Annotated in this window: 111 protein-coding genes, 1 tRNA gene and 1 pseudogene (2 of these 113 running past the window's edge); 85 read left to right on the forward strand and 28 right to left on the reverse strand. The window is 66.2% G+C overall.

The genetic code is table 11. The features are described from left to right. The 3 genes from ACSQ1X_RS06990 to ACSQ1X_RS07000 form a co-directional block, all read left to right on the forward strand. On the forward strand, window positions 1-63 hold the 3' portion of the coding sequence (locus tag ACSQ1X_RS06990) for a glycosyltransferase (protein WP_055798587.1). It extends 1,134 nt beyond the left edge of the window; the window shows 63 of its 1,197 coding nt (coding positions 1,135-1,197); its start codon lies off the left edge, out of view; its stop codon occupies window positions 61-63. Window positions 64-199: 136 nt separating this feature from the next. Then, window positions 200-273 (forward strand) — tRNA-Ile (locus tag ACSQ1X_RS06995). Between the two features lie 232 nt (window positions 274-505). Beyond that, entirely contained in the window at window positions 506-1,696 is a 1,191-nt protein-coding gene (locus ACSQ1X_RS07000; protein ID WP_436057164.1) for an acyl-CoA dehydrogenase family protein, read from the forward strand. A 53-nt stretch (window positions 1,697-1,749) separates the two neighbouring features. Here the strand turns inward: ACSQ1X_RS07000 and ACSQ1X_RS07005 are convergent, their stop codons facing one another. Then, a complete protein-coding gene (locus ACSQ1X_RS07005) occupies window positions 1,750-2,292 on the reverse strand; it encodes a M23 family metallopeptidase (protein WP_436057165.1) in 543 nt (180 codons plus the stop codon). Between the two features lie 449 nt (window positions 2,293-2,741). On the opposite strand from ACSQ1X_RS07005, the gene rpsB reads away from it, so the two are divergent. From rpsB to ACSQ1X_RS07035, 6 genes are all read left to right on the forward strand, one after another. Beyond that, window positions 2,742-3,635 carry a 30S ribosomal protein S2 gene (gene rpsB, locus ACSQ1X_RS07010; protein WP_436057166.1) on the forward strand — a complete coding sequence of 298 codons (894 nt, stop codon included), beginning with the start codon at window positions 2,742-2,744 and terminating at the stop codon, window positions 3,633-3,635. Between the two features lie 128 nt (window positions 3,636-3,763). Then, a complete protein-coding gene (tsf, locus tag ACSQ1X_RS07015; protein WP_055798576.1) occupies window positions 3,764-4,600 on the forward strand; it encodes a translation elongation factor Ts in 837 nt (278 codons plus the stop codon). 148 nt (window positions 4,601-4,748) lie between these two features. After that, window positions 4,749-5,486, forward strand: a complete 738-nt coding sequence (pyrH, locus tag ACSQ1X_RS07020; RefSeq protein WP_028272131.1) for a UMP kinase — start codon at window positions 4,749-4,751, stop codon at window positions 5,484-5,486. Window positions 5,487-5,594: 108 nt separating this feature from the next. Next, complete coding sequence (gene frr, locus ACSQ1X_RS07025; RefSeq protein WP_028272132.1) at window positions 5,595-6,152, forward strand: ribosome recycling factor; 558 nt, start codon at window positions 5,595-5,597, stop codon at window positions 6,150-6,152. After that, complete coding sequence (locus tag ACSQ1X_RS07030) at window positions 6,152-7,072, forward strand: phosphatidate cytidylyltransferase (RefSeq protein ID WP_028272133.1); 921 nt, start codon at window positions 6,152-6,154, stop codon at window positions 7,070-7,072. The genes frr and ACSQ1X_RS07030 overlap by 1 nt, the downstream gene beginning before the upstream one ends. Window positions 7,073-7,149: 77 nt before the next feature. Beyond that, window positions 7,150-7,734, forward strand: a complete 585-nt coding sequence (locus tag ACSQ1X_RS07035; protein ID WP_436057167.1) for a DivIVA domain-containing protein — start codon at window positions 7,150-7,152, stop codon at window positions 7,732-7,734. A 76-nt stretch (window positions 7,735-7,810) separates the two neighbouring features. On the opposite strand, the gene ACSQ1X_RS07040 is transcribed toward ACSQ1X_RS07035, so the two are convergent. From ACSQ1X_RS07040 to ACSQ1X_RS07055, 4 genes are all read right to left on the reverse strand, one after another. Then, on the reverse strand, window positions 7,811-9,307 hold the full coding sequence (locus ACSQ1X_RS07040; RefSeq protein ID WP_055798570.1) for a sodium/solute symporter: 1,497 nt from the start codon (window positions 9,305-9,307) through the stop codon (window positions 7,811-7,813). A 7-nt stretch (window positions 9,308-9,314) separates the two neighbouring features. Then, a complete protein-coding gene (locus tag ACSQ1X_RS07045) occupies window positions 9,315-9,665 on the reverse strand; it encodes a hypothetical protein (protein ID WP_055798567.1) in 351 nt (116 codons plus the stop codon). After that, window positions 9,662-10,381 carry a LytR/AlgR family response regulator transcription factor gene (locus ACSQ1X_RS07050; protein ID WP_055798566.1) on the reverse strand — a complete coding sequence of 240 codons (720 nt, stop codon included), beginning with the start codon at window positions 10,379-10,381 and terminating at the stop codon, window positions 9,662-9,664. Before ACSQ1X_RS07050 ends, ACSQ1X_RS07045 begins: the two co-directional genes overlap by 4 nt. A gap of 66 nt (window positions 10,382-10,447) precedes the next feature. Continuing rightward, entirely contained in the window at window positions 10,448-11,665 is a 1,218-nt protein-coding gene (locus ACSQ1X_RS07055) for a sensor histidine kinase (RefSeq protein WP_436057168.1), read from the reverse strand. A 226-nt stretch (window positions 11,666-11,891) separates the two neighbouring features. Here ACSQ1X_RS07055 and ACSQ1X_RS07060 point away from each other — a divergent pair, with 226 nt between their 5' ends. Together ACSQ1X_RS07060 and ACSQ1X_RS07065 are read left to right on the forward strand one after the other, a co-directional pair. Beyond that, window positions 11,892-12,272 (forward strand): DUF485 domain-containing protein, encoded by a 381-nt coding sequence (locus ACSQ1X_RS07060; RefSeq protein WP_028272139.1) that lies wholly within the window; start codon window positions 11,892-11,894, stop codon window positions 12,270-12,272. After that, window positions 12,269-13,885: a solute symporter family protein gene (locus tag ACSQ1X_RS07065; protein ID WP_055798558.1), complete on the forward strand. Its 1,617-nt coding sequence runs from the start codon at window positions 12,269-12,271 to the stop codon at window positions 13,883-13,885. The genes ACSQ1X_RS07060 and ACSQ1X_RS07065 overlap by 4 nt, the downstream gene beginning before the upstream one ends. Before the next feature lie 77 nt (window positions 13,886-13,962). Here the strand turns inward: ACSQ1X_RS07065 and ACSQ1X_RS07070 are convergent, their stop codons facing one another. Then, on the reverse strand, window positions 13,963-14,790 hold the full coding sequence (locus ACSQ1X_RS07070) for a hypothetical protein (RefSeq protein WP_436057169.1): 828 nt from the start codon (window positions 14,788-14,790) through the stop codon (window positions 13,963-13,965). A 138-nt stretch (window positions 14,791-14,928) separates the two neighbouring features. Continuing rightward, window positions 14,929-15,402 carry an Lrp/AsnC family transcriptional regulator gene (locus ACSQ1X_RS07075; RefSeq protein WP_055798555.1) on the reverse strand — a complete coding sequence of 158 codons (474 nt, stop codon included), beginning with the start codon at window positions 15,400-15,402 and terminating at the stop codon, window positions 14,929-14,931. Window positions 15,403-15,598: 196 nt separating this feature from the next. On the opposite strand from ACSQ1X_RS07075, the gene pdhA reads away from it, so the two are divergent. Genes pdhA through ACSQ1X_RS07090 form a run of 3 tightly spaced genes read left to right on the forward strand, consistent with a single transcriptional unit; the run spans window position 15,599 to window position 19,136 of the window. Then, complete coding sequence (gene pdhA / locus ACSQ1X_RS07080; protein ID WP_055798552.1) at window positions 15,599-16,777, forward strand: pyruvate dehydrogenase (acetyl-transferring) E1 component subunit alpha; 1,179 nt, start codon at window positions 15,599-15,601, stop codon at window positions 16,775-16,777. Continuing rightward, window positions 16,777-17,787 (forward strand): alpha-ketoacid dehydrogenase subunit beta, encoded by a 1,011-nt coding sequence (locus ACSQ1X_RS07085; protein ID WP_055798549.1) that lies wholly within the window; start codon window positions 16,777-16,779, stop codon window positions 17,785-17,787. Before pdhA ends, ACSQ1X_RS07085 begins: the two co-directional genes overlap by 1 nt. Further along, window positions 17,784-19,136 (forward strand): dihydrolipoamide acetyltransferase family protein, encoded by a 1,353-nt coding sequence (locus tag ACSQ1X_RS07090; protein ID WP_436057170.1) that lies wholly within the window; start codon window positions 17,784-17,786, stop codon window positions 19,134-19,136. Before ACSQ1X_RS07085 ends, ACSQ1X_RS07090 begins: the two co-directional genes overlap by 4 nt. Window positions 19,137-19,209: 73 nt before the next feature. On the opposite strand, the gene ACSQ1X_RS07095 is transcribed toward ACSQ1X_RS07090, so the two are convergent. Continuing rightward, complete coding sequence (locus tag ACSQ1X_RS07095) at window positions 19,210-19,878, reverse strand: SACE_7040 family transcriptional regulator (RefSeq protein ID WP_436059283.1); 669 nt, start codon at window positions 19,876-19,878, stop codon at window positions 19,210-19,212. Between the two features lie 155 nt (window positions 19,879-20,033). Here ACSQ1X_RS07095 and ACSQ1X_RS07100 point away from each other — a divergent pair, with 155 nt between their 5' ends. From ACSQ1X_RS07100 to ACSQ1X_RS07130, 7 genes are all read left to right on the forward strand, one after another. Then, window positions 20,034-21,641: a carboxyl transferase domain-containing protein gene (locus ACSQ1X_RS07100; protein ID WP_436057171.1), complete on the forward strand. Its 1,608-nt coding sequence runs from the start codon at window positions 20,034-20,036 to the stop codon at window positions 21,639-21,641. 5 nt (window positions 21,642-21,646) lie between these two features. Continuing rightward, window positions 21,647-23,878 (forward strand): biotin carboxylase N-terminal domain-containing protein, encoded by a 2,232-nt coding sequence (locus ACSQ1X_RS07105; protein ID WP_436057172.1) that lies wholly within the window; start codon window positions 21,647-21,649, stop codon window positions 23,876-23,878. 67 nt (window positions 23,879-23,945) lie between these two features. Beyond that, the gene (locus ACSQ1X_RS07110) at window positions 23,946-25,109 is read left to right on the forward strand and encodes an acyl-CoA dehydrogenase family protein (RefSeq protein ID WP_436057173.1); all 1,164 of its coding nucleotides are present in this window, start codon (window positions 23,946-23,948) and stop codon (window positions 25,107-25,109) included. Between the two features lie 59 nt (window positions 25,110-25,168). After that, on the forward strand, window positions 25,169-25,969 hold the full coding sequence (locus ACSQ1X_RS07115) for a CoA transferase subunit A (RefSeq protein ID WP_436057174.1): 801 nt from the start codon (window positions 25,169-25,171) through the stop codon (window positions 25,967-25,969). A 2-nt stretch (window positions 25,970-25,971) separates the two neighbouring features. Further along, window positions 25,972-26,739 carry a CoA transferase subunit B gene (locus ACSQ1X_RS07120; protein WP_436057175.1) on the forward strand — a complete coding sequence of 256 codons (768 nt, stop codon included), beginning with the start codon at window positions 25,972-25,974 and terminating at the stop codon, window positions 26,737-26,739. Beyond that, window positions 26,736-27,275, forward strand: a complete 540-nt coding sequence (locus ACSQ1X_RS07125; RefSeq protein WP_436057176.1) for a MaoC family dehydratase — start codon at window positions 26,736-26,738, stop codon at window positions 27,273-27,275. Before ACSQ1X_RS07120 ends, ACSQ1X_RS07125 begins: the two co-directional genes overlap by 4 nt. A 2-nt stretch (window positions 27,276-27,277) precedes the next feature. Beyond that, window positions 27,278-28,111 (forward strand): HpcH/HpaI aldolase/citrate lyase family protein, encoded by an 834-nt coding sequence (locus tag ACSQ1X_RS07130; protein ID WP_436057177.1) that lies wholly within the window; start codon window positions 27,278-27,280, stop codon window positions 28,109-28,111. A gap of 94 nt (window positions 28,112-28,205) precedes the next feature. Here the strand turns inward: ACSQ1X_RS07130 and ACSQ1X_RS07135 are convergent, their stop codons facing one another. The 4 genes from ACSQ1X_RS07135 to ACSQ1X_RS07150 all read right to left on the reverse strand — a co-directional run bounded on the left by ACSQ1X_RS07135 (window position 28,206) and on the right by ACSQ1X_RS07150 (window position 31,727). Beyond that, entirely contained in the window at window positions 28,206-28,598 is a 393-nt protein-coding gene (locus ACSQ1X_RS07135; RefSeq protein WP_055798520.1) for a universal stress protein, read from the reverse strand. Window positions 28,599-28,672: 74 nt separating this feature from the next. Beyond that, on the reverse strand, window positions 28,673-30,211 hold the full coding sequence (locus tag ACSQ1X_RS07140) for a tripartite tricarboxylate transporter permease (RefSeq protein ID WP_055798517.1): 1,539 nt from the start codon (window positions 30,209-30,211) through the stop codon (window positions 28,673-28,675). Beyond that, window positions 30,211-30,723, reverse strand: coding sequence for a tripartite tricarboxylate transporter TctB family protein (locus tag ACSQ1X_RS07145; protein WP_436057178.1), 513 nt, complete (start codon window positions 30,721-30,723; stop codon window positions 30,211-30,213). Before ACSQ1X_RS07145 ends, ACSQ1X_RS07140 begins: the two co-directional genes overlap by 1 nt. Then, a complete protein-coding gene (locus ACSQ1X_RS07150; protein ID WP_028272156.1) occupies window positions 30,720-31,727 on the reverse strand; it encodes a Bug family tripartite tricarboxylate transporter substrate binding protein in 1,008 nt (335 codons plus the stop codon). The genes ACSQ1X_RS07145 and ACSQ1X_RS07150 overlap by 4 nt, the downstream gene beginning before the upstream one ends. Before the next feature lie 268 nt (window positions 31,728-31,995). Here ACSQ1X_RS07150 and ACSQ1X_RS07155 point away from each other — a divergent pair, with 268 nt between their 5' ends. Then, window positions 31,996-33,618 (forward strand): sensor histidine kinase, encoded by a 1,623-nt coding sequence (locus ACSQ1X_RS07155; protein ID WP_436059284.1) that lies wholly within the window; start codon window positions 31,996-31,998, stop codon window positions 33,616-33,618. Beyond that, window positions 33,615-34,301, forward strand: coding sequence for a response regulator (locus tag ACSQ1X_RS07160; RefSeq protein WP_436057179.1), 687 nt, complete (start codon window positions 33,615-33,617; stop codon window positions 34,299-34,301). The genes ACSQ1X_RS07155 and ACSQ1X_RS07160 overlap by 4 nt, the downstream gene beginning before the upstream one ends. On the opposite strand, the gene ACSQ1X_RS07165 is transcribed toward ACSQ1X_RS07160, so the two are convergent. Further along, window positions 34,293-35,759 (reverse strand): lipase maturation factor family protein, encoded by a 1,467-nt coding sequence (locus tag ACSQ1X_RS07165; RefSeq protein ID WP_436059285.1) that lies wholly within the window; start codon window positions 35,757-35,759, stop codon window positions 34,293-34,295. The two genes, ACSQ1X_RS07160 and ACSQ1X_RS07165, sit on opposite strands and share 9 nt — an antisense overlap. A gap of 121 nt (window positions 35,760-35,880) precedes the next feature. On the opposite strand from ACSQ1X_RS07165, the gene dxr reads away from it, so the two are divergent. The 11 genes and pseudogenes from dxr to ACSQ1X_RS07220 all read left to right on the forward strand — a co-directional run bounded on the left by dxr (window position 35,881) and on the right by ACSQ1X_RS07220 (window position 47,387). Continuing rightward, window positions 35,881-37,065, forward strand: coding sequence for a 1-deoxy-D-xylulose-5-phosphate reductoisomerase (gene dxr, locus ACSQ1X_RS07170; protein WP_436057180.1), 1,185 nt, complete (start codon window positions 35,881-35,883; stop codon window positions 37,063-37,065). Between the two features lie 18 nt (window positions 37,066-37,083). Then, a complete protein-coding gene (locus ACSQ1X_RS07175) occupies window positions 37,084-38,415 on the forward strand; it encodes a M50 family metallopeptidase (RefSeq protein ID WP_436057181.1) in 1,332 nt (443 codons plus the stop codon). Window positions 38,416-38,520: 105 nt separating this feature from the next. Continuing rightward, window positions 38,521-39,195, forward strand: a complete 675-nt coding sequence (locus tag ACSQ1X_RS07180; protein WP_436057182.1) for a MarR family transcriptional regulator — start codon at window positions 38,521-38,523, stop codon at window positions 39,193-39,195. Then, the gene (locus ACSQ1X_RS07185) at window positions 39,192-39,677 is read left to right on the forward strand and encodes a hypothetical protein (RefSeq protein ID WP_436057183.1); all 486 of its coding nucleotides are present in this window, start codon (window positions 39,192-39,194) and stop codon (window positions 39,675-39,677) included. The genes ACSQ1X_RS07180 and ACSQ1X_RS07185 overlap by 4 nt, the downstream gene beginning before the upstream one ends. Window positions 39,678-39,719: 42 nt before the next feature. After that, a complete protein-coding gene (locus tag ACSQ1X_RS07190) occupies window positions 39,720-40,013 on the forward strand; it encodes a YciI family protein (RefSeq protein WP_028272163.1) in 294 nt (97 codons plus the stop codon). Window positions 40,014-40,062: 49 nt separating this feature from the next. After that, window positions 40,063-41,229: a flavodoxin-dependent (E)-4-hydroxy-3-methylbut-2-enyl-diphosphate synthase gene (ispG, locus tag ACSQ1X_RS07195; protein ID WP_028272164.1), complete on the forward strand. Its 1,167-nt coding sequence runs from the start codon at window positions 40,063-40,065 to the stop codon at window positions 41,227-41,229. After that, window positions 41,192-42,079, forward strand: coding sequence for a GNAT family N-acetyltransferase (locus tag ACSQ1X_RS07200; RefSeq protein WP_436059286.1), 888 nt, complete (start codon window positions 41,192-41,194; stop codon window positions 42,077-42,079). Before ispG ends, ACSQ1X_RS07200 begins: the two co-directional genes overlap by 38 nt. 41 nt (window positions 42,080-42,120) lie before the next feature. Beyond that, window positions 42,121-42,870 carry a hypothetical protein gene (locus tag ACSQ1X_RS07205; protein WP_436057184.1) on the forward strand — a complete coding sequence of 250 codons (750 nt, stop codon included), beginning with the start codon at window positions 42,121-42,123 and terminating at the stop codon, window positions 42,868-42,870. Between the two features lie 406 nt (window positions 42,871-43,276). Then, window positions 43,277-45,088: a proline--tRNA ligase gene (locus tag ACSQ1X_RS07210; RefSeq protein ID WP_055798476.1), complete on the forward strand. Its 1,812-nt coding sequence runs from the start codon at window positions 43,277-43,279 to the stop codon at window positions 45,086-45,088. Window positions 45,089-45,105: 17 nt separating this feature from the next. Continuing rightward, complete coding sequence (locus tag ACSQ1X_RS07215; RefSeq protein WP_055798474.1) at window positions 45,106-45,900, forward strand: sulfite exporter TauE/SafE family protein; 795 nt, start codon at window positions 45,106-45,108, stop codon at window positions 45,898-45,900. 57 nt (window positions 45,901-45,957) lie between these two features. Continuing rightward, window positions 45,958-47,387 (forward strand): annotated as a pseudogene (locus ACSQ1X_RS07220) (pyridoxal phosphate-dependent decarboxylase family protein). 27 nt (window positions 47,388-47,414) lie between these two features. Here ACSQ1X_RS07220 and ACSQ1X_RS07225 read toward each other — a convergent pair. The 3 genes from ACSQ1X_RS07225 to ACSQ1X_RS07235 all read right to left on the reverse strand — a co-directional run bounded on the left by ACSQ1X_RS07225 (window position 47,415) and on the right by ACSQ1X_RS07235 (window position 50,497). Beyond that, window positions 47,415-48,422, reverse strand: coding sequence for an aminoglycoside phosphotransferase family protein (locus ACSQ1X_RS07225; protein ID WP_436057185.1), 1,008 nt, complete (start codon window positions 48,420-48,422; stop codon window positions 47,415-47,417). A gap of 42 nt (window positions 48,423-48,464) precedes the next feature. Then, complete coding sequence (locus ACSQ1X_RS07230; protein WP_055798464.1) at window positions 48,465-49,196, reverse strand: VIT1/CCC1 transporter family protein; 732 nt, start codon at window positions 49,194-49,196, stop codon at window positions 48,465-48,467. Window positions 49,197-49,279: 83 nt separating this feature from the next. Beyond that, window positions 49,280-50,497 (reverse strand): ferritin-like domain-containing protein, encoded by a 1,218-nt coding sequence (locus tag ACSQ1X_RS07235; RefSeq protein WP_436057186.1) that lies wholly within the window; start codon window positions 50,495-50,497, stop codon window positions 49,280-49,282. 105 nt (window positions 50,498-50,602) lie between these two features. On the opposite strand from ACSQ1X_RS07235, the gene rimP reads away from it, so the two are divergent. The 5 genes from rimP (at window position 50,603) to rbfA (ending at window position 56,575) form a co-directional block, all read left to right on the forward strand. After that, window positions 50,603-51,220, forward strand: coding sequence for a ribosome maturation factor RimP (gene rimP, locus ACSQ1X_RS07240; RefSeq protein WP_436057187.1), 618 nt, complete (start codon window positions 50,603-50,605; stop codon window positions 51,218-51,220). Then, window positions 51,220-52,200, forward strand: a complete 981-nt coding sequence (gene nusA, locus ACSQ1X_RS07245) for a transcription termination factor NusA (protein ID WP_436057188.1) — start codon at window positions 51,220-51,222, stop codon at window positions 52,198-52,200. The genes rimP and nusA overlap by 1 nt, the downstream gene beginning before the upstream one ends. 226 nt (window positions 52,201-52,426) lie before the next feature. Continuing rightward, the gene (locus tag ACSQ1X_RS07250; RefSeq protein ID WP_436059287.1) at window positions 52,427-52,759 is read left to right on the forward strand and encodes a YlxR family protein; all 333 of its coding nucleotides are present in this window, start codon (window positions 52,427-52,429) and stop codon (window positions 52,757-52,759) included. 152 nt (window positions 52,760-52,911) lie between these two features. Next, a complete protein-coding gene (gene infB / locus ACSQ1X_RS07255) occupies window positions 52,912-55,818 on the forward strand; it encodes a translation initiation factor IF-2 (protein ID WP_436057189.1) in 2,907 nt (968 codons plus the stop codon). 247 nt (window positions 55,819-56,065) lie between these two features. Next, window positions 56,066-56,575: a 30S ribosome-binding factor RbfA gene (gene rbfA, locus ACSQ1X_RS07260; protein ID WP_055798448.1), complete on the forward strand. Its 510-nt coding sequence runs from the start codon at window positions 56,066-56,068 to the stop codon at window positions 56,573-56,575. 67 nt (window positions 56,576-56,642) lie between these two features. Here the strand turns inward: rbfA and ACSQ1X_RS07265 are convergent, their stop codons facing one another. Continuing rightward, window positions 56,643-57,758 (reverse strand): ScyD/ScyE family protein, encoded by a 1,116-nt coding sequence (locus tag ACSQ1X_RS07265; RefSeq protein ID WP_436057190.1) that lies wholly within the window; start codon window positions 57,756-57,758, stop codon window positions 56,643-56,645. A 180-nt stretch (window positions 57,759-57,938) separates the two neighbouring features. Between ACSQ1X_RS07265 and ACSQ1X_RS07270 the strand changes: the two genes are divergently transcribed. The 3 genes from ACSQ1X_RS07270 to ACSQ1X_RS07280 all read left to right on the forward strand — a co-directional run bounded on the left by ACSQ1X_RS07270 (window position 57,939) and on the right by ACSQ1X_RS07280 (window position 59,414). Next, window positions 57,939-58,424 carry a nucleoside deaminase gene (locus ACSQ1X_RS07270; protein ID WP_436057191.1) on the forward strand — a complete coding sequence of 162 codons (486 nt, stop codon included), beginning with the start codon at window positions 57,939-57,941 and terminating at the stop codon, window positions 58,422-58,424. An 83-nt stretch (window positions 58,425-58,507) separates the two neighbouring features. Continuing rightward, on the forward strand, window positions 58,508-58,981 hold the full coding sequence (trxA, locus tag ACSQ1X_RS07275; protein ID WP_055798439.1) for a thioredoxin: 474 nt from the start codon (window positions 58,508-58,510) through the stop codon (window positions 58,979-58,981). Between the two features lie 94 nt (window positions 58,982-59,075). After that, on the forward strand, window positions 59,076-59,414 hold the full coding sequence (locus tag ACSQ1X_RS07280) for a CU044_2847 family protein (protein ID WP_055798436.1): 339 nt from the start codon (window positions 59,076-59,078) through the stop codon (window positions 59,412-59,414). A gap of 91 nt (window positions 59,415-59,505) precedes the next feature. On the opposite strand, the gene ACSQ1X_RS07285 is transcribed toward ACSQ1X_RS07280, so the two are convergent. Next, entirely contained in the window at window positions 59,506-59,715 is a 210-nt protein-coding gene (locus tag ACSQ1X_RS07285; RefSeq protein WP_436057192.1) for a hypothetical protein, read from the reverse strand. Window positions 59,716-59,881: 166 nt separating this feature from the next. Further along, entirely contained in the window at window positions 59,882-61,036 is a 1,155-nt protein-coding gene (locus ACSQ1X_RS07290) for a pyridoxal phosphate-dependent aminotransferase (protein WP_436057193.1), read from the reverse strand. A gap of 131 nt (window positions 61,037-61,167) precedes the next feature. Between ACSQ1X_RS07290 and truB the strand changes: the two genes are divergently transcribed. The 5 genes from truB (at window position 61,168) to ACSQ1X_RS07315 (ending at window position 65,480) form a co-directional block, all read left to right on the forward strand. Further along, a complete protein-coding gene (truB, locus tag ACSQ1X_RS07295; protein ID WP_082506723.1) occupies window positions 61,168-62,088 on the forward strand; it encodes a tRNA pseudouridine(55) synthase TruB in 921 nt (306 codons plus the stop codon). Window position 62,089: 1 nt separating this feature from the next. Continuing rightward, window positions 62,090-62,443, forward strand: a complete 354-nt coding sequence (locus ACSQ1X_RS07300; protein ID WP_055798430.1) for a hypothetical protein — start codon at window positions 62,090-62,092, stop codon at window positions 62,441-62,443. 18 nt (window positions 62,444-62,461) lie between these two features. Beyond that, entirely contained in the window at window positions 62,462-62,926 is a 465-nt protein-coding gene (locus tag ACSQ1X_RS07305; RefSeq protein WP_436057194.1) for a hypothetical protein, read from the forward strand. A 50-nt stretch (window positions 62,927-62,976) separates the two neighbouring features. Continuing rightward, window positions 62,977-64,704: a DUF222 domain-containing protein gene (locus ACSQ1X_RS07310; RefSeq protein WP_436057195.1), complete on the forward strand. Its 1,728-nt coding sequence runs from the start codon at window positions 62,977-62,979 to the stop codon at window positions 64,702-64,704. A 185-nt stretch (window positions 64,705-64,889) separates the two neighbouring features. Continuing rightward, entirely contained in the window at window positions 64,890-65,480 is a 591-nt protein-coding gene (locus ACSQ1X_RS07315) for an adenylate kinase (RefSeq protein ID WP_436057196.1), read from the forward strand. Window positions 65,481-65,536: 56 nt separating this feature from the next. Here the strand turns inward: ACSQ1X_RS07315 and ACSQ1X_RS07320 are convergent, their stop codons facing one another. After that, window positions 65,537-66,370: a DUF937 domain-containing protein gene (locus ACSQ1X_RS07320; protein WP_436057197.1), complete on the reverse strand. Its 834-nt coding sequence runs from the start codon at window positions 66,368-66,370 to the stop codon at window positions 65,537-65,539. A 244-nt stretch (window positions 66,371-66,614) separates the two neighbouring features. Between ACSQ1X_RS07320 and ACSQ1X_RS07325 the strand changes: the two genes are divergently transcribed. The 7 genes from ACSQ1X_RS07325 to ACSQ1X_RS07355 all read left to right on the forward strand — a co-directional run bounded on the left by ACSQ1X_RS07325 (window position 66,615) and on the right by ACSQ1X_RS07355 (window position 74,742). Then, a complete protein-coding gene (locus ACSQ1X_RS07325; protein WP_436057198.1) occupies window positions 66,615-67,598 on the forward strand; it encodes a bifunctional riboflavin kinase/FAD synthetase in 984 nt (327 codons plus the stop codon). A 30-nt stretch (window positions 67,599-67,628) separates the two neighbouring features. Continuing rightward, the gene (gene kynA, locus ACSQ1X_RS07330) at window positions 67,629-68,483 is read left to right on the forward strand and encodes a tryptophan 2,3-dioxygenase (protein WP_055798418.1); all 855 of its coding nucleotides are present in this window, start codon (window positions 67,629-67,631) and stop codon (window positions 68,481-68,483) included. Next, a complete protein-coding gene (kynU, locus tag ACSQ1X_RS07335) occupies window positions 68,480-69,724 on the forward strand; it encodes a kynureninase (RefSeq protein ID WP_436057199.1) in 1,245 nt (414 codons plus the stop codon). The genes kynA and kynU overlap by 4 nt, the downstream gene beginning before the upstream one ends. A 189-nt stretch (window positions 69,725-69,913) precedes the next feature. Continuing rightward, complete coding sequence (gene rpsO, locus ACSQ1X_RS07340; RefSeq protein ID WP_028271969.1) at window positions 69,914-70,183, forward strand: 30S ribosomal protein S15; 270 nt, start codon at window positions 69,914-69,916, stop codon at window positions 70,181-70,183. Between the two features lie 246 nt (window positions 70,184-70,429). Then, the gene (locus ACSQ1X_RS07345; RefSeq protein WP_055798739.1) at window positions 70,430-72,670 is read left to right on the forward strand and encodes a polyribonucleotide nucleotidyltransferase; all 2,241 of its coding nucleotides are present in this window, start codon (window positions 70,430-70,432) and stop codon (window positions 72,668-72,670) included. Between the two features lie 172 nt (window positions 72,671-72,842). Beyond that, complete coding sequence (locus ACSQ1X_RS07350) at window positions 72,843-74,186, forward strand: M16 family metallopeptidase (protein WP_436057200.1); 1,344 nt, start codon at window positions 72,843-72,845, stop codon at window positions 74,184-74,186. 70 nt (window positions 74,187-74,256) lie between these two features. Continuing rightward, window positions 74,257-74,742, forward strand: coding sequence for a DUF1579 family protein (locus tag ACSQ1X_RS07355; protein WP_055798406.1), 486 nt, complete (start codon window positions 74,257-74,259; stop codon window positions 74,740-74,742). 73 nt (window positions 74,743-74,815) lie between these two features. Here ACSQ1X_RS07355 and ACSQ1X_RS07360 read toward each other — a convergent pair whose 3' ends face one another. Beyond that, window positions 74,816-75,097, reverse strand: a complete 282-nt coding sequence (locus ACSQ1X_RS07360; RefSeq protein WP_436059288.1) for a hypothetical protein — start codon at window positions 75,095-75,097, stop codon at window positions 74,816-74,818. A gap of 116 nt (window positions 75,098-75,213) precedes the next feature. Here ACSQ1X_RS07360 and ACSQ1X_RS07365 point away from each other — a divergent pair, with 116 nt between their 5' ends. Further along, complete coding sequence (locus ACSQ1X_RS07365) at window positions 75,214-76,332, forward strand: helix-turn-helix transcriptional regulator (protein ID WP_436057201.1); 1,119 nt, start codon at window positions 75,214-75,216, stop codon at window positions 76,330-76,332. Here the strand turns inward: ACSQ1X_RS07365 and ACSQ1X_RS07370 are convergent. Beyond that, on the reverse strand, window positions 76,329-76,595 hold the full coding sequence (locus ACSQ1X_RS07370) for a MoaD/ThiS family protein (RefSeq protein ID WP_055798396.1): 267 nt from the start codon (window positions 76,593-76,595) through the stop codon (window positions 76,329-76,331). The two genes, ACSQ1X_RS07365 and ACSQ1X_RS07370, sit on opposite strands and share 4 nt — an antisense overlap. A 4-nt stretch (window positions 76,596-76,599) precedes the next feature. Further along, window positions 76,600-77,721: a GTP 3',8-cyclase MoaA gene (gene moaA / locus ACSQ1X_RS07375; RefSeq protein ID WP_436057202.1), complete on the reverse strand. Its 1,122-nt coding sequence runs from the start codon at window positions 77,719-77,721 to the stop codon at window positions 76,600-76,602. A 288-nt stretch (window positions 77,722-78,009) separates the two neighbouring features. Between moaA and ACSQ1X_RS07380 the strand changes: the two genes are divergently transcribed. From ACSQ1X_RS07380 to ACSQ1X_RS07410, 7 genes are read left to right on the forward strand one after another with little or no spacing between them, the layout of a single operon-like run. Next, complete coding sequence (locus tag ACSQ1X_RS07380; protein ID WP_436059289.1) at window positions 78,010-79,461, forward strand: molybdopterin-dependent oxidoreductase; 1,452 nt, start codon at window positions 78,010-78,012, stop codon at window positions 79,459-79,461. A 37-nt stretch (window positions 79,462-79,498) separates the two neighbouring features. Beyond that, entirely contained in the window at window positions 79,499-80,728 is a 1,230-nt protein-coding gene (locus tag ACSQ1X_RS07385; protein WP_436057203.1) for a molybdopterin molybdotransferase MoeA, read from the forward strand. After that, a complete protein-coding gene (gene moaC / locus ACSQ1X_RS07390; RefSeq protein WP_055798386.1) occupies window positions 80,716-81,210 on the forward strand; it encodes a cyclic pyranopterin monophosphate synthase MoaC in 495 nt (164 codons plus the stop codon). Before ACSQ1X_RS07385 ends, moaC begins: the two co-directional genes overlap by 13 nt. Next, entirely contained in the window at window positions 81,207-81,731 is a 525-nt protein-coding gene (locus tag ACSQ1X_RS07395; protein WP_055798383.1) for a MogA/MoaB family molybdenum cofactor biosynthesis protein, read from the forward strand. The genes moaC and ACSQ1X_RS07395 overlap by 4 nt, the downstream gene beginning before the upstream one ends. Further along, window positions 81,721-82,176, forward strand: a complete 456-nt coding sequence (locus ACSQ1X_RS07400) for a molybdenum cofactor biosynthesis protein MoaE (RefSeq protein WP_436057204.1) — start codon at window positions 81,721-81,723, stop codon at window positions 82,174-82,176. The genes ACSQ1X_RS07395 and ACSQ1X_RS07400 overlap by 11 nt, the downstream gene beginning before the upstream one ends. 54 nt (window positions 82,177-82,230) lie before the next feature. Next, a complete protein-coding gene (dapB, locus tag ACSQ1X_RS07405) occupies window positions 82,231-82,989 on the forward strand; it encodes a 4-hydroxy-tetrahydrodipicolinate reductase (protein WP_436057205.1) in 759 nt (252 codons plus the stop codon). Between the two features lie 5 nt (window positions 82,990-82,994). Next, window positions 82,995-83,477: a hypothetical protein gene (locus ACSQ1X_RS07410; protein WP_055798375.1), complete on the forward strand. Its 483-nt coding sequence runs from the start codon at window positions 82,995-82,997 to the stop codon at window positions 83,475-83,477. Here the strand turns inward: ACSQ1X_RS07410 and ACSQ1X_RS07415 are convergent. Continuing rightward, entirely contained in the window at window positions 83,474-84,709 is a 1,236-nt protein-coding gene (locus ACSQ1X_RS07415; protein ID WP_436057206.1) for a heparan-alpha-glucosaminide N-acetyltransferase domain-containing protein, read from the reverse strand. The genes ACSQ1X_RS07410 and ACSQ1X_RS07415 overlap by 4 nt on opposite strands. A 67-nt stretch (window positions 84,710-84,776) precedes the next feature. On the opposite strand from ACSQ1X_RS07415, the gene ACSQ1X_RS07420 reads away from it, so the two are divergent. The 7 genes from ACSQ1X_RS07420 (at window position 84,777) to ACSQ1X_RS07450 (ending at window position 92,806) form a co-directional block, all read left to right on the forward strand. After that, window positions 84,777-85,217, forward strand: a complete 441-nt coding sequence (locus ACSQ1X_RS07420; RefSeq protein ID WP_436057207.1) for a hypothetical protein — start codon at window positions 84,777-84,779, stop codon at window positions 85,215-85,217. A 79-nt stretch (window positions 85,218-85,296) separates the two neighbouring features. Beyond that, complete coding sequence (gene dapA, locus ACSQ1X_RS07425) at window positions 85,297-86,205, forward strand: 4-hydroxy-tetrahydrodipicolinate synthase (RefSeq protein ID WP_055798365.1); 909 nt, start codon at window positions 85,297-85,299, stop codon at window positions 86,203-86,205. A gap of 43 nt (window positions 86,206-86,248) precedes the next feature. Further along, complete coding sequence (locus ACSQ1X_RS07430) at window positions 86,249-87,940, forward strand: ribonuclease J (protein ID WP_055798363.1); 1,692 nt, start codon at window positions 86,249-86,251, stop codon at window positions 87,938-87,940. Window positions 87,941-88,140: 200 nt separating this feature from the next. Next, window positions 88,141-91,071: a DNA translocase FtsK gene (locus tag ACSQ1X_RS07435; protein WP_436057208.1), complete on the forward strand. Its 2,931-nt coding sequence runs from the start codon at window positions 88,141-88,143 to the stop codon at window positions 91,069-91,071. Between the two features lie 9 nt (window positions 91,072-91,080). Next, entirely contained in the window at window positions 91,081-91,722 is a 642-nt protein-coding gene (gene pgsA, locus ACSQ1X_RS07440; protein WP_436057209.1) for a CDP-diacylglycerol--glycerol-3-phosphate 3-phosphatidyltransferase, read from the forward strand. After that, the gene (locus ACSQ1X_RS07445) at window positions 91,719-92,213 is read left to right on the forward strand and encodes a CinA family protein (RefSeq protein WP_055798352.1); all 495 of its coding nucleotides are present in this window, start codon (window positions 91,719-91,721) and stop codon (window positions 92,211-92,213) included. The genes pgsA and ACSQ1X_RS07445 overlap by 4 nt, the downstream gene beginning before the upstream one ends. A gap of 140 nt (window positions 92,214-92,353) precedes the next feature. Then, complete coding sequence (locus ACSQ1X_RS07450; protein ID WP_055798349.1) at window positions 92,354-92,806, forward strand: helix-turn-helix domain-containing protein; 453 nt, start codon at window positions 92,354-92,356, stop codon at window positions 92,804-92,806. 73 nt (window positions 92,807-92,879) lie between these two features. Here the strand turns inward: ACSQ1X_RS07450 and ACSQ1X_RS07455 are convergent, their stop codons facing one another. Continuing rightward, the gene (locus ACSQ1X_RS07455) at window positions 92,880-93,389 is read right to left on the reverse strand and encodes a MarR family winged helix-turn-helix transcriptional regulator (protein WP_055798346.1); all 510 of its coding nucleotides are present in this window, start codon (window positions 93,387-93,389) and stop codon (window positions 92,880-92,882) included. 41 nt (window positions 93,390-93,430) lie between these two features. Here ACSQ1X_RS07455 and ACSQ1X_RS07460 point away from each other — a divergent pair, with 41 nt between their 5' ends. The 6 genes from ACSQ1X_RS07460 to dapF all read left to right on the forward strand — a co-directional run bounded on the left by ACSQ1X_RS07460 (window position 93,431) and on the right by dapF (window position 99,126). Then, window positions 93,431-93,655 (forward strand): DUF3046 domain-containing protein, encoded by a 225-nt coding sequence (locus tag ACSQ1X_RS07460; protein WP_055798343.1) that lies wholly within the window; start codon window positions 93,431-93,433, stop codon window positions 93,653-93,655. 212 nt (window positions 93,656-93,867) lie between these two features. Then, entirely contained in the window at window positions 93,868-94,923 is a 1,056-nt protein-coding gene (gene recA / locus ACSQ1X_RS07465) for a recombinase RecA (protein ID WP_055798340.1), read from the forward strand. A gap of 151 nt (window positions 94,924-95,074) precedes the next feature. Next, window positions 95,075-95,566, forward strand: coding sequence for a regulatory protein RecX (locus ACSQ1X_RS07470; protein WP_082506722.1), 492 nt, complete (start codon window positions 95,075-95,077; stop codon window positions 95,564-95,566). 17 nt (window positions 95,567-95,583) lie between these two features. Continuing rightward, window positions 95,584-97,152 carry a tRNA (N6-isopentenyl adenosine(37)-C2)-methylthiotransferase MiaB gene (miaB, locus tag ACSQ1X_RS07475; protein WP_200939307.1) on the forward strand — a complete coding sequence of 523 codons (1,569 nt, stop codon included), beginning with the start codon at window positions 95,584-95,586 and terminating at the stop codon, window positions 97,150-97,152. Window positions 97,153-97,155: 3 nt separating this feature from the next. Further along, window positions 97,156-98,172 carry a tRNA (adenosine(37)-N6)-dimethylallyltransferase MiaA gene (miaA, locus tag ACSQ1X_RS07480; RefSeq protein ID WP_436057210.1) on the forward strand — a complete coding sequence of 339 codons (1,017 nt, stop codon included), beginning with the start codon at window positions 97,156-97,158 and terminating at the stop codon, window positions 98,170-98,172. Window positions 98,173-98,181: 9 nt separating this feature from the next. After that, a complete protein-coding gene (gene dapF, locus ACSQ1X_RS07485) occupies window positions 98,182-99,126 on the forward strand; it encodes a diaminopimelate epimerase (RefSeq protein WP_055798337.1) in 945 nt (314 codons plus the stop codon). Here dapF and ACSQ1X_RS07490 read toward each other — a convergent pair. Next, the gene (locus tag ACSQ1X_RS07490; protein WP_436057211.1) at window positions 99,107-99,721 is read right to left on the reverse strand and encodes a class I SAM-dependent methyltransferase; all 615 of its coding nucleotides are present in this window, start codon (window positions 99,719-99,721) and stop codon (window positions 99,107-99,109) included. The genes dapF and ACSQ1X_RS07490 overlap by 20 nt on opposite strands. A gap of 447 nt (window positions 99,722-100,168) precedes the next feature. On the opposite strand from ACSQ1X_RS07490, the gene hflX reads away from it, so the two are divergent. Beyond that, on the forward strand, window positions 100,169-101,737 hold the full coding sequence (gene hflX / locus ACSQ1X_RS07495) for a GTPase HflX (protein ID WP_055798333.1): 1,569 nt from the start codon (window positions 100,169-100,171) through the stop codon (window positions 101,735-101,737). After that, the gene (locus ACSQ1X_RS07500) at window positions 101,730-103,802 is read left to right on the forward strand and encodes an ATP-dependent DNA helicase (protein WP_436057212.1); all 2,073 of its coding nucleotides are present in this window, start codon (window positions 101,730-101,732) and stop codon (window positions 103,800-103,802) included. The genes hflX and ACSQ1X_RS07500 overlap by 8 nt, the downstream gene beginning before the upstream one ends. Window positions 103,803-103,868: 66 nt before the next feature. Here the strand turns inward: ACSQ1X_RS07500 and lexA are convergent, their stop codons facing one another. Beyond that, entirely contained in the window at window positions 103,869-104,618 is a 750-nt protein-coding gene (lexA, locus tag ACSQ1X_RS07505) for a transcriptional repressor LexA (protein ID WP_436057213.1), read from the reverse strand. A 410-nt stretch (window positions 104,619-105,028) separates the two neighbouring features. On the opposite strand from lexA, the gene ACSQ1X_RS07510 reads away from it, so the two are divergent. From ACSQ1X_RS07510 to ACSQ1X_RS07545, 8 genes are all read left to right on the forward strand, one after another. Then, window positions 105,029-105,403: a LysM peptidoglycan-binding domain-containing protein gene (locus tag ACSQ1X_RS07510; protein WP_436057214.1), complete on the forward strand. Its 375-nt coding sequence runs from the start codon at window positions 105,029-105,031 to the stop codon at window positions 105,401-105,403. A 77-nt stretch (window positions 105,404-105,480) separates the two neighbouring features. Beyond that, window positions 105,481-106,599 (forward strand): histidinol-phosphate transaminase, encoded by a 1,119-nt coding sequence (locus ACSQ1X_RS07515; protein ID WP_436057215.1) that lies wholly within the window; start codon window positions 105,481-105,483, stop codon window positions 106,597-106,599. A gap of 88 nt (window positions 106,600-106,687) precedes the next feature. After that, window positions 106,688-107,314 (forward strand): imidazoleglycerol-phosphate dehydratase HisB, encoded by a 627-nt coding sequence (gene hisB, locus ACSQ1X_RS07520; RefSeq protein ID WP_028271935.1) that lies wholly within the window; start codon window positions 106,688-106,690, stop codon window positions 107,312-107,314. After that, the gene (gene hisH, locus ACSQ1X_RS07525) at window positions 107,311-108,072 is read left to right on the forward strand and encodes an imidazole glycerol phosphate synthase subunit HisH (RefSeq protein WP_436057216.1); all 762 of its coding nucleotides are present in this window, start codon (window positions 107,311-107,313) and stop codon (window positions 108,070-108,072) included. Before hisB ends, hisH begins: the two co-directional genes overlap by 4 nt. Continuing rightward, entirely contained in the window at window positions 108,073-108,231 is a 159-nt protein-coding gene (locus ACSQ1X_RS07530; RefSeq protein WP_200939306.1) for a hypothetical protein, read from the forward strand. Window positions 108,232-108,287: 56 nt separating this feature from the next. Beyond that, entirely contained in the window at window positions 108,288-109,034 is a 747-nt protein-coding gene (gene priA, locus ACSQ1X_RS07535; RefSeq protein WP_028271933.1) for a bifunctional 1-(5-phosphoribosyl)-5-((5-phosphoribosylamino)methylideneamino)imidazole-4-carboxamide isomerase/phosphoribosylanthranilate isomerase PriA, read from the forward strand. Window positions 109,035-109,047: 13 nt separating this feature from the next. Next, a complete protein-coding gene (locus ACSQ1X_RS07540) occupies window positions 109,048-109,947 on the forward strand; it encodes an SseB family protein (protein ID WP_436057217.1) in 900 nt (299 codons plus the stop codon). A gap of 57 nt (window positions 109,948-110,004) precedes the next feature. Further along, window positions 110,005-111,306 (forward strand): MFS transporter, encoded by a 1,302-nt coding sequence (locus ACSQ1X_RS07545; protein WP_436057218.1) that lies wholly within the window; start codon window positions 110,005-110,007, stop codon window positions 111,304-111,306. A 177-nt stretch (window positions 111,307-111,483) separates the two neighbouring features. On the opposite strand, the gene ACSQ1X_RS07550 is transcribed toward ACSQ1X_RS07545, so the two are convergent. Further along, window positions 111,484-111,546, reverse strand: partial view of a DUF1844 domain-containing protein gene (locus tag ACSQ1X_RS07550; protein ID WP_055798310.1) — the end only. The gene runs 336 nt beyond the window's last position; 63 of the gene's 399 nt are visible here — the last part of the coding sequence; the start codon falls outside the window, past its right edge — the gene reads right to left on this strand; the stop codon is at window positions 111,484-111,486.

Genomic DNA, 111,546 nt, shown 5'->3' on the forward strand with positions numbered 1-111,546 from the left:
GGAACCCTTCAGACGTTTGAGGACCTCTACCGCGGCGCCACCTACGACGACAAAGTGGTGTAGTCCCCGGATGCGTCATCCCGGTGCGCCGCCGGTCGCCGGAGTGCAGGTGCGCAAATCAGGCCGCTACTATTGCTAGAGTGTTTTTGCCCCGGAACTGCGGAGGCTCCCCGCGGAGCCGCCAGTCCGCGGGGCGCACGGGGCTATAGCTCAGCTGGTTAGAGCGCGGGACTCATAATCCTAAGGTCCTCGGTTCAAGTCCGAGTAGCCCTACGAAAAGGTCCAGCCGCCGGCACTGCCGGAGCAGGGACTCTGTGCCGACAGCACCAGTACCGCGGAGCCGTGGACGATGTTCAGACATCGTCCACGGCTCTTTTTGTTTGGCGTCCTGACCCGGCAGCGCTTGCCCGGCACCTCGGCCTGCGGTATGTTACTCGTGAGTAACTTAATCGCCGGCGCGACGTCCGCGCCTGTGGTCGCTGCTGATCACCCGTGAAGGAACAACATGTCCAAAGCTGCAATCGACATCAACAACCTGCCGTACGCCGACGGCGACTTCTTCGCGTTCGAGCAGTTGCTCAGCGGCAAGGAGCAGGACCGGCTGGCCGAAGTCCGGGAGTTCCTGGCCCGCGAGGTCAAGCCGATCGCCGTCGACTGCTGGAACCGGGCCGAGTTCCCGATGGACCTGATCCCCAAGCTGGCCGAGATCGACCTCGTCAGCCCCGTCCGGCGCCAGGGCTACTCCAACCTCTTCGCGGGTATCCTTCACGCAGAGGCCACGCGCGCGGACACCTCCATCGCCACCTTCCTGGGTGTGCACGACGGTCTCTTCACCGGCTCCATCGAGACCCTCGCTTCGCAGGAACAGCAGGAAGCCTGGCTGCCGGACATCTACTCGCTGAAGAAGATCGGAGCCTTCGGCCTGACCGAACCGCTGGGCGGTTCCGATGTTGCCGGCGGCACGCGCACCACCGCGCGCCGCGAGGGCGACAGCTGGATCCTCAACGGCGCCAAGCGCTGGATCGGCAATGCCACGTTCTCTGACTGGGTGGTCATCTACGCCCGCGACCTCGCGGACAACCAGGTCAAGGGCTTCCTCGTCGACACCAAGACCGAGGGCTACAGCGCCACCAAGATTGAAAACAAGATCTCGCTGCGCACCGTCCAGAACGCCGACATCACGCTCGAAAACGTCGTCGTGCCGGACTTCTTCAAGCTTGCCAACGCCAACAGCTTCCGCGACACCAACAAGGTCCTGAAGGTGACCCGCCTCGCCGTAGCCTGGCAGGCGGTCGGCCAGCAGCTCGCGGCCTTCGACGTCGCCCGGCGATACGCCGTTGAGCGCAGCCAGTTCGGCCGCCCGATCGCATCGTTCCAGCTGGTCCAGAACCAGCTCGTGCAGATCCTTGGCAACGCCGTCAGTTCCATGGGCATGATGGTCCGCCTCTCCCAGCTTGAAGACGCCGGCGAGGCGAGGGATGAGCAGTCGGCCTTGGCCAAGGCCTTCACTACGGCGCGAATGCGCGAAAGCGTGGCCATCGGCCGCAGCCTCCTCGGCGGCAACGGCATTGTCACGGACTTCGAGATGGCCAAGATCTTCTCCGACGCCGAAGCGATCTACTCCTACGAGGGCACGCATGAGATCAACACGCTGGTGACGGGGCGCGCGATCACGGGGATTTCGGCAATCGTGTAGCCGGCGCTGGTGGCCGATCGCGCGGCCGCCCGCCGCTGGTCCGTCGCGGCCCTTCATCCTGAGCCCCGTCCACCAACGGGAAGCAGGATGGAGGGCCGCAGGTCTGTCACCAGGGAGAGTGGATTGATGTACTCCTCGCCCCGCCGCACGCCCCAGTGAAGGCACGGCAGCGACGCACAGTGTCCCTGCACCACCCTCCCGACGACGTCCCCTTTCGACACGGCGGCGCCGGTCGCCAGGCTGCTTTCGACGGGCTCGAAACTGCTGCGCAGGCCGTTGCCGTGATCGATGGTGATCACGGGCCTGTCCACTACGATGCCCGCGAAGCTGACGGTTCCGGACTCCGGAGCGGTGACCGGGCCGCCGTCGGCCGCTGCCTGCAGGTCCACCCCGCGGTGCCCGCTCATCCACGGCTTGTCCGGGGGGTCGAACGCGCGGAGTACCGCCGGCCTGGGCGCCAGGGGCCAGTCCCAGCTGCCGGGGGCGGCGGCTGCGGCAGATGAGGCGGCTGCGCCGGGTGTGCCCGCCGCGCCGGCGGAGGGCGCGATGGCGGAAACGGCGAGCAGGACGGCGGCCGGGATGGCTCGGAATTTCATGACTCCAGCCTGTTATCCCGACACTGCGGCAGGAAGGGGTTTCCGTCGCTATGTGGACAACGCGGCGCCCCCGGAAATGGTCTGATTCAGTGGGGCCGCTGTAGTACACTTGACGGAGCAGTTTGCTGTGCCCTCAACGATGCCCGGCCGGCGGTTCATGCCACCTATTGGTCGCTTGGTCCTTCCGGCAGTTCTAGTCAGCACGTCTCATTCAGAGGTGTGGGGGAGCAGTGGCTGACTACGCGTATCCAGCCCTCCTCACAAGAAGCCGAAAACTTCCCGTGCGAAGGACTGTGCCTCCTGCGGTCCGTGCCATATGGAACGGATGGGAAGCGCAGTGGATGCCAGGAGCAGCGCCCGCCTGGGCGAAGCTATTCAACCGTCAACTATTGGCAGGGTAAGAGAGCCATGGGCTCTCTCATGAATGACCTGCCGGAAGGAGCGTCGGCATGCCCGTCGTAACTATGCGCCAGCTGCTTGACAGCGGCGTCCACTTTGGACACCAGACCCGTCGTTGGAACCCGAAGATGAAGCGATTCATCTTCACGGAGCGCAACGGCATCTACATCATTGACCTGCAGCAGTCACTGTCCTACATCGACCGTGCCTACGAGTTCGTGAAGGCCACCGTTGCACACGGCGGCACCGTTCTCTTCGTCGGCACCAAGAAGCAGGCTCAGGAATCCATCGCCGAGCAGGCTACCCGCGTTGGCCAGCCGTACGTCAACCAGCGTTGGCTTGGCGGTATGCTGACCAACTTCCAGACGGTCTCCAAGCGTATCCAGCGCATGAAGGAACTCGAAGAGATCGACTTCGACGACGTCGCCGGTTCCGCTTACACCAAGAAGGAACTGCTGCTCCTTCGCCGTGAACTCACCAAGCTGGAAACCAACCTTGGCGGTATCCGCAACCTGACCAAGGCACCGTCCGTGCTCTGGATCGTGGACACCAAGAAGGAACACCTCGCCGTTGACGAGGCCAAGAAGCTGAACATCCCGGTTGTTGCCATCCTGGACACCAACTGCGATCCGGACGAAGTCGACTTCCCGATCCCGGGCAACGATGACGCCATCCGCTCCGTCAACCTGCTGACCCGCGTTGTTGCCGACGCCGTTGCTGAGGGCCTGATCGCCCGCAACCAGCGTGCAACCGGCACCACGGAAGCACCGGAAGAGCCGCTGGCCGAGTGGGAGCGCGAGCTCCTCGAAGGCAGCAAGGCTGAAGAGGCTGCCGCTCCGGCCGCCGCAGAAGCTGCTGCTCCGGCAGCTGAAGAAGCTGCCGCTCCGGCTGCCGAGGAAGCCCCGGCCGCTGCCGAGGCTCCCGCCGCCGACGCGGACAAGTAAGACAAATAAATCCGGATTCCCGGTGCTGCCAGCAGCGCCGGAACTGCTGACAGGATGGCCGCTCACTCGGTGAGCTGCCGTCCTGTCAGTCCGTACACCACACAAAATTTCTAGACAGAGGGGTTCACATGGCGAACTACACTGCCGCTGATATCAAGGCTCTGCGTGAGCGCACTGGCGCCGGCATGATGGATGTCAAGAAGGCTCTTGACGAAGCCAACGGTGACGCCGAAAAGGCCATCGAGATCATCCGCATCAAGGGCCTGAAGGGCGCTACCAAGCGTGAAGGCCGCTCCACCGCAGAAGGCCTGGTTGCTGCCAAGGTCGACGGCGGCGTCGGCGTGATGATCGAAGTCAACTGCGAGACCGACTTCGTTGCGAAGGCTGACAAGTTCATCCAGCTCGCCGACAAGGTCCTGGCCGTTGCAGTCGAGTCCGGCGCTGCCGACCTCGAGACCCTGCTGGCCACCGAGGTTGACGGCAAGCCGCTGTCCGAGGTCGTCGTTGAAGAAGGCGCCGTTCTGGGCGAAAAGGTTGTTGTCCGTCGCATCTCCCGTATCGAGGGCGCAACGGTCGACGCTTACCTGCACAAGACCTCCAAGGACCTCCCGGCCCAGGTCGGCGTCCTGTTCGCTGTCGACGGTGAAGGCGAAGCCGCTGCCACCGCAGCCCACGACGTCGCCGTGCACGTCGCCGCGATGTCCCCGAACTACCTCTCCCGCGAGGATGTTCCGGCCGAGCTCGTCGAGTCCGAGCGTCGCATCGCCGAGGAGACGGCCAAGGCTGAAGGCAAGCCCGAGGCTGCAATGACCAAGATTGTGGAAGGCCGTGTCACGGGCTTCTACAAGGGCGAGGTCCTCCTCGACCAGGCATTCGCCAAGGATGCCAAGAAGTCTGTCGCGCAGGTCCTCGAAGAGGCCGGCGTCAAGGGCACCGCTTTCACGCGTTTCCGCGTCGGTTCCTAGTTAGACACGCAAAGGGGTGGTCACTTCGGTGGCCGCCCCTTTTGCATGCAACCGCTGCCTTAAGGGCTGCACCTATGGCCGGGGGGAATGACACCTTTGGCCATCCGGCACGATAACCTAGCTCAGAGCTCATTTACGGGAAGGCACCATGGAAACCGTCAACAATTCTGTCCAGTCAGAGAAGAGCCGGCGTCGCGTCCTCCTGAAACTCTCCGGCGAGGTCTTCGGCGGCGGAAAGCTGGGCGTGGACCCGGACACCGTCCGCGGAGTCGCCAAGCAGATCGCCGCAGCAGTACCCGACGTCGAGGTGGCCATCGTTGTGGGCGGCGGTAACTTCTTCCGCGGCGCCGAACTGTCCCAGAGCGGCATGGACCGGTCGCGCGCCGACTATATGGGCATGCTGGGTACCGTGATGAACTGCCTGGCCCTCCAGGACTTCCTGGAACAGGCCGGCGTCGAGACCCGCGTGCAGAGCGCCATCACCATGGGCCAGGTGGCTGAGGCATATATCCCGCGCCGCGCCATCCGCCACATGGAAAAGGGCCGCGTCGTGATTTTCGGCGCAGGTGCCGGACTGCCCTACTTTTCCACCGACACCGTGGCTGCCCAGCGTGCGCTGGAAGTGCATGCCGACGTCGTCCTGATGGCAAAAAGCGGAGTGGACGGCGTCTACACCGCCGACCCCAAGAAGGATCCGGGCGCCGAGAAACTGGACCGCCTTAGCTACGATGACGCACTGCGCCGTGACATCCGCGTGATGGATCAGACCGCCATGACCATGTGCAAGGACAACAACCTCACCATGGTGGTGTTCGGCATGGAAGGCGAAGGCAACGTGACCCGGGCGATCCGCGGAGAGCAGCTGGGCACCGTAGTCACCCCCTAGTAACAGCTAGGATGATTTGAGGAAGGCCGGCCCGCAGGGCGGGCCGCAAAGACGGAACGAACCGTGCATTCCGGCCAGCCGGAATGGACCAATTTCTGAGGAGAGACCGTGATCGAAGAGACCTTGCTCGAAGCCGGGGACAAGATGGACAAGGCAGTCGAGGTAGCCAAGGAAGACTTCGCCTCGATCCGGACCGGCCGCGCTACGCCAGGACTCTACAACCGGGTGCTGGTGGACTACTACGGTTCACCCACCCCGCTGCAGCAGCTGGCATCGTTCGCCGTTCCCGACGCGCGGACCATCCTGATCACCCCCTTCGACAAGACGGCCCTGCGCGACATCGAGCGGGCCCTCAGCGACTCCGAGGTGGGCGCAAACCCGTCCAACGACGGCAACGTCATCCGGATCACCATTCCTGAGCTGACCAAGGAACGCCGCAAGGAATACGTCAAGATAGTCAAGGCAAAGGGCGAGGACGCCAAGGTGTCCATCCGGAACATCCGCCGCAAGGCGAAGGAAACCCTGGACAAGCTGGTCAAGGACGGCGAAGCGGGCGAGGACGAGGGCGCGCGCGGCGAGAAGGAACTCGACGCCATGACCAAATCGCACGTTGACGGCATCGACGACCTGCTCAAGCGCAAGGAAGCCGAGCTGCTCGAGGTCTGATGGATCAGGCACAGCAGGCGCCCGGACCCAGGGTCCGGGCCCGGGGGAAGCAGCGCTCCAACCCAACGCCCAAGGCCGGCAGGAATCTTCCGGCCGCCACCGTGGTGGGTCTTGCAATGCTTTTCGCCGTATTGGGGGGTCTCCTGTTCCTGCCGCTCGGATTTGTGCTGGTCACCACCACCTTCGCGGTGTTCGGCGTCTGGGAGATCTTCCGTGCCCTTGAAGTAAGCGGAACCCGCCTGCCCATCGTTCCGGTGATGGTGGGCACGGTGGGTATGCCGCTGGCTGCCTACTTCGGCGGACTGGAGAGCCTGCTGTTTGCGCTGCTGGCCAGCAGTGTGGCGGTGCTGTTGTGGCGGACCATTGAGAGTGCCGCCGGATCAGCCCGCAGCATCTTTGCCGGCGTCTTTACGCTGGCCTGGGTGCCGTTCTTCATCAGCTTCGCGATCCTGCCGCTGCACGGGGTGGGAAGCGTGACGCCGGTGGGCCTGTGGCCGGGCGGCGTGATTCCGGCCGGCGCGTGGCAGATCGCCACCATGCTCCTGCTGGTCGTTTCCAACGACACCTTCGGCTATCTTGTCGGGGCGTCCTTCGGGAAGCACCCCATGGCGCCCAAGATCAGCCCCAAGAAGTCGTGGGAAGGGTTCGCCGGATCCATCGCCGGCGCCATTGCCGTGGGTGTCCTGGCCTGCATTTTCCTGCTGGACAAGCCCTGGTGGGTCGGTGTGGTGCTGGCCGTGGGCATGGTGGCCGCGGCCACCATCGGCGACCTCTCCGAATCCATGGTCAAACGGGAACTCGGTATCAAGGACATGAGCAGCATCCTGCCCGGCCACGGCGGTGTGATGGACCGCCTGGACTCAATCGTCTTCGCCTCGCCGGCAGCGTTTATCCTGTTCACAGCTGTTTCGGGAGCCTGAGGCCTCCTGCCCGGCAACAGATCCGCACCTTAGACTGGTGCGGAGCAAAACAGCTGAACAGCACTGAAGGAAGCAAAGTGACAGTGGACATTCAACGGCAGATACCTGCGTCATTTGACCGCGTGCAGCGGAATGAATACGGCTACAACGCCAAGCAAGTGGACGAGTTCCTCCAGCGGGCGCGGGTTTCGTTCGAGAATGCGGGAGCAGCAGGACGGGATGTCAAGAGCGCCGACGTCCGCGCCGTCTGCTTCGATCCTGTCAAGGGCGGCTACGCCGCGGCCGGCGTCGACGCGGCCCTGGACCGCCTGGAGGACGCATTCGCACGGCGGGAGCGGGATGAGCTCATCGCGGCCCGCGGCGAGGAAGCCTGGCTCCGTGAAATCGGCAAGCTGTCCGGTCTGCTGCGGGGAAGGCTGCACCGTCGCGACGGTGAGCGGTTCCGCCGGCCCGCAGGCAGCCGGGGCCGGAGTTACAACACCGTGGACGTGGACAACCTGTGCCACGACCTCATCGGCTACCTCGAGGCGGACCAGCCGCTCAGCGTCGATAATGTCCGCCGCGCGGTCTTCCGGCAGGCCAAGGGCAAGGACGGTTACGAAGAAACCCAGGTGGACGCCTTCCTGGACCGCGTGGTCGAGCTTATGGCAGCCATCGACTGACCGTTTTGCGGCCGGTTTGTGACCGGCGGTCCGTGGCGGCCGTAGCGCTGCTGGCGGTCCTGTAGTCCTTTCGGTTCTAGCGGTCGGAGGCTCCCTGCCGTTCAGTGGCCAGCGGGCGTTCCGGCGTGTGCAGCCTGGTCATCACTTTCGTGAGCGTCCTCGGCACGCGCCCCTTGGTGGCACGGGAGACCAGGACCATCACGGCGAACGCCGCCGGGACCGTCCAGGCTGCCGGTTGTGCCAGCCACTGCGGCATCGCGGCGCCGGAGGCGGCCGGACCGGACAGGGCGCCTGCAACCAGGGCGCCGCCGCACAGGACGCCGCCAGTCACCATCCCGGCGATGGCTCCGGCGTCCGTGAGGCCGCGCCACCAGATCCCCAGCAGCAGGGCGGGGCAGATGGTTGAGGCCGTGAACGCGAACACGAGGCCCACGCTGCCCGCCAGGGCCAGTGAATCGGTCATAAACGCGAAGCCCAGCGGAACAGTCGCCGAAATCAGCGCGGCCAGGCGGAAGCCGCGGACGCTCCCGCCCAGGACGTCCTGGCTGATGACGCCTGCGAGCGAGACCACCAGCCCTGAGGTGGTGGACAGGAAGGCCGCGAACGCTCCCGCCACCACGAGTGCTGAGAGCATGTCCCCGGCCGGGCCGCCGATCAGCCGCCCGGGCAGGAGCAGGACCAGCGCATCGGACCGGCCGCCCTGGGCCAGGCCCGGGGCGAACATTCGCCCGAGCAGTCCGTAGGCGGTGGGAAAGAGATAGAACACGGAGAGCAGCCCCAGCACGATCAGGGTGGTGCGGCGGGCCGACTGTCCGTCAGGGTTGGTGTAGAACCGCACCAGGACGTGCGGCAGCCCCAGCGTGCCAAAGAGCAGCGCCACCAGCAGCGAGATGTTCTGGTAGGGCCCGGTGGGAGCCAGCCCGGTGGGGTTCGTGTTGGCTTCGGCCAGGGCCGGTGTCCCGTTGCCCGCCAGCACGAGGGCGATGAACACAATGGGCACCGCCAGGGCCGTGAGCTTCAGCCAGTACTGGAACGCCTGCACAAAAGTGATGGAGCGCATCCCGCCGGCCACCACCGTCAGGCACACCACTATGACTACCGCTACGGATCCCACCCAGGACGGAAGCCCGGTGGTGATGCGGATTGTCAGGGCTGCGCCGTGTAGTTGCGGCACGATGTACAGCCAGCCCACCACCACGACCACCAAGCTGGTGACCCGGCGGACTGCCCGTGAATCCAGCCGCACTTCGGTGAAATCCGGAATCGTGTAGGCCCCGGAGCGGCGGAGGGGAGCGGCAACAAAGAGCAGCAGCATCAGGTAACCCGCGGTGTAGCCGATGGGAAACCAGAGTGCGTCCGTGCCGGAGAGGAGGACCAGGCCGGCCACGCCCAGGAAACTCGCGGCAGAGAGGTATTCGCCGCCGATCGCCGAAGCATTCCACCATGGCCGGACCGTCCGCGATGCCACGTAGAAGTCGCCGGTGGTGCGTGAAATCCGCAATCCATAGAACCCGACGACGGCGGTGGCCACGGAAACGGCAACAAACGCCGCGATGCCGACCACCGGGTTCACTGCCGCGTCACCTGTCCTCCGCCAGGTCCCGGTATCGGGCCTCGTTGCGGGTTGCCGTCCGGATGAAAAGCCACGCGCTCAGCCCGATCACCGGATATATCCCGGCTCCGAGAAGGAGCCAGCCGAAGGGCAGGCCCGCGATCTTCGCTTCGGCAAGCCCGGGAACTAGTCCCAGCATGAGGGGAAACGCCAGCAGGATCAGTAGGAAGCCGGCGGCCACCACGAGGGACAGGCGCAGCTGGGAGCGGATCAGGGACCGGACGAACACCTGGCCCACATCGGATTCCTCGGCGGCCACACGCGAATCCATCACCGGCTTGGCCTCGGACCTGGGCGCCGTTACCTTGACGCGGGTCATGCCTGCGGCCGGATCCGGGTGGTTTCCAGTTTCTCCCGGACCGACGGCAGGTGGCGGCGGCTGATCGGCAGTTCGGCTCCTGCCACCGTGACTGTAGGCCGCGCTGCGGCAAGCTTCATGTGGCTTACGTGATTGAGCGCAATGAGGTAGGACCGGTGCGTGCGGAGGAAGCCGGCCTCTGCCCACTGCTGCTCCAGATCGGCCAGCGGGACGCGGATGAGATAGCTGGCTTCCGCCGTGTGCAGCCGGGCGTAGTCGCCCTGGGCCTGGACGTACGTGACGTCGTCGCGCCGGATCATCCGCGTGGTGCCGCCGAGGTCCACCGTGATCATCTCCGGCGGTGCTCCGCCGTCTTTCATGAGTTCGCTGATGCGGCCCACGGACCTTGCCAGGCGCTCGGCCCGTACGGGTTTCAGCAAGTAGTCGACGGCGGCGAGTTCGAAGGCTTCAAGCGCGCACTCCTCATCCGCCGTCACGAAGACGACGGCCGGGGGATTGCTGCTCCGGGAAATAGCGCGGGCAATGTCCAAGCCGGACAAGGCGGGCATGTGGATGTCCAAAAACACCGCGTCCACCGTCTCGGCGTCCAGGACCCGGAGTGCCTCGGCCCCGGACGATGCCCGGTGGATGGCTCCGATCCGGTCGTCCCGGCCCAGCAGGAATGCCAGTTCCTCGACGGCAGGCAGCTCGTCGTCGGCGACGAGGACGTTAATCATGGTTCTAGGTTAGCCCCGAGACGCCCATGCCCGCGTCAGGACCATGTTCGAAGGACACCAGCCCGCTCACGCGTCGTGGCTTGGCTGTGACTTGGGAACGCGCATGGTGATCAGTGTTCCCTCGCCGGGTGCCGTCTCGATGACCAGGCCGTTGTCCTCGCCGTAGACCTGCCGGAGCCGGGCGTCCACGTTCCGCAGCCCCACATGGTCCCCGTCGCTGTGCCCGGCCAGCATGGACCGCAGCTGTTCGGGATCCATCCCCACGCCGTCGTCCTCGATGGTTACCTCCGCGAAGGCACCGGAATCGTTCGCAGCAATGGTGATGTGGCCCGGACCTTCCTTGGCCTCCAGGCCGTGCCGGACAGCGTTTTCGACCAGGGGCTGCAGGCTCAGGAACGGGATCACCGTGCTCAGCACCTCGGGTGCGATCCGCAGGCTCACCTGGACGCGGTCGCCGAACCGCGCGCGTTCCAGGAGCAGGTAGCGGTCGATGCAGCGGAGCTCTTCGGCAAGGGTGGTGAAGTCCCCGTGGCGGCGAAAGGAGTAGCGGGTGAAGTCGGCAAATTCCACCACCAGTTCCCTGGCCCGGACGGGGTCGGTGTTGATGAACGACGCGATGGCGTTGAGGGAGTTGTAGATAAAGTGCGGGCTGATCTGGGCGCGGAGGGCGCGGACCTCGGCCTCCATCAGGAGGGTGCGTGAGGCGTCGAGCTCGGCGAGTTCGACCTGGGCCGCCACCCAGTCGGCCACTTCGCCCGTGGCCCTGACCAGGCCGGCCCCCGCGGACGGCGCAAAGGCCGCCACAACGCCCACCACGCGCGCGCCGGCCTTGATCGGGGCAATGACCACTGCACGTTCGACGTCGGGCGTGATCGGGCCGGAGGCGGTGTCGCCGGCGAGCATCTGCAGCTCGCCTGCCGGGATCACGGCCGTGTGGCCGCCGTCGAGCACCTTGGCGGCGAGTCCCATCAGGGATGGTTTCAGCTCTTCGGCGGCGCCGTCCCAGGCGAGCACCCCCGAGGTGTCGGTGATGGCCAGGGCATCGCAGCCCAGGATGGTGCGAAGCTGCCGGCTCGCTTTCGCCGCGCCTGCAGGGTTCAGCCCGGTACGCAGGTGCTGGCCGGCCCGGGAAGCCGCGTGCAGGGTCTTGTAGGTGGCCCGTTCCGCGTCCGTGCCGAGCTCACGGAAGGACCGCAGGACTTTGAGGCCCACGCCGACGACGACGGCGATCGCCATGGCGATCACGGCGATCGCGGCGGCGGTGAACAACGGGGAGTCCGGCATGGGCCCAGCGTATCGCGGCACTCGCCGGGCCGCTGCCCGGAGCCCTTCGGACCTTGCTTGAGGGACCGTTGAGCGCAGCATCAGGACCGCTGAGCGACGGCCCTGCGGGCTTCTCTGGAATGTAAGCACCATCACGGGGCACAGTGATTGCAGTCACATTGGCTGGGACTGTCTTTGGGAGGCAGGGGCAGCAGGTGTGGACGGCAAGTCTCAATGAGGAGGAATGATGGGTAACGATGCCCCAACTCCGGACGCAGCGGCGTCCGTGGACTTCAAGCAAGTCCAGTCGACCAAGCAGTTCCAGGAACTGCGCAAGCGTCACCGCAGCTTTGTCTTTCCGATGGCCGTTGCGTTCCTGCTCTGGTATTTCGCATACGTCCTCCTGGCCGACTACGCGGTCGGCTTCATGTCCACGAAAGTCTGGGGCAACATCAACATCGGGCTGATCCTGGGCCTGCTGCAGTTCGTTTCCACGTTCGCCATCACCGGCTGGTACGTGAGCTACTCCAACCGGCGGCTCGATCCCATTGCGGCCGAAATCCGCCACGAAATCGAAGGCCACGAGTTCGACAAGGAAGGCAACAAAATCAGCGGGGTAACGAAATGACGCTTATGGTTCCCGCAGTAAACGTTGCGGATCTCAAGGACACCACCCTGCTGAACATGGGCATCTTCGGCCTGTTCGTGGCCATAACCATGGTCATCGTGATCAAGGCCAGCCGCAACAACAAGACGGCGGCAGACTACTACGCCGCCGGACGCTCCTTCACTGGTCCGCAGAACGGCACCGCCATCGCCGGCGACTACCTCTCGGCGGCCTCGTTTCTGGGGATCACCGGCGCCATCGCCATCAACGGCTACGACGGCTTCATGTACTCCATCGGCTTCCTGGTCGCCTGGCTGGTCGCCCTGCTCCTCGTCGCCGAACTGCTCCGCAACACCGGCAAGTTCACCATGGCCGATGTGCTCTCCTTCCGACTCAAGCAGCGCCCGGTGCGCATCGCGGCAGCCATCTCCACCCTTGCGGTCTGCTTCTTCTACCTGCTGGCGCAGATGGCCGGAGCCGGCAGCCTGATCTCCTTGCTCCTCGGCATCAGCGACTGGGGCGGACAGGCCCTGGTGATCATCGTCGTCGGCGCCCTGATGATCATGTACGTACTGATCGGCGGCATGAAGGGCACCACCTGGGTGCAGATCATCAAGGCCATGCTGCTGATTGCCGGCGCCGCCGTGATGACCTTCTGGGTCCTCGCCATCTACGGCTTCAACCTCTCCGACCTTCTGGGCGGGGCGGTGGAAACCTCAGGCAACCCGAACATGCTCAACCCGGGCCTGCAGTATGGCAAGACCGAGACCTCCAAGCTTGACTTCATGTCCCTGGGCCTGGCGCTCGTGCTCGGCACCGCGGCCCTGCCCCACGTGCTGATGCGCTTCTACACGGTTCCCACCGCCAAGGAAGCCCGCAAGTCCGTGGTCTGGTCCATCTGGCTGATCGGCCTGTTCTACCTGTTCACCCTGGTCCTGGGGTACGGCGCCGCGGCACTGGTCGGCGCGGACACCATCAAGAGTGCCCCGGGCGGCGTAAACTCGGCCGCACCGCTGCTGGCGTTCCACCTCGGCGGGCCGCTGCTGCTCGGCTTCATCTCCGCGGTGGCCTTCGCCACCATCCTGGCCGTCGTCGCCGGACTTACCATCACCGCGGCGGCATCGTTCGCCCACGACATCTACGCCAGCGTTATCGCCAAGGGGAAGGCCGACGCCGACACCGAGGTCAAGGTGGCGCGGCGCACCGTGGTGGTCATCGGGCTTCTGGCTATTGCGGGCGGCATCTTCGCCAACGGCCAGAACGTGGCGTTCCTTGTCGCGCTCGCCTTCGCGGTAGCCGCATCGGCCAACCTGCCTACCATCGTGTACTCGCTGTTCTGGCGTAAGTTCACCACCCAGGGCGCAATCTGGAGCATGTACGGCGGGCTGGGCTCGGCGATCATCCTGATTGCCCTGTCGCCGGTGGTCTCGGGTGCCAAGACGTCCATGATCCCGGGTGCCAACTTCGCGATCTTCCCGCTGAGCAACCCCGGCATCGTCTCCATCCCGCTCGCGTTCTTCCTGGGCTGGCTCGGTTCGGTGCTGGACAAGAAGCTGGAAGACACCACCAAGCAGGCCGAAATGGAAGTACGTTCCCTGACCGGCGTAGGCGCCGAGAAGGCCGTGGACCACTAGTCCCTGCCGGTTGACACGAAAAACAGGAGCTCCCGCGAAAACTGCGGGAGCTCCTGTTTTGTGTTTGAACCTTGGGATCAGGCCTTGGGCCGGAGCTTGATGTTGATCATCTTCATGTCCTTGTTGCCGTCGAAGCGGTAGGCCAGGTCCACTTCCTTGCCGTCGCAGCTGATGACCCCTGCGACGTCGGCAGCGTTATTGCCGTTTTCCGTGCTGACCTTGAGGTCGTTGTAGCTCGGTTTGCAGGTACCGTCCAGCTTGAGGCTTTGGACGCCGGCGGCGAATTCTTCCTTCGAGAGCTTGTCCTGAAGGGCGGGGTCGAGGAAGTCGTCGTAGGCGGCGTCGGTGTCCCCGGCGATGACGAGCTTTGTAAAATCGTCCGCCAGCCCTTTGGCTTTCGCGGTGGCGCCACCCACGAGGTTAAGCAGCAGCGCCACACCCACGACGGCGAGGAGCACGACTCCGCCCAGGATGATCCACAGTTTCCTGCGGTTCCTGGCCGGCGGCTGCTGGCCGGGAGCGCCGTAAGGCCCGGGGACGGCAGGAGCGCCGTACGGGGAGCCTTCGTACTGCGGATGGCCGCCCTGCGGGGTTCCGTATTGCGGCTGCCCGGCAAGGGGATCCGTGGGCGGCGGCGGTCCGTACTGCGGCTGCCCGTGCTGCGGCTGCCCGTAGTCGGGGGTTCCGTAGCGCGGAGTCCCGTAACGAGGAGCGGGCGGCTGCTGGCCGGAGGGTTCATACGGCGGAAGGGGCGGCTGCCCGGGGACTTCCGGTTGAGGGCCGCCTGGCTGAGGGGTGCCTTGTTGGGGTTCGGCGCGCGGCGGGACGGGAGGTGGCTGCTGCCGCCGACGGCCCACGCCGGGGCCCGGTTCGGCAGGCTGGTACGGTTCCTGAGGATTGCTCAAGATCAAGCCTTTCCGGCAGCCGGCCTGGCCACTGCCTGGTTGCACGGACCGTTCACGGCCGCGATTCATTCAACTGCACCCAGCCTATAACCCCGCGCCCTTAGCCCGGGCGCGTCACCGGCCCCGGGGCGCCTCACCTCACCCTTCGGCGTGGCCCCGCTCGAGCAGCGGCTGGACCCGGAAGGGGATCAGCTCTCCCATGGCGAGGGCGGTGTCCGTCCGGTCCACTCCTTCACAGGCCAGGATCTTGCCGTTGATCCGGAAGAGGTCCTCGGCGTCCAGTGCCACCACCCGCAGCAGGAGGTCGGCGGAACCTGTCAGCCCGTAGCCTTCCAGGATTTCCGGGATGCCGGCGAGGTCCACCGCCAACTGGCCCAGCTTCTGCTGCTGTACATGGACGGAGATGAACGCCATCAGCGGGTATCCCAGCGCCGCAGGATTGATGCGCCGTTCGAAGGACAGGAAGACGTGCTTCTTCTCCAGCTGGGCCAGCCGGGCCTGCACGGTGTTGCGCGAGAGCCCAAGCTTCTGCGCCAGGGCCACCACCGTCCGCTTCGGGTCCTTGGCGAGGGCGGAAAGGAGCCGGGTGTCGGTGCCATCCAAAGCTTGCATAATGCGCAAGATTAGCACGACAGATGCCACCGGGGCAGTGCATTCTGCTCAGTTTTATCCATGGTGGTTGTACCCAATGAGCATTGTGAGTATCGTCACAATTATCCGGGGCAACGGCGCCCGGGCGGCTGGCGTGCACGGGGATCACGAGTTCCCTGAGCGCCGGTGACACGACGTATGAAGGTTGCGTGCAACTGTGTTTACAGACGAGTTGGGTCAGGGCGGCAACGCCGCCGGTGGCCCGGACAACAGTGCAGGACATCACAGCGGGACGGGCGAGAGCCTGGTCCAACTCATCACTCCGGGGGGTGAACGCGTCAGTCATCCGCAGTACGACGCCTGGGTCCGGGAGGTCACTGATGAGCAGCTAGGTTCCCTTTATGAGGACATGGTGGTCATCCGGCGGATCGATACCGAAGCCACCGCCCTCCAGCGCCAGGGGGAGCTCGGCCTGTGGCCGCCGCTCCTGGGGCAGGAGGCCTCCCAGGTTGGCTCCGCGAGGGCGCTCCGCGACGATGACTTCGTGTTTTCCAGTTACCGCGAGAACGGTGTTGCTTACTGCCGCGGCGTGGACCTGGCCGACATCCTCAAGGTGTGGCGGGGCAATGCGTCGTCGGGCTGGGATCCGTACACCGTCAACATGGCCACTCCGCAGATCATCATCGGAGCCCAGACCCTTCATGCCACCGGCTACGCCATGGGCATCCAAAATGATGGCGCAGACTCCGTGGCCGTCACGTACTTCGGCGACGGCGCCACCAGCGAGGGGGACGTCAACGAGGCCATGGTCTTCGCCGCCAGCTTCCAGTCCCCGGTGATCTTCTTTTGCCAGAACAACCACTGGGCCATCTCCGAGCCGGTCCGCCTGCAGTCCCACATCAGGATCGCCGACCGTGCGGCAGGGTTCGGGATTCCGAGCGTCCAGGTTGATGGCAACGACGTGCTTGCGGTGATGGCGGCCACCCGCGAGGCAATCGAACGGGCCCGCCACGGCGGCGGCCCGACGTTCATCGAAGCGGTCACATACCGGATGGGTCCGCACACGACTGCCGACGATCCCACGCGGTACCGGGATGCCAACGAACTGGAAGACTGGGCGGCCAAGGACCCGATTGCCCGGGTCAAGGGCCTGCTGGAACGCAAGGGACTCCTCACGGAGCAGCTCGAGGCCCAGGTGGCTGCCAAGGCCGACGCCGTTGCCCGGGAGCTGCGGGCCGGTTGCATCAACATGCCGGATCCGCAGCCGCTGGACATCTTCAAGCACGTCTACAGCACCCCCAACTCCTGGCTGGACCGCCAGGAGGACCACTACTCCCGTTACCTGGCTTCCTTCGGCGATCCCGCGGGTGCCAACTCTGAAGAAGGTGCTCGCTGATGACCCAGATGACCTTTGCCCGGGCAATTAACTCCGGCCTCCGAAAGTCCCTCGAAAACGACCCCAAGGTCATCCTGATGGGCGAGGACATCGGCACCCTCGGCGGCGTCTTCCGCGTGACCGACGGTTTGCAGAAGGACTTCGGCAAGCACCGCGTGGTGGACACCCCGCTCGCCGAATCTGCCATCATGGGCACCGCCGTCGGCCTCGCCTACCGCGGCTACCGGCCAGTGGTGGAGATCCAGTTCGACGGGTTCATCTATCCGGCGTTCGACCAGATCGTGTCCCAAGTGGCCAAGATCCACTACCGCACGCAGGGCGACGTCAAGATGCCCATCACCGTGCGCGTTCCCTTTGGCGGCGGCATCGGATCCCCGGAACACCACTCCGAGTCGCCCGAGGCGTACTTCACCCACACGTCCGGCCTCCGCGTGGTCAGCGTTTCCAACCCGCAGGACGCACACACCATGATCCAGCAGGCCATTGCCTGCGACGATCCCGTGCTGTTCTTCGAGCCGAAGCGCCGCTATCACGACAAGGGCGAAGTCGATGAGTCGATCGATCCCGCCACTGCGCTGTCCATGGAGAAGGCCCGGGTGGTCGCCGAAGGCAAGGACGTCACGCTCGTCGCCTACGGTCCGCTGGTCAAGACTGCGAAGGACGCCGCCCTGGCCGCAGCGGACGAAGGCGTTTCGATTGAGGTCATCGACCTGCGCTCGCTGGCGCCGGTGGACTTCGCCACGCTGGAGGCCTCGGTGCGCAAGACGGGACGGCTCGTGATTACGCACGAGGCCGGGCAGTCCGGCGGGCTCGGTGCCGAAGTGGCCGCGAGCATCACCGAACGCTGCTTCTACCACCTCGAAGCCGCCCCGGTCCGGGTCACCGGCTTCGACGTCCCGTACCCGTATTCGAAACTTGAAATGCATCATCTTCCGGGTCTGGACAGAATCCTTGACGGTGTGGACCGTGCCCTGGGCCGTCCCAACTCCCTCAGCGGGCTGGAAGGATGAGCGCCGCCATGATCAAGGAATTCAGGCTCCCGGACCTCGGCGAGGGGCTGACGGAATCGGAAATCCTCAGCTGGAAAGTGGCTGTGGGCGATACCGTGGCGTTGAACCAGGTCATTGCTGAAGTGGAAACGGCCAAGGCCGTCGTCGAACTGCCGTCGCCGTTCGCCGGTGTGATCACCGCCCTCCACGAGCAGCCGGGAACCGTGGTGGAAGTAGGTAAGCCGATCGTTTCCTTCGAGGTTGAAGGTGACGACGGCGGGCCGTCCACCGGCGGCCCGGCTCCGGCCGGTCCCGGCAAGCGGGAACCCAACCTCGTTGGGTACGGCGCCGTCGTCGAAAGTTCCGGCCGTCCGGCACGGCGCGCACGTGCGTTCGCTGCGCCGGTGGCTGAACCGGTCGAAACCCGGGCTACGGCTGCGCCGGTGGTTGAGCCGGTAGAAACCCGGGCCACGGCCGAACGTCCGCGGTCCACGCCGCCGGTTCGGAAGCTGGCGAAGGATCTTGGCGTTGAGCTCACGGCAGTGAGCGGCACCGGCGCGGGCGGGCTGATCACACGCGACGACGTGCGGAACTTCGTTGGCGGGGGAGACCTCCCCGCGGCTGCGCGGGCTCTGGCCGGAGCGGGTGAGGAAACCCGGACCGCGGGGGAGCGCGAAACGCGGACCCCGATCAAGGGGGTCCGCAAGCTGACGGCCGCGGCGATGGTGTCGAGTGCGTTCACGGCACCGCACGCCACGGAATTCCTGACTGTTGACGTCACACCCACCATGGAATTGCTGGCGCGGCTCAAGGCAAGCCGGGCTTTTGAGGGCTTCAAGCTGACACCGCTGACGCTCGTGGCCAAGGCATTGCTGATTGCCCTTCGCCGCCAGCCGTCGCTGAATTCGCGGTGGGACGAAGCGAACCAGGAGATCGTGCAGTTCAACTACGTGAACCTTGGCATCGCCGCGGCCACTCCCAGGGGACTGACCGTGCCGAACATCAAGGACGCCGACCGGCTGTCCCTGACTGAGCTGTCCACGGCGCTCACGGCGCTGACCGAGACCGCCCGCGCGGGCAAGACCAGCCCGGCCGAGCTCTCCGGCGGCACCATCTCCATCACGAACATCGGAGTTTTCGGCATCGATGCCGGCACGCCGATCCTCAACCCGGGCGAAGCGGCCATCCTCGCCATGGGCGCCGTGCGGAAGATGCCCTGGGAGTACCAGGATGAAGTGGCCCTCCGCCAGGTCATGACCCTGAGCCTGTCCTTCGACCACAGGCTGGTCGACGGCGAACAGGGGTCACGCTTCCTGGCGGACATCGGGGCGATCCTCGCGGACCCGGGCATGGTCCTGGCAATGGTTTAGCCAATCCACAAAAACTGCCGGCCGCCCCTTCCGAAAGGAAGTGGCGGCCGGCAGCTTTGATTTTCCGGCAGACTCAGCTGAGCGGCTGAGGCGTCGCCGCCACCAGGAGGGCGGCGAGGGCCATGCTCTCCAGCAGGGGGCGGGCCGACTTGACCGCGACCCGCCGGCCGTGGCTGCGGACCGAATGCGGCGTCGAGTTGATGAGGCCGAAAGCCGCGTGCGCGCGCATCCGGAGCTCGGCGGTATCTGTGCCCGTGTGCAGGGTCTGCAGCACCTCAACCCACAGCTCCACGTAGTTGCGCTGCAGGGTGCGGACCTCGGCCTGGTCGTCGTCGGAGAGGTTGCTGAAGTCGCGGTCCTGGACCCGGATGACGTCGGGATTGCTCAGGGCGAAGTCCACGTGGAACTGCACCAGGCGGGCCAGCGCGGCGGCGGGATCACCGGCGTCTGCAACCACCCGGCGGCCGCCGTCCAGCAGTTCCTGGCTCACGCTGAGCAACAGCGCCCCCAGGACCGCCTGTTTGCCGGCGAAGTGGCGGTAGACGGCGGGACCGCTGACGCCTGCCGCGGCACCCAGGTCCTCCAGCGACACCCGGTTGAAGCCATTGACGGCAAAAAGGGTGGCGGCTGAGGACAGCAGCGCCTGCCGCCGGCTTTCCTTCGCCTGGCTGCGCTGGGTTGTCTGGCCTCGCTGGGTTGTCTGGACCCGCTCGCCCGCCGGGCTGCCGGGACCGCGCTCGATGATCGGCACATTTCCTCCTTGGAACTGCAAATCCTAGCAATGCGGGCGCGTGTTGGACATCACAGTTAATAGAGACTAACCTAAATCTCAGTTATGCGGTACTAACCGAATCGCTCAGGACGGCCTCCCCGGACGTCCGGGAACGGAAGCAGTCAATGGAGACAATCGCCAGCCAGGTGGACACCGGCAGCGCCGCCTACGCCGCGAACCGCGAGGCCCAGCTGGGGCTGGCCCGCGAGCTGAAGGAGCGCCTCGCCACAGCGGCCCTCGGCGGTCCGGAGAAGTCCCGGGAACGCCATGTGGCCCGCGGCAAGCTGCTTCCCCGCGAACGCATCGACCGGCTGCTCGACGACGGCAGCCCCTTCCTCGAGATCGCGCCGCTCGCGGCGAACGGCATGTACAACGACGACTCGCCGGGGGCCGGCGTCATTGCCGGGATCGGCCTCGTGCACGGCCGCCAGGTGCTGGTCATCTCCAACGACGCCACCGTCAAAGGCGGCACCTACTATCCGATGACCGTGAAGAAGCACCTCCGGGCGCAGGAAATCGCCCTGGAGAACAGGCTGCCCTGCATCTACCTTGTGGACTCCGGCGGGGCGTTCCTCCCGAAGCAGGACGAGGTCTTCCCGGACAAGGAGCACTTCGGCCGGATCTTCTTCAACCAGGCGAAGATGTCCGCAGCAGGGATCCCGCAGATCGCCTCCGTGATGGGCTCCTGCACCGCCGGCGGCGCCTACGTCCCCGCGATGAGCGACGAGACCGTGATCGTCCGCAACCAGGGCACCATCTTCCTGGGCGGACCGCCGCTGGTGAAGGCCGCCATCGGCGAGATCGTCACGGCCGAGGAACTCGGCGGCGGCGACGTGCACTCGAAGATCTCCGGCGTCACCGACCACCTGGCCGAGAACGACGAGCACGCCCTCCAGATCGTCCGCGACATCGTCTCCACCCTGCCCCGGCCGGCCGCCCCCGCCTGGGGCGTGGACACCGCCGTCGAACCCGTTGCCGATCCGGACGAGCTCTACGGCGCCGTCCCCACGGACGTGAACGCCCAGTACGACGTCCGCGAGGTCATCGCCCGGCTGGTGGACGGCAGCCGTTTCCACGAATTCAAGAAGAACTACGGCACCACCCTGGTCACCGGGTTCGCCAAGCTGCACGGACACCCGGTGGGGATCGTGGCCAACAACGGCGTGCTGTTCAGCGAGTCCTCGCTCAAGGGCGCCCACTTCATCGAGCTCTGCGACCAGCGAGGCATCCCGCTGATCTTCCTGCAGAACCTCTCCGGCTTCATGGTAGGCAAGGACTACGAGCAGGGCGGCATTGCCAAGAACGGCGCCAAGATGGTCACCGCCGTCGCCACTGCACGGGTGCCCAAGCTGACAGTGGTGATCGGCGGCTCCTTCGGCGCCGGCAACTACTCGATGTGCGGTCGCGCCTACTCGCCGCGGTTCCTTTGGATGTGGCCGGCGTCGCGGATCTCCGTGATGGGCGGCAACCAGGCGTCCAGCGTGCTCGCGACAGTCAAGCGGGACCAGTATGAGGCCCGCGGCGAGGAATGGTCAGCCGAGGACGAGGAAGCCTTTAAGGCCCCGATCAAGCAACAGTATGAGGACCAGGGCAGCCCCTACTACTCCACCGCGCGCCTCTGGGACGACGGCGTGATCGACCCCGCGGATACCCGCACCGTCCTGGGACTGGCGCTCGACGTCGTCTCCCGCACCCCTCTGCCGGAGACCTCCTTCGGCCTTTTCCGGATGTGACAGCCATGACTACTTCGTCAACTCCCCAGCAACCGGCCGCGGCCCCGAAGCCGCTCTTCGGCACCGTGCTCGTCGCCAACCGCGGCGAGATCGCCTGCCGCGTGCTCCGCACACTCCGTGCCCTCGGCATCCGGTCGGTGGCCGTCTACAGCGACGCCGACGCCGGTGCCCGCCACGTGCGCGACGCCGACGTCGCCGTGCGTATCGGTCCTGCCGCGGCAGCCGAGAGCTACCTGAAAATTGACGCGATCATCCAGGCGTGCCGCGAGACCGGCGCCGAGGCCGTGCACCCAGGCTACGGCTTCCTCAGCGAAAACGTCGACTTCGCCCGTGCCCTGGAAAAAGCGGGCATCACCTTCATCGGCCCCGGCGTCGAATCCCTCAACGTCATGGGGGACAAGATCCGGTCCAAGAACCACGTCACCGGCTACGGCGTCCCCGTGGTTCCGGGCATCGCCGAGCCCGGCATGACGGACGCGCAGCTGATCGAGGCTGCGGCCGGCGTCGGCTTCCCGCTGCTGATCAAGCCCTCCGCCGGGGGCGGCGGCAAAGGCATGCACATCGTGGAATGCCCCGAGGACCTCGAGGCCACCCTGGCCACCGCCCGGCGGGTCGCAGCCAGCGCTTTCGGCGATGACACCTTGTTCCTGGAACGGCTTGTCACCACCCCGCGCCACATCGAGGTGCAGGTGCTCGCGGACAACCATGGCAACGTCATCCACCTGGGGGAGCGCGAGTGCTCCCTGCAGCGCCGCCACCAGAAGGTCATCGAGGAAGCCCCCTCGCCGCTGCTGGAATCCCTCCCCGACGGTGCCGCCGTCCGCGCCCGGATCGGCGAGGCCGCCTGCAACGCGGCCCGCAGCGTCCATTACAGCGGTGCCGGGACCGTCGAGTTCCTGGTCTCGGACAACGCCCCGGACGACTTCTTCTTCATGGAGATGAACACGCGCCTGCAGGTGGAACACCCCGTCACCGAAATGGTCACCGGAATCGACCTGGTCGAATGGCAGGTGCGGATCGCCGCCGGCGAGGAACTCACCATCCGCCAGTCCGACGTCGTGCTTAACGGGCACTCCGTGGAAGCGCGCGTGTACGCCGAAATCCCCGAACGGAACTTCCTGCCGTCCACCGGCGAAGTAGTCCTGCTGGACGAACGGGGGGAAATCTTCACCGCCATGGACGATCTGGACTCCTTGACTCCGGCCGCCGCCGATCCGGACATCCGCATCGACTCCGCGCTGCTCAGGGGACTCGAAATTTCCAGCGACTACGATCCCATGGTGTCCAAAGTCATCGTCTGGGGCCGCGACCGCACAGCTGCGCTGGACAAACTCGACACAGCACTTTCGCGCTATACAGCGCTCGGCATCGACACCAACGTGGAGTACCTGCGCCTGCTCATCGACGATCCCGACGTCCGCGCCGGCCGGCTGGATACCGGCCTCATCGAGCGCAAAATGCCGGACTTCGTATTTCGGAGCATCGGGGACGCCGAGCTCATCGCCGCCGCCATGCAGTTCTGGGTTCTCGCGGAGGCCCCCGCCACGGTGCGGTCCCCCTGGGACACCACGCGGGGATGGCGCCTCGGCACGCCCGCGTCCTGGCGTATGAGCTTCGGCGTTCCCGGCGGCGGAATTGCCACCGTGGCCGTCACCTGGCTCAGCAACCGCGATCTGGGCCACGCCCTGGTCCGCGTCAACGACGGTCCCGCGCGCAAGGTCGTTGTGATCGGCCTGTCCAGTGACAACGTCTACCTGGAGATCGACGGCGGCGAAGTCCGGTACGCGCTGGGCAGTTTCTGGGACGACTACCCGCCGCAGGGCAATCCGCAGACCATCTTCCTCGGCAACGACGGCTGGTCCTGCCGTCTGGAAGTCCTCACCCGCGAAACCCGGCTGGCCCGGGTGCTGGCGGCGATCGAACGTGAGGATGGCGCTGCTGATCCGGCCGTCCGCTCACCGATGCCGGGCACCGTGGTGTCCGTCTCCGTCAGGAACGGCGACACCGTGCAGGCCGGCCAGGTGCTTGTCTCGGTGGAGGCGATGAAGATGGAGCACCAGCTCGTGGCGCCGCTCGACGGCACAGTCCACATCAGCGTCAGGTCCGGAGACCTGGTCAAGGCAGACCAGGTGCTTGCCACCGTCCACCCCGCCACCGCGGCCGACGTGCCTCCGGCGGAGAACACAGCAGAGGACGCGGTCGAGGAATCCGTCATCGCCATGGGCGCGGCGGAATAGCACCCTCGCTTCAACACCAAATACATCAAACAGACCCGACATACAGTGCAGACAAGGAAGTCCCAACATGGCTGATTTTGAGCTCAGCGAGGAATACCAGGACCTCAGCGACACCGTCCGCGAATTCGCCGATGAAGTGGTGGCACCGGTTTCCGCCAAACACGACGAGGAACACAGCTTCCCCTACGAAGTCGTGAAGCAGATGGCGGACATGGGGCTCTTCGGCCTCCCCTTCCCGGAAGAGTTCGGCGGTATGGGCGGTGACTACTTTGCCCTCGCACTGGCCCTGGAGCAGCTGGGGCGGGTGGACCAGTCCGTGGCCATCACGCTGGAAGCGGGAGTTTCACTGGGCGCCATGCCCGTGTACCGCTTCGGCACTGATGCCCAGAAGGAGGAATGGCTGCCGTCGCTGGCGTCAGGCCAGGCGCTCGCCGGCTTCGGCCTGACGGAACCCGAAGCCGGCTCCGACGCGGGCGGAACCAAGACCACGGCCCGGCTCGAAGGCGGTGAGTGGATCATCAACGGCAACAAGGAGTTCATCACCAACTCCGGCACGGACATCACCACGCTGGTCACCGTCACGGCAGTCACCGCAAAGCAGGAGCGCGGGGACGGCAGCATCAAGAAGGAAATTTCCACCATCCTGGTGCCCACCGGCACACCAGGATTCAAAGCGGAAAAGGCGTACAACAAGGTGGGCTGGAATGCCTCCGACACCCACCCGCTCACGCTCAAGGACGTCCATGTCCCCGAGGCGAACCTCCTCGGCGAGCAGGGCCGCGGCTACGCGAACTTCCTGTCCATCCTGGATGAGGGCCGCATCGCCATCGCCGCCCTGGCCACGGGAGCGGCCCAGGGCTGCGTGGACCTGTCGGTGAAATACGCGAAGGAACGCAGCGCGTTCGGGCAGAACATCGGCAAGTACCAGGCCATCGCCTTCAAGATCGCCCGCATGGAAGCACGGGCCCACACGGCACGCCTGGCCTACTACGACGCCGCGGCCAGGATGCTTGCCGGGAAGCCGTTCAAGACGCAGGCGGCCATCGCTAAGATGGTCGCAGGCGAGGCAGCCATGGACAACGCGCGGGACGCCACCCAGGTGTTCGGCGGCTATGGCTTCATCAACGAATTCACCGTGGCGCGCCACTACCGCGACTCCAAGATCCTTGAGGTCGGCGAGGGCACCACGGAGGTCCAGCTGATGCTGATCGCCCGCGAACTCGGCCTTTAGCTTCCCGCCAGGGAGCAGCGCAGGGAGCAAGACTCGGAGCGAAACCAGGAGGATCGACGATGATTGACAAGGTTGTTGCCAGTGCCGAGGCCGCGGTTGCCGATATCCCCGACGGCGCCTCGCTCGCCGTCGGCGGTTTTGGGCTGTGCGGCATCCCGGTTGCACTGATCGATGCCCTCCACCGGCACGGGACCACGGACCTGGAAACCGTCAGTAACAACTGCGGCGTCGACGACTGGGGACTGGGAATCCTGCTGAAGGACGGCAGGATCCGCCGCACCGTCAGCTCCTATGTCGGGGAAAACAAGGAGTTCGCCCGCCAGTACCTCTCCGGCGAACTCGAGGTGGTGCTGACCCCGCAGGGAACGCTCGCGGAGAAACTCCGTGCCGGCGGCGCCGGGATCCCGGCGTTCTACACACCGGCCGGCGTCGGAACCCAGGTGTCCGACGGCGGCCTGCCGCAGAAGTACGACGCCGACGGAAGCATCGCGATCGCCTCCGCGCCCAAGGAGGTCCGCACTTTCAACGGCGCCGACTATGTGCTGGAGGAGTCGCTCACCCCGGATTTCGGACTCGTCCACGCCTGGAAGGGCGACCGTCACGGAAACCTCGTATTCCACGCCACGGCCATGAACTTCAACCCGCTGTGCGCCATGGCCGGGCGGATCACCATCGCCGAAGTTGAGGAACTGGTGGAGCCGGGCGAACTGGATCCGGAGCACGTCCACGTTCCCGGCATCTTCGTCCAGCGGGTTGTCCTTGCACCGCAGGGTGAGAAGCGCATCGAAAAGCGGACCGTCGCAGTGTCCGCCGGCGCCGCCGGCGCACCAAAACAGGCCGCAGAGCAGGCAGGAGCATAGCCGTGGAATCGATCAACACGCCGGGCGCCCCGCCCCGCCCCGAAGCCGTCCGCCACGAATACCGGCCGCCCGCCGTCGGCCATCCCGAGGGTACAAGCTCCGAAACGAAAGGCTGGACCCGCAACGAACTCGCCGCCCGGGTGGCCCGCGAACTCCACAACGGGCAGTACGTCAACCTTGGCATCGGGATGCCCACGCTGATCCCCAACTACATTCCGGCCGGCATCGAAGTGGTCCTGCACTCTGAAAACGGCATCCTGGGCGTGGGGCCGTACCCTGCGGAGGACCAGGTGGACCCGGACCTGATCAACGCCGGCAAGGAAACCGTCACCGTGAACAAGGGGGCCGCGTTCTTCGACTCTGCAACCTCCTTCGGCATGATCCGCGGCGGCCATGTGGATGTGGCCGTGCTCGGCGCCATGGAAGTGGCGCAGAACGGCGACCTCGCCAACTGGATGATCCCGGGCAAGATGGTCAAGGGCATGGGCGGCGCCATGGACCTGGTGTTCGGGGCCAAGCGTGTGGTCGTGATGATGGAGCACGTGGACCGCAGCGGCAAGCCGAAAATCGTCCAGCAATGCACGCTGCCGCTGACCGGCAAGGGGTGCGTGGACCGGATCATCACCGACCTCGCCGTGATCGACGTCGTCACCGAAGGCGGGTCCTCCCGCCTTGTGCTGCGCGAACTGGCCCCCAACGTGACAGCTGAGGAAGTCGCCGCGGCCACGGGGGCGGAACTCTTCGAAGAAGACCAGGAACTGACCGTATGACCAGTGCTGACAAGGTTTCGACGGGATCAACCGCCGCCAGCCCACGCGTCGTCGAACAGCGGGGCCTCTACTTCGAGGAGCTGGAGGAAGGAGTGGTCTACGCCCACCGCCCGGGCCGGACGGTGACCGAGACGGACAACGTCATCTTCACCACCATGACCATGAACACCCAGGCCCTGCACCTTGACGCCGCCTGGAGCGCCGGGCAGCCGTTCGGGCAGCGGCTGATGAACTCGATGTTTACCCTGGCCACCGTGGTGGGGCAGTCCGTCCCGCAGCTGACCCAGGGAACCATCATTGCGCAGCTGGGACTGACCGACGTGTCGTTCCCGCATCCGCTCTACCACGGCGACACCCTGTACACGGAGACGGTCATCACCGGTAAGCGCCTGTCCTCGTCGCGTCCGGGGCAGGGAATCGTGACCATGCAGCACACCGGCCGGAACCAGGACGGCGTGGTGGTGGCACTTGCCTCGCGCAGCTGCCTGATGTGGACGCGTGAGGCGCACGAAGCCGCCGAAAAGAGGACAATCTAAGCATGACTTTCCTGATGGGTCCCGCCCTGCTCTTCTGCCCTGCCGACCGTCCCGAGCGCTACCAAAAGGCCTCAGAGCGGTCCGACGCCGTGATCGTGGACCTGGAAGACGCCGTCGCTCCTGCTGACAAGCAGCGCGCCCGCGGAGCCATTCTCGCCCAGCTCGGCGCCACCGGCGACGTTCCGGAGCTTGATCCCAGCCGGACGATCATCCGGATCAACCCGGCCGGGACGGAGGAGTTCGAGAAGGATCTGCACTGCCTCAAGCACACCCCCTACCGGCACGTGATGCTCGCCAAGGCCGAAAACGCCGGCCAGCTCAAAGCGCTGGAAGGCTACAGCGTGATTGCGCTCTGCGAGACGGCCGCCGGAATCATCAACGCCGCCGCCATCGCCGCCGAACCCAACGTGGTGGGCCTGATGTGGGGTGCCGAGGACCTGCTCGCATCGCTGGGAGGGACCTCCAGCAGGAACGACGACGGCGGGTACCGGGCAGTGGCGCTGCACGCCAGGTCCGCCGTGCTGCTCGCGGCGGGGGCCTTCGGCAAGGACGCCATCGATGCGGTGTACGTCAACATTCCGGACCTGGACGGGCTGGCAGCCGAGTCCCGCGACGCCGTCGCCTCCGGATTCGGTTCCAAGGCCTGCATCCACCCCAGCCAGGTGGCCGTTGTCCGGGGAGCGTACGCACCCGCGGACTCGGACGTCGCTGCGGCCAAGGAGCTCCTGAACGCTGCCGCTGCGGCCGGAACCGGCGTATTCCAGTTCAACGGAAAGATGATCGACGGCCCCATCCTGAAACATGCGGAATCAACCCTGCGGCGGGCCGGCCGCTAGGAACGCACTGTAAAGCGAAAAGCCACAGGCCGGGAGTCGTTGGACTCCCGGCCTGTGGCTTTTCCCGGTGTGGCTTCCTGATCAGGCTGACATGTTAACCGGCCTTCACCGCCAGCACCGGGCAGTCCGCCTCGAGCAGTATCCGCTGGGACGTGCTGCCCAGGATGAGCTTGCCTACCGGGGTGCGGCGGCGCAGGCCGATCACAATCAGCTCGGCATTGTGCTCCTCCGCGGCGTCCAGTACCTCCGCGGCGGCATCATGGCCACGGACCGGCTGCTTGATCACGTGGTCAATGCCCTGCGTCGCGAGCCGGTCCTCGATGCTCTGGATCTCAGGTTCCTGTGCGTACCGGTTATCCACCAGCGCATCACCCTTGGAGGAGTTGATGACCAGCAGCCTGCTGTTGCTCTTCCGCGCCTCGGCGATGGCCTGGGCCAGCGCCGCTTCGCCCTCGGGTGTCGGGACGTATCCCACCACGATCGTCATGGTTGCTCCTTGTTTCTGCTGAATGTTTTCTGCTGAATGCGGGTAGGGGGGCCGGCAAAATGCCCGGCGGCTGTTCAGTCGCTGTAGTCGGCTGCGCCGGAATTGGCGGGAAGCAGCGAGCTGCGCCCCGGGCGTGCCTTGCGCCAGAGCCGCATCAGCAGCGGCCAGAGGAGGATGACCGCCACGATGACGTAGATCCCGACGGCGATCGGCTCGCTCCACAGCCCGGCCGGATTGCCGGCGCTGAGCTGGAGGGTCTTGCGGAGCTGCCCTTCGAGGCGCGGTCCCAGGATCACGCCCAGGATCAGCGGCAGTACGGGGAGCCCGAAGCGCCTCATCATGAAGCCCAGCGCACCGAGCACCAGCAGGATGACCAGGTCGAACGCCTGCAGGTTCACCGAGTAGGCGCCCAGCGTGGCGAAGAACAGGATCCCGGCGTAGAGGTACGGCCGCGGGAGCTGCAGGAGCTTCGCCCACAGCGGCGCCAGCGGAAGGTTGATGATCAGAAGCAGCAGGTTGCCGATGAAGAGGCTGGCAATCAGTGCCCAGACCAGCGGTCCCTGGCTCGCGAACAGCTGCGGACCGGGCTGGATGCCGTAGGACGTGAACGCTGCCAGCATGACGGCGGCCGTCGCGTTGGTGGGCAGGCCCAGCGCCAGCATGGGGGTCAGCGTGCCCGCAGCCGCGGCGTTGTTGGCTGCTTCCGGCCCGGCAACACCTTCGATGGCGCCGTGGCCGAATTCCTCGGGGTGCTTGGAGAGCCTCTTCTCCGTGACGTAGGAGAGGAACGTGGGGATCTCGGCGCCACCCGCGGGGAGTGCCCCGAACGGGAAGCCGAATGCTGTACCGCGGAGCCAGGGCTTCCAGGACCGCTTCCAGTCCTGCTTGCCCATCCACGGGCGTCCCACCGGAATGACGTGCAGGGGAGTGCGGCGCAGGTGCGCGGCCACCCACAGGGCTTCACCGACGGCGAAGATGGCCACGGCCACTACCACGATGTCCAGGCCGTCTGCCAGGAGCGGCATCCCGAAGGTGAGGCGTTGCTGGCCGGTGACCGAATCCATGCCCACCAGGCCGATCGCCAGGCCCAGGCCCAGGGCGGCGAAACCGCGCAACCGGGAAGAACCCAGCACGGCAGTGACGGCCAGCAGGGCGAGAACCATGATCGCGAAGTAGCTGGGTGAGCCCAGGCTGACGGCGAACTGGACAACGATGGGCGCGCAGACGGCGAGCAGCGTTGTACCGATGGTGCCGGCAACAAACGAACCGATGGCGGCGGTGGCCAAAGCCTGGGCTGCCCTGCCGGCCTTTGCCATTTTGTTGCCTTCGATGGCGGTGACCACCGAAGAAGACTCACCGGGAGTGTTGAGCAGGATGGACGTGGTGGAGCCGCCGTACATGCCGCCGTAGTAGATGCCGGCGAACATGATGAAGGCGCTGGTGGGCTCCAGAGCGTACGTGACCGGGAGCAGCAGGGCCACGGTCATCGCCGGGCCAAGGCCCGGGAGAACGCCGACGGCAGTGCCGAGGACCACGCCGATAACGGCGTAGAGGAAATTCATGGGGGTCAGCGCGGTGGCGAAACCATCCATGAGGGAGGAGAAGACGTCCATTAGAGAATCCCTTCCAGCAGGCCGGCGGGCAGTGCGATGCCGAGGCCCAGGAAAAAGCCGTAAAAGGTCAGGATGGACATGGCCAGGGAGATGAGGCCGTCACGGACGTAGTGCCGTCCGCCGAGGGCCCACACGCTGCCCCAGAACAGCACGGTTCCGGAGATAACCCAGCCGGCCCAGTCGATGAGCAGGATGTTCGCGACGAAGGCGCCCACCAGGGGGAGTATCGTCTTCCAGTCCGCGGGGTGCGCCAGGTCAACGTCCTCGCCGGCTTCCGCCTCGCCCTTGCCGCCGCGCAGCACGTTCACTGCCAGGAGCACGGCGCAGACGATGAGCAGGCCGGCCACGATGAAGGGGACCGTCTTGGGACCCACAGGGTCCGACTTGGAATAGGGTGTCGCCAGGCCGTTGGCGTCAAGGAAGACCATGACCCCGGCCGCTCCGAGCAGGAGGGCAACCCCCAGCTCGGAGCGGCCTTTGAGCCGTGAGGCCACCGTTGGTGAAGAGCTCACGCCAGGCCAAGCTTCGTGAGGACGTCCGCCACCCGCTTGTCCTGCTCCGTCAGGAAGGTCTTGAATTCGTCACCGGTGACAAAAGCGTCGGTCCAGCTGTGCGTCTTCAGCGTCTCCTTCCAGGCCTCGGTGCCGTGCATCTTTTCGAGGGCTGCGATGAGGGTTGCCTTGTCGGCGTCGCTGATTCCGGGAGGGGCAACGATGCCGCGCCAGTTGGTGAACACCAGGTCGATGTTGGATTCCTTCAGGGTGGGGGCGTCAACGCCGTCCAGCCGCTCCGCGCCGCTGGTGGCCAGCACGCGGACTTCGCCCGATTCAATCTGCTTGAGGTACTCACCGGCGCCGGAAGCCGCAAAGCCAAGCTTGTTGCCGAGGATGGCCGGGAGAAGGTCTCCGCCGCCGTCGTAGGAAACAAAGTTGACCTTGGTGGCGTCGATTCCCACTGCTCCCGCGAGCTGCATCGGCAGCAGGTGGTCGGGGCCGCCCGGGGAAGAGCCGCCGCCGACGGCGATGGAGCCGGGATCGGCCTTCCAGGCCTTCACGAGGTCATCGATGGTCTTGTACGGCGAGTCCTTGCTGACCATGATGGCGCCGGGCTCTTCAATGAGCTTGGCCAGCGGAGTGGTGTCCGTCAGCTTGGATGCAGACTTGTTGGTGTAGCTCGCACCCACCACACCCAGGCCCATCAGCATGGTGAGGTCGCCGTTGCCCTTCTCGTTGACCACGCGGGCCAGGCCCACGGTTCCGCCGGCGCCGGCGAGGTTGAAGACTTCGGTGTTGGTGGCGATCTTCTCGTCGTCGAGAACCTTCGCGGCGGCACGGGCGGTGGTGTCGTAGCCGCCGCCGGGCGTGTTGGGGACGAGGATCTGCAGCCCCGTGACGGGGCCGGCGGCAGCGCTGGAGCTACCGCTCGTCGAGCTCTTGCCGGTGGCACCGCAACCGGTGGCCATCAGGGCGATGCCGGCGGCGACGGCGGCAATGCGCAATGCGCGGATCTGGCGCATGGTGTTCCTCTTCTCAGTAAAGTTCTTGGTCAAGCTGGTCAGCAAAACTGACTGGTGCATTTGATGCTAGGTGCGAAAGTGAGCAGCATCACTCTTGTGTACGCAGAGAAAGTTAAGTTCATTTCGTTCACGTTTCCGGCACTCAACCGGAGCTCCGGCCAGTCTCTCGGAGGCGGGGGCTCCGCGTCCGCCCGGCAGGGTGCGTTGGGGTATAGTTCCGGTACCCCACCCACCAGAGGAAAGAACCACAGTGACTCGACGAAGAGGAATGTCCCTCGCCGGGCAATATCTGGTCCTCCAGCTGCTGATTGTCCTGGCCGTCCTCGTCGCCGTCGTCGCCATCTCCCTCGCCCAGTCCGCCGCCGCGTTTGAGCGGATCGAGGGGCGCCGTGCACTGTCCGCCGCTGAAGCGCTGGGCAGCAATCCCGCCGTCAGGGCGTTGCTTCCCTCGGCCGAACCGCGCGGCAGTGCAGCACTGTCCGCCGTCGCGGAGTCCGTCCGCACAGTCTCCGGGTCCGCGCAGGTGGCGCTCGCCCGGACTGACCGCACCGTCGTGGCGTCGTCGGATCCCGGACTTCTCGGCCGTCCACTGGAACTTGGCCCGAGCCGGGTGATGGAAGGCCGTGCCTGGACGGGCGTGGTGGGCGGAACAGCCACCCCGGTCCTCTCGGCCCACGTACCGGTCCTTGACGATTCCGGGAAAATGATCGGCATTGCGTCCATCAGCCGGAACTACCCGTCCACGTGGGAGCGGCTGGGGGATGCGGTGCCGAACCTGCTCACCTACCTGGGAGTGGCCAGCGTCCTGGGGGTTGCCGGCTCCCTGTTGCTGGCCCGCCGGGTCAAGCGGCAGACCCTTGGCATGGAACCCAGCGAAATCTCCGGCCTGGTGGAGAACCGCGAGGCGATGCTGCACGGACTGAAAGAGGGAGTGGTGGCGCTGGACCTCCACGGACGGATCACCGTGGCCAACGACAGCGCCCGGGCGCTGCTGGGCCTGCCGGCGGACTGCGTGGGCAAGGACGTTGCCGGCCTGCCCGTTGAACCTGCGCTCAAGGAAGTGCTGACAGGTGAACAGCCCGGGCAGGACCAGATGGTGCTGGTGGGGGAGCGCCTGGTGGTGCTCAACCGGGTGCCCATCCGGTCCAAGGGCCGCGTGATGGGTTCGGTCGCCACCCTGCGCGACCGGACGGAGCTGTCATCCCTGGAACGCGAACTCGGGGCAACGCGTACTGCGACGGACACGCTCCGGGCGCAGGCCCATGAATTCGCCAACCAGCTGCACGTTATCTCGGGCCTGATCCAGATCGGCGAGTATGATTCCGTGGTGCAGTTCGTCAATGGCGTCACCGTGGACCGGACACGCCTCAACGACGACGTGACCAGCCGCATCCAGGACCCGGCGCTCGCAGCCCTCCTGATCGCCAAATCCAGCCTCGCAGCTGAGCGTGGTGTGCCGTTGCAGCTGGATCCCGGTTCGGTGTTGGCACCGGTGGGCGATGAGCTCTCCCGGGACCTGACCACCGTGGTGGGGAACCTCGTGGACAACGCGCTCGACGCCGTCACAGGAGTCACCGAGGGGTCCGTCCGGGTCCGTGTTGAGGACACTCCCGAGGAAGTGGTGGTGACGGTCCGGGACACCGGCCCCGGCATTGACGGGGCAGCGGCCGATGAGATCTTCCGGCAGGGGTTCAGCACCAAGAAGCCCGGCCCGGCCGGCGGCCGGGGCTTTGGCCTGGCGCTCTCGCGTGTTGTCTGCCGGCGGAGCGGCGGCGAACTTACGGTGGCCAACGACGGCGGGGCCGTCTTCACAGCGCGGCTAAAGCGGGCGCCGCTGAAACGGACGCCCGCAAAAGGGATGCCGGCAAAGGGAAAGGTGAGCCGGCCATGATCAGCGTCCTGATCGTCGACGACGACTTCATGGTGGCCAAAGTCCATGCCGGCTTCATCCAGCGCACGCCGGGATTCGCCGTCGTCGGAGTTGCGCACACCGGAGCCCAGGCCATGGCGGAGACCGCCCGGCTGCAGCCCGACCTTGTCCTCCTGGACATCCACCTGCCCGACATCAACGGACTGGACCTCATGGTCAGGCTGCGGGAAGCGGCGCCTGAACTGGACGTGCTGGTGATCAGTGCAGCCCGCGAGGTGGAGACCGTCCGCCGCGCCCTGCGTGGCGGCATTGTCCACTACCTGATCAAACCGTTTTCGCAGGCGGACCTGCAGGAACGACTGGAGCACTACCGCAGCGCCTACCAGGGGCTGGACCTGTCCAAGGACGTGGCCGAGCAATCGGACGTCAACCGGGTCTTCGGGCTGGAAAGCACGGAACGCGCCGAACGGACGGAACCGCGCCTCCCCAAGGGGTGCAGCCCGGAAACCCTCAGCCGTGTGGTCGCGGTGCTGGAGTCCGCCGGAGCGGACTTTTCGGCCGCTGAAGTCGCGGACCTGCTGGGCACATCAAGGGTCAGCGCCCGCCGGTATCTCGAATACCTCCACGATGAGGCGAGGGTCGAGGTCCGTCTCAAGTACGGTGCCGGCCGTCCCGAGCGCCGTTACGCACTCAAGTCACCGTGACCCCGGCGGGAGGGACAGCGGCGGAATGGCCTCGTAGAGCAGGGTCCTGATCCATCGCTGGCCCGTCTCCCGGTATTCCGCCCGGCTCGCGAAGCGATACAGGTAGCTGTGGATGCGCACCCAACGGGGGCGGGCGCCGTCGAACGGGTCCTTGCGCAGAAGCCGCAGCACAGCACCGTCCGCTTCCAGCAGCTTGGCCAGGAAGGCGTAAAACCACTCCTCGTGGACGGTGCGCAGGGGCAGGAACCACATGAGCCAGTCCAGCCGGAGGTGGTACGGGGCCCACTGGCGCGGCAGGCGGCGGACGTCGCCGGGCTTTCCACGGAAACCGTACTCGCGCCAGTCTGAGCCGTCGTCGGGCTCGTCGTCGAGCGTGCCTTCCACCACAATCTCGATCCGCAGTTTGGTCACCGTGCCGAATGCCCCGTAGGTGTTGACCAGTTGCCAGCGGTTGAAGCTGGCGTTCATCAGTTGCCGGTGCTGGAGGAGGTTCCGGACCGGCCAGTAGCTGAGCACCAGCAGGAGCACCGTCACGGCAAGCACGACGGCGAGCCACCACACCGGGGTCCGCGCACCGTCGTCGCCGGCACCGTACGTGTGCCAGTCCAGCGGGATGGCGGGGAGCACGGCGTGGGCCACCGGATCGCCCACTGCGGCGAAGGCGAGCAGGATAGCCATCCAGTTCAGCCAGGCAAAGTTTCCGCTCGCCACCAGCCACAGCTGGGTGAAGATGATGATGCCCGCCGCGATGGACGCCAGCGGTTGCGGGGCGAACAGGAAGAACGGAACCACCAGCTGCGCGAAGTGGTTGCCCAGGACCTCCATCCGGTGCAGGGGCTTGGGGAGGAGGTGCGCCTGACGGCTCAGCGGACCCGGCATCGGCTGGGTCTCGTGGTGGTAATACAGGGCGGTCAGGTCGCGCCATTCGCTGCCTCCGCGGATCTTGATCATACCGGCGCCGAACTCAAGCCGGAACAGCAGCCACACCAGCAGGATCAGGATGGTCCGGGGCGGCGGGGTCTGGTCCGAGCCAAGGAAGGCCACCGTGAAGCCGGCCTCCAGGAGCAGCATCTCCCAGCCGAAACCGTAGAAGGTCTGGCCCACGTTGACGATCGACATGTACAGCAGCCACAGTGCCAGGAAGGCGATCATCGGCAGCCAGGGCGGTCCCAGCTGCGGAAGCCCCAGGATGAGCGTGGCCGCAACGGCCATGCCGCACCAGCAGACGAACCGCAGCAGGCGGTCCGAGTAGCGCCACAGGAACAGGCTGGGCCTTCGGCGGCGCCGGAAGCTGTCCAGGTAGTCGGGGACCGGGAGCAGGCCGCGCTCGCCGAGCAGCGCCGGGAACTGGTTGCGGCAGGAGAGGAACGCCACGAAGAAGATCGTCGCGACGCCGCGCTGCAGCACCTGCCGGGCAAACTCATACTCCGGCGCGTCGAACCATGCGGCCCACTCCACGTTGTTCACGTTACGCCTGCGGCGCACGGCGTCAATGTCCCCGGGTACGTGCCCGCCGCGGCCGCCTGCCGCCGGTACGGCCGCCGCCGGCGGGACGGCATACGTGCGGGATACTTAACGGATGCAGCCACGCAGAATCGTTCTCCTCGGATCCACCGGTTCCATCGGCACCCAGGCGATTGACGTCGTCGACGGCGCCCCGCACCTTTTCGAGGTTGTGGCACTAAGCGCAGGCGGCGGAAACCTGGACCTCCTTGCCCGCCAGGCCGTCCACACAAAGGCCAGGGCCGTGGGCACGGCCAGCGGCGATGCGGCCGCCTTGCAGGAACTGATCGACGACGCCGCCCGCGCAGCCGGCGTTACCGGCTACCGGCCGGAGATCATCACCGGCCCGGACGCCTCCACCAGGATTGCGGAGATCGAGGCGGACGTGGTGCTCAACGGCATCACCGGCTCGATCGGCCTGGCGCCAACACTGGCGGCCCTGAAGTCCGGTGCCACGCTGGCGCTCGCCAACAAGGAGTCGCTGATCGTCGGCGGCGCCCTCGTGAAGGCTGCCGCCCGGGAAGGCCAGATCGTCCCGGTCGATTCCGAGCATTCGGCCATTGCACAGTGCCTGCGGTCCGGGACCGCCGCCGAGGTGGACCGGCTCATCCTGACGGCCTCCGGCGGACCCTTCCGCGGCAGGACCCGCGAGGAGCTCCACAGTGTCTCGCCGCAGGACGCCCTCGCGCACCCCACCTGGGACATGGGCCTGATGGTCACCACCAACTCCGCCAGCCTGGTGAACAAGGGCCTTGAGGTGATCGAGGCGCACCTGCTGTTCGACATCCCGCTGGACCGCATCGACGTGGTGGTGCACCCGCAGTCCGTGGTCCATTCCATGGTGCAGTTCGTGGACGGCTCCATCATCGCCCAGGCCTCGCCGCCGGACATGCGCCTGCCCATCGCCCTGGGGCTGGGCTGGCCGGACAGGGTTCCGAAGGCGGCCGCGCCGTGCGACTGGACCCAGGCAACCAGCTGGACGTTTGAACCGCTGGACACCGAGGCGTTCCCCGCCGTTGGCCTGGCCAAGGACGCCGCCAAGCAGGGGAGCACCTACCCTGCCGTGTTCAACGCCGCCAATGAAGAGGCCGTGATGGCCTTCCACTCCGGCAGGATCCGGTTTACCGACATTGTGGATACCATCGAAGCAGTGCTCAGCGAACACCCAGGATCTTCCGGGCTGACAGTTGAGTCCGTACTGGATGCTGAAACGTGGGCACGAGCGCGAACCCACGAACGTTTAGCAGTGAGCAGTCTCTAGGAAGCAGCAGATCTCAGCATGAGTCCCGTCATTCTCTTTATCCTCGGTGTCGTCTTTGTGGCGATCGGCATCGCAGTCTCCATCGCGCTGCACGAGGTGGGCCACCTCGTTCCGGCCAAGCTCTTCAAGGTGCGGGTCACCAAGTACATGATCGGCTTCGGCCCCACCCTGTGGTCCAAGCGCAAGGGGGAGACCGAGTACGGCATCAAGGCGATCCCTCTTGGCGGCTACGTGTCCATGATCGGCATGTACCCGCCGAACAAGGACGACGGCACGGTGCGTCCCTCCAGCACCGGGATGTTCCAGACCCTCGCCACCGAAGCGCGTTCCATGGCCCACGAGGAAGTGGGGCCCGGCGATGAGAAGCGGGTCTTCTACCGGCTGCCGGTGTGGAAAAAGGTCATCGTGATGCTCGGCGGCCCTGCCATGAACCTGCTGATCGGCGTGGCGCTGACGGCCGTGCTGCTGATGGGCTTCGGGATCAGCACCCCCACCACCACCATCGCGGACGTCTCCAAATGCCAGGTCAAGGCCGGGGAAACCGTGGATCCGGATTCCGCCGACTGCAAGCTCACTCCCGCAGCTGCAGCGCAGCTCAAGCCCAACGACACCATTACCTCGTTCGACGGCAAGGCGGTGACCAGCTGGGAGGAAGTCACCGGGTGGATCCGCGCCTCCGCGGGACGGGAAGTCAGCATCACGGTGGTACGCGACGGTTCGCCCGTCACCACTACCGTGACCCCGGTGCTCTCGGCGCGGCCGGTCATCGGCGCCGACGGGCGGCAGGCCACTGATTCGAACGGGACCCTGCAGTACCAGGAAGTCGGTTTCCTGGGGATCGGCGCCCAGACGGCCCTGGTGGCCCAGCCGGCGTCGTCCGTGCTGCCCATGGCGGGGGAAAACATCCAGCAGGTGGCCGGCGTCGTCCTGAATCTCCCCGCACGGGTGGTGGGCGTTGCCAAGGCGGCCTTCAGCGAAGAGCCCCGCGATCCCAACGGGCCCATCAGCGTTGTTGGCGTGGGGCGCGTGGCGGGTGAAGTAGCCGCCATGGAGCAGGTTCCGCTGCAGTCCAGGCTGGCCGCACTGGTGGGATTGCTTGCCGGACTGAACTTCGCGCTCGCGGTGTTCAACCTGGTCCCGCTGCTGCCGCTGGACGGCGGCCATGTTGCCGGCGCCCTGTATGAGGGAGCCCGACGGCGGCTGGCCAAGCTGTTCGGCCGGCCGGACCCCGGAGCGTTCGATATCGCCAAGCTCCTGCCCGTGACCTACGTGGTGGCTGCGCTGCTGATGGGCATGAGTGCCCTGCTGATCTACGCGGACATCGTCAAGCCCGTCAACCTGTTCGGCTAATCAGCTCCTTCCGGCTTGGATTTCATAATCACCTCTTTTTGACTGATATTTATAAATCAGCCGAAAACGATTGATGTTGTGAAGTCAGTCGATTATGTTTGCGGTATGTACGTACTCACCATCGACCAGCGCGGGAGCACCGGGGACCAGGACCGGGTGCCCGGCCTGCTGGCCGAGCTCGACCGGAAATCCACCGCCGGCCGGTTCGAACGCTCCGTCGGCGACGAAGTCCAGGGTGTGGTGGAAAAGCCTGCTGAAGTGGTGGACATCGCCCTTCACTGCCTGCGCAGCGGCCAGTGGTACGTGGGAATCGGAGTGGGTGCCGTGGACCTCCCGTTGCCGGCCAGTCCGCGGGAAGGATCCGGTGCGGCGTTCGTCGCTGCCCGGCTGGCAGTGGAAAAAGCCAAGTCTGCCGCCGCCCACGTGCCGTTGTCCGTGGTCCCCGGAGGACTGCGCCGCGGCGGTGCGGCGCCCCCGGAGACCGGACCCGGCATCAGGGCGTGCGCGAACGCCGAGGCAGTCCTCCGCCTGATTGGCCGGCTGGTGCAGGACCGCACGGAGGCCCAATGGAGAGTGGTGGACGCCCTCCGCGGACTGCAGCAGGACGCGTCAGCCCGGCACGGCAGCCAGAAGCTCGCGGCAGCGAAACTCGGAATCACGGAGCAGTCGGTGAGCCGCGCCGTCCTGAGGTCCGGCTGGCAGGAAGAATGGGCGGCGAGGCCCGCCGCAGAGATGCTCCTGGCCGTGGCCCATGACGCAGTGCTGGAAGGAAACAGGTGAACGCTCTCTGGATTACGCTCGCACTGCTGACGGCTGGTTTTGCCGGCTGGCCTGTCACAGCGCTGGTGTTCCGGCTGGCCCGGACCATCGACGACAAAGCGGACGCGGCCAAGGCGGCCGAAGACCGCGCTGCGGAAGAACGCACCCACGACCCCGCCGCGGATGTCACCGTGGACGCGGATGGACCCCGTGTCCCGGCCCAAAATCCGGCAACATCGGCATCCGCTCCGCCGGCACCAACCACGCGGATCCTGCGCGGCGGAGCCATCATCGGCGTCCTGGAACGGCTGGCGGTGTGCCTGGCCATCCTGACGGGGCAGCCCGTGGCGATCGCCTACGTGGTGGCCATCAAGGGGCTGGGGCGCTTCGCGGAACTGAAGGAGACCCCTGTTGCTGCAGAGAGGTTCATCATCGGAACACTGTCATCCATGCTGTGGGCCGCCGGAGTCGCCGCGCTCGCCAAGATCCTCTTGCTCAGCTAGACCGGATACGTACTCCGGCGGGCAGGGCGATAGGGTATCCGTATGACTGTTTTTGCTGTTGAGTACGTATATGCCGCCGAGTCCACCGAAGCACGGAACGCCGCCCGTCCGGCACACCGGGAATGGACCGCCGCCCTGGCCGGTGAAGGCGCACTCCTGGCCAGCGGGCCTTACGGCGATGGAGCCGGTGCCCTCCTGATCTTCAAGGCCGCCGACGAAAACGCGCTGAACGGGATCCTCAAGCAGGATCCTTTTGCTGCGGCCCAGGTCATCGCGGGCACGCGCACCACCGAATGGAACCCGGTGACCGGCCTCCTGGCCGAGCACGCCGCCTAGCCCGCCGGAACCACCCACCATCGATACCTCGACCTAAATAGGAGTCCACGTGACCTCGGTCAGCCTGGGAATGCCGTCAGCACCGCCCCCCGTCCTCGCACCGCGCAGGAAAACCCGCCAGATCAAGGTGGGCTCGGTGGGCGTCGGCTCGGATTCGCCCATCAGCGTGCAGTCGATGACCACCACGCCCACCACGGACATCAACGCCACGCTGCAGCAGATTGCTGAGCTGACGGCCTCGGGCTGCGACATCGTGCGCGTCGCCTGCCCGTCCGCGGACGACGCCGAGGCGCTTCCGATCATCGCGCGGAAGTCCCAGATCCCCGTCATCGCGGACATCCACTTCCAGCCCAAGTACGTCTTCGCTGCCATTGAAGCGGGCTGTGCCGCGGTGCGCGTCAACCCAGGGAACATCCGCAAGTTCGATGACCAGGTCAAGGAAATCGCCAGGGCCGCCAAGGACCACGGCACGTCCATCCGGATCGGCGTCAACGCCGGATCGCTGGAGCCCGGAATCCTCAAGAAGTACGGCAAGGCAACCCCCGAGGCTTTGGTGGAGTCAGCTGTCTGGGAAGCCTCGCTGTTTGAGGAGCACGGCTTCCACGACTTCAAGATCTCCGTCAAACACAACGACCCCGTGATCATGGTTGCCGCGTACGAGATGCTGGCCGAGCAGGGCGACTGGCCCCTGCACCTGGGCGTCACCGAGGCCGGCCCGGCCTTCCAGGGCACCATCAAGTCCGCCACGGCCTTCGGTGCCCTCCTGTCCCGGGGAATCGGCGACACCATCCGCGTTTCCCTTTCGGCTCCTCCGGTCGAGGAAATCAAGGTGGGCAACCAGATCCTGCAGTCGCTGAACCTGCGTCCCCGCAAGCTCGAAATTGTCTCGTGCCCGTCCTGCGGCCGGGCCCAGGTGGATGTGTACACGCTGGCCGAGCAGGTCACGGCCGGCCTGGAAGGGATGGAGATCCCGCTGCGTGTTGCCGTGATGGGCTGCGTCGTCAACGGACCGGGCGAGGCACGCGAAGCTGACCTGGGCGTGGCCTCGGGCAACGGCAAGGGACAGATTTTTGTGAAGGGCGAGGTCATCAAGACTGTCCCCGAGAGTGAAATTGTTGAGACACTGATCGAAGAGGCCATGCGAATCGCTGAAGAGATGGGGGAGGCCGATGGCGAAGATGCTGTCAAGGGTAGCCCCGTGGTTAGCGTCTCGTAGGGAGACCGCAGGATCCGGCATCTCAATCCGGGTCCTGTCCGGTCCGGACACTGCCATGCTGCGGGAGCTGGCCAGGACGGACGTTGTAGCCAACGTCTTCATCCTGTCCCACCTGGCGGCAACGGGAACGGCCGCGCCCACCACGGGCGGGGCCAGCATCTTTGGAGTGTTCGACGGCGACACCCTGGTGGGCGCGTGCTGGGCCGGGGCAAACCTCGTTCCCGTACAGCTGGACCCGGAACTTGCCGGGCTGGTGGCCGAGCATGCGCAACGCTCCGGCCGCCGGTTCGCCTCCATCTTCGGCCCCGCCGATACGGTCCTGGCCATGCACGAACAACTGGAGCAGCTGGGGCAGCCGGCCCACGAGGTCCGTGCGGACCAGCCGCTGATGACCATCGCCGGGCCGCCCGCCGTGCCCGCGAACACGGAGCTGGGTGTCGGCCAGCTTGCCGACTTCGACAGGATCCTGCCCGCCTGCGCCGCCATGTTCGAAGAAGAAGTGGGATATTCTCCGTTCCTGGGCGGCCGCGAGTTCTACAGCAGGCGCGTGGAAGGCCTCATCAGGCAGGGCCATTCCCTTGTTCACCTCGATGAGGACGGCCAGGTCATGTTCAAGGCCGAACTCGGCGCTGTCACCCCCGAGGTGACCCAGGTCCAGGGCGTCTGGATGAACCCCTCCTTCCGCGGCCTCGGACTCAGCGCCGGCTACATGGCCGCCGTTGTCATGCTGGCGCAGAAGCTCGCGCCCGTCACCAGCCTGTATGTCAACGACTACAACGCCCGGGCGAGGGCCACCTACGAGCGGGTGGGCTTCCACCAGGTGGGCACGTTCGCTACAGTTCTGTTCTAGCTGGCCGCAACCGGCCGGCGTTCGAACTTATTGGGGGATAAATGAATACGTCCGTTGTGCGCTTTTTCGGGGCCTCTGCCCTCCTGGTGCTTGGCCTGTCCGCCTGCGGCGGTCCAGCCGCCCCTGCCGACGCAGGGGCTTCCCCGGCAACGTCCGCCGCATCTGACACCCCCAGCCCCACGCCGACGGAAGCTGCCTTCACCATGCTGACGTCCGACGAACTCGCGGAGATCGCCGGAGCCGTGAAGGACTCAGACAGTGTGGCACTCTCCGTGCTGCCTGCGGAGAAGGTCTCGCAGGCGCTGGAACAGATGATGTCCCTCATGACCGAGGTGCAGGTGGAGCCGGCCGAGTGCAATTCCATCGCCACCGGAACTGCAATCAAGCCGGACAGCAACACCACCATGGCGGTGGGTGCCTCCACCTCTTCAACGGCAGAACTCACCCAGACGCTCTCGCTGGTGTCAGGCGTGGAGAAGGAACAACTGGACCAGACGCTTGCCCGGCGCAGCAGCGAGATCGCAGATTGCAGCAGCATCAGCATGAACATCAAGGGAATGTCCATGACAGCCGAGACCATCCGGCTTGACAGCGGCGCCGCCACCGACGGTGCGATTGCCATGCAAACGGACGTCACCCTGCCTACAGGTGGCATCCAGAGCACCGTGATGGCCTTCGCGGTCAAAGGCGGAGTCCTGATTTCGGCGCAGGCGACAGGCTCCGGCGTGACGTCGTCCGACCTTGCCGCTGCGGAAGCCATGCTGGACCAGGCTGCCGCGCTTATCGACTAGCCGGGCGGCCTCCAGGGAGCATGCGGTAACACAGAGTCAACTGCCGAAAACTGCGTGACGACTCTTGTAATGGTGCCGTGAATCACATAGGTTCTTCCTAGCCGCGCCGATGGGGTGCGTGCGGTCTCAGGGGGAAATCAGCAGATGGCACTGGACGTTGACCTTCCCAGCAGGCACGCCTAGCGCTTCCTCCGGACTTCTGGGTCCGACGGGCCGTAAGAGCCACGCCAAAACAGGATGACCAGCCGGCAACGGCCAGGGGCTTCCTTTCAGTTCTGGCGTGGCTCTTCTCCGTCCCGAGCGGCCGGGAACCCGGCACCCGCCGCGCCACGGTAGATTAGTACCCAGACGAATTTGCCCAGCCCGTCATCTGAACAGGCACCTCCCAAGAAACGGATTCCTACCCGTGGTCCTTCGACTATCCAAGCTTTTCCTGCGCACCCTGCGCGAAGATCCCGCCGATGCCGAGGTGGCGAGCCACCGGCTCCTGGTCCGAGCCGGGTACATCCGCAGGGCAGCGCCGGGCATCTACACCTGGCTGCCGCTTGGCCTGAGCGTGCTGCGGAAAGTGGAGAAGATCATCCGCGAGGAAATGACCGCGATCGGCGCCCAGGAAGTCCATTTCCCGGCTCTCCTGCCCAAGGAGCCCTACGAGGCCACCAACCGGTGGACCGAGTATGGCGAGGGCATCTTCCGGCTCAAGGACCGCAAGGGCGGCGACTACCTCCTGGCACCCACGCACGAGGAAATGTTCACCCTGCTGGTCAAGGACCTGTACTCCTCGTACAAGGATCTTCCGCTGAGCATCTACCAGATCCAGAACAAGTACCGCGATGAGGCCCGGCCGCGTGCGGGCCTGCTGCGCGGCCGCGAGTTCATCATGAAGGACTCCTACTCGTTCGACGTCGACGACGCCGGCCTGGACGCGAGCTACAACGCGCACCGCGCCGCCTACCTGAAGATCTTCGAGCGCCTCGGCCTCGAGGTGGTTCCGGTGGCTGCTACTGCAGGTGCCATGGGCGGCTCCCGGAGCGAGGAGTTCCTGCACCCGACCGAGATCGGCGAAGACACGTTCGTGCGGTCCGCCGGCGGCTATGCGGCCAACGTGGAGGCAGTGACCACCGTGGTGCCCGCGGACATCGACTTCACCAACGCGCCTGCCGCCGAGATCCGGGACACCCCGAACACTCCCACCATCGACACGCTCGTGGACGCAGCCAACGAGCTGGTTCCCCGCGGGGAGAACGACGGCGGCGCCTGGACGGCCGCTGACACGCTGAAGAACGTCGTCCTCGCCATCACCCTGCCCACCGGTGAGCGGCAGATCGTCGTCATCGGCGTGCCCGGTGACCGCGGCGTGGACCTGAAGCGGGTTGAGGCCAACATCGGCGCCTACCTGCCGGTCGCCGGCGAGATCACCGTGGAGGCTGCCGGCGAGGAAGACCTTGCCCGCAACCCCCTGATCGTCCGCGGCTACCTGGGCCCCGGCATGTCACTGAGCGCACCGCTCCTCGGCCTCGAAGGTGCCGCCAAGCTCCTGTACTTGGTAGATCCCCGCGTTGTCAGCGGCACCGCCTGGGTCACCGGAGCCAACATGGCCGGAAAGCATGTCTTCGGCCTCGTGGCCGGCCGGGACTTCGGCTGGGACGGCGTGATCGAGTGCACCGAAGTGCGCGCCGGTGACGAGGCCCCGGACGGATCCGGTCCGCTGGAGACCGCCCGCGGCATTGAGATGGGCCACATCTTCCAGCTCGGCCGCAAGTACGCCGAGGCCCTTGAACTGAAGGTCCTGGACCAGAACGGCAAGCAGGTAGTGGTCACAATGGGGTCCTACGGCGTCGGCGTTACCCGTGCTGTCGCGGCCCTGGCCGAGTCCAACCACGATGCCAAGGGCCTGGTCTGGCCCCGCGCAGTGGCTCCCGCCGATGTCCACGTCGTGGCTGTGGGCCGGGGCGAGGAAATCTTCGCGGCGGCCGAGAAGCTCTCACTCGAGCTCGAAGCCGCAGGCCTCGAGGTCATCTACGACGACCGCCCCAAGGTGTCCCCGGGCGTCAAGTTCGGCGATGCGGAGCTCGTTGGCGTGCCCACGATCCTGGCCGTTGGCCGCGGACTGGCGGACGGCGTCGTGGAGATCAAGGACCGCCGCAGCGGCGAGGCGGAGAACGTGGCCGTGGAGAAGGCTGTTGACTATGTGGTCAACGCCGTCCGCAGCAAGTAACCCGCTCGGCTGAAGGAGTGATCTCGGGATTCGAGTCGCTGGAGCCCGCCACGCTGATCCTCATCATCGTGGCGGGCTTCGCCGCAGGGTGGATTGACGCAGTGGTGGGCGGCGGGGGACTGATCCAGCTCCCGGCGCTGCTGCTGGTGCCGGGCATCAGCCCGGTCCAGGCTCTTGCCACCAACAAGATGGGTTCCATTTTCGGGACCACCACCAGTGCCGTGACGTACTACCGGCGGGTCAGGCCGGACCTGCGGACCGCCATACCCATGGCCGTCATTGCGCTGGCCGGGAGCTTCGGCGGCGCGGTGCTGGCCGCCACCCTGCCTGCGAGCGTCTTCAAACCCATAATCGTGGCGGCGCTGGTCGCCGTCGCTCTGTTTACGGCGTTCAAGCCCAACATCGGCGACCTGACTTCGCTCCGCCACGACGGCCGGACCCACTATGTGGTGGCCTGCCTCATCGGAGCGGCCATCGGGTTCTACGACGGGCTGATCGGACCAGGGACGGGTTCGTTCCTGATCATCGCCCTGGTATCCGCGATGGGTTATGCGTTCCTCGAAGCCAGTGCCAAGGCAAAGATCGTGAACATGGCCACCAATGCCGGCGCCCTGATCTTCTTCCTGCCGCACGGCTCGCTGCTCTGGGGCGTGGGGCTGGTGCTGGGGCTCGCCAACATGGCCGGCGGCTACCTCGGGGCGCGGACCGCGGTGAAGCAGGGCAGCACCTTCATCCGTAACGTTTTCCTCGCCGTCGTCGGCGCCCTCATCCTCAAACTCGGCTACGACATCTGGCAGGACACCTTCGCCTAGCAGGCGGGCCGAAGGGAATGCGAAAGACCCTCCCGGCCGGGAGGGCGCGGGCGTAGCATGCTCCTATGTCAACAGGGGACGCCCTTCCGGGACGCCTTGGACGCAGCAGCCGGGCACGCCCGTGAATGGCTGGCAAGCCAGCAGACCCGCCGTGCAGGGCCCCGGCCACGGCAGGGGAGCTGGAGGCCGTCTTCGGCGGTCCGATGCCCCAGGCCGGCATGCCGGCGGGCGAAGTGATCGACTATCTCGCGGCCGAGGCGGAACCGGGCCTGATGGCCATGCCGTCGGGCCGTTTTTTCGGCTGGGTTATCGGCGGCACCCTGCCCGCCGCCCTGGCGGCGGACTGGCTGGTCAGCGCCTGGGACCAGAACTCCTTCCTACGCGCTGCCACGCCCGCCACGGCGGCCCTCGAAGCAGCAGCCGGGCGGTGGTTCCTGGAGCTGCTGGGCTTGCCGGAAACGGCCGACGTCGGTTTCGTCACCGGCGCGACCATGGCCAACTTCGCCGGCCTGTCCGCCGCCCGCTGGCGCGTCCTGGAGAGGACCGGCTGGGACGGGAACACCGGTGGCCTTGCCGGCGCACCGGCACTCCGTTGCATAGTCGGCCAGGAACGCCACGACTCGATCGATCTCGCCTTGCGGTACCTCGGCCTGGGCCGCCCGATCGTGGTGCCATCGGACCCGCAGGGCCGCATGGATCCGGCAGAGCTGGACTGCGCCCTGGACCGTGCCCTGGCCAAGGCATCGGACGAAACCGGGGGATCAGCCGCTGCGCCGCCGGTTGTGTGCCTGCAGGCCGGGAACGTGCATTCCGGCGCGTTCGATCCGTTCCTCCAAGCGATCACCGTCGCGAAAGCACATGGCGCCTGGGTGCACGTTGACGGGGCTTTCGGACTCTGGGCGGCTGCGGTGCCGGAACTTGCCGCCCTGACCGCCGGACTCCACCTTGCTGACTCGTGGGCAACCGATGCGCACAAGACACTCAACGTGCCCTACGACTGCGGCATCGTGGCTGTGCGGGACACGGAGGCGCTCGAGGCCGCCATGAGCGTCAGCGCCAGTTACATCATCCGGGATGCCGGCGCGGCAGCAGACCCCTTCCAGACCGTCCCGGAACTCTCCCGCCGTGCCCGCGGCGTTCCCGTGTGGGCAGCGCTGAAGTCCCTCGGCCGGGACGGCGTTGCGGCGCAGGTACGCAATCTGGCGAGCCGCGCTGCGCAGTTGGCGGAGCAACTGTCGGTGCTGGACGGCGTGGAAGTACTCAACGACGTCGTCTACACCCAGGTCTCGCTGGCCTTCGGCGATGACGCGACCACGCGGGCCGTGACGGCCCGGATCATCGGTGACGGGCTGGTGTGGATGTCCGGTTCTCACTGGCGGGGGCGGGATGTCCTGCGTCTTTCGGTGAGCAACTGGACAACGGACGACGCCGACGTCGAGGCGGCCGTCGAAGCGGTGCGGAAAGCCCTGGCAGCAGTTCGCGGCTAGGCCCGGCCGCTTGTTTTCCAGCCAGCTTCACTCAGGCCCTGCTTCACCCGGTGCCGGGAGGTCATGCGCAGCGGGCAATCCGTCGAGGGTGCGTCCGGCCAGCGTGCTGGCCACCCAGAGGGAACGGGCCAGGTCGCCGCCATGGTGGGGGCGCGAGGCATAGGATAGGGCGTTTTCAACTTCGCGGGCGAGGCTCCACTGCCGGGCCGCCTCGGCATCCAGCCCCGCCGCGTTGCTGAAGTCCCTGCATCTCTCCAGCAGTCCCCGCCGGGGATCAGACCGGGAGAGGTCCCGGATGCGGTTCCACAGGAGCGGGGCCACCGAGAACTCGGCTTCGCCGATCATTGGCTGCGGGTCGATTGCCGCAAAACCGCCCTGCGGCCGGGCCAGGATGTTCAGGTAATGGAAGTCCGTGTTGACCAGGACGTCGGTCCCGGCACGGCGGCCCACCGCTCCGCGCGTCTGGCAAACTTCCAGGGCAGCCTCCAGCAGCCAGCGCGGAAATGGCCTGCCGAGCTGCTCCCAGTCCGCCGGAAGATCATCACTCCACTGCTCGGCGCGGGCTGCCACGTGGTCGAATTCGTGCCACTCCGGGCGATGGTCCGGCCTCAGGCTCAACTGCCGTGTCAGCCCGCCCCAGACGCCTACGGCCGTATCGAGCGGAACGTCCTGGAGGGAGCGGCAAGCGTCGAGCCTTTCCAGCAGCATGGAACACGTCCCGGCGTCGGACTCCAGGAGCCGCACCGCACCGTGGCCGTCCCAGAGCCGGAGGGCGAAACGCTCCACCCGGGCTTCGTCGTGCGGGTAGGCAACCTTGAGGACTGCAGGAACGCCCTTGCGGGTTACCGGGACAACCACGGCACCATGGCCGTTCCATGGCAGCTCACCGGGCGCCAGGTCCACCTCAAGGTCCCACCGCTCCAGGCGTCCGCGAATCAGCCTCTGGAGGGAACCCAGCCAGGCACGTCCGCCGCTTGTCCTGCCGTACCGGCGGCTCAGCTCAGGCGGGATGGGGACATCTGCGGGTGCTTTCATCGGATCCAGCGTAACTGCCGCCCGCCGGCAGGACGCGGAAGGTCAGGCGACCACGCCGCTGGCACCCAGCAGGTTGCCGATCCCGAAGGTCGCGATGAGTGCCAGGGCACCGCCGAGCACCACCCTGAACGCAGCCTTCGACTTAGAGCCTCCGCCGATCCATGCTCCGAGGGCTCCGGTCAATGCCAGGGCCACCAGCACTGCCACGAAGGTCAGGGGGACCCGGATCTCCTCCGGGGGCAGCAGGATTGCCAGCATGGGCAGGATCGCTCCGATCAGGAACGCTATCGCTGACGCGAAGGCGGCGTGCCACGGGCTGACGATGTCGGTCTCATCGATGTGGAGTTCGGCGGAAAGATGCGCGCCAAGGGCGTCGTGGGCGGTGAGTTCCTCAGCCACCGTGCGGGCCGTGGCGGCGCTGAGGCCCTTGCCCTGGTAGATGGCGGCGAGCTCCTCGAGCTCCTCCTCGGGCTGCTCAGCCAGTTCGCGTCTTTCCTTCTCGATGAGCGCCTGCTGGCTATCCTTCTGGCTGCTGACGGACACGTACTCGCCCAGCGCCATCGAAATGGCACCACCCACGACGCCGGCCGCACCGGCGATCAGGATAGGGCCGGAATCCGTGGTGACGCCTGCCACGCCCACCACGATTGCCGCGACGGACACGATGCCGTCGTTGGCACCCAGAACTCCGGCGCGCAGCCAGTTCAGCCGATGGGCGATGTCGTTGTGGTGCGGTTCGTTTTCATGCTGTGTTGCTGCTCCCGCGATGTCCATGGGTATAGCAAACCATCGGCTACCGCCGCCTGCCAGTAATACAAGGCTAAGAAAGGTAAGCCACGCCAAGGGCGAGGCAGGGTCTATCCGGCGTCCGACGGCGCCGGCGAAGCCCCCGGCGCGGTCGATTCCTGCGACGGGCTGTCCTGCGGGAGCTCCGGAAGCTGCGCAGTATCCACCACGATGCCCGGCAGGGGACCGGGGTCGGAGCCCCACAACACGGCGCGGTTGGCAGCTGCCAGAAGGCCCGAAATGGCCCATTGCCGGGTGCTCCCGCCGCTCAACGCGACCAGGTCCCCGTATACCGGGAGGGTTCCTGCTTCAAGGCTGCCCAGACCGGCGGCAGGGGCAGCGAGGAACGACGGGCCGAGGGTGTACCCCGCCTCCCGCGGCGGAATGTCCACGCACAGGGCGCGGCTGAGGGCTTCGGCTTCGGCAAGGACCGACTCATGCCGTGCCAGCAGCTGTGACGCCGAGCCGGCGGCCGCTCCGTCGAGGCGGGCAAGCGCCACTTGGTAGCCGTAGACCGTTTCGGCCTCCGTCTTGACAGTCATCGCCAGGGCTGTTGCCGGGGTGGCCGATCCTTCAGCCGGTCCGGACTCGGTGGTGGCCGGCGGGCAGGAACCGTCCGCTGCCGCCGATGCGGTAACCGATGCTGTTGCCGATGCTGTTGCCGATGTGGTTGCCGATGACGCGGCTGTCGGCGCGGCTGACGGCGCGACTTGGGGCGGCGCGGCCGGAGACGCGGGCGCCGCGGGGGCGGCTTCCCCCAACGCAGGTGCAAGTGAGGATGCCTGAAGAACCTGGGCGGTACCGACGGCGGCAAGCAGCCGTGCCATCCCGCCGTCGGAAGCTGCCGCATCTTCGAGGCGCCGGCTTCCGCTGGCGGACAACGCGGCGACGAGGGCGGCGGGGGAGTCCGTTCCCTCGGCCTGCGCCGTCGCGGAAGCGGTTGCTGATCCGGATGCGGAGGCGGCACCCGTGGCCGACGCGGACGGCTTCGGATCAGGGCCGGTCAGCGCTCTCGCCTGGGTTGTCAGCAAAGTCACAGTGCGCAGCAGGGCCTGGCGCTCGGCACCGGAAAAGGAGTCAGCCATTCTTCTGCCGGCCAGGCGCAGCTGCATCGTTTCGGCAAGCGCAGCGGCCCGTGCCCGTTCGGAAAACGCGGGTTCCGGCACTTCCGGCGGAGGGCCCGGAGTCAGCGCCAGCCCCAGGCTGATGACCAGGACCGCCAACGACGCCAGGATGCCGTACCGGAAATAGCGGGCCGGCCGTGGTTTTTCCTTGGTGTCGTCTTTCACAACAGACCATGTTGTCATGCCCGGCAGCAAGCGAGTGCACCACGGCGCCCATAAAATGGCTACGCTAGTACACACAACATCATCTAGCGGGAGGCGGCCGGCATCGTGAGTAATGCAGAAGCCACGACTTCATCAGACCGGACCGGGACGGGCAAGACTGAGGCCGAATCCGTGCACAACCCGGAAGCCGAGCGCGTCCGGGCGCTGCTGGAACCCTCGGTCCAGGCAAACCGGCTTTACTTGGAGGACGTATCCATTCAGGTTGCCGGTGCAAACCGTGTGGTCCACGTAGTAGTGGACCTGCCGCAGGAAGAGACCGGCGGAGTAAGCCTTGACGTTATTGCGGAGATTTCCAAGGAACTCTCCGGCATCCTGGACAGCGACCCCAGCTACGACAGCCGCCCCTACGACCTCGAGGTTTCCTCGCCCGGCGTGGGACGGCCACTGACCGAACCGCGCCACTGGCACCGTGCCCGCGGCCGCATGGTCAAGGTGAATGTCATCCAGGGCGAAAACCTGACCGGCAGGATCCAGGCCGTTGATGACGACGGCGTGACGCTGATTCCGGAGATCGCTGCCAAGAAGGGCATGAAGCCCAAGCAGGGCGAGCCGGAGAAGATTCCTTTCGACAGGATCCGCAATGGAAAAGTCGAGATAGAGTTCAGCCACCTCGATGAGGTCGGTCTGGAAGATGAACACAATGGACCTTCTGAGGAGGCCTGATGGATATTGACATGAGCGCACTGAGACTTCTGGAGCGTGAGCGTGAAATCCCGCTGGACCTCCTGATTCCCACCATCGAGCAGGCACTGCTGGTGGCGTACCACAAGTCTCCGGGAGCCTTCGAGAAGGCCCGTGCAGAGCTGGACCGCAAGAGCGGCCACGTGACCATCTGGGCCACCGAAATCGACGACGACGGCGCCCCCATCGGGGAGTTCGAGGACACTCCGGCCGGGTTTGGCCGCATCGCTGCCAGCACGGCACGCCAGATCATCCTGCAGCGGTTGCGCGACGTGGAGGACGACAACGTCCTGGGCGAGTTCAAGGGCCGCGAAGGCGAGCTTGTTGCCGGCACCATCCAGCAGGGCAACAACCCGCACATGATCCAGGTGAACCTCGGAACCGTGGAGGCGCTGCTGCCCCCGCCCGAGCAGGTGCCCGGCGAGAAGTACATCCACGGCAACAGGCTTCGCGCTTTCGTGATCGACGTGCACCGCGGCACCAAGGGTCCGTCCATCACGTTGTCCCGTTCGCACCCCGGACTGGTCCGGAAACTTTTCGAACTGGAAGTTCCGGAGATCGCCGACCGTTCCGTGGAGATCGTGGCACTCGCCCGCGAAGCCGGTCACCGCACCAAGATCGCCGTCAAGGCCAACATCCCCGGCATCAATGCCAAGGGTGCCTGCATCGGTGAAATGGGTTCGCGAGTCCGGGCCGTCATGACCGAACTCAACGACGAAAAGATCGACATCGTTGACTTCAACGAGGATCCGGCCAGCTTCATCGCCAGCGCGTTGTCGCCGTCGAGGGTGAATTCCGTCACCATCACGGATGAAGCGACGCGCTCCGCACGTGTTGTGGTGCCGGACTACCAGCTGTCGCTTGCCATCGGCAAGGAGGGCCAGAACGCCCGCCTGGCCGCCAAGCTCACCGGCTGGCGGATCGACATCGTCTCCGACGCCGCGGTTCAGCGCGAAAACTAGTTCGCTTCTGCGGACGGCCCCTCGGACTGTCCCGCCCGGTTTCGACCCGTCGTTTCGGGGCCGGGGCACCTGAGGGGCTAGAATAGACATTGACCGTGCCTTATGGCCGGTATCCGTGCGCCTTGAGCGTGCCCGCAGAATCTGCGTTCTTTCGGAGCGCAGCCCCAAGCGGGCGGGTTCGGGGCGGCAGATTTGTAAGGGCAGGAAGATACTCACCGTGGCGCACATGCAACACCTTGAGGATCGGCCGCAGCGTACCTGCATCGGATGCCGGAAGAAGGGTCCGCGGTCTGAGTTACTCCGGCTCGTCGCCGAAGGCAGCGGTTCCACCGCTGTCGTTGTGGACGAACGACGCCGGATGGCTGGCCGGGGTGCTTGGCTGCACTCCAGCGAAACGTGCCTGGCGCTGGCTATCAAGCGGCGTGCGTTCGGACGTGCCCTCCCGGGCACCACCGGAACTGCCGCCGTCGAACGCCGGATAACGGCAGGCACGCAAGCCGTGGACACTCCGGTGGCCGCAGCAACAACCGTCCAACCTGAAAGCGGGTCAGAAAACTGATGGAAACCCGATGAGTTCCCAGCGATGAGTGCGCAACGATGACAACTTTGTTGCGCTCTGCAATGGACCTTTCAGCTGCACTCGCGGCGGAGGTCCGCAGTAAGAAGTAGACGGTTCGTGCCTGGCTCGGTGCGGACCGAGACAGGAGAAATGTGGCCAAGGTCCGCGTACATGAGCTTGCTAAAGAGCTCGGTATTACTTCCAAAGATGCAGTAACCAAACTGCAGGAACTGGGCGAATTCGTTCGCTCTGCCTCTTCCACCATTGAGGCCCCCGTTGTGAGGAAACTCCGCAACGCCTACCCCGCCGCCGGCGCTTCGAAGTCCGAGGCTCCCGCTGCAGCGCCCAAGGCGCCCGCCAGCCCCGCAGCTTCTCGTCCGGCCCCCGCGCCGGGTCCGGCAGCTCCCAAGGCTCCGGAACCCAAGGCTGAAGCTCCGGCCGCAGCCCCCGCCCCGTCGGCGCCTGCTCCGGCAGCAGCCCCTGCCCCCGCGGCCCCGGCAGCAGCAGCAGCTGCGCCTGCAGCCACGGCGGCGCCGTCCACCGGTGCAAAGCCCGGCGCACGCCCGGCGCCCAAGGCTGAAGCCCCGGCTGCTCCGTCCCGCTCCGGCGGGCAGGGCAGTTCGGCACCCCGTCCGGGCGGTCCCCGTCCAGGCAACAACCCCTTCGCCACGTCCCAGGGCATGCCCCGGGGTCGCGGCGGCGATAACGAACGTCCCCCGCGTCCGGGCAACAACCCGTTCGCTCCTTCCCAGGGCATGCCCCGTCCGGGCGGAAGCCGCACCGAGGGCGAACGCCCCGGCGGCCCGCGCCCGGCAGCAGGCGCAGGGGGTCCCCGTCCGGGTGCTCCCCGTCCCGCCGGCGCACAGGGTGCACGTCCGGGCGCTCCGCGTCCGGCAGGCGCTGCCGGTGCACGTCCCGGTGCAGGCGGCGGAAACCGTCCTACTCCGGGCATGATGCCTAACCGCACCGAACGTCCCGCACCCGCTGGTGCAGGCCGTCCCGGCGGCGGCGGACGCGGTCCCGGACGCCCGGGCGGCGCACCGGGTACCGGTGGCGCTCCCGGTGCCGGTGGCGGTGCTCCGGCCGGCGGTGGCTTCGGCAAGGGCGGTCGCGGCCGCGGTGGCACCCAGGGTGCCTTCGGTAAGGGCGGCGCAGGCCGTGGCAAGCAGCGCAAGTCGAAGCGTGCCAAGCGCCAGGAACTCGAGCAGATGAGTGCTCCGTCGCTGGGCGGCGTAAGCGTGCCCCGCGGCGACGGCAACACCGTTGTCCGGCTCCGTCGCGGCTCGTCCATCACGGACTTTGCCGACAAGATCGAGGCGAACCCCGCAGCACTGGTGACTGTGCTCTTCCACCTCGGCGAAATGGCCACGGCCACGCAGTCCCTGGATGAAGAGACCTTCGCCCTGCTCGGCGAGGAGCTTGGCTACAAGCTCCAGGTCGTGTCCCCCGAGGACGAAGAGCGCGAGCTGCTCTCTGGTTTCGACATCGACTTCGACGCCGAGCTGGAAGCCGAAGGCGACGAGGAACTCGAGGCACGTCCTCCGGTTGTCACCGTCATGGGTCACGTCGACCACGGTAAGACCCGCCTGCTGGATGCCATCCGTAACTCCGACGTTGTCGCGGGTGAACACGGCGGCATCACGCAGCACATCGGTGCCTACCAGATCACCACCGCGCACGAAGGTCTCGACCGCAAGATCACCTTCATCGATACTCCGGGCCACGAGGCGTTCACCGCCATGCGTGCCCGTGGTGCGAAGGTCACCGACATCGCCATCCTGGTGGTCGCAGCGGACGACGGCGTTATGCCGCAGACCGTTGAAGCCCTCAACCACGCGCAGGCAGCCAACGTGCCGATCGTCGTGGCCGTGAACAAGATCGACAAGGAAGGCGCCAACCCGGACAAGGTCCGCGGCCAGCTGACCGAGTACGGACTGGTTCCCGAGGAATACGGTGGCGACACCATGTTCGTCGAGGTCTCTGCCCGCCAGAACCTCAACATCGACGAGCTGCTCGAGGCCGTCCTGCTCACCGCAGACGCAGCCCTGGACATGCGCGCCAACCCGAACAAGGACGCCCGCGGAATTGCGATCGAAGCCAACCTGGACAAGGGCCGCGGTGCGGTTGCCACCGTCCTGGTCCAGTCCGGTACGCTGCACGTCGGTGACACTATCGTGGCAGGCACGGCCCACGGCCGCGTCCGTGCGATGTTCGACGACGACGGCAGCGTCCTGACCGAGGCCGGCCCGTCCCGCCCCGTTCAGGTGCTGGGTCTGTCCAACGTCCCGCGTGCAGGCGACACCTTCTTCGTGACCGCTGACGAGCGCACCGCCCGCCAGATCGCTGAGAAGCGTGAAGCAGCCGACCGCAACGCAGCCCTGGCCAAGCGCCGCAAGCGCATCAGCCTGGAAGACTTCGACCAGGCCGTCGCCGAAGGCAAGATCGACACCCTCAACCTCATCCTCAAGGGTGACGTGTCCGGTGCCGTGGAAGCCCTCGAAGACGCGCTGCTCAAGATCGACGTCGGCGAAGGTGTCCAGCTCCGCGTTATCCACCGCGGTGTCGGTGCGATCACGCAGAACGACGTCAACCTGGCAACGGTCGACAGCGCCGTCATCATCGGCTTCAACGTCAAGCCCGCCGAGCGTGTTGCCGAACTGGCAGACCGCGAAGGCGTGGACATGCGCTTCTACTCCGTCATCTACGCAGCAATCGATGACATCGAGCTGGCCCTCAAGGGCATGCTCAAGCCGGAGTACGAAGAGGTCCAGCTTGGCACCGCCGAGGTCCGCGAAGTGTTCCGTTCCTCCAAGTTCGGCAACATTGCCGGTTCCATCGTTCGCTCGGGTGTTATCCGACGCAACACGAAGGCCCGCATCAGCCGCGACGGCAAGATCATCGGCGACAACCTCACCGTTGAGACGCTCAAGCGCTTCAAGGACGACGCAACCGAGGTCCGCACGGACTTCGAGTGTGGTATCGGTCTTGGCTCGTTCAACGACATCACCGAGGGCGACATCATCGAGACCTTCGAGATGCGCGAGAAGCCGCGCGTCTAAGGTGTCCTAGCGTTACAGGTGCGGGGTCGTTGGATTCTTTCCGGCGGCCCCGCCCCTACGCTGGGCGGCACAGGGTCTGCGATCCTCTGCCGCCCAGCTCCGGTAGGCCCGATGCCACTCCCGGGCCGCCGGAAAAAATCCAACGCGGGTCCGTCGTAGACTCGCCTTAGGTGCGTGGCAATTAACCGAACCTTTTGTACGCAAGCCGCTAACGCGCCGTCGTACATCCAAATATTTAGGAGTGGAAATGGCTGATCCGGCACGCGCTGCCAAGTTGGCGCAGCGGATTAAGGTTGTTGTTGCAGAGGCTTTGGGCCGGAAGGTCAAGGATCCGCGGCTTGAAGGTATTACTGTTACCGACGCCCGCGTGACCAATGACCTGCAACACGCCACGATCTACTACACCGTGTTCGGGGACCAGGTGGTGCAGGCTGATGCTGCCAAGGGCCTGGAGAAGGCCAAGGGCGTTCTCCGGCAGGAAGTGGGCCGCAACATCACGGTCCGGCTGACTCCCACCCTCGAATTCGTGGCTGACCAGATTCCGGTCAACGCCTCCAACCTCGAAGAGCTGCTCCGCGCCGCCAAGAAGCGGGACGCCGAGGTTGCCGCCCTGGCTGCCAGCGCCAAGCACGCCGGCGACGCCGATCCTTACAAGAGCGACATTCCTGAGGATGTCGAAATCGACGAGGACGACTTCGACGAAGAGGACGAAGACCTCATCGACGACGAAGAAATCAACGAAGACGGCAACAAGTAGCACGTCGCAGGCATGAGTGTGGCCGGACCCGGAAGGGTCCGGCCACTTTTTTGCCCAAGGAGTGGCGTCAGTGGCGGGCGTGCCTGTCAAGGTCAAGGGAAACCAGTTTGCCGTCGGGTGCCTGGTTCGGCGCGGGGAGGGCATCAGTGGTCGCGTAAAGCGTGGAATCCCCGATGGTGACGTCGGCGGTGAGCTTGCCTGTCAGGACTGTCCGCTGTCCTTCGTCGCCGTTTATCCTGAGCACGCCGTCGCCGAACAGCGACGCGACGTAGATGTCGCCGTCGTCGTCAAGTGCCAGTCCGGTGGGGGAGAGCACGTCGTCAGCGAACAGCCTGACCCTGCCGTTGTCCGGGTTGACCTTATAGACGGACCCGCGTGCGCCCAGCCGCGGATCTTCCGGTCCGCCGGGGAGCGTGGTGACGTAGAGCCAACCGTCGGAACCTACCGCCACGTCCGTGGGCACTGGTTCAAATGCATAGGTCCGTCCCACAACGCAGTCCGGCAGCTGCAGTGTCGCCGCAACGTCGGCAGTGATCCGGTATGGCTGGGGCGGGAGGAGTGCGACGGTTTCGGTGTCACCTGAACGGAGGTCCACGGAAACCACGCTGTTGGCTCCCGCATCTGCCACGTAGGCCGTGCGGCCGGACAGGGCAATCGAGTATGGATGGGAATCCACGTCGCCTGTGTACGAGGCAGGCGGCATGCCTGCGGGCAGCCGGGCGGCGCACTCATCCGGCAGGTTGCGGAAGCCGTAGCGGGCGTCGCCGTCGGCGTTTTCTTCCGACTCCAGGGAAGCGAAGTCCCCGAGTGTCCACTGCGTACCATCGTCGCTGATGGCCCTGATGTGGCCTGCCAGTGGCCTGTCGTCCATCGGGCCGGCGCCCTGGCTTTCCAGGAGATACAGTGTGGACCGGCGCTCCGCGGTGCCCGCCACGTCCCAATCAGGAGCCGAGTAGACGGTGGACTTGCTGCCGTCGGCCTGAACCCTCGTCAGGCGGCCGGCGAATTCCTCGCTGACGATCACCGAGCCGTCCTGGTCAGCGTTGACGTGCAGGGGACCCACGAGTCCGCTCGCAAGGACTACGGGTGTTTGCTCCGCTGGCGCGGCACTGGCCGTAGCTGCGGGGGCCAGGAGCACGGCGATAGCTGCCGCGGACGCAAGCACCCGACGTTGATTTCTCATGGTTCTCTCCAATGCCCTTTGATGAATATCAAGAGCCTTGAGACCACGGATTGGCTACCGTAAGAAACGGCTGCCCCCACTGCCCATATTGTAATTCCCGGTCGTCGGCATCGTCGAGGGTCATGCAAACTGCCGGGCCCGGCGCACCGGAACTGCGGGCAGGCTGGCTATGATCGGAGCATGGATGCCCAACCTTCAGCCGCCGCTATCCAGGACTTCCTGGGGCAGGCCATCAACCTCGCCGTTCAGAATGTGGCCGACGGCGGCGGACCGTTCGGTGCGCTGGTCGTCACCGCTGCCGGCGAACGCTATTTTGGCGTCAACAGGGTAACGCGGGATAACGACCCCACCGCACATGCCGAAGTTGTGGCCATCCGGACCGCTGCGGCAGAATCTGCCAACTTCGACCTCAGCGGAGCTGTGCTCTACGCAAGCTGCGAACCCTGTCCGTTGTGCCTGGCGGCCGCGTTGTGGGCGCGGATCGGTCGTGTGTATTTTGCCGCGGACAGGCACGGCGCCGCGGCTGCCGGGTTCGACGACGCCCTGTTCTACGAATATTTTGACGGCAGCCGCCCGGAACTCATGCCGGTCAGCCAAACCGATATCCCGACGTCGAACGTCCCCTTTGACGCGTGGCGGGACAACCCGGACCGCACGGAATACTGACCTCCGCCTCGGGGGTCCGGCCTGCCGGACCGGCGGGACCTTCGACTCTATCCGGCAATGGTTGGCAGGCGTCCGATTAAGCCATGACCTCAGGTGCGGCCGGAAGGCAGCGCGGAGCAGTGGAACCGCGACTTATCAGGTGCCCCGGCTGCGGGAAGACGAACAGGATACCGGCAGCTGCTCCCGGCCGTCCGCGCTGCGGCAACTGCCGCCACGACCTGCCGTGGATTGTCGACGCCGGAGATGCTGACTTCAAGCACATCGCCGAGCAGTCCACCGTGCCTGCCCTGATCGACTTCTGGGCCGAGTGGTGCGGCCCCTGCAAGTTGGTCAGCCCGGTCCTGGACCAGCTGGCAACGGAGAAGGCAGGCCGGATCAAACTGGTGAAAGTCGACGTGGACAAGGCCCCCGGGCTCTCTGCGAGGTTTGCAGTCCAGGCCATCCCCACGCTGATGGTGATTGTCAGCGGAATGGTGATTGCCCGGCAGGCGGGCGCCGCGCCGGCGCCGGCCTTGCGGACCTGGCTGGAGCACGCGCTGTCCTCCACTCTGAGCTGAGCACCACTCCGGCCTCGGCCGGAGTGGTGCTCAGCAATCTGCAGCACATTCACGGCACAAGTAATCGGCATATGGAGTGCATACGGAGGAAGCCATGACAGAGATACTGCGCTACGAAGTCGGATCCGGCATGGTCCTGGTCGAAGCAGAGGAGAGCAGCTTCGGGGTGGAACACCCCTCGCGGGACGACCAGGGGATCCAGGACACCGGGCGCAGGCTAGAAGATGCCCTCGCGGCCATCCGGCCGGCAGCAAGAGCCGCCGCGGACGTCCTGGGGGACCTGGCGCCGAAGCATCTGGAACTTCAGTTCGGCGTGAAATTGGCGGGCACAGCAGGGGCCATCATCGCGAGGAATGTTGCCGAGGCCCATTTCATCGTCAGGATGTCATGGTCGCCCGAGCAGGCGCCGCCCGAGGAAGAGATCGAGTACTAGAGGCTCAGCCGGGAGGTGCACTGCGCTATGTCCGCCGCACCGCTATGTTCGCCGCACCGCCATGTTCGCCGCACCGGGTTGGTTCGCGGCACTATGTCCGCGACCGGCGGCCGCCGCGCGCCCCCAGCCCGCCGAGAAGCGGCGATCCCATGCCCAGCAGGAAACCGAAGTCGTACCAATTGCCGGCCCTCGCGTCGTTGTAGAAGGGGAACTCAGCCCACGCGCCGAAAACGTGCGCGATGAGCACGATCCACGCCGTAAAACCGTTCCAGAAGCCCCACAGCAGGTCCTGCCACCACATGATGTTCCTCTCCGGTGCCGCCCCTCTGGTCAGGTTAAGGCGCGGGCGGCTTTCGCACTAGGGACTCTTTGCCCCACCTGGGAGTTGTTTCCCCGCCGTGCGGGGCACCCCGAGAACGTGCGGGGCGGCCCCTGAACCTGCGGCGGCAGTCCCGGGACGTGTGGCGTCAGTCGCGGGACGGCAAACGGCCAAGGCCTTCCACGAGTTCAGCCTGGACGCCGCAGAGTGCTATCCGGATCCAGCCTTCGCCGATGGAACCGAAGGCCGTGCCAGGCGCGAAAGAAACCCCGGCATCAGCGAGGAACTTACGGACCCAGGTTCGCACATCGCCGCCGCTGACGTGGGAAACATCGGCCCAGAGGTAGAACGCCCCCTGCGCCGAAAGGAAGGGAATGCCCTTGGACGCCAGCACTGCCGAAGCTGCGTCCCGGTTTGCCCGGTAATGGGCGTGGGCATGGCTGACGTAGTCCTGGGGCCCCTCAAGTGCGGCGAGCGCGGCGTACTGGGACGGTGAGGCGACGCACGACACGATCGACTCCATCACATTGTTCATCTTCCGCTCCAGCCCCGGCGGGCAAATCAGCGCGCCGATCCGCAGCCCTGTCAGTCCATAGGTCTTGGAAAGCGTCAACGAAGTGAAGACCCTTGCCTCCCCGGGGACGTCGCTGTCGAACCGGGCGGGGCTGACGTGTGGGACGTCGTAGGTGAATGCCTCGTAGCATTCGTCGGAGATGATCCACAGGTCGTGGCGCCGGGCCAGTTCGACGAGGCCGCGGGTGAGGTCGCCGCCCAGCACCGCGCCCAGCGGATTGGACGGCGAGTTCAGGACCAGCACTTTGGTCTGCGGCGTGAGGAGGGCTTCGATGTCCTCGATCCGGGGCTGGAAGTCGTGCTCGGGGTACAGCGGGTACCGTACAGGCACTGCGTGCAGCAGCTGGCTGGTCATAGCGAAGGTGGGGTAGCCCGGATTGGGGATCAGGATTTCGTCGCCGGGGGAGAGCAGCAGGCTCATGGCGAAGTGGAGGCCCTGCTGGGCGCCGTCCACCACGTAGACCCGTTCGGACCCGATCTCGACGCCGTTGTGTTCACGGAACCTCGCTGCGAAGGCCTCGCGGAGGGCAGGGATTCCGGCATTCGGCGTGTAATTGGTCTCGTCGCGGTCCAGGCATGCCATTCCGGCCTCAAGGACATGGCGGGGGACGGCGAAGCCTGGTTCGCCGATGCTCAGCACGATGGCTCCGGGGGTGGCCCAGGCTGCTTCGGTGATCTCGCGGATCTGGTTGACGGGAAAGTCGCGGACATGGGCGGCAAGCTCGGGCATGTCTGCCATCCTAACCGCCCGCCGTCGGGCCGCCGCGGGACCCGGCCGCCCGCCGTCGTGCTGGCCTCTGGACCCGGCCGCCCGCCGCCGTGCGAAATGGGAGCGCCGTGGGCACGGATATACTGGGAGGCGTGCTTTCTGGACTGGTAATAGTGGACAAGCCGCAAGGATGGACCAGCCACGATGTGGTTGGACGGATGCGGCGGCTGGCCGGTACCCGGAAAGTGGGGCATGCCGGAACGCTGGATCCGATGGCCACGGGTGTGCTGGTTCTTGGGATCAACAAGGCCACGCGGCTACTGACGTACATCGTGGGCACGTCCAAGACGTATACAGCCACCATCCGTCTCGGCGAATCCACAGTGACGGACGACGCCGAAGGCGAGGTGGTCAGCAGCCAATCTGCCGCTGCGGTCACCGAAGAAGCCATCCGGGCCGGCGTCGCAGCACTCACCGGCGAGATCCAGCAGGTCCCCAGCAGCGTGAGCGCCATCAAAGTCAACGGCGAACGCGCGTACGCCCGCGTCCGGTCCGGCGAAGACGTGAAGCTTGCTGCACGGCCCGTAACCATCCACCGTTTCGATGTCCATTCGCTCCGCCCCGAGCGCGACGGCGAAGTCCTTGACGTGGACGTCACTGTAGAGTGCTCGTCCGGAACATATATCCGGGCCCTGGCACGCGACCTTGGCGAGGCGCTGGGTACAGGAGGCCACCTGACGGCGCTTCGGCGGACCCAGGTTGGCCCCTACACGCTGGACCAGGCCCGGACGCTCGAGCAGCTGGCGGAGGAACTGGAGGTTCTGGAGATGTCCCAGGCGGCGCGGGCGCTCATGCCGAACCGCGAGCTCAGCGAGGATGAAGCCACTGAAATCTCCTTCGGCCGGCGCATAGCCGCAGGCGCGGCAGCCGGAACCCCGGAGGCTGCCACCGCAGACAATCCGGCCGCAGCGTTCGCGCCCGACGGCTCGCTCGTTGCCCTGCTGGCCGACGCCGGTGGCTATGCCAAGCCTGTGCTCGTGTTTGCCCCCAGCAACGAACAGCCGGGCAAATAGCGTGGACGCGTACTTTTACATCATTCTGGCCGTCGGACTGCTCTCCACGATCATCTGCGCCGTGGCGGGGATCATGAATAAAGCCCCGAACGACGCCACCATCCTGTCCGTGGCCGCCGTCGAACTGGCACTGCTGGTTTACCTCGTGGGCTCCATCGTCCGCGTTTCGTCGGGTGAACAGATAGCCGGGGAATCATGGGAATTCTGGGGCTACCTGATCACGGCCCTGATCCTGCCCGTTGGCGCCGTGTACTGGTCCATCCTGGAACGCACCCGGTGGAGCAACTTTGTCCTGGCTGCCGTGGGCGTCACCGCCCTTGTCATGGCCGCCCGCATGAACCAGATCTGGTACTGAGTGGAAGAAGCACAAGACGTGACTCCGCAAACCCCCGTCAACAAGACCGACGCGGCGCCGAAGGCCCTGTCCAAGGACACCCGGAACACCGGGCCCGGGCGGCTGCTGATCGCGGTCTACGCAGTTTTCGCCATCTCTGCCACGGCCCGGGCCGGCTATCAGATTCTCACCAAGTTCTCCGAGGCGCCGCTCGCATACCTGCTCTCGGCGTTCGCGGCACTCGTTTACGTCGTCGCCACGGTCTCCCTGGCGAGGCCCGGCAGGACGTGGTTCAAAGTGTCAGTGGCCGCCGTTCTCGTGGAACTCGTGGGCGTGGTGGTGGTCGGGGCGCTGAGCATCTTCGACTCCGTCAACTTCCCGCACGAAACGGTCTGGTCGCTTTTCGGCCGCGGCTACGCGTTTATCCCGCTGCTGCTTCCCATTCTTGGACTTGCGTGGCTGTACCGGCGCCGCCCGTCAGTAAATTCAGCAGGGTCACAGTAGTCCTGACTCGGCGGCCCTAAATTGTCGTAGGTCGCTGGCAGAGTTGTCCCATGGAGGTCTTGGGGGAACTCGCTGCAGGAGGGGCGTTGCGGTGGGCGGCATTGCCCGCCGCCGCTTCTGCTGTTCGGGTTGCTTCCGTTCCGGGCCTGCGCAGTGTCCCCGCCGGTCTGCAGGCTTCTCAGGCGTTGGCGTCCGACGGCGGCGGGGCCGGTGATCTTCCCCGGAGCCTTGAGCTGCTCAAACGTGCCAGTTCGACGGCGGTCGAGGACGCCGGGGTGATGGGCTTCAGGGAGGCTGCCGACTTCGCGGCGAACGTTGAGGAAATCGCCCGGTCCCTGGAATTTCTGCAGGTGGTCGCGGCCGGGGCTGTGGACCGGACCCGGCGCGAGGCCCCGGCTGCTGGTCGGGCCGGCTCGGGTGCCGCGGTTGCCTGGACCGCCGGGTGGGGCGAAGCGACAGCGGTGCACGGGCCCATCGGCTGGGCCACCAGCCCGGCGGATGCAGGGAGTGACCCGGCTGCAAGCGATCCGGCTGCAGAGGCGCCCGCGGGAACTGCCGCTCCTGCGACCCGGGAACCGGATCCGGCCGATGACGGCTGCCGGAACACTGCCGAGTTCCTCCGCGCGAGGTTGCGGATTGGTGCCGGTGAAGCCCGCCGCCGGCTGGCACTGACCGAGGCGGTCCTGCCGAGGCCCGGGATCACCGGCCACCCCCAACCACCGGAACGGCCCGAGCTCGCCGAGGCCGTGGCATCCGGGACCGTGGGCACTAGGTCCGCGACCATCATCACGCTCGCGTTGGACCGGGTCCGCCACCACGCCACCGAAGACACCACCGCCCGGATGGAACACGCCCTGACCCGCGCCGCGACGGAACAGGACACCGACTTCGTCGCCCGGGTCGCCCGGCAGTGGACGGACGCGATCGACCGGGACGGGTCCGAACCCACCGAAGCCGAACTCCGGCACCGCCAGGGCGTGTTCCTCCGCCAGCCCCGCCGCGGACTCCAGCGGATGGAAATCCTCGCCACCACGGAGCAAACCGAACACCTGCTCACCGCCATGAACACCGCCACCAACCCCCGCACCCAACCAGGCGCCGGCGCCGACAGCGGCGCAGAGCAGGACCTGGACCAGAACCTGGACCAGCGCACCCGCCCACAGCAGCTCCTGGACGGCCTCGTCAATGCCTGCAAAACAGCCCTGACCACCGGTGCGCTCCCGGCCGCGGGCGGACTCCGGCCCCAGGTCATGGTCACCATCGACTACCGCGACCTCCTCGACCGGATGGAGAACCTCGAGCACGCCACCGCGACCTCAGGCACCATCGAGAGGACCGGCACCGCCCGCATCCACGGCACAGGCTCGTTCACGTTCACCGGTCCCGTCACCGCCGCCACCGTCCGCAAGATCGCCTGCGACGCGGACATCATCCCCGTCCTGCTCGGCAGCCAGGGGCGGATCCTGGACATCGGCCGCACCACCCGGGTGTTCCCGCCCCACATCCGCAAAGCCCTCACCGCCCGCGACCAGGGCTGCGCCTTCCCGGGCTGCACCATCCCCGCCCCGTGGTGCGAAGCCCACCACATCACCTACTGGTCACACGGCGGAACCACCAGCACCGACAACGGCGCCCTGCTCTGCAGCCATCACCACCACCTGATCCACAAGGAACAGTGGCAGATCCACGTCAAAACCGGGGTGCCCTGGTTCATCCCGCCACCCCACATCGACCCACGACAGGTCCCGCGAAGAAACAACTACTTCCGACTCGAGTGACACGGCAATAGTTGAACCGAGACGCCCCGGGAACCGCAAAACGGGCAGCGTCCTCGGCGGCACCGAGCTGAATCCGTGCCGTTCGGCGAGCGCCGGCCCTGAACGCAGGGTGCTATCGTGGCAAATCGCGGTGCGCCGGGCTTCAAGGGACGCCAGCGTGCCGAGCAAAACAGGGGGAGCAACCCGTGAAATCCATTCCGCCAAATCCAGCCCGGGTCCTGTTCTACGGCGTCACGGGCAGCGGCAAGTCTTCGGCCGCCCACGCGTATGCTGCTGCTTCCGGGCTCCCGGAGTTTTCCGCCGACGACGACATCGGCTGGCTTCCCGGCTGGCAGCAGCGCAGCGTCGAACAACAACGCGAGATCGCGGCGGACGTGGCGGCCCGCGATTTCTGGGTCCTGGACAGCGCCTACGGCGTCTGGCGCGACATTGTTGTACCCCGGGCGGAACTAGTTGTAGCGCTGGATTACCCCCGGTGGCTGTCGCTTGGCAGGCTGACCCGCCGCTCGGCACGCCGAGTCATCACCAGACAGCCCGTTTGTAACGGAAACGTGGAAACGCTGGCGAGGCTTTTTGCCAGGGACTCGATCTTCTACTGGCATTTCAACTCGTTTGCCAGGAAAAAGCGGGTCTTTAGGGAATGGCAGGCCGATCCGGACATGCCACCGGTGCTGGTGTTTCGCAAGCCCAAGGAACTGGACCACTGGCTGACGCACATCGCAACCGCCACAGGCCCGGTGGATGCCACCGGAGAATCCGGCCGGCCCAAAATGTGAACCAGACGCGTTGATGCTCCTGCACCAGTAAGGTGCGGGAGCATCAGACAGCCACGCTATTTCTTCCCGAAGAGCCCGCCCAACAGCCCGCCGAGGCCACCGTCGTCGTTCTTTCGGTCCTCGACGCGGTCCTCGGCCCGGTCTTCGGTGCGCTCACCGGGGAGGTCGACGTCGATCAACTCGCCCGGAACGGGAGCGCCGCCCTGCGGCATCGGCTGACCCAGCGGACCGGTGGGGCGCTGCGGCGCCGAATCCTTGACGGTCTCCGGTACCACATCAGTACGGGACTGCTGCCCGCCTTGCGTGCCCCCACCGAAAATGCCGCCAAGGATGTCGCCGAGGCCGCCCTGACCGCCGGCGCCGCCCTGCGAACCGCCGCCAAGAATGCCGCCCAGGATGCCGCCGAGATCGATGCCGCCGGGCCCGCCGGCGCTGTTTGAAGAGTCGCCGCCGGCCACACCGCCGCCTGCTGGCGCGTTCCGGCTGCCGAGGATCTTGTTGGCGAGGTAGGACATCACGATCGGCGCCAGAATGGGCAGGAGCTTCCGTACGAGGTCTCCGCCAACGCCGCCCAGGTTGGCCGTCCCTGCGAGCTGGCTGGCCACTTGGTCCTGCTGGCCGCCGAAAACATGGCTGACAATCTTCTCGCCGTCGGACGTGTCCACCTGCGCAACGTCCACACCGCCGTCAATGAGCCCGTCCTGGTGCTGGGCGAGTGCCGACTCCAGGGAGGCTGCACCATCCGGCGCCTGTGCGTTGCTCTGCATGCCCGCAAGGAGGGTGGGCACCGCGGCCTCGACAGCGGCCTGGGCGGACGCCCTGTCCGTGCCAAGCAAGCCGGCAATCTGGTCAACAGGAATCTGTTCCAAAATCTCGCGGATGTCAGTCATAGGACTCTCCTTCGGCCCGGCGGGCAGCGCGGGCATCGTTGGCTGCGGCGCGCAGCTGCGTCGCCGGATGCTGCCCTTGCATCCTAGTCCGGGGCGGGAGACCGGGGAAGGAAAGGACGGGGCAGCGGGAGCCGGGGCCGGCCACGGCGTCGGTCAGCACAGGCAATTGCGGGTAATCTAGGAGAGTTCCGGGCCCGGCGCGGTTTTCGGACGAGTCAATGGCAGGCAGTAAAAGGCGAGGTTGATGGTCCACATCTGGAACGATCCGTCCGAGGTCCCCGCGGACTTGGGCCCTACCGTTGTCACGTTCGGCAATTTCGACGGCGTACACCGCGGGCACCAGCAGGTACTTTCCCAGCTGATCCGCACGGCCCGCCTCAACGGCGCGCGCGCTGTGGCGGTGACATTTGACCCGCACCCGGCACAGGTGCACCGGCCCGAGTCCGCCCCGGAGCTCATCATGGGCCTTGAGGACAAGCTCGTTGCCCTCGGCGAGCTGGGTCTGGATGCCGTCCTGGTGATGAAGTACTCCCTGGAACTCGCCAGCCTGACGCCCGAAGAATTCGTCGCCGGGGTCCTTGTCGACAGCCTCAAGGCCAGCCACGTGGTGATCGGCCATGACGCCCGCTTTGGCCGCGGCAACTCCGGTGACCTGTCCACCATGCAGGAGCTGGGGGAGAAGTTCGGCTTTACCGTGCAGGTCATCAGTGAGTTCGGCTCCGAAGGATTTCCCATCCACGACGACGGCGGCCAGGACCGCCGTTGCTCGTCCACCTGGGTGCGTGAGGCCTTGCGGGACGGCGACGTCACCACGGCGGCTGCCGTGCTGGGCCGCCCGCACCGGATGCGCGGCGAGGTGGTCCACGGTGCTGCCCGCGGCCGTGCACTGGGTTTCCCCACTGCCAATCTGGCCTCCGAAGCCAGCGGCTATATCCCGGCCGACGGCATTTACGCCGGATGGCTCGTGGACCAGGCCGGCACGAGGTGGCCGGCGGCCATCTCGGTGGGTTCCAACCCCACGTTTGACGGCGTCAGCCGGCAGGTTGAGGCACACGTCATCGACCGCCCGGAAGAGCCCGTTGAGAACTTCGATCTGTACGGCCAGACAGTAGTGGTGGAGTTCGCGGCGCGGCTGCGGGGCATGGTGGCGTACCGTGGGCCGGAGGCGCTCGTCGAACAGATGCGCCTGGACGTCGTCCAAGCCCACGACATCCTGTTCCGGCGCTGACTCCCAGTCACTGGCAAGGAAGGCACCGCTGTGTCCGTTGAGAAGAACACGAGGAAACTGGAAAAGGACATCGTCCGGGACTTCAGTTCGCGGATGAGCTACGCGTCGTACCTGCAGCTCCCCACGCTGCTGAGTGCGCAGCAACCGGTGAGCGATCCGGAACACCACGACGAACTGCTCTTCATCATCCAGCACCAGACCACCGAACTGTGGCTGAAGCTGGTCCTTCACGAGCTGCGCAGCGCCGCGGCCTGGCTCCGCAGCGACGACCTCGGCTCCGCCTTGAAGGCGATTGCTCGCGTCAAGCACATCCAGAAGACCCTGACTGAGCAATGGTCCGTGCTGGCCACGCTGACACCCACCGAGTATTCGCAGTTCCGGGGTTTCCTGGGCAACTCCTCCGGGTTCCAGTCCAGTCAGTACCGTGCGGTGGAGTTCGTGCTGGGCAACAAGAACCGCAAGATGCTTCCCGTGTTCGAATCCGATCCCGAGGCCCACGAGCAGCTGCGCCGCGTCCTTGAAGCGCCCAGTATCTATGACGAATTCCTGGCGTACCTCAACCGGCAGGGCTTCGCTATTCCCGCGTCCCTGCTGGAACGCGACGTCACCAAAGCCCACGAGTTCTGCCCCGAACTCGTTCCCGTGTTCAAGCACATCTACGAAAACGCGGCGGACAACTGGGGCGCCTACGAGGCCTGCGAGGAACTCGTGGACCTGGAAGACAACTTCCAGCTGTGGCGGTTCCGGCATCTGCGGACGGTGCAACGGACCATCGGCATGAAGGCGGGCACCGGCGGATCCAGTGGCGCCGCATTCCTGCAGAAGGCCCTGGAACTGACCTTCTTCCCCGAACTTTTCGCCGTCCGGACGGAGATCGGCCAATGAGCACGGTTCACGGGACTCAAGACGCCCTGCTGCAGCACGCCGTCGAACTTGACGCCGCCGACCCGCTGGCCGGCTACCGCGACCACTTCGTCGGAACCGACACTGACCTGTCCTACCTGGACGGAAACTCACTGGGCCGCCCGCTCAAGCGGACCGTCACCGACATCAGCGCCTTCATCCAGGAGAACTGGGGCGGCCGGCTGATCCGCGGCTGGGACGAGGAATGGCTCGCCCTGCCGGAAGCCATCGGAGACCAGCTGGGCCGGGCAGTGCTCGGAGCGGCTCCCGGGCAGACCATCATCGCCGACTCCACCACTGTTGTCCTCTACAAGCTGGTCCGCGCAGCTCTCGCCGCCGTCAAGGACCCCGCCAGGACCGAAATCGTGCTGGACACGGACAACTTCCCCACGGACCGCTACCTCCTGGAAGGCATCGCCCGCGAAGAAGGACTGACGCTGCGGTGGATCGAAGCCGATCCGGCCGCCGGCGTGAGCGTTGAACAGGTGCGGGAGGCCGCGGGGCCCTCCACCGCCGTCGTTGTCCTGAGCCAGATCGCCTACCGCTCGGGCTACCTCGCCGACCTGCCGGCAATCACCGCTGCAGTGCACGACGCCGGTGCGCTGGTGGTGTGGGACCTGTGCCATTCCGCCGGGTCAGTGGAGATCGACCTCGACGCCGCCGACGTCGACTTCGCCGCCGGCTGCACCTACAAGTACCTCAACGGCGGGCCGGGCTCCCCGGCCTTCGCGTACATCAACTCCCGCCACCTCCCAGGGTTGAGCCAGCCAATCTGGGGATGGATGGGCCGCAAGGACGCCTTCGAAATGGCCGCCGGCTACGAACCGGCCCCGGGGGTCCGCGGCTTCCTCAGCGGAACGCCGGCAATTTTCGGCATGATCGCGATGCGCGGCACGCTGGACCTGATCGAAGAAGCCGGAATGTCCGCTTTGCGGGAAAAATCCCTGAAACTGACGGCGTATGCCCTCGAACTCCATGATGCGTGGCTGGCGCCTGCCGGTGTGCAGCTGGCAACACCGCGGGACGCAGAGCGGCGGGGGAGCCACATCACTGTGGACCACCCGGATTTCCGTGAAATGACCGCAGAGCTCTGGGACCAGGACGTCATCCCGGACTTCCGGGCACCGCAAGGCATCCGCATCGGGCTGTCGCCGCTCAGTACGTCATTCACGGAGGTCTACCGCGGCGTCGCCGCGATCCGTGATCTGCTTGCGCGCCCGTAGGTGGTTGCGGGGCAGGTTTCGACAAGATTGCGGCCGGGCCGGTAAACTAAACGTTGGATCCGGCTGCAGTCCGTGGTGGCTGGTTCTTGTTATGTGAAGGAATCCCCGAATTTGCGGGGATCTCCGGCACAGGCACACCCGGCAGTGAGTTACTGATTCGGGCCTCACGGCACATCTCTAGGAGTTATTGTGGCACTTGACGCCGCTGTAAAGCAGTCCATCATCAAGGATTTCGCAACGTCCGAAGGCGACACCGGTTCACCGGAGGTCCAGGTTGCAGTCCTGACTCAGCGGATCAAGGATCTCACTGAGCACATGAAGGAGCACAAGCACGACTTCCACACCCAGCGCGGTCTGCTGGCCATGGTTGGTCGTCGCAAGCGTATGCTCACCTACCTCAAGAACACTGACATTGCACGCTACCGTGCGCTCATAGAGCGCCTCGGCCTGCGCCGCTAGTCAGCTCTAAGGGGCGGCCCATCCCACCCGGAAGGGCCGCCTCCTGCAGTACCAAAACTAAACAGGAGGATCAACCGCATCACGCATTCGCGGTCCTCGGTAGTGATTCCCGGGAACGGCTTCGACGAGTGAAGCCCGGCCCGTGGGTCTCGATCGATGACCGGGTGCAGTGCAGGCCAGTAGACAGATGCTGGGCTGGGTTGATGCGGCTGGACTTCCGTTAACCAAGAAACGGAGGTGACTCTCTTGGAGGGTCCCGAAATCCAGTTCTCAGAAGCCGTCATTGACAATGGCCGCTTTGGCAAGCGTGTAATCCGCTTCGAAACCGGCCGTCTTGCCAAGCAGGCAGCCGGCGCAGCCATGGTGTACATCGACGAAGACACCGCTCTGCTGTCCGCAACCACCGCCGGCAAGCACCCGCGTGAAGGCTTCGACTTCTTCCCGCTGACCGTTGACGTCGAAGAGCGTATGTACGCCGCCGGCCGCATCCCGGGTTCGTTCTTCCGCCGCGAAGGCCGCCCGTCCACCGAAGCCATCCTGGCTTGCCGCCTCATGGACCGTCCGCTGCGTCCTGCCTTCATCAAGGGCCTGCGCAACGAGGTCCAGATCGTCGTCACCGTCCTGGCGATCAACCCGGACGAGCTCTACGACGTCGTGGCCATCAACGCCTCGTCCATGTCCACCCAGCTCTCCGGCCTGCCGTTCTCCGGCCCCATCGGCGGCGTGCGCGTTGCCCTCGTGGCTGACGAGCAGGGTTCGCAGTGGGTTGCATTCCCCAAGCACTCGCAGCTCGAGAACTCCGTGTTCAACATGGTCGTTGCCGGCCGCGTTGCAGGTGACGACGTCGCCATCATGATGGTCGAAGCCGAAGCCACGGACAACTCCTGGAACCTCATCAAGGAACAGGGCGCCACCGCTCCCACCGAAGAGGTTGTTTCCGAGGGCCTCGAGGCTGCCAAGCCGTTCATCAAGGCACTTTGCGACGCCCAGGCCGACCTGGCTGCCCGCGCTGCCAAGCCGACCGTCGAATTCCCGGTCTTCCTCGACTACGAGGACGACGTCTACGCCGCTGTTGAGGCTGCCGCTGCTGAGAAGCTTGCTGCTGTCTTCCAGATCGCTGACAAGCAGGAGCGCGACACCGCTTCGGACGAGCTCAAGGACGAAGTCACTTCTTCGCTCGCCGGCCAGTTCGAGGGACGCGAGAAGGAGCTGTCCGCAGCGTTCCGCTCGGTGACCAAGCACGTTGTGCGCCAGCGCATCCTGAAGGACCAGATCCGCATCGACGGCCGCGGCCTGACGGACATCCGCCAGCTCACCGCAGAGGTCGAGGTTCTGCCCCGCGTCCACGGTTCGGCTATCTTCGAACGCGGCGAGACCCAGATCATGGGTGTCACCACGCTGAACATGCTGAAGATGGAACAGCAGATCGACTCGCTGTCGCCGGTAACGCGCAAGCGCTACATGCACAACTACAACTTCCCGCCGTACTCCACCGGTGAGACCGGCCGCGTGGGCTCGCCCAAGCGCCGCGAAATCGGTCACGGCGCCCTGGCCGAGCGCGCGCTCGTGCCCGTGCTGCCGTCCCGCGAGGAATTCCCCTACGCCATCCGCCAGGTGTCTGAGGCCCTCAGCTCCAACGGTTCGACGTCGATGGGTTCCGTCTGCGCATCCACGCTGTCGATGCTCAACGCCGGTGTGCCGCTGAAGGCTGCCGTTGCCGGCATCGCCATGGGCCTGGTCTCCGACCAGGTTGACGGCCAGACCCGCTACGCGGCCCTCACGGACATCCTCGGCGCCGAAGATGCTTTCGGCGACATGGACTTCAAGGTTGCCGGTACGTCCGAATTCGTCACGGCCATCCAGCTGGACACGAAGCTCGACGGCATCCCGGCCTCCGTCCTCGCTGCCGCCCTGAAGCAGGCACGCGAAGCCCGCCTGCACATCCTCGAGGTCATCAACTCCGCGATCGACACCCCGGACGAGCTCTCCGAGTTCGCTCCGCGCGTCATCGCGGTCAAGATCCCCGTGGACAAGATCGGCGAGGTCATTGGGCCCAAGGGCAAGATGATCAACCAGATCCAGGAAGACACCGGCGCGGACATCTCCATCGAGGACGACGGCACCGTTTACATCGGCGCCACCAACGGCCCGTCCGCCGACGCCGCACGCTCCGCGATCAACGCCATCGCCAACCCGCAGGTTCCGGAAATCGGAGAGCGCTACCTGGGTACGGTCGTCAAGACCACCACCTTCGGTGCCTTCATTTCCCTCACCCCGGGCAAGGACGGCCTGCTGCACATCTCCGAGCTGCGCAAGATCGCCGGCGGCAAGCGCGTGGACAACGTCGAGGACGTCGTCTCCGTGGGCCAGAAGATCCAGGTTGAAATCACCAAGATCGACGACCGCGGAAAGCTGTCCCTGTCCCCGGTTATCGCCGAGGAAGAAGGCGCTGAAAGCGCTGAGACCGTCGAGGCAGCCGCAGAGTAGTCTGCAGCGCACTTCGTAGTCCAAGCACGACGGCGGGGCCGGTGGATCATCCACCGGCCCCGCCGTCGCTAAACCGTGGCCGTCCGCACAGCGCCCCTCCCAGAGGTTCCGGGGGAGTGCTCCGCTGGTACGATGGCAGGCAGATTTGGCACCGTTTTCCTGAAAGGCCTTGATGACTGTCGTACCCCTGCCGCTAGTGCAGAACCATCCCGGAGACACCTTGATCCACGGAGCCGACGGCGGGTCCGTTGTCCGGCGGTCCGTGCTCCCCGGCGGTGTGCGTGTACTGACGGAGGCAATGCCTGGCCAGCGTTCTGCGACCATCGGTTTCTGGGTGGGCGTGGGTTCGCGGGACGAAGCACACGGCCAGCACGGATCCACGCATTTCCTGGAGCACTTGCTGTTCAAGGGCACCCGGCGGCGCACCGCCCTGGAAATCGCTTCAGCCTTCGACGAGGTCGGCGGGGAGTCCAATGCCGCCACAGCGAAGGAAAGCACGTGCTACTTCGCCCGGGTCCTGGACACCGACCTCCCGATGGCCATCGACGTCATCGCGGACATGATCACCGGCGCTGTCCTGGATCCGCAGGAGATGGAGCAGGAGCGGGACGTCATCCTGGAGGAAATCGCAATGGACAGCGACGACCCCACAGACGTCGCCCACGAACATTTCGTCGCAGCGGTGTTGGGAACCCACCCGCTCGGCCGCCCGATTGGCGGGACCCCCGAGGCCATCCGGGCCGTTGCCCGGGATTCCGTCTGGGACCACTACCGCCGCTACTACCGTCCGGACGAGCTGGTCATCACCGCCGCCGGCGGACTGGACCACGACGTCGTCTGCGGACTTGTGGTGGACGCGCTCCAGCAAGCGGGCTGGGCGCTGGAGCCCGGCGCCGCTCCCGTGGAAAGGCGCTCCACTGAGCGGGCCGAAATTACCGGCACTGCCGGACTCCATGTGGTGAAGCGGCCCGTTGAGCAAGCGAACATCATCATGGGTTGCCCCACGATCGTTGCCACGGACGGCCGCCGCTATGTCATGAGCGTGCTTAATGCTGTGCTGGGCGGCGGCATGTCCTCCCGGCTCTTCCAGGAGGTTCGCGAAAAGCGCGGCCTGGTGTATTCCACCTACTCCTTTGCATCGTCATACGCCGACGCCGGTTACTTCGGCATGTATGCGGGATGCACCCCGTCGAAGGTCCGCCAGGTCATTGAGCTGCTGGGTGCCGAGCTGGACAAGCTGGCAGAGCACGGCATTTCTTACGACGAACTCAAGAAGGCTGTGGGCCAGCTCTGCGGCGGGATCGTCCTGGCGCTCGAGGACACCGGATCACGGATGTCCAGGCTGGGCCGGGCCGAGCTGGTGTCCGGTGAATACCAGGACATCGAGGAAACGCTCCGGCAGATCAAGGGCGTCACCTTGGAACAGGTGCGCGAGCTGGCGCGGGAACTGGCTGCAGCGCCTCGGACAGTAACGGTAGTGGGTCCGTTCGAGGAAGGCGAAACCTTCGGCCTCTAGCTCGTACCCCTGAAGCTGGACAACTCCACCCCGGGGCGTGATGATGAAGCCGGGGCACACTGGAGGAGCTATGGACCGTCTACACCCGGGGACTGCGCGGCAAGAGCTGCACGCTTTCCTCGGGCATTGGACAGGGACCACACGCATCGAGGCGACGCCGCGCCGGCCTGCGAGGACAGCAGCTGCTGAACTGACCTTCGCCACGGCTGCCGGCGGGTACGCGGTGCTGCAAAGCTACCGCCATTCGGAAAATGACGGGATCCGTTTCGAGCGGCATGGCATGTTCACCATGGACGCTGACCACCCGGACACGGTCTGGTATCACGTGGACAGTGTGGGACTGCCGCGGGAAGCCCCGACGCGGTGCACCCTGCACAACGGAGTACTCACCGTGGAGCGCCGCAACGGCCGGGACACGTCCCGGCACACCTTCCGGGTGGACGACGGCGTGCTGACGCACACTTCCGAAGTCCGTCTTGCGGACTCCGCGGCCTTCACGCCCTTCATGACCTCCGTCTGCCGCCGCGTGGCCGAGGACTCCGCCGCCCGTCCCTGAGATTCGGCTGTCACGTGCTGCCCCCAGGGCACCTCCGCGACGCAGCCGTCAGCAACCGGCCCGTCGCGGCGCGTCAGGGGGCGGACTCCAGGATCCGGGCCTTCGGAGCGCCCTGGAGGGCAGGGGCCGCCACGGGGGAGTTCCACACCTTTTGCTGAAGGCTGGCCAGCAAGGCCTCGGCCTGCTCCCGGCTCCCCAGATCAAGCTCAACCACCACGTAGTGCGGATCGTCCACCGGCCGGCTGATCCGATGCGCGGTTACGCCCGAAGCCGCGCGGTTCACCGGATCCCGGTCGAAGGCCGTCTTCCACAGGTCAAAATCCTTGATCCCGTGCTCTATCTGCAGGGTGAACATCACAGACTCTCCTTCCGGCTGGCTGTTCCGTTGTTGCGGATACTTCACGCTATGCCCGGCCGGTCGGAGCGCGGTATCCCAGAAATCTGGGCGGGTCCCCAGGCCATACTGTTTCCATGACCACGAATTGGGCGGTGAGCCGAAGCCTGGACAGGATCGGAGAAATCTGCCGTGAGTCCTTGGAGGACCACGAATTGCGGGCAGCGCTTATGGTCGAGCTGGGCCGCGTCGTTCCGTTCAGGTGGTTTGCGTGGCCCCTGACCGACCCCGCATCCTGCACCGGCATTTCACCGATGGCCCGCATTCCCTGCCCGCAGGAACTGCCCGCACTGATCAAGCTGAAGTACGTGACGGCGCCAGGCCGCTGGACGTCGATGCTTGCCAGCGGCCGGATTGCGGTGACCCTGCGAACGGCCACCGGGGGAGACCCGGCGCGAAGTCCGCTGTGGAACGGTGTCCTCCGTCGGTATGGCGTAGCGGACGTCCTGTCCACAGTGTTCGCCGACGGCCACGGCTGCTGGGGCTGGCTCGATCTGTGGCGGACGACGGACGACGGACCATTCACCGAACGCGATAGGACGCACCTGGCAGCAGCCGCGCCTGTCATTGCGGCGGGCCTGCGGCGAAGCAGGGCGGCGCAGATGAGGCGGGATGCGCAGCCACGCCGTGACCTGCTGCCGACGTCCGGGCTGCCCCAACAAGCGGTGCTGACGCTGGACACCGAGCTGAACATAACAAGCCGCAGTCCCTCGGCCGGCGACTGGCTTGGCCTGCTGCAGCCTGGGCCCAGCCCCTATGAGGCCATACCGGCCGAGGTCTACAACGTGGCCGCACAACTCCTGGCCATCGAGGCCGGAGTGGATTCCCAACCGGCATCCGCCAGGGTCCCGATCGGCCTGGGCCGATGGGCCGTCCTCAGGTCATTCCGCATGGACGCCGGGGAGGACCCGGCGGTGAGGTTGGCGGTGACCATCCAGGAGTGCCCGGCAGGGGAAAGGCTCGACGTATTCGCCCGGTGCTTCGGCCTGACGCCGCGGCAGCACAGCCTGCTTGAGCTCGCCGCGGGCGGACTGGACACCGCGGCGTTGGCGGCAGGCCTGGGCATCAGCCCGTACACGGTGCAGGACCAGTTCAAACTGATTTTTGCGGCATGCGGGGTAAGGAGCAGGAACTCCTTGCTGGCCTTGGCCCTCGGCACCGAACGCGGCCGTCGTGATGGCCCGCTGAAACCCTAGCCGCCGGCAAACGGAGGCAGCACGTCCACCACGTCGTCCGGTCCCAGGACCACGGACCTGTCGCGGACAGCCACTTCGTTGAGCAGGAAACTGCTTCGCGAGAGAAGCCTGCCGAGGGGAGGCGTGCCGGCGGGCGGAGCCGGCCGGTCGACGTCGAGCACGGCGCTTAACAGCGATTCCATGGTGGAGCCTGCCGGAAGCTCAAAGCGTTCCTCTTCCACCCCTGCCGCGGCGCGCGCGGCAGCGAAGTAACGTACGTTCAATGCTTCAGCCTCCGATGGCGCTCATGCTGCGGTCCGGCTGGACAAAGTCCGGGGCATCCAGTCCGACGTGGTCCATGCCGTGCGCCTTTGGCTTGATCCACATGGCGTCCTGCCAGCGTTCGGCGAGCTGCTGGTCAGTGGCGCCTTCGCGCAGCAGTCCCAGCAGATCGAATTCTTCGCGTGAGAACAGGCAGCTCATGATCTTGCCCTCGGCCGTGATCCGGGTGCGCTTGCAGTCCGAGCAGAACGGCTCGGTCACGGAGGCGATGATTCCGACCGTGCCCAGTACGGGGCCGGTGGCGTCGGCGGATCCCGGCGTCCGGCGTCGTACCTCGAAGCGTTCGGCGGGGGCGCCGTCGCGGTCGCGCGGATCGGCGCTGAGCACGTAGTCGACGGACAGGAGTTCGCGGATTTCGGCCGCGGTGACCATGTCCCGGCGGGTCCACCCGTGGTCGGCGTCGAGCGGCATTTGTTCAATGAAGCGGAGTTCGTACCCGCGGTCCAGGGCCCAGGCCAGCAGGGACGGGGATTCGGCGTCGTTGATTCCCCGCATCAGGACGGCGTTGAGTTTCACGGGACCGAGTCCGGCCGCCCACGCGGCATCCACGCCGGCGAGGACCTTATCCAGGAAAGGCCTGCGGGTCAGTTTGGTGAACGTTTCCTCGTGCAGGGAGTCCAAGGAGACGTTGATCCGGGAAAGCCCGGCGGCCTTCAGTCCTGCTGCCTTCTTGTCGAGGCCGACGGCGTTCGTGGTCATCGAGATCGGGAGCTGCGGGTGGGCCTGGCGCAGGGCGGAAATGATGTCGAGCAGGTCCGCCCGGACCAGGGGTTCGCCGCCGGTGAGGCGCAGTTCGCGCACGCCCAGCAGGTCGACGCCGATCCGCACGATCCGCACGATTTCCTCGGCGGACATCACAGCCTGCTTGGCCAGCCATTCCAGGCCTTCGGCCGGCATGCAGTAGGTGCAGCGCAGGTTGCATTTGTCCGTCAGGGACAGCCTCATGTCCGTGGCGCGGCGTCCGTAGCGGTCCATTAGGCCCGCAGGCGTGCCCGCCGGCCGCGACGGCACTACCGGATCGGAACCTGCCCCCTCCCGGGGTTGCGGCATACCAAGCTGAACACTCATAAATTCAGGCTACGCCACCTTGGGGTCAACCATCACGCCTGTGACACCCGTGGATCCCACGGAGTTCCATCGGATCGCCACAGAAGCCGGCAAAGGCGCCCCGCATCCGGGCCCCGAACCTATGCTGGAGTAGTGAACAAGTCCCAGTCGGCCACGGGCCAGGTCCCGGCGGGCTTGCCGGCAACAGTCGCGGCCAGGTGGGCGGCTGCCGCGGGTGTAGTGGCAGTGGCCGCGGGAGTGGTCGTCGGCGAACTCGTCGCGGCCCTCGTCAGCCCGGCGCTGTCGCCCATGACGGCCGTTGGCGGCGCCGTGATCGACGCCGTTCCGCCAGCCGTCAAAGACTGGGCCGTCTCAGCGTTCGGCACCGCGGACAAGTTGGCGCTGCTCGTCGGCATGGGGCTTGCCATCGGCGCGCTGGCCGCACTGGCTGGACTCCTGGAATGGCGCCGCCGCTTCGCCGGGTTTGCGGTCATCGCCACCTTTGGAGCGGTGGGCCTCGTGGCTGTACTGGGCCGGGCCCAGGCAACCGGCAACGCCATCGCGCTGCCCCTGCTTGCCGCCGGAGCCGCAACCGTGGTGTTGCGCTGGCTGATGTCGCGCCTGCGCGAATGGAAAGAGGCTCCAGCCGCCGTGCCAGCGGCCGCCGCCGGCGCGGCTCCACCCTCGGAAGCTGGCCGGCGCCGGTTTATGCAAGCACTTGGCGGAGGGGCCGTCGTAGCGACGGTGGGCGGAGGGCTTGCCGCAGCACTCCGCGGTGCCGCTGCCGGAGTCAGCGAAGTCCGCAGCAAGCTTGCCCTGCCGGCAGCCGCGTCTCCCGCTCCGCCGGTTCCGGCGGGCGCCGCGCTGAACCTTGACGGCATCAGTCCGCTCGTGACTCCCAACCGGGACTTCTACCGGATCGACACCGCCCTCACGGTTCCGGCGGTGGATCCGGACTCCTGGGTCCTCAAGGTCACGGGCATGGTGGAGCGGGAGGTTGAGCTGGACTTCGCCGCGTTGCTGTCCAAGCCCATGACCGAACGCCATGTGACCATCGCCTGCGTGTCCAACGAAGTGGGCGGGGACCTGATCGGCAATGCGCTGTGGCTGGGCTGGCCGGTCCGCGAACTGCTGGCCATGGCAGGGCCGCAGACCGGGGCGGACATGGTGCTGTCCCGCAGTAAGGACGGGTGGACGGCCGGCACACCGCTGGAGGTCCTCACCGATGGCCGCGATGCCCTGATCGCCGTCGGAATGAACGGTGAGCCGCTGCCGCTCGAGCACGGCTTCCCGGTGCGGCTTGTCGTGCCGGGCCTGTACGGCTATGTTTCCGCCACCAAGTGGCTCACTGAACTCAAGGTGACCCGGTTCGCCGACGACGTCGGCTATTGGACGCCCCGCGGCTGGAGCGAACGCGGTCCCATCAAGACGTCCTCGCGCATCGACGTTCCGCGCTCCGGCCGCCCGGTTCGTGCCGGAACGGTGGCCTTCGGCGGCGTTGCATGGGCCCAGCACACCGGGATCGGCAAGGTGGAACTTCGCGTCAACCGCGGCCCCTGGCAGACGGCGGAGCTTGCGCCGGGCATATCCCGGGACACGTGGTACCAGTGGCAGTTGTCGGTGCCCCTGACGCCCGGGCAGTACGAGGTCCAGGTCCGGGCCACGGACCTGAAGGGTGCTCCGCAGATCGAAAACCGTGCCCGGGTGGCTCCCGACGGCGCTACCGGATTCCACACCATTAGAGTTGACGTGACGCCGTAGCGGGCGCCCAGGATGCCCGGACCAAGGTAAGGAACGCATGCACAGCACCGACGACAGGCATCAGGCCCGCACTGTGGAGGCCCACCGCGACGCCGTGCGGGATTTGCTGGCCGGCCTCCCCGGACCCGGCCGAACCGAAGAGCTGCCGCTCCTGGTGGCGCTGGGGCGCGGGCTGGCTGCGGATATCCCCGCTCCAGTGGACCTGCCGCCGTTCGCCAACTCCCAGATGGACGGCTTTGCCGTCCGCAGCAGGGACACTGCCGACGGCGGGGTGACCCTTACGGTGGTGGCGCCCATCCCGGCCGGTGCCGCCGCGGCCGCGCTTAAGCCGGGCACGGCCGCCCCCATCATGACCGGCGCCATGATTCCCCTCGGGGCCGACGCCGTCGTGCCCATTGAAATGGCTGTTCCCGATTCCTTCCCGGACCCCGGAACGGCAGCCACAGTCCGGCTGCCGGCAACAGAGCCTGGCACCTACGTCCGGAACGCAGGCAGCGACATCCGCTCAGGGGAGCTGGCGCTCGCCGGCGGAACCTTTCTCGGCCCGGGCCAGCTGGGGCTTCTGGCCGCACTGGGCATCACCCGGGTCAGCGTGCACCGGAAGCTGAAAGTGCTCCTCGCCACCACGGGCGACGAAGTGGTGGAACCCGGCAGCCCACTGGCACCCGGCCAGATCTACGACGCCAACGGCACGCTCCTGGAAGCGGCCATGGGCCAGGCCGGGCTGGATGTCCTGCGGGCGGCGATCTCAACGGACAGTCCGGAGGAACTCACCGCCATGCTGCGGGAGCGAGCCCCGCAGGTGGACCTGATCGTCACCACGGGCGGCGTCAGCAAGGGCGCCTACGAAGTGGTCCGGCAGGCCACCGCGGAACAGGACGTGCAATTCCTTCATGTGGCGATGCAGCCCGGCGGCCCGCAGGGAATCGGCCGGTTCGACGGCGTTCCGTTCATCGGTTTCCCGGGTAACCCGGTCAGCTGCCTGGTCTCCTTCGAGATGTTCCTCCGCCCGGTCCTCAGCTCATTGTTCGGGGCACCGGCACCGCGGCCTGCCGTTCGGGCCCGTCTGGCGGAATCAGTGGACTCACCCGCGGGCAAGCACCAGGTCCGGCGCGGGACCCTCCTTCCGGACGGCACGGTCCGTCTGGAAGGCGGCGCAGGCTCGCACCTGGTCCATGCCCTCGCCAGCTCCAACGCCCTGATCCAGGTTCCGGTGGGGACTTCTGCGCTCGCCGAGGGCGCAGAAGTGGAAGTATGGACGCTGTGAATACTGAAGACAATGCTGCCGGGCTGACGCATCTGCGCCGGGACGGAACAGCGCAGATGGTTGATGTTTCCGGCAAAGCCGAGACCACGCGGGAGGCCACAGCCACCGCCACGGTCCGCACCACCGCGGAGGTGCTCGCCCTCCTGGGTGCGGGCGACCTGCCGAAGGGCGACGCTTTGGCGGTGGCCCGCGTGGCCGGAATCATGGCCGCGAAGAAGACCCCCGAGCTCATCCCGCTGTGCCACCCGCTGCCCATCTCCAAGGTCACCATTGACTTCGAACTGGGCCGCGATGCCGTTCTGGTGCTGGCCACCGTCAAGACCCGTGGCGTCACCGGTGTCGAAATGGAAGCCCTCACCGCAGCATCGGTGGCGGCACTGAGCGTGTACGACATGATCAAGGCAGTGGACAAGCACGCCGTCTTGACCGATATCAGGGTGCTCGCCAAAAGTGGCGGCAAGAGCGGGGACTGGACAGCATGAGCAGCTTTGGACAGCAGCCCGAACCGCACCGCCACGGAGAGGCTACCGGCCGGAAGGCCGGCGTCGTGATTGCCTCCAACCGGGCCGCTGCGGGCATCTACCGGGACGAAACCGGTCCGGTGATCACCGATTGGCTGACGGAGCACGGCTTCGAAACGTTCCCGGCCATGGTGGTGCCCGACGGCGAGCCCGTGGGCGCCGCGCTCCGGGCCCTCCTGACGCAGCATCCTGCCGTGATCATCACCAGCGGCGGAACCGGACTCAGTCCCGATGACCTCACCCCGGAGATGACTGTCCCCCTGCTGGACCGCGAGATTCCGGGGATCATGGAGGGTATCCGGCAGGCCGGCCTGGCCAAGACGCCCATGGCGATGCTGAGCCGCGGACACGCGGGCGCGGCCGGTCGGACGTTCATTGTCAATCTCCCCGGATCACCCAAGGGCGTCATGGACGGCCTGGGCGTGCTTGATCCGGTCATCACCCACCTTTGCGACCAACTGGAAGGCAGCCATGAGCACTGAAACCGGATTCGAAATCGTGAATGCCGTGCTGAGCGCGGAGCCCATCTCCGTGGCGCAGGCTATCGCCGCCGTGGAATCGGACACGGCGGGCGCCGTGGTCAGCTTCAGCGGCGTAGTCAGGAACCACGACGGCGGCAAGCCCGTTGAGCGGCTCAGCTACAGTGCGCATCCCACGGCCCACCAATTGATGGCCGACGTCGTCGCCCGGCTCGTGGCCGAACATGCGGGCGACGGCGGTGAAACTGTGCGGATCTGGGCCGCACACCGGGTGGGCACGCTGGAAATCGGCGACCCCGCACTGGTGTGCGCCGTGTCCGCCTCGCACCGCGGCCAGGCGTTCGACGTGTGCTCGGAACTCGTTGACCGGATCAAGGCGGAGGTGCCCATCTGGAAGGAACAGTTCTTCAGCGACGGGACCGTCGAATGGGTCGGGGCCGGGGCCTAGTAACCTCCCGTCCCGGTTCATCCGGGCGGCGGGCCCGACGGTAGGGTTAAGTCCATGACCGAACAACTTGCCGTCGCCGTCCTGGGCGCGAACGGGCGCATGGGCGCCGAGGCCGTGAAAGCCGTGGAAGCGGCCCCCGACATGAAGCTCGTAGCGGCCCTCGGACGCGGTGATTCCCTGGAGCAGCTGGTCGACGCCGGCGCCCGTGTTGTGGTGGACCTGACGGTTCCGGAAAGCACCGAAGCGAACGTCCGCTTCGCCGTCGAACACGGCATGCACGCCGTCGTCGGCACCACCGGCTGGGACGCCGGCAGGCTCGGCGAACTTGAGGAACTGCTGGGCCGGAACGCCGGGGTGGGCGTCCTCATTGCCCCGAACTTCGCGCTCGGTTCCGTGCTGGCGTCGGCCTTTGCCGCCAAGGCTGCCAAATACTTCGAATCGGTGGAAGTCATTGAGCTGCACCACCCGGACAAGGTCGATGCACCTTCCGGCACTGCGGTCCGCACAGCACAGCTGATCGCAGCCGAACGCGCTGCCGCCGGCATCGGCGCCAGCCCGGACGCCACCACCACCGAACTGGCCGGTGCCCGCGGCTGCGAAGTGGACGGCATCCGCGTCCACAGCGTGCGCCTCCGCGGCCTGGTGGCCCACCAGGAAGTCCTCCTCGGCGGACCGGGGGAGCAGCTGACCCTGCGCCATGACTCCTTCGACCGGGCTTCGTTCATGCCTGGCGTGCTGCTGGGCGTGCGGAACATCGCTGGCCACCCCGGACTGACCGTGGGCCTGGACGGCTACCTGGACCTCGGGGTCTGACGGCAATGGGCAACGTCCTCACCGGACTGAAGAAGAACCGCACCAAGATCTGGGTCGGCGCGGTGACGCTCCTGCTGGTCTTCTATTTGGTGGTGTCCTTCCAGCGGTCCGTGCTGCTCCTCACCGACCCCAACCCCGTGGCCAAAGCCATTGGCGCCGCCTACCTGGTCCTGCCGGTCATCGGAGCCTGGGCGCTGGTCCGTGAGCTCCTGTTCGGCGCCCGGACAGAACAGATGGCCAAGGTCCTCGAGGCCGAAGGGGGGCTGCCGGTCGACAACCTGCAGCGCACGCCCGCCGGAAGGATCGTGCGGGAATCGGCAGACGCGGAGTTTGAGAAGTACCGCACGGAAGCCGAGGAAGCGCCGGACGACTGGCGCTCCTGGTTCCGGCTGAGCTGTGCGTATGACGCCGCCGGAGACCGCAAACGCGCCCGGGCGTCCATGCGTGATGCACTGAAGCTGTTCCGCGGGGGCAACAAGCCCGCCTAGCGGATTCCCGCCCGCTGGTACCGGCCCACCTCGCTGGCGGCGTGGGCTACCCACTCCAGCGGGCCCCTCCAGTTCAGTGCCGCCAGCGACCCTCCGATGAGGACGGCGGTCAGCGCCTGCGCGGCATATACACCTTCTGCGGTCCATCCCGCCGGCAGTGGCTGCAGGTACATGGCAGCCACCAGGCACACATGCGCCGTGTACAGGCTGAGGGTCATGGCCCCTGCACCGCGCAGGGGGAGCAGCAGGTCCAGTGCGAGCCATTCGCCCAGCCTGCCCAGCAGCAGGCAGGCGCCCACCACGGCGGCGGCTACGGCTGACGTGTGGAGCAGGTCCAGCGTTGTGCCCGAGTGCGGTGCGCTGCTTGCCAGCCACCACCAGGAGCCCGATTGCTCCACCCCGGCAAGGTTCACCTGCAGGAGGCTGTCCAGCGGGTAGCGGGGATCCGCGAGCCGGGCCTGCAGCGCCTCCTTGCCGCCCCACGCATCCATCGTCAGCACGCCCAGCCATCTGGCCAGTACAGCCACCACGGTGCCTCCGGCCAGCAGCATCACCTGGATGGCCATCCTGGTCAGTGCCAGCCGGCCGATCACCAGCCCGATCAGCAGGTAGCTCAGCCATTGCAGGACGGGGTAGTAGCCGGTCAGGAAGATGTCCCCCAGCAGGCGCCCGGGAGTGGTGAGATCGTCCCAGTTGGGATTGTGGCCCAGCTGGAGCGGCGGGGAAGGGGCCAGCAGCCACGGCCGCAGCAGGTAGGCCAGCACGGGCGAACCCAGCACCCAGCCGGCAGCGAATGCGCAGAGCGGCTTGATGCTGAGGCCGATGAAGGGGAGGACGCACAGGAACAGTACGGCGTAGTGGACCAGGATCACGGCGACGTTCACGTCCAGCCCGCCCAGGAAGAGTCCGACGACGGCGATCACCAGGGCGCGCAACGCTATGCCGCGGCGTGCGCCGCTCAGCTCCTGGCCCTGGGGCGGACGCTGTTTTCCGGTGGACAGGGCGAGGCCAATCCCGGCCAGGACGGCAAACAAGGCAGCGGCCCGCCCCGAGAAAGTCAGGCCGATCCACGTGGGTGTCAGCTGCGCATCGGCTTCGAACGTGGGAAGCAGGTGCGTGGCCATCATGCCGAGCAACGCCAGCCCCCGGGCCGCGTCGATTCCGGTGAGTCTCGTTGTCTGGGTGGTGCCTTTGGCGGTCCGCGAGGGTGAAGCAGTGCCACGGGAGGTCATGAGCCGATCGTCTCATATCCGGCTGACAGCCCTTGTATTCGAATATATGTTCGAATAGCATCGTTCCATGAACAATGCACCAGAACGCCGGTTGCCGGACTATCGGGCGCCGGAAGGCAGAGCGCCGGAACGCCGGGCGCCGGAACGCCGGGCACCAGAACCCAAGGCACCGCAACGCCGGACACATCACGAATCTGCTGCGGGCCCACTCAAGGCGATGAGCCCGGGTGTGGTGGATTATCTGTTTCGCCAGCTTGTGGCCGGAGAACCCGCCGAGGATGTTCAGTGGGGCAGTGAGGGTGTCGCCCTGTCTGCCCAGCCGCCCGGCGCCGAATTGGCCCGCAGGCTCTCCGAGTGCGACGTTGATGCCCTCACGCCTACGGAGCTCTTCCACTACGTCCGGGCCGCTCAGCGGCTGGCTGCATGGGCAGAGTCGCTCCGGGAAGACGCCGTGGGCCGCTACTGCGGCGCTCCCCGGCAGGGACCCGCCCGCAGCCCTCAAGAGTGATGCCCCGAGGGCCGAATTTGACGCTCGTCACGCCGCCCCCATTGTCCTAACAAGGCGGGGACAGGGTAACGTTTTTCCTATGGCTGAGACTTCCGCGAATAACCCTGCATTTGGCACCCTCCTGACCGCTATGGTCACGCCGTTCACTGAGGACGGCAAAGTGGACTACCAGCAGGCGGCGGAACTGGCTGTGAAGCTTGTCGACGACGGCTGCGACGGACTGGTCGTCACGGGAACCACAGGCGAAACTTCCACCCTCACCGACGAGGAGAACGTGGGCATGTTCCGTGCGGTCAAGGATGCTGTCGGCGGCCGCGCCGCGATCATCGCCGGCACCGGGACCAACGACACCGCACACTCCGTTCACCTTTCCAAGCAGGCGGCCGAGGTCGGCGTCGACGGACTGTTGATCGTCACCCCGTACTACAACAAGCCCAGCCAGGCCGGTGTGCGCGCCCACTTTGAGACGATCGCCTCCGCCACCGACGTTCCCGTGATGCTCTACGACATCCCCGGCCGTTCCTCAATCCAGATTGCTCCGGAGACGATGATCCGCCTCGCCGAGCACCCGAACATTGTTGCGGTCAAAGATGCCAAGGCCGATTTCGCCGCAGCCACCCGCGTCATGGCGAACACTGACCTCCTCTTCTACTCCGGGGACGACGGACTGACCCTGCAGTGGATGGCGCTGGGCGCCGTCGGGCTCGTGGGAGTCACAACCCACGTTGCCACCCGCCGGTTCCGCGAGCTGATCGACGCCGTTAACGCGAACGACCTCGGCACCGCCCGCAAGATCAACTTTGAACTCGAACCTGTTATCCGGGCCACGATGACCCGCGTGCAGGGGGCCGTAGCGGCCAAACAGATTCTTAAATGGCAGGGAGTCCTGCCCAACTCGGTTGTCCGTTTGCCCCTCGTGGAGCCGGACGAAGCCGAGATCGCAATCATCCGCGAGGATTTGGCGGAAGCAGGAATGGTCTTTTCCTGATCGGCAAAGACGATTCCTGCTTTCGCCCGGAAAGTAGAGCACTATGACCCAAACCGCCCTTCCCGGCCTTGTTACGCCGCCGAAACTGCCCAAGGACACCCTGCGGATCGTTCCGCTCGGCGGCCTGGGGGAGATCGGCCGCAACATGACCGTCTTCGAAATCGACGGCAAGCTGCTGATCGTCGACTGCGGCGTCCTCTTCCCGGAGGAAACCCAGCCCGGCGTCGACCTGATCCTGCCCGATTTCTCCTACATAGAGAACCGCCTCAATGACATCGTGGCCGTCGTCCTGACCCACGGCCACGAGGACCACATTGGCGCCGTTCCCTACCTGCTGCGCCTGCGCGCCGACATTCCGCTGATTGGCTCCCAGCTGACGCTGGCTCTCATCGAAGCGAAGCTGCAGGAACACCGGATCAAGCCGGTCACCCAGATCGTCACCGAGGGACAGGTGCAGAAGTTCGGCCCCTTCGAATGCGAATTCGTGGCCGTCAACCACTCGATCCCTGACGCCCTTGCCGTGTTCCTCCGAACCTCCGGCGGCACCGTGCTGCACACCGGCGACTTCAAGATGGACCAGCTGCCGCTGGATGGCCGCATCACCGACCTCCGCCACTTCGCCAAGCTGGGCGAAGAAGGCGTGGACCTCTTCATGTCGGACTCCACAAATGCCGACGTGCCGGGCTTCACCACCGCCGAGAAGGAAATCGGCCCCACCCTGGACCGCCTGTTCGGCCAGGCTTCCAAGCGCCTGATCGTCGCCTCCTTCTCCTCGCACGTGCACCGGGTCCAGCAGGTCCTCGACGCCGCAGCCAACCACAACCGCAAGGTTGCCTTCGTCGGCCGCTCGATGGTCCGCAACATGGCCATCGCCGAGAAGCTTGGCTACCTCGACGTGCCGCCGGGCATTCTGGTCGACATCAAGAACATCGACAACCTGCCGGACAACCGCGTGGTGCTGATGTCCACCGGGTCCCAGGGCGAGCCGATGGCGGCCCTGTCCCGCATGGCCAACGGTGACCACCGCGTCGTCGTCGGCCAAGGCGACACCGTGATCCTCGCCTCAAGCCTGATCCCGGGCAACGAGAACGCCGTCTTCCGGATCATCAACGGCCTGCTCAAGCTGGGCGCCGATGTCATCCACAAGGGCAACGCCAAGGTCCACGTCTCCGGCCACGCCGCTGCCGGGGAACTGCTGTACTGCTACAACATCCTCGAACCGCTGAACGCCATGCCGGTGCACGGCGAGACGCGGCACCTGATTGCCAACGGCAAGATCGCCCTCGAGTCCGGCGTGCCGGACGAAAGCATCCTGCTGGCGGACAACGGCACCGTCATCGACCTCCGGGACCACCAGGCCGACGTCGTAGGCCAGGTCGAAGTGGGCTTCGTCTACGTTGACGGCTCCAGCGTCGGCGAAGTCACCGAAGCTGACCTGAAGGACCGTCAGACCCTCGGCGATGAAGGCTTCATCTCCATCATTACCGTGATCCACCGCGCCACCGGCAAGGTGGTCTCGGGACCGGAAATCCACGCCCGCGGCGTTGCTGAGGATGATTCCGTCTTTGACGAAATCATTCCCAAGATCAATGCTGCGCTGGAAGAGGCCGTGCTCAACCACACGGACCACACCACGCACCAGCTCCAGCAGGTTGTCCGCCGCGTTGTCGGCACCTGGGTCAACCGCAAGCTTCGCCGCAAGCCCATGATCATTCCGGTGGTGCTTGAGGCGTAAGGGCCCGGGACTGTTTGACGGGGCCCTCCCCGCAGGAAAGTGAGCCTTCGGGCCGCCGCCTGCAGGGGAGGGCCTCGTCGCTTAAGCCGGTTCGGTCCAGCCCGGAGACGCCTTGCTGCCGCCCTCCGCTCCGCAACATGCATCCCGGAACGCCCCGGAAATCCGCGGTTTTTGGCTCGGCTTCGGGTACCGTGGCGAGTATGGCGACACGTACCTCTTCCGCGCCTAGAGGCAACTCAAGCGGCAAATCAGGCAGCTCAGCGGGCAGGGGCTCCGGCTCCGCTGCGTCCAAAACCAGCCGGACCGGAGGATCGTCGGGTACGGCACGCACCCGCCAGATGGCAGCCGTCGAACCCCGTCAGCCGTGGCTCGTGCGCGTTGCCGCAGGTGCCTGGCTCGGCATCGGGCACGTCGTCGGCGGCGGCGTCCGGAGGATCGGCCACGACGTCAGCGACCTCGCCCCTGAGGACCGCCGGGACGGAGCGGCCCTCTTTAACCTTGCCCTGGGCGTGTTCGTTGCGACCTTCGCCTGGTGGGGCTTCAAGGGATGGTTTCCGGACGCCGTGTTTGCGATCGTCAACGGCACGTTCGGCTGGATGTCCCTGCTGCTGCCGCTCATGCTTTTCGTCTGCGCCTTCCGGTTGTTCCGCCAGCCTTCGGACGGGCGCGGCAACAACAGGATCGGCATCGGCTTCCTCATCATGACCTTCGCCGGCTGCGGCCTGGCCCACGTCATTGGCGGCCAGCCCACCGTCACGGACGGCTTCGACGGCCTGCGCCGGGCCGGCGGCATGCTCGGTTTCCTGGCCGCCTCGCCGCTGGCAGCCCTGCACACGGCCGTGCCGGTGGCCGTCTACAGCCTGCTCGCCTTCACGTCCCTCCTGATTGTGACCGCCACCCCGTTCGGCGCGATTCCCCGCCGGATCAAGGGGGCCTATGAGCATTTGATGGGCATCGACCTGCAGGAACCCGGCGAGGACCACGACCGCAGCTACCTCTACGAAAACGCGGGCCAGGCAGCGCCGAAGAAGAAGCGGCGCAGCCGGCTGTTTGGCAAGGACCCCGAGACTGACCCGCGCCTCGAAGGGTATGTGGGCGACGAGGCCTTCGAACATGCCGTCATTGACGACGACGAAGCGGCCGACACCGCCAGCGGCACCAAGGCAGGCGGCAAGGGTCCCCGCCCGGCACCCGGCGTGCGCCGGCCCACGCAGGCTGAAATCGCCGTCGAAAAGATCAAGGCCGCGCAGGGGCTGGGCACCAAGGATGCAAACGGCGAGCACGCCACCGAAGCCATCCCGCTCGTCACCCCGGGCATGGTCGCCGCCGGGTCCCTCAATCCCGCCGCACCGGCCGGCGCCGCAGCCGTTGCCGCCGCCGCGCAGGTCCCCTCGCGCCCTGTCGCCCCCGCGCCCCTGCCAACGCCGATCCCGCAGCGTACGGAGCAGCTCTCGCTGGCCGGCGACGTCACCTACACCCTGCCGTCGTCGGACGTGCTGACTCCGGGCTCCATCCCCAAGGAGCGCACCGAGGCCAACGATGCCATCGTGGCGTCGCTGACCGAAACGCTCAACCAGTTCAACGTGGACGCACAGGTCACCGGCTTCAGCCGAGGCCCAACCGTCACGCGTTACGAAATTGAGCTTTCCCCGGGCACCAAGGTGGAGCGCGTCACCGCGCTGTCCAAGAACATCTCCTACGCCGTCGCCTCCAGCGACGTCCGCATCCTTAGCCCCATCCCCGGCAAGTCCGCCATCGGCATCGAAATTCCCAACACGGACCGCGAGACGGTCTCCCTTGGCGATGTACTGCGCAGCCAGAATGCCCGCCGGACCGACCACCCCATGGTGATGGGCGTGGGCAAGGACGTCGAGGGCGGCTACGTCGTGGCGAACCTCGCCAAGATGCCCCACCTGCTCGTTGCCGGTGCCACCGGTGCCGGTAAGTCGTCGTTCGTGAACTCCATGATCACGTCCATCCTCATGCGTGCCACCCCGGACGAGGTCCGCATGGTCATGGTGGACCCCAAGCGCGTGGAACTCACAGCGTACGAAGGCGTGCCGCACCTGATCACGCCAATCATCACCAACCCGAAGAAGGCAGCGGAGGCGCTGCAGTGGGTTGTCCGCGAGATGGATGCCCGCTACGACGACCTCGCCAATTACGGCTTCAAGCACATCGACGACTTCAACAAGGCCGTCCGTGCCGGGAAGGTGCACCCGCCGGTCGACTCCAAGCGCGTCATCCGTCCCTACCCGTACCTGCTGGTGATCGTGGACGAGCTTGCCGACCTCATGATGGTGGCCCCGCGCGATGTCGAAGATTCCATTGTCCGCATCACCCAGCTGGCCCGTGCCGCAGGCATCCACCTGGTCCTGGCCACCCAGCGGCCCTCCGTGGACGTCGTCACCGGCCTGATCAAGGCCAACGTGCCGTCCCGGATGGCGTTCGCCACCTCCTCCGTCACCGACTCCCGCGTGGTTCTGGACCAGCCCGGCGCGGAAAAACTCATCGGCCAGGGTGACGCGCTCTTCCTGCCGATGGGCGCCTCCAAGGCCATGCGTGTGCAGGGTGCCTGGGTCACGGAATCGGAAATCCACAAGGTCGTGGAGCACGTCAAGGGCCAGCTCAAGGCTGTCTACCGCGACGACGTCGCTCCCGAGGCGCAGAAAAAGCAGATCGACGACGACATCGGAGACGACCTCGAGGTGCTGCTGCAGGCCACCGAACTTGTTGTCACCACCCAGTTCGGCTCCACCTCCATGCTGCAGCGCAAGCTGCGTGTCGGGTTCGCCAAGGCCGGCCGCCTGATGGACCTGCTCGAATCCAGGGGAGTGGTTGGGCCCTCGGAAGGCTCCAAGGCCCGCGACGTCCTGGTCAAACCGGACGACCTCGCCGCCGTCCTCGCCGCCATGAAGGGCCAGGACGGGCCGGTCGCCGCCGATTCGCAGACGGCCGCGCTGAGCGACAACGCCAACGCCAACATCGCCCAGGGAGGCTACGCCGAGGACCTCGTGGCGGCTGACCTGGACAACCGCACCCAGAAAGTTGAGTACTACGACGGCGCCGACGGCAACTCCGGTGACGACGAAGACGGCTCCGAGGACGCCTGGTCGCTCACCGGACGGTAGCCTAGGAGGGTGACTAGCACTGAAGCCAACAGCTCAGGCTCCGCCTCCGGGATCTGGAACCTTCCGAACATCCTGACGATGCTTCGGATTGTCCTGGTGCCGTTCTTCGTGTGGTTCCTCATCGCGGACGCGCCCGGGCTCGACAGCCAGAACGGCCTCTGGCGCTGGGCCGCGGCCCTGACGTTCGCGGTTGCCATTTACACGGACAAGCTCGACGGCGACATCGCCCGCAGCAGGGGCCTGATCACCGATTTCGGTAAGATCGCCGATCCGATCGCGGACAAACTGCTCACCGGCTCCGCCCTGGTGATGCTCTCGCTGCTGAACGAGCTGCCGTGGTGGATCGCCATCCTGATCCTCGCCCGCGAATGGGGGATCACGGCACTGCGGTTCTTCGTCATCCGGTACGGCGTCATCCCGGCGTCGCGGGGAGGCAAGCTGAAGACTGTGGTGCAGACCGTCGCGATCCTGCTGTACGTGGTCCCGCTCGCCTCACTGGCCCCGTGGCTGGGAGTGGTGGCTTTCCTGGTGATGCTGGCGGCCGTGGCCATCACCGTCTGGACAGGTGGCCAGTATGTTGTCGAAGCGCTCAAGCTGCGCGCGAACGGCCGGCGCGCAGCCAGCCAGCGCGTAAAAGGAGAGCTGCCATGAGTAACCTGCACCGCATCGCCGAACAAGCAGTCAACGGTGCCATTGGCCGCGGACTGACCGTGGCTACCGCCGAATCCCTGACTGCGGGCATGGTGGCGGCGGTCCTCGCCGACACCCCCGGCGCCTCGGGCATGCTCCAGGGCGGCGTGGTTTCCTATCAGAACTCAGTCAAGTCGGACGTCCTGGGCGTACCTGCCGAACTGCTCGACGCCGTCGGATCAGTCGACGGTGACGTCGCGAAGGCGATGGCGGCAGGGGCCCGACGGGTCTGCGGAGCGGACATCGGAGTGTCCACCACGGGTGTCGCCGGACCGGAACCGCATGGCGGCAAGGACGTGGGGACAGTGTTCGTCGGCGTCGCCACGGCGGACGGCGCAACGTCGTTCGGCTACGTGTTTGAAGGCAACCGCGCGGATATCCGCGGCCAGGCGTGCGCGGCCGCTTTGGAGCGGCTGCTTGAAGCCCTATCTTCCGAGGCTTACCCGGCGTAAAGTTGCCGGGAACAAAATTTGATTCCTAATAGTTGTTACATTGTGTCGCTTCCGAATATGGGAGGCGCCTAGGATGAGTAAATAATCATGGTTCGCCTGATGAGGGCGGACCTGACGTACGAGGGAGCAAGGCGATACAGATGGTAAAGCAGCCCGTATCCGTAAACGGCGTTGTCCGCTGGAAGGATGTGGGCCTCGCCGATCAGGCAAAGAGCGAACAGAAGGAGCGCAAGATGGTAGTACTTCGTCACGAAATCGGTGATGTTCTGCGCGACGTTCGCCAGCGTCAGGGCCGAACCCTCCGCGAAGTGTCACACAGTGCCCGGGTATCCCTGGGTTACCTCAGTGAAGTGGAGCGCGGCCAGAAGGAAGCCTCTTCGGAGTTGCTGTCTTCGATCTGCTCGGCCCTGGACGTCCCGTTGTCCAGCATGCTCCGCGAAGTCAGCGACCGCGTTGCCGTTGCTGAAGGCGTTGCTGTTCCGGACACCGTCCCGCAGGAATTCTCGCAGCGCTACGGCCGCGATCTTGACCGCGAACTCAATACCGACCTCTCTGACGAACTGGCCAAGGGACTGCTCTCAGGCGCCCGCTGACCGGCACACGTCAGAACCTAGTCTCTGCGCTTGACACGAAGGGCCTCCGGCTAAGCCGGAGGCCCTTCGTTGTCTACTTCGCCTCGTCCTTCGGGAAGCCGTCCCGCTCATACGTCGCGTTGAGCTTTGCCATGTAGGCGGCGAGGGTCTGCAGGTCCTCCACGGGCCATTCCCCCAGCCGCTCACGGAAAACTTCGCGCCGGGCATCCTGGACCTGGTGCATCTTCTCCTCGCCCTTGGGCGTCAGCCGGATGGTCTGGGCACGGCCGTCGAGCGGGTCCGCTTCCTTGGACACGAGGCCGATGCTCTCGAGGAATGCGATCTGCCGGCTAACGGAGGGCTTGCCCACTCCGATACATGAAGCGAGTTCCGTGAGCCTAATGGGGCCTTCCCTGCGGATGACGGTGAGGAGGCCATAGGCTGCCGGCTCCATGTCCGGGTGGACCTGCCGGGAAAGTTGCTGGGAGATGGAGCGTCCGCGGCGCCAGAACAGGCTGATCTGGTGCTCCACGGTCCGCAGGGCCGCGTCGACGCTGTTTTCGGTGGCCCCGGAAGCATCGGGTTCCACAGCTGGGTTGCTCATGGCAACCATTCTATTGGCCGCAGGCGTGAGAGACTTTATCGGTGCGAATCAGCGACTTTTGGCGGCTAATGGACGATGAGTTCGGCGCGGGGTACTCCCGGGTCCTCAGCAGCTCACTGGTGCTGGCAGGTGTCGGCAGCCGGACGGCGGACCAGGCGTTGGCGGCGGGAGTCCCGCCTCGGCAGGTCTGGCTCGCGATCTGCGACGTGCAGGACGTCCCTGCTGATCGGCGGCTCGGCCGGGACATCAAGCCGTCCCGGAACTGATCCGCGGCGCTGCCTGAGGCTGGATGGCTCCGCCCTGACACGCCGCGCAATTGTTCGAATATCTGTTCGGGTCGGGCTATGCTTTTTGCAGAGCGTTTTCCACATACGCAATGTCATCCGGCAGGAATGTCGGTGGGTGCCGTTAGCGTCGGTGATGACAGATAAAGGGCCGCTCAGGCCACTCCACAGCGAGAAAACTAGAGGTGTGAACCATGGCGGCAGCCCCGGATCGTCAGAAGGCGCTCGATGCAGCGCTTGCCCAGATCGACAAGCAGTTCGGTAAAGGCTCTGTCATGCGGCTGGGCGACGAAGTGCGTGCGCCCATTGAAGTAATCCCCACCGGCTCCATTGCCTTGGACGTTGCCCTGGGAATTGGCGGCCTGCCGCGCGGCCGCGTTGTGGAAATCTACGGCCCGGAATCGTCGGGTAAGACCACCGTGGCCCTGCATGCCGTGGCGAATGCCCAGCGCCTGGGCGGTATCGCTGCGTTCATCGACGCCGAGCACGCCCTGGACCCGGAATACGCCGCCAAGCTGGGTGTCGATACCGACGCGCTGCTGGTATCCCAACCGGACACCGGCGAGCAGGCCCTGGAAATCATGGACATGCTGATTGGCTCAGGGTCCCTCGACGTGATCGTCATTGACTCCGTGGCCGCCCTTGTGCCCCGCGCGGAAATTGAAGGCGACATGGGCGACAGCCACGTCGGCCTGCAGGCCCGCCTGATGAGCCAGGCGCTGCGTAAGATCACCGGACGTTTGAGCCAGACCAAGACCACCGCCATCTTCATTAACCAGCTGCGTGAGAAGATCGGCGTCTTCTTCGGCTCGCCGGAAACCACCACCGGTGGTAAGGCGCTGAAGTTCTACGCTTCAATCCGCATCGACGTCCGCCGCATCCAGACGCTGAAGGAAGGCGCTGATTCGGTGGGCAACCGCACCAAGGCGAAAATCGTCAAGAACAAGATGGCCCCGCCCTTCAAAATCGCCGAATTCGACATCATCTACGGCCAGGGGATCTCCCGCGAGGGCGGCATCATCGACATGGGCGTGGAGCACGGCCTGATCAAGAAGTCCGGTTCATGGTTCACCTACGACGGTGACCAGCTGGGCCAGGGCATGGAGAACTCGCGACGCTTCCTCCGCGACAACCCGGAGCTTGCGGCGGAGCTGGAGCGCCTCATCAAGGAGAAGCTGGGCGTCGGCGTCAAACCCGCCGAGGCTGAAAAGGAAGCGTCGCCGAAGCTCAAGGCCGTTGACGGTTTCTAGGGGAACCCGGCGGAGCGGGCCAGGATTCCGATCCCGGAAACCTGGCCCGGCCGGATTCGGCGACGCGGGACCGGACGGGGCTTTGGCCGCCGAGCACGGGTTCGCGCCGGAGCTGGAAGCGGACCACGATGCTGAGCCTGATCCGGCCTCCGTGGCGCGGGCCATCGTCCTGCGGCAGCTGACCACCTCGCCGAAAAGCAGGTTGCAGCTGGCCCGCAAGCTGGCCGAGCGCAATGTTCCGGAGGACGTGGCCGAGGCCGTACTGGACAGGTTCGAGGAAGTCCGGCTCGTGGATGACGCCGAGTTTGCGGACATGTGGGTCCGGAGCAGGTCCCAGACCCGGAAGCTCGCCAAGGGCGCGTTGCGACGCGAGCTTGCAGACAAGGGTATTGAGGCCGACATTGCGGCCCGGGCCCTGGAGCAGCTCAGTGACGAAGCGGAGGAATCTGCCGCCCGTGAGCTCGTCCAACGCAAGCTCAAAGGCACTGCAGACCTCACGGACCGCGCCGAGCGGGACAAAGTCACGCGCCGGCTCGCGTCGATGCTGGCCCGGAAGGGATACCAGCCGTCGCAGGCCTTCCGGATCGTGGGGGAGGTCCTCGACGCCGCAGCCGGTGAGCGTGCGGAAACGGAATTCCTATGAACCGGTACCCTTAACAGGTGAGTTTGACCATTCCCTCCCCAGCGTCCGGCACCAGCACTTCCGCCAGCATCGAGGCAGCACCCGCGGCTGCCCAGCCGCGCACCTATCAAGTGCGCACTTTCGGCTGCCAAATGAACGTGCACGACTCCGAGCGCATGGCCGGAATGCTCGAAGGCGCCGGCTACGTGCCCGCGTCGGGTGAGCATGCGGATGTGGTGGTGTTCAACACCTGCGCCGTCCGTGAAAACGCCGACAACAAGCTTTATGGCAACCTGGGGATGCTCGCGCCGGTCAAGGCGGCCAACCCCGGCATGCAGATCGCGGTGGGCGGCTGCCTGGCCCAGAAGGACCGCGAAACCATCCTGAAGAAGGCCCCCTGGGTGGACGCGGTCTTCGGTACCCACAACGTTGGCGCACTGCCCGCGCTGTTGGACCGCGCCCGGCACAACAATGAAGCGCAGCTCGAGATCCTGGAATCACTCGACGTTTTCCCCTCCACCCTCCCCACCAAGCGGGACTCCGTGTACTCGGGCTGGGTGTCGATTTCGGTGGGCTGCAACAACACGTGCACCTTCTGCATCGTTCCTGCCCTGCGCGGCAAGGAGAAGGACCGCCGCCCGGGCGACATCCTCGCCGAGATTCAGGCGCTGGTGGATGACGGTGCCATCGAAGTGACGCTCCTGGGCCAGAACGTGAACTCCTACGGGGTGGAATTCGGTGACCGTCAGGCATTCTCCAAACTGCTCCGTGCCTGCGGTGAAATCGAAGGCCTCGAACGGGTCCGGTTCACCAGCCCGCACCCGGCAGCCTTCACGGACGACGTCATTGACGCCATGGCTGAAACGGCCAACGTGATGCCGCAGCTGCACATGCCGCTGCAGTCCGGCTCCGACAAAGTCCTCAAGGACATGAAGCGCTCGTACCGCTCCACTAAGTTCCTCGGCATCCTGGAAAAGGTGCGGGAGCGGATTCCGCACGCGGCCATTTCCACCGACATCATCGTGGGCTTCCCCGGCGAAACCGAAGAAGACTTCCAAGCCACGCTTGACGTCGTCGAGAAATCACGGTTCGCCACGGCGTTCACCTTCCAGTACTCCAAACGCCCCGGCACTCCCGCGGCGGACTTGCCGGACCAGCTCCCGAAGGCAGTGGTGCAGGAGCGCTTTGAGCGCCTGACAGCGTTGCAGGACCGGATAGCGGCCGAGGAGAACGCCCGCCAGCTGGGCCGCCGGGTCGAGGTCATGGTCACGGCGCAGTCCGGCCGCAAGGCGGAGGAAACCCATCGCTTGTCGGGCCGGTCGCAGGACCAGCGCCTCGTGCACTTCTCGGTCCCGGAAGGTGCTGAGAAACCGCGCCCCGGCGACCTCGTGACGGTCACCATAACCGAAGCCGCGGCCTTCCACCTGGTCGCGGATCCGGCGTCGGCGGCGGACTACACCCTGCGCCGTTCGCGCGCGGGCGACGCCTGGGACAGGTCCCAGGCCGACTCCTGCGGCGTGCCGGTTCCCGGCAGCGGTTCCGGCGCGAACGGCGCCAAGAGCGGCGTGTCCCTCGGCATGCCGGCGGTCCCCGTCCGCCGCGGCTAGGCAATGGCCAATCCTCCAGCCGACGAGCACCACGAAGTGGACGCCCGCCCAGCAGCGATCGCCGATGCTGACCTACCCTCGGCGGCGGACCGCAATACCGGTAACCCCCGTCCTCCCGTAATCGCTGTGGTTGGCCCCACCGGGTCCGGCAAATCTGACCTCGCCGTTGCGCTGGCACTGGCCCTCGACGGCGAAGTCATCAACGCGGACGCCATGCAGTTCTACCGCGGCATGGACATCGGCACTGCCAAGATCACGGCCGTGGAGCGCAAGGGAGTTCCGCACCATCTCCTGGACACCCTCGACGTCACCGAAGAAGCCAGCGTTTCGGACTTCCAGCGCGAGGCGCGGGCCGCCATCGCAGAGATCCACGGCCGCGGCAAGCGGGCCATCCTGGTGGGCGGTTCGGGCCTCTACGTCCGGGCCGCACTCGACGTGCTCGAATTTCCCGGTACGGATCCGGCTATCCGCGGCCGCCTGGAAGCAGAGCTGGCGGACACCGGTCTGGCCCCGCTGCGCACCCGACTGGAAGCGGTCGACCCGGTTTCAGCCGGCCGTCTGGGCGACGCCCGCAGGGTGGTCCGGGCCTTGGAGGTCTTCGAACTGACAGGGCGCCCTTTCAGCTCCTTTATGCCCGTTCGGGAGTACTTCCAGCCGGCGGTACAGATCGGACTCGAAGTGGACCGTGAGCTCCTGAAGGACAGGCTGGCCCAGCGCGTCCACGTCATGGTTGCAGGCGGACTCCAGGCCGAGGTGCAGCGGCTGGACGCTGCAGGGCTCCGAAACGGCAAGACGGCGTCCCGTGCCCTGGGCTATGCCCAGTTCCTGAAAGTCCTCGACGGCGAATGGGATGCCGGCCAGGCCACGGACGACACCATCACGGCCACGCGGAAATTCGCCCGGCGGCAACTCACGTGGTTCAGGGCGGATCCGCGCATCAACTGGCTTGACTGGCAAGACCCGGACCTGGTGGCCAAGGCCGTGGCCATGTCGCTCAAGACGCCCACCCTGAACCGGTAACCTTGATCCATGGACGAAACCCTTGCACCCGCCCCTGACCGCACTCTCCAGGGGCTGAGCGGCCTGGCCTTCTCCAAGGGCCATGGCACCGGCAACGATTTCGTGCTCGTTGCCGACCCCGAGGGTACCTGGCCGATTGCGCCCGAACAGGTCGCGGAACTCTGCGACCGCCACCGCGGCATCGGCGGTGACGGCCTGATCCGGGCCGTGCCTTCGCGATTCCTCCCGGAGGGGCGCGAGCTGCAGGCAGTCCACCCGGATGCCGAATGGTTCATGGACTACCGCAATGGTGACGGATCCCTGTCGGAAATGTGCGGCAACGGCGTCCGCGTGTTTGTCCACTTCCTCATCGCCGAAGGCCTTGTCCGGCTCGGCACCGGCGATGCCCTGACCATCGGCACGCGCGGAGGCGTCAAGACAGTGGTGCGGACCGATAACGGCTACGCCGTGGACATGGGGCCGTGGGAATTCATCTTCCCGGGCGAGGCCACGGCACGTGCCATGGACTCGCTGGTGACCGCGGACGGCCTGGAAGTACCGCGCCCGGCGCTGTCCGTCAGCATGGGGAACCCGCATACTGTGGTGGCCCTGGCCGAACTCAGCGAACTTGAGGCAACACAGCTCTTCAAGGCACCGCACGTTGATCCGAAGCCGGCGAACGGCACCAACGTCGAGTTTGTCGTCCCTTCCGAGCCGCTGGTCCACGACGGCGTCGGCACAGTCACCATGCGCGTCCACGAGCGCGGCGTGGGGGAGACCCAGTCCTGCGGTACCGGCGCCTGCGCAGCAGCTGTCGCCATCCGGCACTGGGCCGGGCAGGGCGCTCCGGACGCCTGGAATGTGAACGTGCCCGGCGGCGTCGTCGGCGTTAAATTCTTTGCGGGGCCGGAAGGCCACGAACATGTGGAACTTAGCGGTCCCGCGGTGATCGTGGCTAGCGGGACGCTTTCCTGACCCGAAGGATCCTGAAGGACTTCGAGGTGCTTTCCCGGGTGACGGTGAAGCTGCTGTCCAGTTCAGCGGCCAGCCAGCGCTGAAGCGAGTCGGAACCAAGGTTCTTCTGGACCACCAGCCAGGCGGATCCGCCTGCGGCCAGCCGGGGCAGCCACAGCAGCAGCAGGGAGTGAAGCTCGTCCTTGCCGATCCGGATCGGGGGATTGGACCAGATCGTGTCGAACCGGAGGCCGGGATCGACGGCGTCGGGCAGGCTGGCGGTCACGTTGTTCAATCCCAGCAGGCCGGCGTTCTCGTTGGTCAGGGCGACGCAGCGCTCGTTCACGTCCACGGCGAAGACCTGCGCGTGGGGTGCCCGCAGGGCCATGGTGAGTGCGATCGGACCCCAGCCGCAGCCGATGTCCAGCAGGTTGCCCTGGGGTGACGGGGCCGGCACATCGGCGAGCAGCACGGCAGTTCCCTTGTCAATGCCGTCGGGGCTGAAGATGCCGCTGGACGTCTGCAGCCTGCGCGTTTCACCGGCAAGTTCCACGGTTAGCGGTTTGCGGGTGAAGGGCCCGGCAGGCTGGGCGCTGAAATAGTGTGCAGACTCCATAACTCGCCAGATTAGTTGCCCGGCGCGCCGATGGGAAACGAGGAGGGGAACGGGGCACGGAAACCCGTCTGCTAATGTTTAATCCATGTTCTTGATCTTTGAGTAGCCGGCACGGGCACAGCCCGTCCCGCAGCGACGCAGGTATTCACCTTCCGCTCCGTGCGCCGTCAAGCCGTGATTGCCCGGCAGAACGTCCCGCCCGTACTACTTGGAGTCCAGCAATGCTGATCGTCTGACCATGCGCTCTTCTGAACAAGCGCACCCTCCGCAACGTCGCCTGCCCCGCACATCGTCGCCCCACATACCGTCCGTACCGCCGCCCGCTGCGCCGCAGCCGCCGGCACTCCAGGAGCCCGAATGACCAATAGTCGTCAGCCCAGCGCGAATACCGCCCCGCAGACAAACAATCAGCATTATTCTGAAGGTGTCGAATCTTCAAAGGAGAACATGACCAACCAGCCCAACACCGGATCTGATGCAGCCTCCCAGGACATGAGTCCTGAGGAAATCCAGGCCGTCATCGACCGGATTCTGTCCAAGGATGTTCCGGCACGTGCCGCCCACCCCGCATCGGAAAATTCGCGCGGAGTTTTGGGATCGGCGCAGGCGATATCCCGCCAGGACAGCGAACACAGCATCTTCGACGGTGACCAGCAGGACCTTGAGGAACGCCGGGCGCTGCGCCGTACGGCCGGCCTGTCCACCGAACTCGAAGACGTCACCGAAGTTGAATACCGGCAGTTGCGCCTCGAACGTGTTGTCCTCGCCGGTCTGTGGACAGAAGGCACGCTTGCGGACGCCGAGAACTCCCTCCGCGAACTTGCCGCCCTGGCGGAAACTGCGGGCTCGGAGGTTCTGGACGGCATTGTCCAGCGCCGTGCCAAGCCCGACCCCGGCACGTTCCTCGGCTCCGGCAAGGCCCAGGAGCTCAAGGACATCGTGATGTCCACCGGTGCGGACACTGTGGTGGTGGATGCCGAGCTGGCACCTTCACAGCGGCGCGGACTCGAGGACATCGTGAAGGTCAAAGTCATCGACCGCACGGCCCTGATCCTGGACATCTTCGCCCAGCACGCCAAGAGCCGTGAAGGCAAGGCCCAGGTGGAGCTGGCGCAGCTTGAATACCTGCTCCCGCGCCTGCGCGGCTGGGGCGAATCCATGTCCCGCCAGGCCGGCGGCCAGGTGGGCGGCGCAGGTGCCGGCATGGGTTCCCGTGGTCCCGGCGAAACCAAGATCGAACTGGACCGGCGCCGGATCCGCACCAGGATGGCGAAGCTGCGGCGTGAAATCGCAGCGATGAAGCCGGCACGGGAGACCAAGCGGGCCAACCGCCGTCGTAATTCCGTGCCGTCCGTAGCCATCGCAGGATACACAAACGCCGGAAAGTCCTCGCTCCTGAACCGGCTGACCGACGCCGGCGTCCTGGTGGAGAACGCCCTGTTCGCCACGCTGGATCCCACCGTCCGCAAGGCGGAAACGGCAGACGGCCTGGGCTACACCCTGGCCGATACCGTGGGCTTCGTCCGGTCCCTGCCGACCCAACTGGTGGAAGCCTTCCGTTCCACCCTGGAGGAAGTGGCCGATTCGGACCTCATCCTGCACGTGGTGGACGTCTCGCATCCCGATCCGGAAGGCCAGATCGCCGCGGTCCGGGCAGTGTTCAGCGAAGTGGACGCCCGCAAGGTGCCCGAGATCATCGTGCTGAACAAGGCCGACGCCGCGGATCCGTTCGTGGTGGAACGCCTGAAGCAGCGTGAACCCCGCCACGTGGTGGTGTCCGCGCGCACCGGCCAGGGCATCGCCGAACTCCTCAAGGCGATCAGCGAATCCATTCCGCGGCCCAGCGTCAAGATGGAACTGCTGATCCCGTACAACCGCGGTGACTTGATCAGCAAGCTCCACGAAACGGACGCCGAAATCCTTCGCCTGGACCATGAAGAGCAGGGCACACGCGCCCTGGTCATGGTGCGCGAAGGGCTCGCCGCTGAACTGGAATCCTTCATCAGCAATGTCTGACCCCGGGGCCGGAGAAACGAGTGGCTCCGCCGGCGAGCAGTTCGTCATTGAACTGCTCGACCGGGCGGTGTCCGGCATGGGCGGACAGAGCCGCGACGGCCAGCACGAGATGGCCCGGCAGGTGGCACGCGCTATAGACAGCGGCGACCACCTGCTGGTCCAGGCCGGAACCGGCACCGGAAAGTCCCTCGCGTACCTGATTCCGCTGATCGCCCATTCACAGGTCAGCGACAAACCCACCCTGGTGTCCACAGCTACCTTGGCCCTGCAGACCCAGATCGTGGGCAGGGATCTTCCGCGGCTGCTGGAAACCATCACTCCCGCCTTGGAGCGTCCCGTCAAGGTGGCCCTCGTCAAGGGCCGGGCCAACTACGTCTGCCGGCACAAGCTCGACGGCGGGTTCCCCTCCGAGGAGCCGTCAGAGGGCCAGCTCTTCTCACTGGGGGAGGACACCAGCGTCCCGCACTTCGCCGCCTCCCTGGGCGGTCCGGCGTCGCAGCTGGGCAAGGAAGTGGTCAGGCTCCGCGAATGGGCGGAGAAGACCGCCACGGGGGACCGGGACGAACTCATGCCCGGTGTGACGGACCGCGCCTGGCGGCAGGTGTCCGTCACGTCGATGGAATGCCTGGGAGCGCAGAAATGTCCCATGGCTGCCGAGTGCTTCAGTGAACTTGCCCGGCATGACGCAGCCGAGGCCGACGTTGTGGTCACCAACCACGCAATGCTGGCTGTCAGCGCCTTCGAGGGCCTGGCGGTGCTGCCGGAGTACGACGTCGTGGTGGTTGACGAGGCGCACGAGCTCCAGGACCGCGTGACGGGAGCAGTCTCCGGCCAGTTATCCGTGGCCATGGTCCATGCCGCCGCCTCGGGCGCCCGCAAAAACACCGGGATCACTGTTGACGCGCTCAACAACGCGGCCGCCAACCTTGAGCTCGCCATCGCCGGAGTCTCCAGCGGCCTGCTGCCCAACGGCCTCAACGATGAACAACTCGACTGTGTGGACCAGTTGCGGGAAGCCTGCCGCGCGGCCCTTTCCGACTCCAAGGGGGACAGTGCCAACACGGCCGACGGCGGACGCCAGCTGGCGCGCTCACGCCTGATGGTCATCCTTGAGCTTTGCGAACGGCTGATTGCCGCACGGGAAAACCGCGAAGTGGTCTGGTTTTCGCGGAACAGCACCTTCGACCCGCAGCAGGGCTACTCGCAGCCGGACGATGCCGCGCCTGCCCTGATCAACATTGCACCGCTGAGTGTGGCTGGAAAGCTCCGAGACGGTCTCTTTGCCGGCCATACGGTGATCCTGACCTCTGCCACCCTCGCCATAGGATCGGCCTTCGAACCGGCCGCCGGCGGGCTCGGGCTCGTGGGACAAGGCGCACCCAGCTGGACCGGAGTGGACGTCGGATCCCCGTTTGACTATCCCAAGCAGGGAATCCTCTACGTCGCCAGCCATCTGCCGAAGCCCGGCCGCGGGACGTCGCCTGAAGCACTCGACGAGCTCGAGAAGCTGATCCGGGCCTCGGGCGGCGGGGCACTGTGCCTCTTTTCGTCGCGGCGGGCCGCCGAGGAAGCGGCAGAAGCCATGCGCCCGCGCCTGGATGTCAGCATCCTGTGCCAGGGCGAATCGACCATGACCGCGTTGGTGCGGCAGTTTGCAGACGAACCGGATACCTGCCTTTTCGGCACCATGTCCCTCTGGCAGGGCGTTGACGTTCCCGGCGGGTCATGCCGGCTGGTGGTCATCGACCGGATTCCGTTCCCGCGGCCGGATGATCCGCTGATGACGGCACGGTCCCGGGCCGTGGCCCAGGCAGGCGGCAACGGCTTTATGTCGGTTTCGGCCACGCACGCCGCGATCCGGCTTGCCCAGGGTGCCGGCCGTCTGATCCGCTCCACGGGCGACAAGGGTGTTGTGGCCGTCCTCGACTCCCGGCTGTCCACGGAACGCTACGGAGGCTTCCTCCGTGCTGCCCTGCCACCGTTCTGGCCCACTACAGATCCTGCGATCGCTGTGGCTGCGCTGAGCCGGCTGGCCAAGGCTCCGGCGGAGGCCGCTTCTGCCTGACGGGGCGGGGGCGCCTGACGGGGCTCGAGCCGGCGCCGGGTGACCGGCGGCGGCTACGGCGGGCTGCTAGAGCGAGCGAAGGACTGAGACGACCTTGCCCATGATGGTTGCGTGGTCGCCCAGGATGGGCTCGTACTGCGTGTTCTGCGGCAGCAACCAGGTGTGGCCGTCCCGCTGACGGAACGTTTTGACCGTGGCTTCATCATCGAGGAGGGCGGCAACGATGTCGCCGTTGGCGGCGTCGCTCTGCTGGCGCACCACAACCCAGTCACCGTCGCAGATCGCTGCGTCGATCATGGAATCGCCGGACACCTTCAGCATAAAAAGCTCACCGTGGCCCACCAGCTGCCGTGGCAGCGGCATGAGGTCCTCGACGACCTGGTCAGCCAGGATCGGCCCGCCGGCAGCGATCCGCCCGACAAGGGGGACCATGGCCGTATCCGTTGCCGTGGCAAGTTCGGATACAGCCAATCCGCCTACTGTGCGCAGCCGGGCAGGCTTTTCCACGCCGGTGATTTTGGCTGTCCCCTCGTCCAAGGTCAGCGGCATCAGGACCTCCATGGCACGCGGCCGCTTGGGATCGCGGCGGAGGTAGCCCAGCTTCTCAAGCTGCGAGAGCTGGTGGGTGACGCTGGACAGGCTGGCCAGTCCCACGGTGTCGCCGATTTCACGCATGGACGGCGGGTAGCCGTTGTCGTTGACGGAGCGCTGGATCGTTTCCAGAATTTTCTTCTGACGTACTGTGAGGCCCTTCGGCTTCGGTGATGACTGCTGGCTCCGCTGCGTAGCCCTGCCGCCGGTGGCTTGTGCTGCCATGTTCGCCAACGCCTTTCCGTTCTCCCCGGCCTCCGTCGCTGCAGGTGCCGGGAACTTCCGGCCTGAAAATGTCAGACCCTGCTGATCAACTGCAGAAGTGGTTGTTCTGTAGCTCAAACGTAGGCCAGCCCCACAGGTTTTTCAAACATTTGTTCTAGTGAGTCTCGACAATGTTCGTTAATAAGTGCTAGAACAGAACCAGTAAAGTTCGAATATGTGTTCTAGTAGCGAAGTTCTTTCGGTTCTATGTTCGAAAACCGGAACGGGCGGACGTCAGCTTCAGGAACACAGCGGGCAGCACAGTCAGGTCCAGGAGGGCTCAGTTCATGTCAGTTACAAGTGCTTTTCACGGTTCGCGTCATGATGGTTCGGCCAAGCAGGGTTTGGGGCACCATGGCGCGGAATCTCCCATGCAGGGCTTCAACTGGGAGGAACGTCCGGCCGTTAGGACGGCGAAGGCCAGGTCCTCGCAGCCGCCCCTCCGACTGACCCGCCGCGGGCGCATCGTCCTCGTCGGGATTCCGCTGATCCTGGTGTCCGTGCTGCTGATCTCGCTCGCCGGCTTCCTGAACTCGCCGGCGAAGGCGGCGGATTCCGCGTCCGAGCTGTCCTTGACCCCCACCGTGTCGGTGACGGTCCAGCCGGGGCAGTCCCTCTGGGAGATCGCAGGATCCGTGGCCCCCGAACGCGACCCCCGGGATGTCGTGGCCGACATCGTCCAGCTCAACAACCTCGACGGCGGCAGGGTCATGCCGGGCCAGCAGATCTTTGTCCCCTCAAACTAGGGCGCCAAAACCTGCTCCCGGCCGGCCGGCGGCGTCACAGTTTCGGCGGCCCGGCCACCCTCACTTAAACTGTTGAAGTGACTGACCAGCTAGAGCGACTGAACCGACTTCCCCTCCGGACCAACCTTCGGGGCCTGAGCCCGTACGGTGCGCCGCAGCTGGATGTTCCCATCCTGCTCAACGTCAACGAAAACACCCATGGCGTTCCGGCCGACGTCCTCGCCGCCATCTCCGAGGCTGTGACCGCTGCCGCGGCGGGACTGAACCGCTACCCGGACCGGGAGTTCACCGAACTGCGTGAGCGGCTGGCGGAGTACCTTGGCCACGGCCTGGCCGCTGACAACATCTGGGCCGCCAACGGGTCCAATGAAGTGCTGCAGCAGATACTGCAGGCGTTTGGCGGGCCGGGGCGTACCGCCCTCGGGTTCCCGCCCACGTATTCCATGTACCCCTTGCTGGCCAGCGGCACCGATACGGGTTACATCGTTGGCCGGCGTGCGGACGACTATGGCCTCAGTGCGGAGTCAGCGGCCCGTCAGGTCCGGGAACTCCAGCCCAACATCGTTTTCCTGTGTTCACCGAACAACCCCACCGGCACGGGCCTGGGACTGGATGTGGTCGAAGCCGTCTATGCCGCGGGCGAGGCCAGCCAGACAGTCGTGATCGTCGATGAGGCGTACCACGAGTTTGCGCACGACGGCACGCCCAGCGCCCTCACCCTCCTGCCGGGCCGTGAGCGCCTGATCGTGTCCCGGACCATGAGCAAGGCCTTTGCCTTGGCCGGTGCAAGGCTCGGCTACATGGCGGCCGCCCCCGAGGTTACGGACGCACTGCGGCTCGTTCGGCTGCCGTACCACCTGTCCGCCATCACTCAGGCGACCGGCCTGGCCGCCCTGACACACCGCGAGGCCCTCATGGCCGACGTCGAAGACATCAAGCGGCAGCGCGACCGGATCGTCACGGAGCTAACCCGGATGGGACTCAAGCCCGCCGCATCCGACTCGAACTACGTCTTCTTTGGCGGCCTCGAGGACCCCCGCGGAGTATGGCAGGGATTGCTCGACGCCGGCGTCCTGATCCGCGATGTCGGAATCCCCGGCCACCTGCGCGTCACGGCAGGCACTGAGACGGAAACCACAGCCTTCCTGGAAGCCCTGGAACTGATCCTGACCGGGCAGCCCAGCGTCCCGGCCTAAACTGGAGTCAGACCCCGGTTCCCCAGGGAACCAGTTCCCAGACTTCCACCCCGACGGTATTTCTCCTTACATCCAAAGGACACAACACATGAGCACCACCGGATCCATTGCTGCCGAGGCCCGGACCGCACGCATGGAGCGTTCCACGAGCGAATCGTCCGTGCTCGTCGAGATCAACCTTGATGGCACGGGCATCTCGGACATCAGCACCTCGGTTCCGTTCTACGACCACATGCTGACCGCATTGTGCAAGCACTCGCTCATCGACATGACCGTAAAGGCGACCGGTGACATCCACATCGACGTCCACCACACGGTGGAGGACGTCGCCATCACCTTTGGCGAGGTGCTTCGTACCGCCTTGGGCAACAAGGCCGGGATCCGCCGTTTCGGCGAAGCCACGGTTCCCCTGGACGAGGCCCTTGCCCACGCCGTCGTCGATGTCTCCGGGCGTCCCTACCTGGTGCACGGCGGAGAGCCCGCCGGGCAGGAATACCACCTGATCGGCGGCCACTTCACCGGTTCGCTGACCCGCCACGTCTTCGAGGCGATCACCCTGCACGCCGGCATCTGCCTGCATATGAACGTCATCGCCGGCCGGGACCCCCACCACATTGTGGAAGCCCAGTTCAAAGCCTTCGCGCGTGCTCTGCGCGCAGCCGTGGAGCCGGACCCCCGCGTAGAGGGCATCCCCTCCACCAAGGGTGCGCTGTGACCGGCCCGGTCCTCCGGGACGGGGCAATCCTGGATCCTGCCGGAAGCGCGAAGCCGGCCTCACCCGACGGTAAACCCACCGTCACAGTCCTGGACTACGGCTCCGGCAACGTCCGCTCAGCCGTCCGTGCGCTTGAGCGTGCGGGCGCCGAAGTCATCCTCAGCGCCAAGCCCGAGGACGTCCTGAATGCCGACGGACTGCTGGTTCCCGGCGTCGGAGCCTTCGAAACGGTCATGCGCGAGCTCAAGGCAGTGGACGCCATCCGGATGATCGGCCGGCGTGTTGCCGGCGGCCGTCCCGTACTCGGCATCTGCGTGGGACTCCAGGTGCTTTTTGAGGCCGGCGTCGAGCACGGCACCGAAGCCGAAGGCATGGGGGAGTGGCCCGGCAAGGTGGAACTGCTTCCTGCCGAGGTTGTACCCCACATGGGCTGGAACACGGTTAAGGTTCCGGAAGGATCCCGGCTCTTCGAGGGCGTTGAAAACGAGCGCTTCTACTTCGTCCACTCCTACGGTGTGCAGCACTGGGACTTCGACGTCATCCAGCCCCGCATGGCTGCCCCGCTGGTCACCTGGTCCGAGCACGGCGCACCGTTCATCGCCGCCGTGGAGAACGGGCCGCTGTGCGCCACCCAGTTCCACCCGGAAAAGTCCGGCGACGCCGGAGCCCGGCTCCTCCGCAACTGGGTCAACAGCCTGCGCCCCGGCAAAGCGGCAGCAACAGCAGCCACTCCCGCCCGTACCGGACCGGCCGCCTAGATGTGGTCGATAGTCCTGACGGGCGTCGCCGGCCTGCTGGTTGGCGGGGCGCTGTCCTTCAGGCAGCAACACAAGCCGCTCTGGACCCAGGTCGTTTTCTACGTTCTGGCCGGAATGTCGCTGCTGGCCGCGTACCTTCTTACCCTGCCGGCCAACTAGCCGCGCCCGCACCCTGCCTGCCCACCACAGCTTCACTACAACCTGAGGACCTGAAGATGACCACCGAAACGCCGCTGCCCGTCCTGGAACTGCTCCCCGCCGTCGACGTCGTCAACGGCCAGGCGGTCCGCCTGGTCCAGGGCGAGGCCGGTAGCGAGACGAGTTACGGCACGCCGCTGGAAGCTGCACTCAACTGGCAGGAGCAGGGTGCCGAGTGGGTACACCTGGTGGACCTGGATGCAGCCTTTGGCCGCGGCTCCAACGCCGAACTGCTCCGCGAAGTGGTGGGCCGGCTGGACATCAACGTTGAACTGTCCGGCGGCCTGCGCGACGACGAATCACTCGAGAAGGCCCTGGACCTGGGCGTCGCCCGGGTGAACCTGGGCACGGCGGCCCTTGAAAACCCGGAGTGGACTGCACGCGCCATCGACCGCTTTGGCGACAAGATCGCTGTCGGGCTCGACGTCCGCGGAACAACTTTGGCGGGCCGCGGCTGGACGAAGGAAGGCGGCGACCTGTGGGACGTGCTGGCACGGCTCGAAGAAGCCGGCTGCGCCCGCTACGTGGTCACGGACGTCACCAAGGACGGCACCCTGCAGGGCCCCAACGTTGAGCTGCTCCGCCAGATGGTGGAGAAGACCGGCAAGCCGGTGGTGGCCTCCGGCGGTATCTCCAGCCTGGAGGACCTCAAGGTGCTGCGCTCCCTCGTGCCGCTGGGCGTTGAAGGTGCCATCGTGGGCAAGGCCCTGTACGCCGGTGCCTTCACGCTGCCGGAAGCGCTTGACGTAGCAGGCCGCCGCTAGCCCGGCAACCACCATGGATCAGCGACCTCCAGCGGAACAGCGACCCCCGGCACCCCGGCAGCTGCCCGGCCACATCGCCGCTGCGCTTGCCGGCTCAGGCGGGGCCACGGATTCCGCCGGCCAGCCCTGGGCCGGCCGCAGCTTCGCCGGCGAGGATGCGAAGATCCACAACTTCGAGGACGACGACGGCACGGCCGATGCCGGTTACCTCGCCGCGGTTGACGCCCTGCGCTCCGCTGCCGGCGACGAGGCTGCCGTGGTGGCATCCCTGGCCACTGCCCGGGTGTTTGTTCCGATCGTTGCCCGGCTGGCCGAAGAAAGCGACCACGGGACGCACGCCGACCGGCTTCACGGGGATAAGCAGGCGGACATGGCGCTCGTAACGCTGAAAGCACCGGACGGACGGACCGCCCTTCCCGTCTTCACGTCGGCAACGGCGTTGGAAGCGTGGCACCCGCAGGCCCGGCCCGTGGCTGTCTATGCCGCGAGGGCCGCACTGTCCGCGGTGGCCGAAGGCGCCGAACTCCTGGTGCTGGATCCCGGTTCCGAGTACACGTTCGTTGTCCGTCGGCCGGCCGTCTGGGCTCTCGCCCAGCAGCAGGAGTGGCTGCCGTCCTACGCAGACCCGGAGCTTGCACGCGCAATGGCGGAAGCAACGGCAGGCTATCCGCCGGTAAGGCGCGTGGAACTCGAGCCGGGCGGCGGCGTCGCGTCGTCAACAGCCGGCGGTGCCGTTGTCCCCGGCGGCGGTCCGGGGCCGGAGCTCCGTGTCGTGCTGTACCTGGCCGACGGCCTGGATGCTGCCGGTGTCCAGGCAGTTGTGTCCGGACTCAATGCCGAGTGGTCCCGGAATGCGGTCTTCGCCGAGCGGGTTGACTCGATAGAGGTAAAGTTGCTGCGCGCAGCCGAGTAGCTGACGGTAGACGGGACACATCCCGTCCTGTCGTCGGCAGGATGAAGGACAAAGCCCGTGAATTTCGCTCTTTACAAGGAGCTCCTTGCAGTCAGGCCCATCAGGCTACTGCTGACCGTCGGAATGATAGCCCGCATACCGCATTCGGCGGCCGGGGTACTGCTGACCCTGCACATCGTCCTCACGCTGGGCGAGGGGTATGCCGCCGCCGGTGCAGCGGCAGCGGTAATGACCATTGGCATCGCCGTCGGGGCCCCCTGGCGCGGTCGCCGGGTGGATACCGTCGGTCTTCGCAAGGCGCTGATTCCTTCCGTCGTTTCCGAGACCGTCATCTGGTCCGTGGTGCCGCACGTCTCCTATGAGTGGCTGCTGGCGCTGGTGTTCGTCGGGGGACTCCTCACGCTGCCAATCTTCAGCGTGGTGCGCCAGTCGCTGGGCGTGCTGGCAAGCGGCGAGCAGCGGCGGACGGCCTTCGCGCTGGATGCGATCGCCACGGAGCTGGTCTTCATGCTCGGCCCTGCGGCCGGCGCCATTGTGGCTACCGCCGGTTATTCGGTTGCCGGACTGACGGTTGTGGGTGTGTGCACGTCCGTGGCCGGCCTGTTCCTGATGTGGTTCAACCCGCCGACGCGAAGCGCAGTGCCGGATGACGAGTACGAAACGGACCAGCAGGAAGGCGCGGAAGTGGCGGTCGTCGCGGCGGCTCCGGCACACCTGCAGGAGGCTGCTGCCGAACTTGCTCCGGTGGCGTCCAGTGAGCTCCGCCGCTTGGGGCTGCGTCACAGGGTGGCACACAACTTTGCCTGGTTCACCGCCGCGGTGGCAGCGGTCTTCGCTGTGGCCGCCGGGGCCGGAATGGTCCTCAGCGGCACTGACGTGGGAATTGTTGCCGCTTTGGAAACCGGCGGGCACCAGGCGGAGATTGGCCTGGTCTTTGTCTTCTGGTGCGCGGCTTCCGTGGTCGGCGGGCTCCTTTACGGCGCCATGCACCGGCCGGTTTCCCCGATTATCCTGTTGCTTGGCATGGCTGCCCTCACCATCCCGATGGGCTTCGCCCGGGACACGCTGACACTGTGCCTGCTTTCGCTGCTGCCCGGGCTGCTGTGCGCGCCGGTCCTTTCCTCTGCCTCGGAAAAAGTGGCCGAGCTCGTGGAGGAGCGCCGCCGCGGCGAGGCCATGGGCTGGTACGGATCTGCGCTGACTGCCGGGGTGGCCCTCGGCGCTCCGCTGGCCGGTGTTTTCATTGACGGAATCGGACCGTCCGCCGGTTTTGTCTCGGTGGGTGCGGCGGGCGTTGTCCTCTGCCTGTTCGGCCTGGTGCTGCTGCGCCATCGCCGCCGGCGCGGCCTGCTCACCTAGCGCGGGGCAGGAGCCCGCCTGACCCGGCGGAAGGATTGAGGCCACCGGTCAGATACGACAACGCGGATCTCTTACGACGGGACTCAACCGACGGGACTCAAACGACGACGGCGGCGGGCAGACCCGATTGGTCCGCACGCCGCCGTCGATATGCCGGTGAAAAGCCTGAATTAGCGCCTAGTTGACCGGGCCGGTGTACTTTTCCCCCGGGCCCTTCCCCGGGGCGTCAGGAATGATCGA

It is taken from the genome of Arthrobacter sp. LjRoot78, from assembly GCF_964254335.1.
Taxonomy (GTDB): Bacteria; Actinomycetota; Actinomycetes; order Actinomycetales; family Micrococcaceae; genus Arthrobacter.

Bases quoted from the DNA above. Each gene is read 5' to 3' on its own strand.
- ACSQ1X_RS07230 (WP_055798464.1), bottom strand. From the start codon at position 49,196: ATGGACATCGCGGGAGCAGCAACACAGCATGAAAACGAACCGCACCAC.
- ACSQ1X_RS07290 (WP_436057193.1), bottom strand. From the start codon at position 61,036: ATGCCCGAGCTTGCCGCCCATGTCCGCGACTTTCCCGTCAACCAGATC.
- ACSQ1X_RS07400 (WP_436057204.1), top strand. From the start codon at position 81,721: ATGAGCACTGAAACCGGATTCGAAATCGTGAATGCCGTGCTGAGCGCG.
- ACSQ1X_RS07060 (WP_028272139.1), top strand. From the start codon at position 11,892: ATGGGTAACGATGCCCCAACTCCGGACGCAGCGGCGTCCGTGGACTTC.
- ACSQ1X_RS07100 (WP_436057171.1), top strand. From the start codon at position 20,034: ATGGAGACAATCGCCAGCCAGGTGGACACCGGCAGCGCCGCCTACGCC.
- rpsB (WP_436057166.1), top strand. From the start codon at position 2,742: ATGCCCGTCGTAACTATGCGCCAGCTGCTTGACAGCGGCGTCCACTTT.
- moaA (WP_436057202.1), bottom strand. From the start codon at position 77,721: ATGAGTGTTCAGCTTGGTATGCCGCAACCCCGGGAGGGGGCAGGTTCC.
- ACSQ1X_RS07090 (WP_436057170.1), top strand. From the start codon at position 17,784: ATGAGCGCCGCCATGATCAAGGAATTCAGGCTCCCGGACCTCGGCGAG.
- ACSQ1X_RS07320 (WP_436057197.1), bottom strand. From the start codon at position 66,370: ATGACTGACATCCGCGAGATTTTGGAACAGATTCCTGTTGACCAGATT.
- ACSQ1X_RS07250 (WP_436059287.1), top strand. From the start codon at position 52,427: ATGCAACACCTTGAGGATCGGCCGCAGCGTACCTGCATCGGATGCCGG.
- ACSQ1X_RS07105 (WP_436057172.1), top strand. From the start codon at position 21,647: ATGACTACTTCGTCAACTCCCCAGCAACCGGCCGCGGCCCCGAAGCCG.
- dapB (WP_436057205.1), top strand. From the start codon at position 82,231: ATGACCGAACAACTTGCCGTCGCCGTCCTGGGCGCGAACGGGCGCATG.
- ACSQ1X_RS07225 (WP_436057185.1), bottom strand. From the start codon at position 48,422: ATGAAAGCACCCGCAGATGTCCCCATCCCGCCTGAGCTGAGCCGCCGG.
- recA (WP_055798340.1), top strand. From the start codon at position 93,868: ATGGCGGCAGCCCCGGATCGTCAGAAGGCGCTCGATGCAGCGCTTGCC.
- ACSQ1X_RS07180 (WP_436057182.1), top strand. From the start codon at position 38,521: ATGTACGTACTCACCATCGACCAGCGCGGGAGCACCGGGGACCAGGAC.
- ACSQ1X_RS07200 (WP_436059286.1), top strand. From the start codon at position 41,192: ATGCTGTCAAGGGTAGCCCCGTGGTTAGCGTCTCGTAGGGAGACCGCA.
- trxA (WP_055798439.1), top strand. From the start codon at position 58,508: ATGACCTCAGGTGCGGCCGGAAGGCAGCGCGGAGCAGTGGAACCGCGA.
- ACSQ1X_RS07280 (WP_055798436.1), top strand. From the start codon at position 59,076: ATGACAGAGATACTGCGCTACGAAGTCGGATCCGGCATGGTCCTGGTC.
- ACSQ1X_RS07160 (WP_436057179.1), top strand. From the start codon at position 33,615: ATGATCAGCGTCCTGATCGTCGACGACGACTTCATGGTGGCCAAAGTC.
- ACSQ1X_RS07385 (WP_436057203.1), top strand. From the start codon at position 79,499: ATGCACAGCACCGACGACAGGCATCAGGCCCGCACTGTGGAGGCCCAC.
- ACSQ1X_RS07355 (WP_055798406.1), top strand. From the start codon at position 74,257: ATGGACCGTCTACACCCGGGGACTGCGCGGCAAGAGCTGCACGCTTTC.
- ACSQ1X_RS07065 (WP_055798558.1), top strand. From the start codon at position 12,269: ATGACGCTTATGGTTCCCGCAGTAAACGTTGCGGATCTCAAGGACACC.
- hflX (WP_055798333.1), top strand. From the start codon at position 100,169: ATGACCAACCAGCCCAACACCGGATCTGATGCAGCCTCCCAGGACATG.
- ACSQ1X_RS07415 (WP_436057206.1), bottom strand. From the start codon at position 84,709: ATGACCTCCCGTGGCACTGCTTCACCCTCGCGGACCGCCAAAGGCACC.
- ACSQ1X_RS07075 (WP_055798555.1), bottom strand. From the start codon at position 15,402: ATGCAAGCTTTGGATGGCACCGACACCCGGCTCCTTTCCGCCCTCGCC.
- ACSQ1X_RS07430 (WP_055798363.1), top strand. From the start codon at position 86,249: ATGACCCAAACCGCCCTTCCCGGCCTTGTTACGCCGCCGAAACTGCCC.
- dxr (WP_436057180.1), top strand. From the start codon at position 35,881: ATGCAGCCACGCAGAATCGTTCTCCTCGGATCCACCGGTTCCATCGGC.
- moaC (WP_055798386.1), top strand. From the start codon at position 80,716: ATGGACGCTGTGAATACTGAAGACAATGCTGCCGGGCTGACGCATCTG.
- ACSQ1X_RS07155 (WP_436059284.1), top strand. From the start codon at position 31,996: ATGTCCCTCGCCGGGCAATATCTGGTCCTCCAGCTGCTGATTGTCCTG.
- ACSQ1X_RS07190 (WP_028272163.1), top strand. From the start codon at position 39,720: ATGACTGTTTTTGCTGTTGAGTACGTATATGCCGCCGAGTCCACCGAA.
- ACSQ1X_RS07265 (WP_436057190.1), bottom strand. From the start codon at position 57,758: ATGAGAAATCAACGTCGGGTGCTTGCGTCCGCGGCAGCTATCGCCGTG.
- ACSQ1X_RS07270 (WP_436057191.1), top strand. From the start codon at position 57,939: ATGGATGCCCAACCTTCAGCCGCCGCTATCCAGGACTTCCTGGGGCAG.
- ACSQ1X_RS07110 (WP_436057173.1), top strand. From the start codon at position 23,946: ATGGCTGATTTTGAGCTCAGCGAGGAATACCAGGACCTCAGCGACACC.
- ACSQ1X_RS07410 (WP_055798375.1), top strand. From the start codon at position 82,995: ATGGGCAACGTCCTCACCGGACTGAAGAAGAACCGCACCAAGATCTGG.
- miaA (WP_436057210.1), top strand. From the start codon at position 97,156: ATGGCCAATCCTCCAGCCGACGAGCACCACGAAGTGGACGCCCGCCCA.
- nusA (WP_436057188.1), top strand. From the start codon at position 51,220: ATGGATATTGACATGAGCGCACTGAGACTTCTGGAGCGTGAGCGTGAA.
- ACSQ1X_RS07135 (WP_055798520.1), bottom strand. From the start codon at position 28,598: ATGACGATCGTGGTGGGATACGTCCCGACACCCGAGGGCGAAGCGGCG.
- ACSQ1X_RS07140 (WP_055798517.1), bottom strand. From the start codon at position 30,211: ATGGACGTCTTCTCCTCCCTCATGGATGGTTTCGCCACCGCGCTGACC.
- ACSQ1X_RS07055 (WP_436057168.1), bottom strand. From the start codon at position 11,665: ATGCCGGACTCCCCGTTGTTCACCGCCGCCGCGATCGCCGTGATCGCC.
- ACSQ1X_RS07205 (WP_436057184.1), top strand. From the start codon at position 42,121: ATGAATACGTCCGTTGTGCGCTTTTTCGGGGCCTCTGCCCTCCTGGTG.
- ACSQ1X_RS07310 (WP_436057195.1), top strand. From the start codon at position 62,977: ATGGAGGTCTTGGGGGAACTCGCTGCAGGAGGGGCGTTGCGGTGGGCG.
- ACSQ1X_RS07365 (WP_436057201.1), top strand. From the start codon at position 75,214: ATGACCACGAATTGGGCGGTGAGCCGAAGCCTGGACAGGATCGGAGAA.
- ACSQ1X_RS07500 (WP_436057212.1), top strand. From the start codon at position 101,730: ATGTCTGACCCCGGGGCCGGAGAAACGAGTGGCTCCGCCGGCGAGCAG.
- ACSQ1X_RS07285 (WP_436057192.1), bottom strand. From the start codon at position 59,715: ATGTGGTGGCAGGACCTGCTGTGGGGCTTCTGGAACGGTTTTACGGCG.
- dapA (WP_055798365.1), top strand. From the start codon at position 85,297: ATGGCTGAGACTTCCGCGAATAACCCTGCATTTGGCACCCTCCTGACC.
- ACSQ1X_RS07005 (WP_436057165.1), bottom strand. From the start codon at position 2,292: ATGAAATTCCGAGCCATCCCGGCCGCCGTCCTGCTCGCCGTTTCCGCC.
- ACSQ1X_RS07540 (WP_436057217.1), top strand. From the start codon at position 109,048: ATGGATCAGCGACCTCCAGCGGAACAGCGACCCCCGGCACCCCGGCAG.
- ACSQ1X_RS07030 (WP_028272133.1), top strand. From the start codon at position 6,152: ATGGATCAGGCACAGCAGGCGCCCGGACCCAGGGTCCGGGCCCGGGGG.
- ACSQ1X_RS07175 (WP_436057181.1), top strand. From the start codon at position 37,084: ATGAGTCCCGTCATTCTCTTTATCCTCGGTGTCGTCTTTGTGGCGATC.
- ACSQ1X_RS07000 (WP_436057164.1), top strand. From the start codon at position 506: ATGTCCAAAGCTGCAATCGACATCAACAACCTGCCGTACGCCGACGGC.
- ACSQ1X_RS07445 (WP_055798352.1), top strand. From the start codon at position 91,719: ATGAGTAACCTGCACCGCATCGCCGAACAAGCAGTCAACGGTGCCATT.
- priA (WP_028271933.1), top strand. From the start codon at position 108,288: ATGACCACCGAAACGCCGCTGCCCGTCCTGGAACTGCTCCCCGCCGTC.
- tsf (WP_055798576.1), top strand. From the start codon at position 3,764: ATGGCGAACTACACTGCCGCTGATATCAAGGCTCTGCGTGAGCGCACT.
- ACSQ1X_RS07455 (WP_055798346.1), bottom strand. From the start codon at position 93,389: ATGAGCAACCCAGCTGTGGAACCCGATGCTTCCGGGGCCACCGAAAAC.
- ACSQ1X_RS07045 (WP_055798567.1), bottom strand. From the start codon at position 9,665: ATGACCCGCGTCAAGGTAACGGCGCCCAGGTCCGAGGCCAAGCCGGTG.
- ACSQ1X_RS07050 (WP_055798566.1), bottom strand. From the start codon at position 10,381: ATGATTAACGTCCTCGTCGCCGACGACGAGCTGCCTGCCGTCGAGGAA.
- ACSQ1X_RS07085 (WP_055798549.1), top strand. From the start codon at position 16,777: ATGACCCAGATGACCTTTGCCCGGGCAATTAACTCCGGCCTCCGAAAG.
- ACSQ1X_RS07325 (WP_436057198.1), top strand. From the start codon at position 66,615: ATGGTCCACATCTGGAACGATCCGTCCGAGGTCCCCGCGGACTTGGGC.
- dapF (WP_055798337.1), top strand. From the start codon at position 98,182: ATGGACGAAACCCTTGCACCCGCCCCTGACCGCACTCTCCAGGGGCTG.
- ACSQ1X_RS07450 (WP_055798349.1), top strand. From the start codon at position 92,354: ATGGTAAAGCAGCCCGTATCCGTAAACGGCGTTGTCCGCTGGAAGGAT.
- ACSQ1X_RS07360 (WP_436059288.1), bottom strand. From the start codon at position 75,097: ATGTTCACCCTGCAGATAGAGCACGGGATCAAGGATTTTGACCTGTGG.
- ACSQ1X_RS07150 (WP_028272156.1), bottom strand. From the start codon at position 31,727: ATGCGCCAGATCCGCGCATTGCGCATTGCCGCCGTCGCCGCCGGCATC.
- ACSQ1X_RS07510 (WP_436057214.1), top strand. From the start codon at position 105,029: ATGCAGGGCTTCAACTGGGAGGAACGTCCGGCCGTTAGGACGGCGAAG.
- rbfA (WP_055798448.1), top strand. From the start codon at position 56,066: ATGGCTGATCCGGCACGCGCTGCCAAGTTGGCGCAGCGGATTAAGGTT.
- ACSQ1X_RS07380 (WP_436059289.1), top strand. From the start codon at position 78,010: ATGACGGCCGTTGGCGGCGCCGTGATCGACGCCGTTCCGCCAGCCGTC.
- ACSQ1X_RS07350 (WP_436057200.1), top strand. From the start codon at position 72,843: ATGACTGTCGTACCCCTGCCGCTAGTGCAGAACCATCCCGGAGACACC.
- ACSQ1X_RS07395 (WP_055798383.1), top strand. From the start codon at position 81,207: ATGAGCAGCTTTGGACAGCAGCCCGAACCGCACCGCCACGGAGAGGCT.
- ACSQ1X_RS07530 (WP_200939306.1), top strand. From the start codon at position 108,073: ATGTGGTCGATAGTCCTGACGGGCGTCGCCGGCCTGCTGGTTGGCGGG.
- hisB (WP_028271935.1), top strand. From the start codon at position 106,688: ATGAGCACCACCGGATCCATTGCTGCCGAGGCCCGGACCGCACGCATG.
- kynU (WP_436057199.1), top strand. From the start codon at position 68,480: ATGAGCACGGTTCACGGGACTCAAGACGCCCTGCTGCAGCACGCCGTC.
- ACSQ1X_RS07435 (WP_436057208.1), top strand. From the start codon at position 88,141: ATGGCGACACGTACCTCTTCCGCGCCTAGAGGCAACTCAAGCGGCAAA.
- pyrH (WP_028272131.1), top strand. From the start codon at position 4,749: ATGGAAACCGTCAACAATTCTGTCCAGTCAGAGAAGAGCCGGCGTCGC.
- ACSQ1X_RS07115 (WP_436057174.1), top strand. From the start codon at position 25,169: ATGATTGACAAGGTTGTTGCCAGTGCCGAGGCCGCGGTTGCCGATATC.
- ACSQ1X_RS07420 (WP_436057207.1), top strand. From the start codon at position 84,777: ATGAACAATGCACCAGAACGCCGGTTGCCGGACTATCGGGCGCCGGAA.
- ACSQ1X_RS07125 (WP_436057176.1), top strand. From the start codon at position 26,736: ATGACCAGTGCTGACAAGGTTTCGACGGGATCAACCGCCGCCAGCCCA.
- ACSQ1X_RS07490 (WP_436057211.1), bottom strand. From the start codon at position 99,721: ATGGAGTCTGCACACTATTTCAGCGCCCAGCCTGCCGGGCCCTTCACC.
- lexA (WP_436057213.1), bottom strand. From the start codon at position 104,618: ATGGCAGCACAAGCCACCGGCGGCAGGGCTACGCAGCGGAGCCAGCAG.
- ACSQ1X_RS07130 (WP_436057177.1), top strand. From the start codon at position 27,278: ATGACTTTCCTGATGGGTCCCGCCCTGCTCTTCTGCCCTGCCGACCGT.